The sequence below is a fragment of the Phocaeicola vulgatus ATCC 8482 genome, from assembly GCF_000012825.1.
GTDB classification, from domain to species: Bacteria; Bacteroidota; Bacteroidia; order Bacteroidales; family Bacteroidaceae; genus Phocaeicola; species Phocaeicola vulgatus.
On record NC_009614.1, the window covers coordinates 3,343,822 to 3,459,164 of the forward strand.

Annotated in this window: 80 protein-coding genes and 2 tRNA genes (2 of these 82 only partly in view); 42 read left to right on the top strand and 40 right to left on the bottom strand. The window is 43.2% G+C overall.

Going from position 1 to position 115,343, the window contains the following annotated elements; all coding sequences use genetic code 11:
* Both BVU_RS13260 and BVU_RS13265 read right to left on the bottom strand, forming a co-directional pair.
* Nucleotides 1-796, bottom strand: partial view of a glycosyltransferase family 2 protein gene (locus BVU_RS13260; RefSeq protein WP_005844746.1) — the 5' portion only. It extends 158 nt beyond the left edge of the window; 796 of the gene's 954 nt are visible here — the first part of the coding sequence; its start codon is at nucleotides 794-796; the stop codon falls past the left edge of the window.
* Between the two features lie 3 nt (nucleotides 797-799).
* On the bottom strand, nucleotides 800-1,333 hold the full coding sequence (locus BVU_RS13265; RefSeq protein WP_005844749.1) for a DUF4199 domain-containing protein: 534 nt from the start codon (nucleotides 1,331-1,333) through the stop codon (nucleotides 800-802).
* Nucleotides 1,334-1,592: 259 nt separating this feature from the next.
* On the opposite strand from BVU_RS13265, the gene BVU_RS13270 reads away from it, so the two are divergent.
* Together BVU_RS13270 and BVU_RS13275 are read left to right on the top strand one after the other, a co-directional pair.
* Nucleotides 1,593-1,666, top strand: a tRNA-Thr gene (locus BVU_RS13270).
* 110 nt (nucleotides 1,667-1,776) lie between these two features.
* Nucleotides 1,777-4,194 (top strand): helicase-related protein, encoded by a 2,418-nt coding sequence (locus BVU_RS13275; RefSeq protein WP_011965661.1) that lies wholly within the window; start codon nucleotides 1,777-1,779, stop codon nucleotides 4,192-4,194.
* An 823-nt stretch (nucleotides 4,195-5,017) separates the two neighbouring features.
* Here the strand turns inward: BVU_RS13275 and BVU_RS22375 are convergent.
* Entirely contained in the window at nucleotides 5,018-5,167 is a 150-nt protein-coding gene (locus BVU_RS22375) for a hypothetical protein (protein WP_155238293.1), read from the bottom strand.
* Nucleotides 5,168-5,391: 224 nt separating this feature from the next.
* On the opposite strand from BVU_RS22375, the gene BVU_RS13280 reads away from it, so the two are divergent.
* Nucleotides 5,392-6,960 (top strand): ATP-binding protein, encoded by a 1,569-nt coding sequence (locus BVU_RS13280; RefSeq protein WP_041174545.1) that lies wholly within the window; start codon nucleotides 5,392-5,394, stop codon nucleotides 6,958-6,960.
* A gap of 104 nt (nucleotides 6,961-7,064) precedes the next feature.
* Here the strand turns inward: BVU_RS13280 and eno are convergent, their stop codons facing one another.
* Complete coding sequence (gene eno, locus BVU_RS13285) at nucleotides 7,065-8,360, bottom strand: phosphopyruvate hydratase (protein ID WP_011965664.1); 1,296 nt, start codon at nucleotides 8,358-8,360, stop codon at nucleotides 7,065-7,067.
* A gap of 165 nt (nucleotides 8,361-8,525) precedes the next feature.
* On the opposite strand from eno, the gene BVU_RS13290 reads away from it, so the two are divergent.
* The 7 genes from BVU_RS13290 to BVU_RS13320 all read left to right on the top strand — a co-directional run bounded on the left by BVU_RS13290 (nucleotide 8,526) and on the right by BVU_RS13320 (nucleotide 24,155).
* On the top strand, nucleotides 8,526-10,970 hold the full coding sequence (locus tag BVU_RS13290; protein WP_011965665.1) for a glycoside hydrolase family 95 protein: 2,445 nt from the start codon (nucleotides 8,526-8,528) through the stop codon (nucleotides 10,968-10,970).
* Nucleotides 10,971-11,018: 48 nt separating this feature from the next.
* Complete coding sequence (locus tag BVU_RS13295; RefSeq protein WP_011965666.1) at nucleotides 11,019-12,218, top strand: glycoside hydrolase family 88/105 protein; 1,200 nt, start codon at nucleotides 11,019-11,021, stop codon at nucleotides 12,216-12,218.
* A 150-nt stretch (nucleotides 12,219-12,368) separates the two neighbouring features.
* A complete protein-coding gene (locus tag BVU_RS13300) occupies nucleotides 12,369-13,838 on the top strand; it encodes a glycoside hydrolase family 140 protein (protein WP_005848147.1) in 1,470 nt (489 codons plus the stop codon).
* 14 nt (nucleotides 13,839-13,852) lie between these two features.
* On the top strand, nucleotides 13,853-17,818 hold the full coding sequence (locus BVU_RS13305) for a family 78 glycoside hydrolase catalytic domain (protein WP_011965667.1): 3,966 nt from the start codon (nucleotides 13,853-13,855) through the stop codon (nucleotides 17,816-17,818).
* A gap of 224 nt (nucleotides 17,819-18,042) precedes the next feature.
* A complete protein-coding gene (locus BVU_RS13310) occupies nucleotides 18,043-20,148 on the top strand; it encodes an aceric acid hydrolase (RefSeq protein WP_011965668.1) in 2,106 nt (701 codons plus the stop codon).
* Between the two features lie 24 nt (nucleotides 20,149-20,172).
* The gene (locus BVU_RS13315) at nucleotides 20,173-21,996 is read left to right on the top strand and encodes a right-handed parallel beta-helix repeat-containing protein (protein ID WP_011965669.1); all 1,824 of its coding nucleotides are present in this window, start codon (nucleotides 20,173-20,175) and stop codon (nucleotides 21,994-21,996) included.
* Between the two features lie 14 nt (nucleotides 21,997-22,010).
* Complete coding sequence (locus tag BVU_RS13320; protein WP_011965670.1) at nucleotides 22,011-24,155, top strand: alpha-L-rhamnosidase C-terminal domain-containing protein; 2,145 nt, start codon at nucleotides 22,011-22,013, stop codon at nucleotides 24,153-24,155.
* A gap of 162 nt (nucleotides 24,156-24,317) precedes the next feature.
* Here the strand turns inward: BVU_RS13320 and BVU_RS13325 are convergent, their stop codons facing one another.
* The 21 genes from BVU_RS13325 to BVU_RS13425 all read right to left on the bottom strand — a co-directional run bounded on the left by BVU_RS13325 (nucleotide 24,318) and on the right by BVU_RS13425 (nucleotide 45,670).
* Nucleotides 24,318-24,746, bottom strand: coding sequence for a BT0820 family HAD-type phosphatase (locus BVU_RS13325; RefSeq protein WP_005844774.1), 429 nt, complete (start codon nucleotides 24,744-24,746; stop codon nucleotides 24,318-24,320).
* 3 nt (nucleotides 24,747-24,749) lie between these two features.
* On the bottom strand, nucleotides 24,750-25,793 hold the full coding sequence (locus tag BVU_RS13330; protein WP_005848142.1) for a mannose-1-phosphate guanylyltransferase: 1,044 nt from the start codon (nucleotides 25,791-25,793) through the stop codon (nucleotides 24,750-24,752).
* A gap of 14 nt (nucleotides 25,794-25,807) precedes the next feature.
* Complete coding sequence (locus BVU_RS13335; RefSeq protein WP_011965671.1) at nucleotides 25,808-26,890, bottom strand: GDP-L-fucose synthase family protein; 1,083 nt, start codon at nucleotides 26,888-26,890, stop codon at nucleotides 25,808-25,810.
* A gap of 20 nt (nucleotides 26,891-26,910) precedes the next feature.
* Nucleotides 26,911-27,990 carry a GDP-mannose 4,6-dehydratase gene (gmd, locus tag BVU_RS13340; RefSeq protein ID WP_005844781.1) on the bottom strand — a complete coding sequence of 360 codons (1,080 nt, stop codon included), beginning with the start codon at nucleotides 27,988-27,990 and terminating at the stop codon, nucleotides 26,911-26,913.
* A gap of 82 nt (nucleotides 27,991-28,072) precedes the next feature.
* On the bottom strand, nucleotides 28,073-28,891 hold the full coding sequence (locus tag BVU_RS13345) for a glycosyltransferase family 2 protein (protein ID WP_005848138.1): 819 nt from the start codon (nucleotides 28,889-28,891) through the stop codon (nucleotides 28,073-28,075).
* Nucleotides 28,892-28,919: 28 nt separating this feature from the next.
* Nucleotides 28,920-29,825, bottom strand: coding sequence for a glycosyltransferase family 2 protein (locus tag BVU_RS13350; protein WP_011965672.1), 906 nt, complete (start codon nucleotides 29,823-29,825; stop codon nucleotides 28,920-28,922).
* Between the two features lie 11 nt (nucleotides 29,826-29,836).
* On the bottom strand, nucleotides 29,837-30,772 hold the full coding sequence (locus BVU_RS13355) for an acyltransferase family protein (RefSeq protein WP_258521917.1): 936 nt from the start codon (nucleotides 30,770-30,772) through the stop codon (nucleotides 29,837-29,839).
* A 43-nt stretch (nucleotides 30,773-30,815) separates the two neighbouring features.
* Nucleotides 30,816-31,364, bottom strand: coding sequence for a putative colanic acid biosynthesis acetyltransferase (locus tag BVU_RS13360; RefSeq protein WP_011965674.1), 549 nt, complete (start codon nucleotides 31,362-31,364; stop codon nucleotides 30,816-30,818).
* Between the two features lie 2 nt (nucleotides 31,365-31,366).
* Nucleotides 31,367-32,464, bottom strand: a complete 1,098-nt coding sequence (locus BVU_RS13365; protein WP_011965675.1) for a glycosyltransferase — start codon at nucleotides 32,462-32,464, stop codon at nucleotides 31,367-31,369.
* Between the two features lie 99 nt (nucleotides 32,465-32,563).
* Complete coding sequence (locus tag BVU_RS13370) at nucleotides 32,564-33,349, bottom strand: hypothetical protein (protein ID WP_041174456.1); 786 nt, start codon at nucleotides 33,347-33,349, stop codon at nucleotides 32,564-32,566.
* Between the two features lie 7 nt (nucleotides 33,350-33,356).
* Nucleotides 33,357-34,394: a sugar kinase gene (locus BVU_RS13375; RefSeq protein ID WP_105093583.1), complete on the bottom strand. Its 1,038-nt coding sequence runs from the start codon at nucleotides 34,392-34,394 to the stop codon at nucleotides 33,357-33,359.
* A 1-nt stretch (nucleotide 34,395) separates the two neighbouring features.
* Entirely contained in the window at nucleotides 34,396-35,091 is a 696-nt protein-coding gene (locus BVU_RS13380; RefSeq protein ID WP_011965678.1) for an acylneuraminate cytidylyltransferase family protein, read from the bottom strand.
* 51 nt (nucleotides 35,092-35,142) lie between these two features.
* Nucleotides 35,143-36,675, bottom strand: coding sequence for an aldolase catalytic domain-containing protein (locus BVU_RS13385; RefSeq protein ID WP_011965679.1), 1,533 nt, complete (start codon nucleotides 36,673-36,675; stop codon nucleotides 35,143-35,145).
* A complete protein-coding gene (locus BVU_RS13390) occupies nucleotides 36,672-37,661 on the bottom strand; it encodes a glycosyltransferase family 4 protein (protein ID WP_011965680.1) in 990 nt (329 codons plus the stop codon). The genes BVU_RS13385 and BVU_RS13390 overlap by 4 nt, the downstream gene beginning before the upstream one ends.
* A 4-nt stretch (nucleotides 37,662-37,665) precedes the next feature.
* Nucleotides 37,666-39,186, bottom strand: a complete 1,521-nt coding sequence (locus tag BVU_RS13395; RefSeq protein ID WP_011965681.1) for a hypothetical protein — start codon at nucleotides 39,184-39,186, stop codon at nucleotides 37,666-37,668.
* Between the two features lie 4 nt (nucleotides 39,187-39,190).
* On the bottom strand, nucleotides 39,191-40,234 hold the full coding sequence (locus BVU_RS13400) for a CgeB family protein (RefSeq protein WP_041174457.1): 1,044 nt from the start codon (nucleotides 40,232-40,234) through the stop codon (nucleotides 39,191-39,193).
* Nucleotides 40,231-41,358 (bottom strand): glycosyltransferase family 4 protein, encoded by a 1,128-nt coding sequence (locus BVU_RS13405; RefSeq protein WP_011965683.1) that lies wholly within the window; start codon nucleotides 41,356-41,358, stop codon nucleotides 40,231-40,233. Before BVU_RS13405 ends, BVU_RS13400 begins: the two co-directional genes overlap by 4 nt.
* A 7-nt stretch (nucleotides 41,359-41,365) precedes the next feature.
* Complete coding sequence (locus tag BVU_RS13410; protein WP_011965684.1) at nucleotides 41,366-42,193, bottom strand: O-acetyltransferase Cps9vM; 828 nt, start codon at nucleotides 42,191-42,193, stop codon at nucleotides 41,366-41,368.
* A gap of 573 nt (nucleotides 42,194-42,766) precedes the next feature.
* Entirely contained in the window at nucleotides 42,767-44,284 is a 1,518-nt protein-coding gene (locus BVU_RS13415) for a lipopolysaccharide biosynthesis protein (protein ID WP_011965685.1), read from the bottom strand.
* A gap of 527 nt (nucleotides 44,285-44,811) precedes the next feature.
* A complete protein-coding gene (locus tag BVU_RS13420) occupies nucleotides 44,812-45,102 on the bottom strand; it encodes a nucleotidyltransferase domain-containing protein (RefSeq protein ID WP_005843728.1) in 291 nt (96 codons plus the stop codon).
* A gap of 67 nt (nucleotides 45,103-45,169) precedes the next feature.
* A complete protein-coding gene (locus BVU_RS13425; RefSeq protein ID WP_005848120.1) occupies nucleotides 45,170-45,670 on the bottom strand; it encodes a UpxY family transcription antiterminator in 501 nt (166 codons plus the stop codon).
* A gap of 277 nt (nucleotides 45,671-45,947) precedes the next feature.
* On the opposite strand from BVU_RS13425, the gene BVU_RS13430 reads away from it, so the two are divergent.
* Both BVU_RS13430 and BVU_RS13435 read left to right on the top strand, forming a co-directional pair.
* Nucleotides 45,948-46,145, top strand: a complete 198-nt coding sequence (locus BVU_RS13430; protein WP_005848119.1) for a hypothetical protein — start codon at nucleotides 45,948-45,950, stop codon at nucleotides 46,143-46,145.
* A gap of 198 nt (nucleotides 46,146-46,343) precedes the next feature.
* Nucleotides 46,344-48,722, top strand: a complete 2,379-nt coding sequence (locus tag BVU_RS13435) for a DUF3987 domain-containing protein (RefSeq protein WP_011965687.1) — start codon at nucleotides 46,344-46,346, stop codon at nucleotides 48,720-48,722.
* Between the two features lie 150 nt (nucleotides 48,723-48,872).
* On the opposite strand, the gene BVU_RS13440 is transcribed toward BVU_RS13435, so the two are convergent.
* A complete protein-coding gene (locus tag BVU_RS13440; protein ID WP_041174458.1) occupies nucleotides 48,873-49,103 on the bottom strand; it encodes a DUF4248 domain-containing protein in 231 nt (76 codons plus the stop codon).
* A gap of 248 nt (nucleotides 49,104-49,351) precedes the next feature.
* Here BVU_RS13440 and BVU_RS13445 point away from each other — a divergent pair, with 248 nt between their 5' ends.
* Genes BVU_RS13445 through BVU_RS13450 form a run of 3 tightly spaced genes read left to right on the top strand, consistent with a single transcriptional unit; the run spans nucleotide 49,352 to nucleotide 50,369 of the window.
* Nucleotides 49,352-49,780: an HU family DNA-binding protein gene (locus BVU_RS13445; protein ID WP_005848117.1), complete on the top strand. Its 429-nt coding sequence runs from the start codon at nucleotides 49,352-49,354 to the stop codon at nucleotides 49,778-49,780.
* A 41-nt stretch (nucleotides 49,781-49,821) separates the two neighbouring features.
* The gene (locus BVU_RS22380) at nucleotides 49,822-49,923 is read left to right on the top strand and encodes a smalltalk protein (protein WP_005848116.1); all 102 of its coding nucleotides are present in this window, start codon (nucleotides 49,822-49,824) and stop codon (nucleotides 49,921-49,923) included.
* Nucleotides 49,920-50,369 carry an N-acetylmuramoyl-L-alanine amidase gene (locus BVU_RS13450; protein WP_005848115.1) on the top strand — a complete coding sequence of 150 codons (450 nt, stop codon included), beginning with the start codon at nucleotides 49,920-49,922 and terminating at the stop codon, nucleotides 50,367-50,369. Before BVU_RS22380 ends, BVU_RS13450 begins: the two co-directional genes overlap by 4 nt.
* Nucleotides 50,370-50,477: 108 nt before the next feature.
* Here BVU_RS13450 and BVU_RS13455 read toward each other — a convergent pair whose 3' ends face one another.
* The 11 genes from BVU_RS13455 to BVU_RS13505 form a co-directional block, all read right to left on the bottom strand.
* Nucleotides 50,478-52,889: a GumC family protein gene (locus tag BVU_RS13455; protein WP_011965689.1), complete on the bottom strand. Its 2,412-nt coding sequence runs from the start codon at nucleotides 52,887-52,889 to the stop codon at nucleotides 50,478-50,480.
* Nucleotides 52,890-52,897: 8 nt separating this feature from the next.
* Nucleotides 52,898-53,689: a polysaccharide biosynthesis/export family protein gene (locus BVU_RS13460; RefSeq protein WP_005848112.1), complete on the bottom strand. Its 792-nt coding sequence runs from the start codon at nucleotides 53,687-53,689 to the stop codon at nucleotides 52,898-52,900.
* 49 nt (nucleotides 53,690-53,738) lie between these two features.
* A complete protein-coding gene (locus tag BVU_RS13465; RefSeq protein ID WP_005848111.1) occupies nucleotides 53,739-55,142 on the bottom strand; it encodes an undecaprenyl-phosphate glucose phosphotransferase in 1,404 nt (467 codons plus the stop codon).
* 430 nt (nucleotides 55,143-55,572) lie between these two features.
* The gene (locus tag BVU_RS13470) at nucleotides 55,573-56,514 is read right to left on the bottom strand and encodes a tyrosine-type recombinase/integrase (protein WP_005841347.1); all 942 of its coding nucleotides are present in this window, start codon (nucleotides 56,512-56,514) and stop codon (nucleotides 55,573-55,575) included.
* Nucleotides 56,515-56,597: 83 nt separating this feature from the next.
* Complete coding sequence (locus BVU_RS13475; protein ID WP_011965691.1) at nucleotides 56,598-57,545, bottom strand: FimB/Mfa2 family fimbrial subunit; 948 nt, start codon at nucleotides 57,543-57,545, stop codon at nucleotides 56,598-56,600.
* 23 nt (nucleotides 57,546-57,568) lie between these two features.
* Nucleotides 57,569-59,107, bottom strand: coding sequence for an Mfa1 family fimbria major subunit (locus BVU_RS13480; RefSeq protein WP_011965692.1), 1,539 nt, complete (start codon nucleotides 59,105-59,107; stop codon nucleotides 57,569-57,571).
* Nucleotides 59,108-59,137: 30 nt separating this feature from the next.
* Complete coding sequence (locus tag BVU_RS13485; protein WP_011965693.1) at nucleotides 59,138-60,547, bottom strand: DUF3868 domain-containing protein; 1,410 nt, start codon at nucleotides 60,545-60,547, stop codon at nucleotides 59,138-59,140.
* Between the two features lie 6 nt (nucleotides 60,548-60,553).
* On the bottom strand, nucleotides 60,554-61,126 hold the full coding sequence (locus BVU_RS13490; RefSeq protein ID WP_011965694.1) for a DUF3575 domain-containing protein: 573 nt from the start codon (nucleotides 61,124-61,126) through the stop codon (nucleotides 60,554-60,556).
* Between the two features lie 3 nt (nucleotides 61,127-61,129).
* On the bottom strand, nucleotides 61,130-62,224 hold the full coding sequence (locus BVU_RS13495) for a DUF3868 domain-containing protein (protein WP_011965695.1): 1,095 nt from the start codon (nucleotides 62,222-62,224) through the stop codon (nucleotides 61,130-61,132).
* Between the two features lie 28 nt (nucleotides 62,225-62,252).
* On the bottom strand, nucleotides 62,253-62,819 hold the full coding sequence (locus tag BVU_RS13500; RefSeq protein WP_008782141.1) for a DUF3575 domain-containing protein: 567 nt from the start codon (nucleotides 62,817-62,819) through the stop codon (nucleotides 62,253-62,255).
* A gap of 346 nt (nucleotides 62,820-63,165) precedes the next feature.
* Entirely contained in the window at nucleotides 63,166-64,095 is a 930-nt protein-coding gene (locus BVU_RS13505) for a tyrosine-type recombinase/integrase (RefSeq protein WP_005848102.1), read from the bottom strand.
* A gap of 204 nt (nucleotides 64,096-64,299) precedes the next feature.
* Between BVU_RS13505 and BVU_RS13510 the strand changes: the two genes are divergently transcribed.
* Complete coding sequence (locus BVU_RS13510; protein ID WP_041174547.1) at nucleotides 64,300-66,996, top strand: alpha-d-galacturonidase; 2,697 nt, start codon at nucleotides 64,300-64,302, stop codon at nucleotides 66,994-66,996.
* A gap of 5 nt (nucleotides 66,997-67,001) precedes the next feature.
* Here the strand turns inward: BVU_RS13510 and BVU_RS13515 are convergent, their stop codons facing one another.
* Entirely contained in the window at nucleotides 67,002-67,616 is a 615-nt protein-coding gene (locus BVU_RS13515; RefSeq protein ID WP_005848100.1) for a nucleotidyl transferase AbiEii/AbiGii toxin family protein, read from the bottom strand.
* Complete coding sequence (locus BVU_RS22810; protein WP_005843758.1) at nucleotides 67,571-67,885, bottom strand: DUF6922 domain-containing protein; 315 nt, start codon at nucleotides 67,883-67,885, stop codon at nucleotides 67,571-67,573. Before BVU_RS22810 ends, BVU_RS13515 begins: the two co-directional genes overlap by 46 nt.
* A 171-nt stretch (nucleotides 67,886-68,056) precedes the next feature.
* On the opposite strand from BVU_RS22810, the gene BVU_RS13520 reads away from it, so the two are divergent.
* The 14 genes from BVU_RS13520 (at nucleotide 68,057) to corA (ending at nucleotide 99,756) form a co-directional block, all read left to right on the top strand.
* Complete coding sequence (locus tag BVU_RS13520; protein WP_011965699.1) at nucleotides 68,057-72,337, top strand: beta-d-glucuronidase/beta-L-arabinofuranosidase; 4,281 nt, start codon at nucleotides 68,057-68,059, stop codon at nucleotides 72,335-72,337.
* Between the two features lie 90 nt (nucleotides 72,338-72,427).
* The gene (locus tag BVU_RS13525; RefSeq protein ID WP_005843762.1) at nucleotides 72,428-74,026 is read left to right on the top strand and encodes an aspartate:alanine exchanger family transporter; all 1,599 of its coding nucleotides are present in this window, start codon (nucleotides 72,428-72,430) and stop codon (nucleotides 74,024-74,026) included.
* Nucleotides 74,027-74,293: 267 nt separating this feature from the next.
* Entirely contained in the window at nucleotides 74,294-77,413 is a 3,120-nt protein-coding gene (locus BVU_RS13530) for a SusC/RagA family TonB-linked outer membrane protein (RefSeq protein WP_005848098.1), read from the top strand.
* Between the two features lie 21 nt (nucleotides 77,414-77,434).
* Nucleotides 77,435-78,880 (top strand): RagB/SusD family nutrient uptake outer membrane protein, encoded by a 1,446-nt coding sequence (locus BVU_RS13535; protein WP_005848097.1) that lies wholly within the window; start codon nucleotides 77,435-77,437, stop codon nucleotides 78,878-78,880.
* Between the two features lie 211 nt (nucleotides 78,881-79,091).
* A complete protein-coding gene (locus BVU_RS13540; RefSeq protein ID WP_005848095.1) occupies nucleotides 79,092-82,166 on the top strand; it encodes a SusC/RagA family TonB-linked outer membrane protein in 3,075 nt (1,024 codons plus the stop codon).
* Between the two features lie 25 nt (nucleotides 82,167-82,191).
* A complete protein-coding gene (locus tag BVU_RS13545) occupies nucleotides 82,192-83,691 on the top strand; it encodes a RagB/SusD family nutrient uptake outer membrane protein (RefSeq protein ID WP_011965700.1) in 1,500 nt (499 codons plus the stop codon).
* Nucleotides 83,692-83,820: 129 nt separating this feature from the next.
* Entirely contained in the window at nucleotides 83,821-86,991 is a 3,171-nt protein-coding gene (locus BVU_RS13550; RefSeq protein ID WP_011965701.1) for a glycoside hydrolase family 2 TIM barrel-domain containing protein, read from the top strand.
* A 90-nt stretch (nucleotides 86,992-87,081) separates the two neighbouring features.
* Nucleotides 87,082-89,922, top strand: coding sequence for a glycoside hydrolase family 2 protein (locus tag BVU_RS13555; RefSeq protein WP_011965702.1), 2,841 nt, complete (start codon nucleotides 87,082-87,084; stop codon nucleotides 89,920-89,922).
* Between the two features lie 147 nt (nucleotides 89,923-90,069).
* Nucleotides 90,070-93,300 (top strand): glycosyl hydrolase, encoded by a 3,231-nt coding sequence (locus BVU_RS13560; RefSeq protein WP_005843776.1) that lies wholly within the window; start codon nucleotides 90,070-90,072, stop codon nucleotides 93,298-93,300.
* Between the two features lie 17 nt (nucleotides 93,301-93,317).
* On the top strand, nucleotides 93,318-94,742 hold the full coding sequence (locus tag BVU_RS13565) for a sialate O-acetylesterase (RefSeq protein ID WP_085930154.1): 1,425 nt from the start codon (nucleotides 93,318-93,320) through the stop codon (nucleotides 94,740-94,742).
* Nucleotides 94,743-94,754: 12 nt separating this feature from the next.
* Entirely contained in the window at nucleotides 94,755-96,986 is a 2,232-nt protein-coding gene (locus BVU_RS13570; protein ID WP_005843780.1) for a DUF5703 domain-containing protein, read from the top strand.
* A gap of 213 nt (nucleotides 96,987-97,199) precedes the next feature.
* The gene (locus BVU_RS13575) at nucleotides 97,200-98,279 is read left to right on the top strand and encodes a linear amide C-N hydrolase (RefSeq protein ID WP_032944961.1); all 1,080 of its coding nucleotides are present in this window, start codon (nucleotides 97,200-97,202) and stop codon (nucleotides 98,277-98,279) included.
* 170 nt (nucleotides 98,280-98,449) lie between these two features.
* A tRNA-Lys gene (locus BVU_RS13580) sits at nucleotides 98,450-98,522 on the top strand.
* Nucleotides 98,523-98,715: 193 nt separating this feature from the next.
* Entirely contained in the window at nucleotides 98,716-99,756 is a 1,041-nt protein-coding gene (gene corA / locus BVU_RS13585; protein ID WP_005843785.1) for a magnesium/cobalt transporter CorA, read from the top strand.
* Between the two features lie 24 nt (nucleotides 99,757-99,780).
* On the opposite strand, the gene BVU_RS13590 is transcribed toward corA, so the two are convergent.
* Entirely contained in the window at nucleotides 99,781-100,251 is a 471-nt protein-coding gene (locus BVU_RS13590; protein ID WP_008652383.1) for an Lrp/AsnC family transcriptional regulator, read from the bottom strand.
* 179 nt (nucleotides 100,252-100,430) lie between these two features.
* Here BVU_RS13590 and BVU_RS13595 point away from each other — a divergent pair, with 179 nt between their 5' ends.
* The 12 genes from BVU_RS13595 to BVU_RS13650 form a co-directional block, all read left to right on the top strand.
* The gene (locus BVU_RS13595) at nucleotides 100,431-100,856 is read left to right on the top strand and encodes a hypothetical protein (RefSeq protein ID WP_011965704.1); all 426 of its coding nucleotides are present in this window, start codon (nucleotides 100,431-100,433) and stop codon (nucleotides 100,854-100,856) included.
* A gap of 132 nt (nucleotides 100,857-100,988) precedes the next feature.
* Nucleotides 100,989-101,633, top strand: coding sequence for a DedA family protein (locus tag BVU_RS13600; protein WP_011965705.1), 645 nt, complete (start codon nucleotides 100,989-100,991; stop codon nucleotides 101,631-101,633).
* A 39-nt stretch (nucleotides 101,634-101,672) separates the two neighbouring features.
* Nucleotides 101,673-102,320, top strand: a complete 648-nt coding sequence (locus tag BVU_RS13605; protein ID WP_011965706.1) for a DUF47 domain-containing protein — start codon at nucleotides 101,673-101,675, stop codon at nucleotides 102,318-102,320.
* 16 nt (nucleotides 102,321-102,336) lie between these two features.
* A complete protein-coding gene (locus BVU_RS13610) occupies nucleotides 102,337-103,350 on the top strand; it encodes an inorganic phosphate transporter (protein ID WP_011965707.1) in 1,014 nt (337 codons plus the stop codon).
* 138 nt (nucleotides 103,351-103,488) lie between these two features.
* Complete coding sequence (locus BVU_RS13615; RefSeq protein WP_011965708.1) at nucleotides 103,489-103,851, top strand: hypothetical protein; 363 nt, start codon at nucleotides 103,489-103,491, stop codon at nucleotides 103,849-103,851.
* 48 nt (nucleotides 103,852-103,899) lie between these two features.
* Complete coding sequence (locus tag BVU_RS13620; RefSeq protein ID WP_011965709.1) at nucleotides 103,900-106,059, top strand: TonB-dependent receptor; 2,160 nt, start codon at nucleotides 103,900-103,902, stop codon at nucleotides 106,057-106,059.
* Nucleotides 106,056-106,544 carry a DUF4625 domain-containing protein gene (locus tag BVU_RS13625; protein ID WP_011965710.1) on the top strand — a complete coding sequence of 163 codons (489 nt, stop codon included), beginning with the start codon at nucleotides 106,056-106,058 and terminating at the stop codon, nucleotides 106,542-106,544. The genes BVU_RS13620 and BVU_RS13625 overlap by 4 nt, the downstream gene beginning before the upstream one ends.
* Nucleotides 106,545-106,811: 267 nt before the next feature.
* Nucleotides 106,812-108,098 (top strand): O-acetylhomoserine aminocarboxypropyltransferase/cysteine synthase family protein, encoded by a 1,287-nt coding sequence (locus tag BVU_RS13630; protein ID WP_011965711.1) that lies wholly within the window; start codon nucleotides 106,812-106,814, stop codon nucleotides 108,096-108,098.
* A 261-nt stretch (nucleotides 108,099-108,359) separates the two neighbouring features.
* A complete protein-coding gene (locus tag BVU_RS13635) occupies nucleotides 108,360-109,859 on the top strand; it encodes an L-lactate permease (RefSeq protein WP_016270256.1) in 1,500 nt (499 codons plus the stop codon).
* Nucleotides 109,860-110,028: 169 nt separating this feature from the next.
* Complete coding sequence (locus BVU_RS13640) at nucleotides 110,029-110,202, top strand: histone H1 (RefSeq protein WP_005843810.1); 174 nt, start codon at nucleotides 110,029-110,031, stop codon at nucleotides 110,200-110,202.
* 148 nt (nucleotides 110,203-110,350) lie between these two features.
* The gene (locus tag BVU_RS13645) at nucleotides 110,351-114,748 is read left to right on the top strand and encodes a DUF5113 domain-containing protein (RefSeq protein ID WP_011965713.1); all 4,398 of its coding nucleotides are present in this window, start codon (nucleotides 110,351-110,353) and stop codon (nucleotides 114,746-114,748) included.
* Between the two features lie 29 nt (nucleotides 114,749-114,777).
* On the top strand, nucleotides 114,778-115,343 hold the 5' portion of the coding sequence (locus tag BVU_RS13650) for a DUF5932 domain-containing protein (protein WP_005843813.1). Its footprint extends 163 nt past the window's final position; only the first 566 of its 729 coding nucleotides appear in the window; the start codon lies at nucleotides 114,778-114,780; the stop codon falls past the right edge of the window.

A 115,343-nucleotide genomic window follows, 5' to 3' on the forward strand; every position in this document is an offset into this window, starting at 1 on the left:
CATGTGACAAGGCATATAGTTTGTTCGCTCCGATGATAATGACGGAAATGAAACCAAGAATAAACATCAATGATCCCATAAACCCGAAGAAGTGCATCGGCTTGATACCGAATTTGGATAAAAACCACAGAGTAATGAGGTCTAGATAACCATTGAAGAAACGGTTTAATCCGCCGAATTTTGTTTTACCGAATTTTCGTGCCTGATGGTGTACTACCTTCTCGGCTATCTTAGGAAAACCTGCATTCTTTGCCAGATAGGGGATATAGCGGTGCATTTCACCGTATACTTCGATGTTCTTTACGACATCACGACGATAAGCTTTTAGTCCGCAGTTGAAGTCGTGCAGGTTCTTGATGCCTGAAACGGCACGTGCTGTGGCGTTGAATAGTTTGGTCGGAATGGTTTTTGATAACGGGTCATAGCGTTTTTGCTTGTATCCCGATACTAAGTCGTAGCCATCTTCTGTAATCATTCTGTATAATTCCGGTATTTCGTCCGGGCTGTCCTGCAAGTCGGCATCCATTGTAATCACCACATCACCTTGCGCCTTTTCAAAACCACAATACAAGGCAGGGGACTTGCCGTAGTTCCGGCGGAATTTGATACCTTTTACGTTGTCCGACTCCGAGCGTAGTTTCTCTATCACTTGCCAGGAGTGGTCGGTGCTGCCGTCATTGACAAAAATTACTTCATAGCTGAAGTGGTTGGCATCCATTACACGTTGAATCCATGCGAATAGTTCCGGCAAAGATTCTTCTTCGTTATACAAAGGAATAACTACAGATATATCCATCTTTTATTCATTTTTCTTTTTACGCATCACGATCAATGCCGTAGGGATGGCCATTAGCATCCCGTAAAACATATTTTGTGATATCAGTTGAAATGTCATTTCCAGCGGGGTAAGTCCCGACAGTAAATCTATCGCTTCTTCGAATTGGTTCAGTGAGGTTGTCAGTTCGGCTCCGGCAGTTTCTTTGAACTGGTTTAAAATGGAACGGTATGCCTCGAATACGAATCCGCCATCTATATAGCGGAAGTAGATGTAATGCACTACCGCTACAAATAGAGAGGCGAACATATACATAAAGGTAGTGAATAGAAACGCACGTGAAAAAGTGATGCTTCCGTCACAATGCCGTTCTCTGAACTTTTTGGCAAATATGTATCCTAAAAAGGGTACTCCTATAGTCAGGACTATAAAAAGTAATTGTAGGAAAGGTATTCTCAATCCTAACGGGAAGAGCATGAATTTGAAGGCCCATAAAAGACCCATGCCCGTACCATAGCGCATGGCGCATTCCTGCAAAGTCGGTTTATAATTCGTCATTCTTTATTAATAAGTGCACAAAAGTACTTCTTTTACGGGAATCCGTCCTATAGTTATGGGTGAAAAATGTATTTTTTCTGCTAAAATCAAAAAAAAGTATTCGAAAGTATTGTAGTTTTGAAAATAATGTCTACCTTTGCACTCGCAAAACAAAAATGGGTAAGTCCTATACGGCCAGCTCCTGATGAATCCTCCAGGGCTTGATCGCAGCAAAGGTAGTTGGTTGTAGCGGCGCGATATAGTAAGCTTACCCACCCCCGCCTCTTTAGCTCAGTTGGCCAGAGCACGTGATTTGTAATCTCGGGGTCGTTGGTTCGAATCCGACAAGAGGCTCGGAAAAGCGAGAAGGACGAAGAAATCTTCATTCTTCTCGCTTTTTTTATTATATTTGCGCTGATATTAGTTTTAAGGTTGGTACAACCGTTATTTAAGAGTTCTTTTTTATGATAGAGTCACAGATTGTGGCAAGAGTATTGCCGTCTAAATGCCGTGAAGCGGTAAAGGTCCTTTTGCAGGAAGTGTACGGATATGAAGATTTCCGTAATTTAGAAGTTTATGATGACTTGTTCAAAGGTAAGGAAAAATTGCAATTGTCTCAAGGGCAATTAATTGAGGAGGTCATCATGGAAGCCGAAAAAGGGATCAAGGGTGACTCGTCTGCTCATAATTTGCTCCTGACAGCTCCGACCGGAGCCGGAAAATCATTGTTGTTTCAGCTCCCTGCCATTTATCTGGGTAATGAATATAAGCTTCTTACTCTTGTGGTTTCTCCGCTGAAAGCATTGATAGTGGACCAGGTTGAGGCGTTGCAGGAGTTAGGCTATGAACGTGTGGCGTATGCTTCGTCCGATCTTTCACCTGAACAAAAGAACGAAGTATATCGTCGTGTCCGTGAAGGGGAGGTTGATCTTTTTTATCTTTCCCCTGAATTATTGTTGGCGTATGATATCAGTTATTTTGTAGGTGAACGCCGCATCGGACTGGTAGTGGTTGACGAGGCTCATACCGTGACCACTTGGGGTAAAGAGTTCCGGGTGGATTATTGGTTTCTAGGGCGTCATTTGGAAGCTTTAAAGAATGCGTTGGGGTATGTATTCCCTGTTTTTGCATTGACGGCCACTGCTGTGTGGAATCCCGAAGGCGGGAACGATATGATTTTTGATACCATCCGGTCGTTGCATCTTGCTCCGTGTGCCTTGTATGTGGGCACGGTGAAGCGTGAAAATATCGGCTTTGACATTACCGCCATGACCATAGAGGAGGGGGAAACCTACGATAAGGCCAAGCAACGTACTGTTGCCGCCCGGGTGGAGGATTTTCTGGACGGGCATAAGACTATCATTTATTATCCTTTTGCCGGAGGTATAGATATGAAACTGAAGACCTGGGTGTATCCGGCTAACTGGCATTGGGTGGCATCTTATTATGGTAAAAAGGATAAAGAGCAAAAAGCCGAAATTATACAAGCTTTTAAGGAGGGTGAGAAAAAGATAATCGTTGCTACGAAAGCTTTCGGTATGGGGGTGGATATCAGTGATATTGACCGTGTGTATCATGTGGCTCCATCCAGCACCTTTGTCGATTATATTCAGGAGATTGGCCGTGCTGCCCGTGATAAGAACATTACGGGTGTGGCGGTGACGGATTTTAATGAGCGCGACTTTTATTATATGAAACGCCTGCATTCTGCGGGTGCCATCTCCCAGGAACAGTTGGGGATGATTCTGAAGAAAGTTTGGGAAATATATCTGATGAAAGGCTGTAGTGATGAAATGCAGATGTCTTTATCCGATTTTGAATTTGCAGTGAAGTTGCCTCGTAAAAAGAACAAGCTGGAATATGAATCGGATTTGGAGCAAGTCGTCAAAACGGCTTTGTTATGGATAGAAGAGGATTTGAGTTTCCGGCATGGCGGTTCTCCTGTTGAAATCAATTCACAGACGTTGTTTTCCGATGGCTATGTGCAGGAAAAGACGGGTGATGCCGCTTTCCGTAAAAAATACAAGCAGTACATGGTTCCCGTGAAAGGGGTTGAAGGAGTCTATAAGGTGGCTTTTGAATCTTTGTGGGAGAATTGTTTCTCGGAGATGGGATACCGTGAGTTTAAGCGCGATTTATACAATGGAAATCTCTTTGAGGGAGTTCGTGCGGCAGCTGTGGGTAAGCATGATGTCTTGTTAAAAGAGAGTGCGGCGGATATCTGCTCCAAGCTGGCAAGTCTCTTGAAGAGTTTGAAAGATTTGTTGACGGTGAGTCTGTATGGTAATAAAGGAAAGTTCGAGGAGGACGATTTGCGTAGTATTTTTGCGGCGTATGATATGGATGTTCCTTCTGCCAAGCGTTTTATCACTTCGTTACTGGAGTCCAGGGTAGAGGAGGGCAGAAGTGTGAGTTACATCACCAGTGCCAAGAAGAAAGATGAAGACAAACTGATGTTTACCGTTACCCGTGGTTTTGATTTGTTGCTTTCCCGTTACCAGAAGTTGTGTGCCCAGCGTATCACAGGAAAGAAAGGAGACCGGCTGTTGTTCTATGTCACTCCGTTCTCCGATCTCAATATGTTGCTCAACTTGTTGTCTATGCTCAATGTGGTGGACTTTACCGTAGAGGGGGGTGTTCCTTCTGTTGGAGTACGTGTCCGTGATGCAGAGATATTGAAAAAGGAAGCTGCTTCGGGGGACTATCAGAACCATGTGCTGGAGAATAATGAGAAAATATTCCAGGAACAGATAGAGTTGTTCCGGCTGTTCTTTGGCAATACAAAACTGAGCGATGAGCAGCGATGGGAGTTTATAGAGGATTATTTTACGGGGATGAGTTTGGAGGGATTGAAAGAAAAATATTCTTGTGTTGTGGAATGACAGCTGTAAGGGCTGTATAATATAACTCGTTGGCGAAATTAATTTTGCCTTGTATGATTTCACGTTAGTATATGAGGTTGTGCCAACGTTTTGACACAACCTCTACTTGATAGCCGACAGTATGGGCATTAAATTCACTTGAAATGAATTTGTTTTCCAACTTTTATTGTTAATGCGAAGAGAACGACTTTGACGAATGCTACTCTTTATTTGGCTGGTACGCGCAAAGTCACGGAAGTTGGAATCAGCCTCTTGTCGGCAACCATGACGGTGGAGGAACGGGAAGACAATGTTGTGATAATTGATCATCGTTTTTGTTTTTAAAGGGTTGTTATTATCAGAAAAGTGTCAGGAAGGAACAAGGCGCACACTGCTGCGGCGTCCGGTGAAACTTGGTACAAGATCCGCGGAATCTTGTACCAGGATTTTTGTAATCTTGTGCCGGGGTGCGGCTGGTTCCTTCTGACACTGCAAAGATAACTTCACGTCCGTGCGGCGTGACCCCTTCCGACCCCTTTTGACCCCTTGGCGGATTGCGGGGGGAATCATGGCTCTCCAAGTGGAGGCAGACTAGTTGCAACTGGCAGCGGGGACACGGGGACAGTGGGGACAGCCCCTTTTTTTCTCACACACACGTGCGCGCGTATAAAGCCGGGGTCAGCTCTTGTGATACGTTCCCCCTACCGTCCACACTCATCGGACCCCTTGCTTGGTGAACCGTTTGGGCCGCCTTTTCCTGGTGGTAGGTTTTCATCGCCTTTTTCACCTCGGTGCGTATACGAAGGTCTGCATGCAGGGGGCCTCCCAGGAGCAGTGTGTTGTGTTATTTGGTTTTTTTACTGTAAGAGATGATTTTCTCTAGCAGCTCCGGCCATATGTCATCCTGTGGAAAGGCAGGCAGGGGGAAATAAGGTTCGGAGCCTTCGGTGAGTTGTTCTTCCTCTTTGGTGTCATTGGGAAACTCATTTTCCACCTTATTGTATCGCGCGCACGTGTGTGAGAAAAAAAGGGGCTGTCCGTGCTGTCCCCACTGTCCCTGCCTTGTAAGAATCGGTGGAACTGAATAACGGAAAATATTTTTCAGGAGGACTTGTCTTTAAAATTCACTTGAAATGAATTTGTTTTCCCACTTTTATTGTTAATGCGAAGAGAAGTCGTTATCTTCGCATTAACAATCCATTTAAGAAAAAGAGAATGATGAAATATCCCATTGGCATACAGAGTTTTGATCAAATAATAGAAGGTAATTGGGTCTATGTGGATAAGACCAATTTGGTTTATCGTTTGGTAACGACGACCAAAACTTGTTTTCTTAGCCGTCCCCGTCGTTTTGGGAAGAGCTTGTTGGTAAGCACGTTGGATGCCTATTTCAAGGGGCGCAAGGAACTTTTTGACGGCTTGATGATAGCGAAGTTGGAGAAAGACTGGCATCAGTATCCTGTGTTCAAGATAGATTTCAACGGTGTTAACTTTACGGAAAAAGGAAACTTGGAAGCTACCATAGAATATTATCTTGCCAACTGGGAGAAAATCTACGGAGAAACTCCCCGTGAGGTTCCTATGGGGAAGCGGTTCGAACAAATACTTTCTCTAGCCTATCAGCAAACGGGGCGTCGTGCCGTGGTGCTGGTAGATGAATATGACAAGCCTATTCTCGATGCATTGGATACTCCTCTGGAAGATGCCAACCGCGAAATCTTGAAAGCTTTCTATTCCACCTTCAAAGGGGCTGATGAATACTTGAGGTTTGTGTTGCTTACGGGAGTGACAAAATTTTCGCAAGTCAGTGTGTTCAGCGGGTTCAACCAGCCTAAAGATATAAGTATGGATAATCATTATGAAGCATTGTGTGGTGTGACTCAGGTGGAATTGGAACATTATTTTGCAGAACCTATTGCAAATTTGGCTGAAAAGTTCAATTATACAGTGGAGGAAATGAAAGACGTACTCAAAATGCAATACGATGGCTATCATTTTGGCAGCGGCTTGCTTGGTGTCTATAATCCTTTCAGCCTGCTCAATGCTTTTGATATGAACGATATCCGCGACTATTGGTTTGCATCAGGTACTCCTACTTATTTGATCAAACTTCTGCGGCATAACCACGAGCAGATGGATGAATTGACCGGGCGTTACTATGATCCTTCGATGTTTGTCGATTATAAGGCCGATGTGGAAAAACCGCTGCCTATGATTTATCAAAGCGGCTATCTGACGATCAAGGAATACGACTCCCGGAGAAACCGTTACCTGTTGGACTTTCCAAATAATGAGGTGAAAAAGGGATTTCTGACCATGGTGGCAGCCAATTATTTCAAACCCCAAGAGTTTGAAGTTTCCAACTGGATTGTAGATGCCGTCATTTTACTTGAGGAAGGGGAAACTACGGCTTTTTGTTCAGCTTTAACTTCTTTCCTTGCGGATATACCTTATGATTCTCATGGCTCGATAAAGACGGTTGAAGCGACAGAAAAACATTTTCAATATACTTTCTATCTGATTCTCCGTTTGCTTGGGGTATATTGCCAGTTGCATGTGGAGAAAACTCAGTCAAGAGGAAGAGTGGACTGTGTATTGGAAACAAAGGATTATGTATATATATTTGAGTTTAAACTGGATGGTACGGCTGCTGAAGCCTTGCAGCAGATAGAGGACAAAGGATATGCTACACCTTATCAGACAGACACGCGCAAAGTCACGGCTATTGGTGTCAGTTTTTCATCGGAAACCATGACGGTGGAGGAATGGGAGGAAAAAACGTTGTAGCCCAGTTGAGATTAAATAATAGTGCAAAAGTAATGCCTCAAGCCGGAATCATCACGATCCCTCTTGAGGCAGTCTTCATTTATGGAATTGGGGATATAAACCGCTTACGCTTTAAAATTGCGTGCTATTTTTTTATATCCATATACGGCACGGTTACCCAATTCTTCTTCAATGCGGAGCAACTGGTTGTATTTTGCCATACGGTCGCTACGGCTCAGTGAACCGGTTTTAATCTGTCCGCTATTGGTGGCTACGGCGATATCTGCAATGGTAGCATCTTCCGTTTCACCGGAGCGGTGGCTGGTCACAGTGGTGTAGCCGTTACGTTGGGCCATTTCGATAGCATCCAGAGTTTCAGTCAGCGAACCGATCTGGTTTACTTTTATCAGGATAGAGTTTGCACAACCTTCACTGATTCCTTTTTCCAGGAACTTCACATTGGTAACGAACAAGTCATCACCTACCAGCTGGCAACGGTTGCCCAGACGCTCGGTCAGCATGCGCCATCCTTCCCAGTCGTTTTCTGCCATACCATCCTCTATCGAATCAATGGGGTAGTCCCAACTCAATTTTTCCAGATAGGCAACCTGTTCGGCGGCACTGCGCTTTTCCCCTTTGGGGCCTTCAAACTTGGTATAGTCATAGATGCCGTCATGATAAAATTCGGAAGAAGCACAATCCAGACCGATGGTGATATGTTTGAACGGTTCATATCCGGCAGCTTCAATAGCGGCAAGGATACAATTCAAAGCATCTTCGGTGCCATCCAGTGCAGGGGCAAAACCGCCTTCATCTCCTACGGCTGTGCTTAGTCCGCGTTTTTTCAGCACCTCTTTCAAAGCATGGAATACTTCTGCGCCCATCCGTAAGGCCTCACGGAATGTCTTTGCGCCGACAGGACGAATCATGAATTCTTGAAAAGCGATAGGAGCGTCGCTATGCGAGCCTCCGTTAATGATGTTCATCATCGGGACGGGCATGACATAGGTATTTGTTCCGCCGATGTATCTGTAAAGAGGGATATCCAGATAGTTGGCGGCAGCTTTTGCCACAGCCAGGGATACGCCCAAAATAGCATTTGCGCCCAGTTTTGATTTAGTTGGGGTTCCATCCAGATCAAGCATGGCTTTGTCAATGCCACGTTGGTCCATAGAGTCCATTCCTTTCAATGCCGGAGCGATAAGGGTATTTATATTTTCTACAGCTTTTAATACGCCTTTGCCCCCGTAACGGGTCTTGTCACCGTCACGTAGCTCCAATGCCTCATGTTCACCGGTTGACGCACCCGATGGGACAGAGGCACGGCCCATAATCCCTGATTCCAATATCACATCCACTTCCACAGTGGGGTTACCACGTGAATCCAAAATCTCTCTTCCTTTAATCTCTGCTATTTTCATATAATTCTAATTTTATAAGATGGTTTTATTTTAATAACAATAGAGAAGCCGGATTTGTTGAGGTGCCAGGGAAAGTTTTTTCATGATATTTACTTTTTTATTTCTTTCCACAGAGTACATCCGTCTTCTTTTTTCGTCTCCCTTTAATAAAAGCTAGAGATCAATATGAAAATAAAATGGATAGTGGGGGGGCTGTTATGGGCAAGTTCTTACTTGCAGGCTGCCGCACAGGAATATAAACTGTGGTATGACGAACCCGCTCAGGTTTGGACTGAAGCGCTTCCGCTGGGTAACGGGCGGTTGGGAGCGATGGTATTCGGCAATCCCGGTGTGGAGCATATCCAGTTGAACGAAGAAACTATTTGGGCAGGACGTCCCAATAATAATGCTAATCCCGATGCGTTGGAATATATTCCCAAAGTGCGCCGGTTGGTGTTCGAGGGAAAATATCTTGAAGCACAAACGTTGGCTACCGAGAAAGTAATGGCGAAGACCAATAGCGGTATGCCCTATCAATCGTTTGGCGATCTGCATATTTCTTTTCCGGGGCATACACGTTATTCCGATTACTATAGGGAACTGAGCCTGGATTCAGCTCGTACCATCGTGCGTTATAAGGTGGACGGGGTGACTTATCAGCGTGAAACACTGACGTCGTTTGCCGATCAGGTAGTTATGGTGCGTCTTACTGCCAGCCAACCCGGAAAGATTACTTGTAACGCCAATCTTACTACTCCGCATCAGGATGTGATGGTTGCGACGGAAGGGGAGGAGGTTACCCTTTCGGGCGTATCTTCCTGGCATGAAGGACTCAAAGGGAAGGTTGAATTTCAGGGACGTATGACTGCACGTACTCAGGGAGGAACCCGGTCTTGTCGTGACGGAGTCTTGAGTATAGAAGGGGCGGACGAGGCTGTGATTTATATTTCCATTGCTACCAACTTTACTAATTACAAGGATATAACAGGTAACCAAGTGGAGCGTGCGAAGAACTATCTGCGCCGGGCTGTAAGTAAAGATTATATGACATCACGTAAGGCACACGTCGATTTTTTCAAGCAATATATGGACCGTGTCTCTTTGGATTTAGGCATAGACAAATATGCAGGGGTAACCACTGATATGCGTGTACAGAATTTCAAGGAAACGAAGGATGATTTTCTGGTGGCCACTTATTTCCGTTTCGGCCGCTATCTGTTGATTTGTTCTTCACAGCCGGGTGGGCAGCCTGCTAATTTGCAAGGCATTTGGAATGATAAATTATTTCCTTCCTGGGATAGTAAATACACGTGTAATATCAATGTTGAAATGAACTATTGGCCGGCCGAAGTGACGAATCTCAGCGAATTGCACGAGCCTTTGATACAACTGATCCGTGAAGTGAGTGAAACAGGGCGTGAGTCGGCCAAGATTATGTATGGGGCGGATGGCTGGGTATTGCATCACAATACGGATATATGGCGTGTTACCGGAGCTATAGACAAGGCTCCGTCGGGATTATGGCCTACGGGTGGAGCCTGGCTGTGCCGTCATTTGTGGGAACGTTATCTTTATACAGGCGATATGGAGTTTCTCCGTTCGGCTTATCCTATCATGAAAGAAGCCGGTAAGTTTTTTGATGAAATCATGGTGAAGGAACCGTTACATAACTGGTTGGTGGTATGCCCGAGCAATTCTCCGGAGAATACTCATGCGGGCAGTAACGGGAAAGCGACTACGGCTGCCGGGTGTACTTTGGATAACCAGCTGATATTCGATTTGTGGAATCAGATAATCACGACCGCCCGTCTGTTGGGTACGGATGCTGAATTTGCCACCCGTTTGGAACAGCGTTTAAAGGAAATGGCGCCCATGCAGATAGGACGTTGGGGGCAATTGCAGGAATGGATGATGGATTGGGACAATCCGCAGGATGTGCACCGTCATGTGTCACACCTTTATGGTTTGTTCCCCGGTAATCAGATTTCTCCTTACCGTACTCCCGAATTGTTTGATGCGGCACGTACTTCGCTGATTCATCGTGGCGATCCGTCTACCGGATGGAGTATGGGATGGAAGGTATGTTTGTGGGCCCGTCTGTTGGATGGTGACCATGCTTATAAACTGATAACCGATCAGTTGACTCTCGTACGTAACGAGAAGAAAAAAGGAGGAACTTATCCTAATTTGTTTGATGCCCATCCACCTTTTCAGATTGACGGTAATTTTGGTTGTACGGCGGGTATCGTAGAAATGCTGATGCAGAGCCACGATGGTTTTATTTATTTACTTCCCGCATTGCCGGCGCAATGGAAAGAGGGAAGCGTGAGCGGGATTATAGCTCGTGGAGGTTTTGAATTGGATTTGAGTTGGAAGAATGGTAAAGTGAGCCGGTTGGTGGTGAAATCCCGTAATGGGGGAAACTGTCGTTTGCGTTCTTTAAATCCGCTGGCAGGCAAAGGGCTGAGAAAGGCAAAAGGAGAGAATCCGAATAAATTGTATGCCATACCCGAAATCTTACAGCCGATTATAAATAAAGAAGCGAAATTGAATAAAGTTGAGTTGAAAAAAACTTATCTTTATGATCTGGAAACCAAAGCAGGTGAAGAGTATATATTCTTAGGTAAGTGATGATTCTTGCATTGATTGTAAGGATGAAAAATAGTAAAAAGAAGAAATATGAAAAGAACAGGATTAAACATTATTTGCTCATTGTTGCTGGCAGGTGGAATGTGTGCATGTACTGCCACTCCTAAACAGACCGAAGAAATCAAATGGAGCGAACGTATGGCTCAGTCGGAAATGCAACGTTTCCCTGAGCCTTGGATGATAGAAAAAGCGAAAAAGCCTCGTTGGGGCTATACGCACGGACTGGTGGTGAAATCCATGTTGGAGGAATGGAAACATACCGGTGACACTGCCTATTATAATTATGCAAAAATATATGCAGACAGTCTGATAGACACCGACGGTAAGATAAAGACCATGAAATATCTTTCTTTTAATATTGATAATATCAATGCCGGAAAGATTTTATTCGATTTTTATGAAAAGACGGGAGACGGGCGTTATAAGGTGGCGATGGATACTCTTCGCAAACAACTGGCCGAACAGCCCCGTACCAGTGAAGGCGGTTTCTGGCACAAACTGATATATCCGCACCAGATGTGGCTGGATGGTATATTCATGGCTTCTCCTTATCTGGCTCAATATGGTAACGTATTCAAGGATACTACGGTCAATGCCGATATTGTGAATCAAATAAAGCTGATTGCCCGTAAAACGCATGATCCTAAAACCGGTTTGTTCTATCATGGCTGGGATGAGAGCAAGACACAAAATTGGGCAAATAAGGAAACCGGGTGCTCACCCAACTTCTGGAGCCGCAGTATAGGCTGGTATGCCGCTGCCGTGGTGGATGTATTGGATTATATGCCGGCGCAGTTCGAAGGACGCGACAGCATTATGACGATTATAAATACGTTGGCCGAAGGCATTGTAAAATACCAGGAGCCTGAAACAGGGGTATGGTGGCAGGTGACTGACCAGAATAACCGTAAAGGAAATTATCTGGAATCCTCCGCTTCATCGCTTTTTGTCTATTTCTTGTGTAAAGCGGTGAATAAAGGATATATCCCCGTGGAGTACAAGGCGGCCGCAGAGCGTGGTTTTAATGGCCTGATCAAACAATTCATTAAAGAAGAGCCTGATGGTTCATACACTATTACCAACTGTTGTGCTGTTGCAGGATTAGGCGGTAAAGGAAACCGGGATGGAAGTTTTGCTTATTACATAGGTGAGCCGGTGATAGAGAACGATCCGAAATCAGTAGGTTCCTTTATTTTGGCAGCTATTGAATATGAGAAAATGAAGCAGTAGGAATAATCTGAAAAAGATGAGGACATTTGTCAAAAAGGTCTTCATCTTTTCCGTAAACATAAGGACCTTTTTTAAACACCTTGTTGTTTTGATAAAAGCTCTTGTTGGGAGATTGTCAATTAATTAATAAACGAATTTGAAAATACAATGATGAACAGACACGCATTACTTTCCTTATTGGCTTTATTGCTATGTTGCTCTACTTCGTTGCCGGCGCAGAAAGCGAAAACGTATATTCCCTGGAAGAACGGCAAACTGGTGGTGTCCGAGGAGGGACGCTACCTGAAGCATGAAAATGGAGTACCTTTCTTCTGGTTGGGTGAAACCGGATGGCTGATGCCGCAACGTTTGAATCGTGACGAGGTTTCTTACTATCTGAATAAGTGCAAGGATGCCGGATATAACATGGTGCAGGTGCAGGTATTGAACGGTGTGCCTTCCATGAATATTTACGGCCAGTATTCCATGACAGACGGTTTTAATTTCAAAGATATCAACCGCAAAGGGATTTATGGATATTGGGACCACATGGACTATATTATTAAAAGTGCCGCTTCACGGGGTATCTATATAGGGATGGTATGTATTTGGGGAACTCCCGTGGAACAAGGGCTGATGAATGAAAAAGAAGCCGTGGCATACGGTAAGTTTCTTGCAGAACGTTACAAGGATGAGCCGAATATTATTTGGATGATAGGAGGGGATATCCGCGGTGATAATAAGACGGAGGTATGGGATGCGTTGGCAAACAGTATCCGCAGCATAGACAAAGGTCATCTGATGACTTTCCATCCGCGTGGACGTACTACGTCGGCTACTTGGTTTAATGACCGCGAATGGCTGGATTTCAATATGTTCCAAAGCGGACACCGTCGTTACGGGCAGCGTAACGGTGATGGTGACTATCCTATCGAAGAGAATACGGAAGAGGATAACTGGCGTTTTGTGGAAGCCAGTCAGGCAAAGACTCCGTTGAAACCGGTGATTGATGACGAACCTATTTATGAAGACATTCCACAGGGGCTGCATGATCCCAATGAAACCCGTTGGAATCAGCACGATGTGCGTCGTTATGCCTATTGGTCGGTATTTGCCGGATCATTCGGGCACTCATACGGTCATAATGATATCATGCAATTTATCCGTCCCGGATATGGAGCCTCTTTCGGCGCCGACGGACGTAAGAAAGCATGGTGGGATGCTTTGGAAGACCCCGGTTTCAATCAGATGAAATATCTGAAGAACTTGATGCTGACTTTTCCTTTCTTTGAACGTGTACCCGATCAGAGTGTCATTGCAGGAACTAACGGCGAACGCTATGACCGTGCCATCGCTACCCGTGGAAATGACTATTTGCTGGTTTACAATTACTCAGGACGTCCTATGCAGATCGATTTGAGCAAAATCAGCGGTGCGAAAAAGAATGCATGGTGGTATAGCGCGAAGGACGGTAAGTTGGAATATATCGGTGAGTTTGACAGTAAAGTCACTTCTTTCCAGCATGATAGCGGTTATCTGAGCGGCAATGATCAGGTTCTGATTGTTGTGGATTCTGCGAAGGATTATGTGCAGAAAGCTTGGACAGCCTTGCCGGATGCCATACAGAAATGGAATAAGTAAGAAATATGCATATCATGAAAAAACAAGTATTATTAATCATTCTTCTGGCACTTCCGTTGTGGTTGAAGGCAGCGGATGTTTCGGTTACCGGCCTGCGTACCGAGCAGATGGTAGATCCCATGGGGTTGGATACTGCTGCTCCCCGTATGAGCTGGCGGTTGGAATCTTCTCAAAGAAATGTGATGCAGACCGCCTACCGGATCTTGGTTGCCTCTTCTCCTGAACTTTTAGCACAGGATAAAGGGGATTTGTGGGATTCCGGAAAAGTGGAATCCGATGCGTCCGTATGGATTCCCTATCAAGGGAAGCGTTTGAAAAGCAATCAGCGTGTTTACTGGAAAGTGAGAAGCTATACCAATCGCGGTGAGACAGAATGGAGCGAGCCTGCCCGATGGGGGATGGGACCTTTAGGTGAGATTCATTGGAAAGGACGATGGATAGGTTGGGACGCTGCGTTTGCATGGGATCGGGAAGATTCACACAGCCGTTTGAGCTCTCGTTATTTACGCACGGAATTTAAAACGCAAGCCAAGGAGATAAAGTATGCTACCCTTCATTTGTGCGGTTTGGGTATGTACGAACTGTTCATTAACGGCCAGCGGATAGGTGATCAGGTATTGGCGCCGGCTCCAAGTGATTATCGTCGTACTGTGCTTTACAATTCTTTTGATGTCACCAAACAGGTTGCCGGAGGAAATGCCGACAATGCCATCGGAGTGACCCTGGGCAACGGACGTTTCTACACTATGCGTCAAAATTACAAACCTTATAAGATTCCTACTTTTGGTTACCCCAAGTTGCGTCTGAATCTGATTATAGAATATACCGACGGCAGTATCCAGCGCATCAACAGTGATGAGAAATGGCGTTTGACGGCTCAAGGGCCTATACGTAGCAATAATGAATACGATGGTGAGATTTACGATGCCCGTATGGAATTGGGAAACTGGACACAGCCCGGTTATGATGATTCCAAATGGCTGAAGGCGCAACGTGTTTCATTGCCGTACGGTACACTCCGCGGCAATACCGCTCCCAACATGAAAGTGATGAAAACGCTGAAGCCGGCTGTCTTCAAGCAATATGGTGACCGTTATATGATTGATTTCGGTCAGAATATGGCAGGATGGGTGCGTATTAACATAGCGAAAGCCGCTGCGGGAGATACGATTTGCATACGTTATGCCGAACGGGTAAAGAACGACGGTACGGAACTGGATGTGGAAAATCTCCGCCATAGCCAGAGTACGGATTATTATATCTGCAACGGTAAAGAAAACAACACCTCCTGGAGTTCCCGTTTTTCTTATCATGGATTCCAATATGTAGAAGTGACAGGTTATAAAAATCTGAAAGCGGAAGATTTGGTTGCTGAAGTAGTATATGATGACTTGGAAGATAACGGTACTTTCGAGTGTTCCAATGATATCATGAACCGGGTTTATCGGAATGCCTGGTGGGGAATTTCCAGTAATTATAAAGGAGTGCCTTTGGATTGTCCGCAGCGTGACGAGCGCCAGCCCTGGCTTGGCGACCATGCTATGGGAACGTGGGGGGAAAGTTTCATGTTCAACAATGGAAACACCTATGCCAAATGGGCGGATGATATCCGTGAAGCGCAGCGTGAAGACGGTTGTATTCCTGATATTTGTCCGGCTTATTACAATTATTATACATCGGAAATGACATGGTCGTCCACATTCCCGGTAATCTGTGATATGGTTTATGAACAGTTCGGCAACATCGAACCTATTCGTAAGAATTATGCCGCTATCAAGAAATGGATGCACCATATACGCAGTGAGTTCACCACAGAGGATGGAGTGATTAACGCCGATAAATACGGTGACTGGTGTATGCCTCCCGAATCACCGGAGCTGATTCACAGTCAGGACCCTGCCCGCAAGACGGATGGAGCACTGATTGCTACAGCCTACTATTACAAGGTATCGCAAATGCTGGCCAAGTTCGCCCGTTTGCAAGGTCTGGAAGATGAGGCGAAGGAATTCGAGAAGGATGCAGCAAAAATCAAAGACTGCTTCAACGCCCGTTTCCTTACGGTTAAGAAGGGAACTTCTCCGGTACAAACGCCGCATGTTCTTTATCCCGACAGCATATTCTATGGTAACAATACGGTGACAGCCAATATCCTGCCGCTGGCTTTCGATATGGTTCCTGAGGCCTATAGGGAAGAAGTGGAGAAAAATGTAATAACAGGCATTATCACCCGGAATAAAGGTCATATCAGCAGTGGGGTGATAGGTATGAACTGGATGATGCGTGAGCTTACCCGTATGGGGCGTGGCGATGTTGCTTTCCTGTTGGCAAGCAACAAGACTTATCCCAGTTATGGCTATATGATAGAAAAGGGAGCTACTGCCATTTGGGAACTGTGGAACGGTGATACCGCCAATCGTTGGATGAACAGTTGTAACCATGTGATGATATTGGGTGATCTATTGACTTGGTATTTCCGTGATTTAGCCGGATTTAATCCGGCACAGCCCGCTTACAAACAAATCATCCTTAAACCTGATTTTTCCATCCAGGAGTTGAGTCATGTCAAGGCTTCGCACAACACTTTATATGGCAAGATGATTAGTAACTGGAAGAAGACCCTTACGCATCTGGAATGGGATATTACGATTCCTTGTAATACCACTGCATTGGTTTATCTTCCAACGTTGGACGAGAAGGCGGTAAAAGACAAGGACGTTACCTTTGTACGTCGGGAAGGCAACTCTACCGTATGGAGTGTTCCTTCGGGGAACTATCATTTTTCGGTTAGCATGGACCCTTCTTCAGGTAAAAACCGTGCAGGTATCGTGGAAGATCAGTTCCTATACGAACAAGCTTCTTTTCCCGAATGTCACGGCGCTACTATTGTGGAATTGAAGAACGGAGACCTGGTAGCTTCTTTCTTTGGAGGCACTAAAGAGCGTAATCCGGATTGTTGTATCTGGGTATGTCGCAAGCCGAAGGGCGCGACGGAATGGAGTGCACCTTATCTGGCTGCCGACGGGGTGTTTAGTCTGGATGATCCGCAGGCTGTCTTGGCAGGCATTACGGCAGAATCCACTCCGGCGGATGCCGGCCCCGTGGCTTCTACGTTTAAAGGGGACAAGTCCCGGGCACGCCGCAAGGCTTGTTGGAATCCTGTGCTTTTCCAGATCCCCGGCGGAGATCTGATCCTGTTCTATAAAATAGGATTGAAAGTAGCCGATTGGAGTGGTTGGCTGGTACGTTCTAAAGATGGTGGAAAAACTTGGAGCCAACGTGAACCGTTGCCAAAAGGTTTCTTAGGCCCTATTAAAAATAAGCCGGAGTATGTGGATGGCCGTATCATTTGTCCTTCCAGTACGGAAGGCGATGGAGGATGGCGTATCCATTTTGAAATTTCGGATGATAAAGGAAAGACTTGGAAGATGGTAGGTCCTGTAGAGGCGGAAATGAGTGTGCCTACAGCTTTGCGTAAGGCAAATGCGGCCAATGTAGACGATCAGGAAGGCGGTGAAGCCATAAAAGGAGAAGGCGAGAAGCCTATTTATGCTATCCAGCCCAGCATTTTGCGTCATAAGGATGGGCGTTTGCAGGTACTTTGCCGTACACGTAACGCACAGATTGCCACTTCATGGAGCAGTGACAACGGTGAAACATGGAGCAAAGTCACTTTGCTTGATGTTCCCAATAATAATTCGGGCACGGATGCCGTAACCATGAAGGATGGCCGCCATGTATTGATTTATAATGATTTCAGCACATTGCCGGGTACTCCGAAAGGGCCGCGTACACCGTTGTGTGTGGCGGTTTCGGATGATGGCATTCACTGGAAGAATGTAATGACATTGGAAGACAGCCCCATCAGCCAGTATTCTTATCCGTCCATCATTCAGGGCAAGGATGGCAAACTGCATGCCGTATATACCTGGCGCCGTCAGCGTGTGGCTTATAAAGAGTTGGATTTGAGCAAACTGAAATAATACAATTGTGGATAAAGGAATTCTTTGATAGAGAGTATTGGAGAATTTGAAAAAACGGGTGTCTGAAATAAAAATCAGATACCCGTTTTTTGAAAACAGACTCCATTATCCGCCAATGAAAGCTCTTTCTAAAGATACAGAATATGAAATAATTATAAATAGAGTACAAACGTTTCTTATTATCGTCCTCCCTTTATAAAGAAAAGAATAAGTGACAGATTATTATGAAAAGCATTAGACTACTACTTTTACTGGCTTCCGGAGTAACTACGGGAGCATTTGCCCAGTCGGGCGGGCTGACGGATATGAGCCAAAGTCGTTTTGCCAAGATGGCCAATACGGAATTAGGTGCCGTGCATTGGACAGATGGCTTTTGGGGCGACCGTTTCAATGTATATAGCCATACCTCCTTGCAAAGTATGTGGGATACATGGAACAATCCCGATGTTTCGCATGGCTTCCGTAACTTTGAAATAGCTGCCGGTGTTTGCGAAGGCGAACATTGGGGACCTCCCTTTCATGACGGTGATATGTATAAATGGATGGAAGGGGTGGCTTCCGTGTATGCCGTCACGAAAGATCCCGAATTGGATAAACTGATGGATCACTTCATTGAACATGTGGTGAAAGCCCAGCGTGCGGACGGTTACATCCATACCCCTGTCATCATCGAGGAAAAGAATAAGGGGATTGACACTCATTCGGACAAACAGCAACAGACGGTAATTGGCACCAAAGTAGGCGGTGAGGACGAGAAAGGTGCATTTGCCAATCGTCTGAATTTTGAAACCTACAATTTGGGGCATCTGATGATGGCAGGTATCATTCATCGCCGTGCCACCGGAAAGACTACTTTATTCGATGCTGCCGTAAAAGCGACGGACTTCCTCTGTCATTTCTATGAAACCGCTTCTGCGGAACTGGCAAGAAATGCCATTTGTCCCTCCCATTATATGGGCGTGGTGGAAATGTACCGTGCTACAGGGAATCCCCGTTATCTGGAACTTTCCAAGAATCTGATTGATATCCGTGGTATGGTGGAAAACGGCACCGATGATAATCAGGACCGTATTCCGTTCCGTCAGCAATACAATGCGATGGGACATGCCGTGCGTTCCAATTACCTGTATGCCGGTGTGACCGATGTGTATGCCGAAACAGGAGAAGACCAACTGATGAAAAACCTGACCAGCATCTGGAAAGACATTGTGACCCGCAAGATGTATGTTACAGGAGCATGCGGTGCGCTGTATGACGGCACTTCGCCGGATGGAACCTGCTATGAGCCGGACAGCATTCAGAAAGTACACCAAAGCTATGGCCGTCCTTATCAGTTGCCTAATAGTACGGCGCATAACGAGACCTGTGCCAATATCGGCAATATGCTTTTCAACTGGCGTATGCTGGAAGTGACGGGCGATGCCAAATATGCGGATATTGTGGAAACCGCCCTTTACAACAGTGTGTTGAGTGGTGTCAGTCTGGATGGAAAGAAATATTTCTATACCAACCCGTTGCGCATCAGTGCGGATTTGCCATACACACTTCGCTGGCCTAAAGAACGTACCGAGTATATCAGCTGCTTCTGTTGTCCGCCTAATACGCTGCGCACCGTTTGCCAAGCCCAGAACTATGCTTATACGGTGACTCCGAATGCGGTATATTGCAATTTGTATGGAGCGAATACACTGGCTACAACTTTGAAGGAAACGGGAAAGATCGGGCTGGTGCAAGAAACGGAGTATCCGTGGGAAGGTGCTGTGAAGCTGACTGTTACCGAAGCTCCGAAACCGTCAAAGAAGAAAGCGTTTTCTTTGTTCCTCCGTGTTCCTGACTGGTGCGAGAAGGCAACTTTGAAGGTAAATGGCAAACCGGTGCAAGGAACCTGGAAAGCGAATACATACGCCGAGGTAAACCGCATCTGGAAGAAAGGGGATTGTGTGGAATGGGTGATGGATATGCCTGTAAAATTGCTGGAAGCAAATCCGTTGGCCGAAGAAATCCGTAACCAGGTAGTGGTGAAACGTGGCCCGTTGGTCTACTGTCTGGAAAGTATGGATATAGAAGGCGGGCATAAGATAGACAATGTGCTGATACCTGCCGATATCCGGTTGACTCCGAAAAAAATAACCATCGAAGGCAGTCCGATTGTCGCATTGGATGGTACTGCCCGTCTGGTCGATGAAGTATCATGGAAAGATACCTTGTACCGCGAGGTAGGAAAGGCCGACAAACCGGTCCATATCCGTCTGATTCCTTATTATGCATGGGGAAACCGCGGAAAGGCTGAAATGACGGTATGGATGCCTTTGGCACGGACTAATCACTAACCACTTACCCCTAATTAGTTACAAATGAAAAAAATATTCATAACCACTGCCGCGCTGCTGATAGCTTGTACACTGTCAGCAGCCGATTTGTTCGTATCTCCGGAAGGCAATGACCGGAATCCGGGTACCAAAGACTCTCCGAAAGCCACCCTTACAGCTGCATTGCGTCAGGCAAGGGAACTTCGTCGTCTTAATGATGAAAGTGTAAAAGGTGGCATCACCATCCATCTGGAGGCAGGTGACTACCATCTGTACGAACCCGTCTTTATCCGTCCGGAGGACAGCGGGACGGAAGCTTCACCTACCGTCATCACTTCGGATGGAAATGCCGTTCTGAATGGTGGGGTGGAAATCAGGAACTGGAAGAAGCAAGGAAAGTTGTGGGTAGCCGATGTCCCTATGTTTAACGGGCGTCCGCTGGATTTCCGGCAACTGTGGATCAATGGGCAAAAGGCTGTTCGTGCAAGGGATGTGGCAGACTTTGAAAAGATGTACCGCATCATCAACAACGACCCCCAAAACGAAATACTGTGGGTACCTGCCGCTGCCGTAAAGAAAATACAGAAGGCCCGATATGCCGAAATGGTCCTTCATGAAATGTGGTGTGTGGCAAATCTCCGTATCAAGTCGGTCGAAATACAGGGAGACAGTGCCGCCGTGCGTTTCCATCATCCTGAAAGCCGCATCCAGTTCGAGCACCCGTGGCCGCGTCCTATGGTGACCAAGGATGGTCACAACTCGGCTTTCTATCTGACCAATGCCATGGAATTGCTGGATGAACCCGGCGAGTGGTATCACGACATTGAAAGCCGTAAAATATATTATTATCCTCGGAAAGGAGAGAAGATAAGCAAAGCCGTAGTTCCCGGCATCGAAACGTTGGTATGGGTGGAAGGAACGATAGACCGTCCGGTAAAGCACATCCGTTTTGACAATATTGCTTTCCAATATACCACCTGGATGCGTCCCTCTTTGCAAGGTCATGTTCCTCTTCAGGCAGGTATGTACATGACAGACGGATATAAAATCCGTCCTTCCATGATTCGTAAGAACAATCATAAGCTGGATAATCAAGGTTGGTTGGGCCGTCCGGCATCGGCAGTCGTAGTCAAGGCTGCCTGGGATATTGATTTCGAGAAGTGCCGTTTCCAGCATTTGGGCTCTACAGGCATTGATTATGAATGGGCCACCGATGGAGGACATATAAACGGCTGTCTGTTCCGTGATATTGCCGGGAACGGTATTGTAGCGGGCAGTTTCAGCCCTGCCGCTCACGAAACACATCTTCCATACGATCCTGCCGACCGTCGTGAGGTCTGTACCGGACTGACCATTTCCAACAATTATATCAATGATGTGACCAATGAAGACTGGGGCACTTTGGGCATTTGCGCCGGTTATGTCAGTGATATCAATATCGAGCACAATGAAATCAGTGATGTATCCTATTCGGGCATCAGTCTGGGATGGGGGTGGACACGTACGGTAAACTGTATGCGCAATAACCGCGTGCACGCCAACCTGATTCATCACTATGCCAAGCACATGTATGATGTAGCCGGTATTTATACATTAGGTTCGCAACCCCATAGCCGGATTACGGAAAATTGCGTTTCCGACATATTTTCACCCGGTTATGCACACGATCCCAATCATTGGTTCTATCTTTACACCGACGAAGGATCTTCATTTATCACCGTCAAGGACAACTGGACGGAAGGAGAGAAGTTCCTGAAGAACGCCAACGGTCCGGGCAATACATGGGAAAACAATGGTCCGATGGTGAACGACAGCATCAAGGCAAATGCCGGACTGCCCAAAGAATATAGCTATTTGAAGGAAAAATAAAACGTGATACCATTATGAAAAACAAACTTGCCACTTTAGTCGGAGCACTTGCATTGAGTGCTGCCGCCTCCGCCCAGACCTGGATCTGGTATCCGGGTGATTATGAGATATGGCTGGGCAACCGGATGAACAACCGCCGTACGGAACGCGGTGCTTTTTTCCCTCCCTTCTGGAAAACGGACAGCCATTATGTGGTAGTGGAATTCAGCAAGAAATTGGACCTGGCGGAACCGGAAGAGATCTTCATTGCCGCCGAAGGAAAATACAATGTGAAATTGGACGGCAAACTGCAATTCGGTATGCCCTCCACCTTGAAACTCCCCGCAGGAAAACACAGTCTGAACATCAAAGTGTGGAATCAGTCCACTCCCCCCACTATTTATGTGAAAGGAAAAACCGTAAATACGGACAAGACCTGGAAAGTAACCTACGAAGACAAGGAATGGATAGACGAAAGCGGAAAAGCCAGTGATACTTCTGCCACCGTTTATATGGATGCAGGGTGTTGGAACTTTGACGGAGCCACCCAACTGCCTTCCAAGTTTTCATTGGCCAGAAAACCGATGAAAGCAGTTTCCTCCACTCCCCGGAAAGAAGGGGTATTGTACGACTTCGGAAAAGAGACCTTTGGTTATATCACTCTGAAAGAGGTAAAGGGAAAAGGAACGATCCATATCTATTACGGTGAAAGTCCTGAAGAAGCCTTGGATACGGAATATTGCGAAACATTGGACAAATTGCTGGCAGAGCCGGGGCAGATAACCGATCTGGCCATCCGGAATACACGGAAACTATACGATGAATACACGTTGGACAACAGCAAGGCCTTCCGTTATGTCTATGTCACTTGCGATCCGGGAGTAACGATACAGGACGTTTCCATGCAATACGAATACCTGCCCGAAGAGTACCGGGGCTCATTCAAATGCAATGACGAAGAGCTGAACCGCATCTGGGAAGTAGGAGCATACACCATGCACCTTACTACCCGTGAATTCTTTATCGACGGCATCAAGCGCGACCGTTGGGTATGGAGTGGCGATGCCATCCAGAGCTACCTGATGAACTACTATCTGTTCTTCGATAATGAAACCGTGAAGCGTACCATCTGGCTGCTTCGCGGAAAAGACCCTGTGACCAGCCACAGCAATACCATTATGGACTACACCTTCTATTGGTTCCTCAGTATTTACGATTACTATATGTATTCCGGTGACAAAGACTTTGTAACCCAACTCTATCCGCGTATGCAAAGCATGATGGACTATGTATTGGGACGCACCAATGCCAACGGTATGGTGGAAGGCATGACCGGTGACTGGGTATTCGTAGACTGGGCAGACGGTTATCTGGACAAGAAAGGCGAACTATCCTTTGAGCAAGTCTTGTTCTGCAAGAGTTTGGAAACCATGGCGCTTTGTGCCGGTCTGGCCGGCAATACGGCAGACAAAACCAAGTATGAGAAACTGGCTTCCGCTTTACGTTCCAAGCTGGAACCCGCTTTCTGGAATGAGCAGAAACAGGCGATGGTACACAACCGCGTTCAGGGCAAGCAGAGTGAGTCCGTTACCCGCTACGCCAATATGTTCTCTGTCTTCTTCAATTATCTGAATGCCGATAAACAGCAGACCATCAAACACTCCGTATTGCAGAATGACAGTATTTTGAAAATCACCACTCCTTATATGCGTTTCTATGAACTGGAAGCACTGTGCGCCTTGGGCGAACAAGAATCGGTGATGAAAGAAATGAAAGCCTATTGGGGCGGTATGTTGAAAGAAGGAGCTACCAGTTTCTGGGAGAAATACAATCCCGAAGAAACAGGTACCCGGCATCTGGCCATGTACGGACGTCCATACGGCAAAAGCCTCTGCCATGCATGGGGAGCCAGCCCCATCTATTTGCTGGGCAAATACTATCTGGGAGTAAAACCCACCAAACCCGGTTACGAGGAATACTCCGTCACCCCTTGTCTGGGCGGCTTGAAATGGATGGAAGGAACCGTGCCCACTCCATACGGCAATATCCATATCTATATGGATAAGAAAGAGATCCGTATCAAGTCCGACGGCGGAAAGGGAGTGCTGAACATTCCAACCCGGAAAGGAATGAAAGCCATGACCATAGAACCCGGAGAAGAACAAGTCTTCAAATACTAATGGAATAGATCAAAAAAAAGGTGATACCTACCTTCCCAGGCGGGTATCACCAACACTGTTTCGTAAGTTCCCGTTATCCGCTGATAACAGTACTTACCTCTGATCTAACATTAGTTTTCTTATGGGCTTCCGCCTGTATCACTACATTAGGAAGCGGAGATTCTACATCTTGGAAAAAAGTATCTTCCAAAAGCTTCGCTTTTTAGTCTCTTCTTTATTACCTGAACTTTGATAAATATCTTCGTATCCCCATTTGTCATGGATCATTCTGTAAATCATCCCCCATTCGGGCAGTCCTCCCAGATTACGGTCATCAATAAACAAATCCGCCTTCAGTTTTCTGGAGTAATGATTACTTTCCAGGGTTTCTTCCGCATAATTGCTGTTTACGGCATAAAACTCCAGTCCACGCTCCCGGCAGAAATCCACTGCCTCCTGTAATAATTTACCTTCCCGCACACTCCACAGGATAAGGCGATGCCGTTCCTGTTGTAGTTTTTTCAGCGTTTCTATGGCAAATGGTAGTTCCCTGCCTATTTCGGGATATTTATGCTCCACTATTGTGCCGTCAAAGTCAACTGCTATAATCATTCCTTATATTTTCGAAAATTCTTTAATACGCTGCTCCTCTGCCAGTCTGCATATCAGCAGGGTTCCCTCTTTCTCGGCTATGATATACCCGTCCAGTCCTTGTATTACCGCCTGTTTCAAATGCGGTGTGTGTACAATGCAGTTATTGCATTCATACATTCGGACATTCTCGCCTACAACGGCATTGTTCCGTTCATCTTTGGGCAGCAAGGAATGCAATGAGCCCCAGCTACCCAGATCAGACCATCCGAACTCTGCCGGCAATACATAAATCCGTTCCGCTTTTTCCATTACGGCATAATCTATGGATATACTTTCACAAGCAGGGAACAGCTCTTCTATGGTTTCTTTCTCTCTTTCGGTATAGAACTCCGGATAAATCCTGTCGAACACCTCGGCAATGCCCGGTGCATAACGGCGTATAGCCTCTTCTATGGTCTTTACATTCCATACAAAGATCCCTGCATTCCAGAAATAATTCCCGGCGTCCACATAGTGCCGTGCCGTTTTCAAGTCCGGTTTCTCTTTGAATTCATCCACTTTCCGTATATCCTGATCCACCTCTTCTCCCGCGGCTATATATCCGTATCCCGTTTCCGGGCGGCAAGGTCTGATACCTATGGTTACAATAGCCTTGCTTTGATCTGTCATCAGCAGTGCCTTGGCTATCACCCGGCGGAATTCATCCGTATTGATAACCAATGCATCCGCAGGAGTCACTACGATATTGGCGTGCGGGTGGTGTTTCTTGATTTTCCAGCAAGCGTATGTGATGCAGGGTGCCGTGTTACGTGCAACCGGCTCCGTCAGTATATGATGAGGCGGCACGGATGGCAATTGTTTCCTTACCGTCTCCTTATACTTATCCGAAGTCACTATCCATATATTATCCGGAATGCACAACCCTTGAAAGCGTTCCACTGTCAGTTGTATCAGGCTTTTGCCACATCCCGTCACATCAATGAACTGTTTGGGACATTCCGGCGTACTCATGGGCCAGAAGCGGCTTCCTATGCCGCCTGCCATGATAACGATATGAGTTTCCATAACACGTATGCTCTTTATTTCTTTTTATATTCCAGATACCATTGGTACATCTTGTGCACCCCTTCCTCTATGTCTATTTTGTGATGCCATCCCAGTTCATGCAATTTGGTCACATCAGTCAGTTTGCGCATGGTTCCGTCCGGTTTCTCCGGATTGAATGTAATGCTGCCTTTATATCCCGTTTCCTTTACTATCAGATGAGCCAGGTCGGCGATGGATATTTCTTTTCCCGTGCCGATGTTGATGTGGCAGTTGCGTATCTCTTTTGTGCCGGGACGGTAAGTATCTTTAAAGTCCACATGCTCCATGATGAAAACACTGGCATCCGCCATCTCCTCACTCCATAAGAATTCGCGCAGCGGCGTGCCTGTTCCCCACAGTTCCACCCCGTCCTTGCTGATGCCGTAGCTTTTCAGGACAGCCAGTATCTCCTCTGTTCTGCTCTCCCCGTTTATACCTTCCACCGGGCGCATATCCAGATCATAGCGTATGTTCTCCCAGTTATCTTCGTTCAAGCATTTGGCAAGATGTATTTTCCTGATCATGGCAGGCAGCACATGGCTGCGTTCCAGGTCGAAGTTATCATTGGGGCCATACAGGTTCGTAGGCATTACAGCGATATAGTTGGTACCATATTGCAGGTTGAAACTCTCGCACATTTTCAGCCCCGCTATTTTGGCGATGGCGTATGGCTCATTCGTATATTCCAGCGGGGAGGTGAGGAGAGCATCCTCCTTCATCGGCTGCTGTGCATCTCTGGGATAAATGCAGGTACTTCCCAGAAACAATAATTTTTTCACTCCGTGACGGAAGCTTTCCCCTATCACGTTCTGCTGTATTTGCAGGTTCTTGTAGATAAAGTCCGCCCTGTATGTGCTGTTTGCCATGATACCTCCCACGTGGGCGGCGGCAAGGATTACATATTCCGGTCTTTCTTGGTCAAAGAAGTCCTTTACGGCAACTCCGTCCAGCAAGTCCAGTTCCTTGTGGCTTCTGCCGGTCAGGTTGGTGTAGCCTTTTTCTTGCAGGTTACGCCAAATAGCGGAGCCCACGAGTCCGTGGTGCCCTGCTATATAAATTTTGGCTGATTTCTCCATTGAAATTCTTGACTAATGATTTAACAGCTTGCTTTGAGATGAAGTTTCTTCACGAATTTCATATCGTGTTTCACCATGATTTTCACCAGTTCCTCGAATGAAGTCTTGCGGGGATTCCATCCCAGTAACGTTTTGGCTTTGGTAGGATCTCCCAGTAATTGTTCCACCTCTGCCGGGCGGAAATATTTGGGATCCACCTCTACCAGCACCTTGCCTGTAGCTGTGTCAATACCTTTCTCGTTCACACCTTCACCTTCCCAGCGCAAGTCGATGCCCGCTTCCTTGAAAGCAAGGGTAGCAAATTCGCGTACAGTGTGATATTCTCCGGTGGCTATAACAAAGTCTTCGGGCGTATCGTGTTGCAGAATCAGCCACATACATTCCACATAGTCTTTGGCATATCCCCAGTCGCGCAGGGAGTTCAGGTTCCCCAAGTACAGTTTATCTTGGAATCCTTGTGCGATGCGTGCCGCCGCCAGGGTAATTTTCCGGGTAACAAAAGTTTCGCCCCGGCGTTCACTTTCGTGATTGAACAAAATACCGTTTACGGCAAACATGCCATAGCTTTCGCGGTAATTCTTGGTTATCCAGAAACCATATTGCTTGGCTACTCCGTATGGAGAACGGGGATAGAAAGGAGTAGTCTCTTTCTGAGGAACTTCCTGCACCAGTCCGAAAAGTTCCGAAGTAGATGCCTGATAAATCTTGGTTTTCTTTTCCAGCCCCAATATACGTACCGCCTCCAGCATGCGCAGCGTACCTACCGCATCCGCTTCCGCTGTGTATTCGGGCACGTCGAAGCTTACTTTTACATGGCTTTGTGCGGCCAGATTATAAATCTCGTCAGGTTGTACGGACTGTATGATACGTATCAGTGAGCTACTGTCCGTCATATCCCCCCAATGCAGGTTCACCAGTCGGTTCTGCTTCATATCCCGTACCCATTCGTCCAGATACAGATGTTCTATACGTGCAGTGTTAAATGAAGAAGAACGTCTCAGGATACCATGTACCTCGTATCCTTTTTCTATCAGGAACTCGGCCAGGAACGAACCGTCCTGTCCTGTGATACCTGAAATCAATGCTACTTTTTTACTCATATTTTGTATTATTCTAGAAAAAATGTTTTATTCCATGACCTGTCTTCATGCATACTTGCATTTGGACCGGTATAAATAATTCTTATTCTTTTTTATTTGCTGCGTCAGGTTGTATCAGGCTCTCTTCCTCTGCTTCCGGTATTTCACTCCACGGCAGTCTGGCTTCAATGAACTGTGGAATCTTTGAAAGAATTTTGCCTTTCAGTGCCGAGATGGGTTTTATGCCGTGACTTTTATACATTCTCAAGTCCTCCGCCCATTTCAGTTTGCTTTTTCCCGCATCGGTAGAAAGCCCCCCCATTCTCATTTTCACGATGTATTTGTTCAGGTAATATACTTTCAGGTCGGCTTCATACAGATAGCGCACCAGCAAATCCGAGTCGGCGGCTATCTTATAACTTTCGTCGTAAAGCCCCCATTTATCCATACACTCCTTCTTTATATAGACAGTGGGGTGGAGTGGGAGCCATCCGTTTTTCACATTCTCTTTACTGTATCGTCCGCTTATCCAGTTTCGTATCATCAGGTTGGTGTCGTCATAATCTACAAAGACCCCGTTGCCGTATATCATATCCGCATCTTGTTCCTCGAATGTTTTCACTATGTCGGAGATGGTGTGAGATGAGAACAGGAAATCATCGGAGTGAATCAGACCGATAATATCTCCTGTTGCTGCACGTATTCCTTTGTTGATCGCTTCATACATACCTTTATCCGGCTCGGAGATAATTGTATCTATCCCGTTTTTATATTCATTGATGACAGCCAGCGAGTTATCTTTCGACGCTCCGTCCACCACAATGTATTCTATGTAAGGATAATCCTGTTCCAGCACACTTTCTATTGCTCCACGAATGGTGGCTTCCCGGTTGTAGCAGGAAGTGATAATTGAAACTTTCATAATGTTGATGCTTTTATAATGTAAGTGGTTATTTATCTAAATACGTTTCTTTTATGAATGCCTTGATTCTCTTGTCATTCCATCCAAAGCGTTTTTTTATTTCATAAATTTTGGCATCTACCAGGAAACGATACCAGAAACCTTGTAAAAAGTGCCATATAAAGCCCTCTTTTCCATCCAGAAATCCCCCTTTCAGAATGTAGCGTATATTGAAATTGATAAATGGCCGTAAGAATAGCGGTGCTTTTATATATTTCACTTTCAGCCACCGTTTACGCTGTTCCTCTGTACCCCAAAACTTGGCCTGTACTTCTTTGCCTCTGTCGTCCAGTCCGTATTCCATCATCAGCATATCCGCCATTTCCCGTGTAGCATATCCATTGTGCTTTTCTGTCCACCAGGTCAGATCATTCAAATTGGCGTCCACTTGATTCCCCTCTTCCACTGTGATTGTTGTTCCACTGAAGATGCGGATATGTTCATCCATCCATCGGTTTTCACACTCCCCATGTCCTCTTCGCCATACTTTCAGGTGGTAAGAAGGATACCATCCCCCGTGTAGCAGAGGCTTTCCCATAAAATCTATACGCTTGCGGACGTATACTCCATTTACCTCATTGTTACATTCCGCCAATGCTTTTTTCATGGCAGATCCCAAGTTACCCTCCAAAAACTCATCAGCGTCAATGCGCCATATCCATTCTGTTGTAATGGGACAATTCTTCAGCCCCCAGTTGAACTGTGTCGCATAGTTTTTCCAAGGATTTTGGTAAACTTGCGCTCCTGCTTCTTTCGCAATTTCTACAGTTCGGTCCTTGCTGAAAGAATCGATGACGAATATTTCCTCACAGATATTTTTAAGCGAGTTGATACAACGGGATATATGTTTCTCTTCGTTGTATGTAAGAATGATGGCAGCTATGGAATTATTCATAATAGCTTTCGTTATACTTGATATATATTTTTGTTATTGAAAGGCTCATTGCTGAATACCTGTGAAAAAAGATGGGCTGTGCATTTTAGCAGATATGCAGCAATAAATATGATGATATATATAATGATGATATTCAGTGGAAATATGTTATTGAGTTTATCTGTAAAGATGGCATATTGAACCATATATATTTCCAAAGTTAAAGTTGAGATAAAATAAATAAACTTTCCTCTTGATTTGTATTCCAATATTTTATAAATCTGAGGTGTGTCACAAAATCTATATATCCAATAAATACTACTCAATAACGGAATAAGTGATATTAACTGGAATTTACAGAAGAACGGATCTATTTTATAAATTCCCATAAGTACATAATATGTAATAAGACTTACCAAGGCATAACCTCCGGATTTGAGAGGAGATACAACCTTGTATTTTCTGATGGCTACCATAGCGCCTAGCATCATAAAAAGAAAATAATATATTCTCATAAATGGAACCGCAGCATACATTACCGAATGGTTAAAATCTAATACCCAGAAACTACTGATTGCCACAAGCAGGAAAGCTATGCCAAAGACTTGATTTAAATACTTCAATAGATAAGTACGGATGAAATAGAAGATGACATAATATGCCATAATACATGGTATAAACCAATATTTAGGGGTTGTTATTAAGTCTGTGATTTGCCAATTCCAATTGAAAATTACCGCCGATACCAGTGCCCACATTATGATAGTGGGATAAATTCTGTTAATTCGTCTTTTATACCAATTCGGAAAACCGTCTTGTCTTCCCATAAATAGAGTAAAACCGGAACAGAAAAAGAATAAACCGTCACCTATTGCCCCACCGGTAACTAAGCTACCGTATTTAGGAAATAATATTCCCATGTGTGAATAAGTTATTAAAAAGGCAGCAATGAACTTTAAGAGAATAATACCTTTGTTTTTACCCCCCCCATGTAATTATTTTTGACTATATTCATTTCTTTAATATTCTTTTTTTTATATATTTAGCCGGATTTCCTGCATAAACTCCCCACGGCTCTGCGTCTTTTACCATTACTGTACCTGCGCCTATCACAGCACCTTCCCCAATCTCTATATCAGGACCGATGAATGTATTAGCGCAAATCCATGTTTGATTGCCGATACGGATTTCGGGACGTAGTAGGGGAAGAGCCGGATCGGTATAGTCATGTGTGCCTGCACATACATGGACCCGATGGCTGACAGTAGCTTTTTCTCCTATTGTTACTTTACCTAAATTATAGATCAGGGTTTCTTCTCCAATGGCACTCCAATCGCCTATTTCCAGATTCCACGGGAACCAGATAACGGTGGAGGAGTAGATATGGACATGTTTTCCTATTTTAGCTCCGAATAGGCGTAGTATCGTATTTCTGTATCCGAAAGCTATACGGGGAGAATTACGGAAAAAGAATTTTCCGAATGTCCACAGTATACGTTTTACATAGATCCATTTGGAGTAGTTCAGATGATTGCGGTTTTCTGCTATGTTGAGTTCCATGTTTATAGACAAACTTTTTTATATAGTTCAACCATATCTTGAGCAACTTTTTGTGATGAGTATTTTTCTTCTATTAATTTTCTTCCATTTTTTCCCATTTGCTCCAGTTGTGTTTCTGTACATTGCAGAAATTCTTTGAGAGCTTTAGTCGTAGCTTCGGTTCCTATTTCTGTCCACCATCCGCAATGATAACTTTCCAGCTCTTGCCATGGAGTTCCTTGGGTAGTTATGACAGGTGTACCACATGCAAGTGCTTCAGCTACCACTATACCAAAGTTTTCACTATGTGTAGGTAGAACAAACAGATCGGCTTTTTTAAAAAGTTCCCACTTTTTATCACCGTATACACCTCCTATGAAATGAATTAAATTTTCAACACCTAATTTAGAAGCTAATTGCTTTAATTCATTGATATAGCTTTCTTCACCTTCTCCTGCAATGTTGATTGTATATCCTTGTAATTCCGTTTTTAAATTCGCTGTAGCTTCTATCAAGAAGTTGATACCCTTTTTGACATGGACACGACTTAAAAATAAGATATTCTTATTCCGTATCCATGACTCCTTCATTGTGATCTTATCTATTTCCACACAATTAGGAATTACTTCTATATTATTGTTCCATCCTAGCTGCGTAAGATTATGTTTTTCACTTTCTGCCGTAGCGTGTATGACGTTTGCTATTTGTATTCCTCGTTTTTGGAATAGCAGTGATGCGGGAAATTTTTTTGTCCAATAATGACGTTTCATAATCCACGGTTCAAGCATTCCATGTGGAGTATACACTACGTGATATCCGGCATTTCTTGCCCACATTGCTGTGTATGCTGACATTGGTAGCCAGCAACAATTAGCATGGAATACATCAGGTTTTATTTCATTGAGCAGAAATATAAAATTCTTTTTTTCTTTTGGTAGGAACGGATTATTGTTTTCTATAAAATGGACATGGCAATTTTTTAGCTCCAAAGGATTTGTTTCTTTATGTGTTACAACATGTAGTTCTACGAGCTTTCCTAGTTCTGCTGTGAGTAATTGCATATATGTACCAACACCACCTGAGGTACGATCAATACTAGGAATGTAATGTAATATTTTCATTTTTTTTTGATTGTCATTCTTTTGTGTAAATACTTTTTTTACGAAGTGGCTATACAAAAAAATGCTAAATATATTGAGGAGTATTAATTGGGGTAATTTTTATTTCGTTAAAAGAGGAAGTATTTCTTCTCTGGGAAACATATCTAATAATCCTCCATTTGTAATATTAATAAGTTTATAACTTTTTTTCTCGCTCCATGCCGCCAAGCGGTTAAGGTCATGGAGATGGCGAGAGTGCATCAGAAGATCTATAACAAACTGTGATGTCGTTTTATTTTCTAATTCTTTGTCATTACCATAAAAATGGCTATCTGCTGTTTTTATCATTTCATGCCCAATACCAGTAGCGTCAAATCCTGTGAAATATATTTTTTTGAACTTTTGTTGAATGGCAAAGGAAAAGCAGCTACCAGATACTCCGAGATTATAAAAAGGCAATGAATAAGTTAGCCAATAAATTTGTTTGTTGTTTTGATAATTCTTGAATAAAGGATGAGTATACCAAGATATTGGAAGAATAATTGTTGTATTAGGACTCATGTTCCAAATTTCATCTAACCAGCTTATTGGCCAAATTCCTTTTAACATTTTTGAATCTACAAATACATGGTATTGGGGTTGTAATTCTTTATATAATGGATGCATGAAGCCACGATTGACAAACATTGTATTTTTTCCTTTGAGAACACTTATATCTTGTGTCTTTAATGAAGGGGCATTTAGCAGTAGGTATAATTCTTTGCCTATTCCTTCTATAGGGCGTTTTGCCATTTCTTTTCTTGCTTTTTGGATTTGTCTATCTGTAGCATAGATAAGTTTACGAATTCCTTCTATAAACGATAATATAATATCGTCTTTTTTTATCATAAGTTCCCAAAAATTCATATCTGTTTTATCTTTTTACACGTCCACTGACATCTCCTTTTATTAAATTTTTTACATCTTCTATTGAAGACCAATTGAAATCACCTTTTATAGTATGTTTCAAACAACTAGCAGCTACAGCAAATTCCAATGCTTTTTCATCATTTCCATAGTGCATAATACCAAATATTAGCCCTCCCATGAAACTATCTCCACTTCCAACACGATCTACAATATCTGTAATATTATAACGTTTGCTTTTTAAAAGTTTATTGCCATCATAAAGGACTCCACCCCATGTATTATGATTGGCATTTATAGCACCACGAAGCGTAATTGCTACTTTTTTACATCGAGGGAACATTTTCATCATTTGATCACAAACATCAATAAATGTGTTTTGGTCTACATTTCCTTGAGTATGTTCTGCATTAAAATTTTGTGGCTTTATTCCAAATACTTTTTCGCAATCTTCTTCATTTCCAAGAATTATGTCGCTTCCTGCAACCATATCTGGCATTATTTCCTGAGCTGTTTTCCCATATTTCCAAAGATTATCTCTGTAATTGATGTCGCAACTCACTGTTATTCCTAACTTATTTGCAGTTCTTATGGCTTTCAAACATTCTGATGCAGCATTTTCTGATAAAGCTGGAGTTATTCCTGTCCAATGGAACCAATTAGCATCATGTAATATGTCATCCCAGTTAAAACTATTTTGCTGTATTGTTGCAAATGATGAATTTTCACGATCATAATATACTTTAGATGGGCGTGTATTGCTTCCATTTTCAAGATATAATATTCCCATACGTTTTCCATTACGAATAATATGATTTACACCAACATTGTGTCCACGCAATTCCATTATACACCTTTCTGCAATTGGATTATTGGGTAAGCATGTTATATAATCGGTTTGTATTCCATAATGGGCTAGGCTGACTGCTACATTTGCTTCAGCGCCAGCGTAACTAATTTCAAATGCATTTGTTTGTATTAGCTTTAAATATTCCGGTGCGGCAAGGCGCACCATGATTTCTCCAAATGTTACAACTTTTGCCATATTATTTTTTTCCATAAAGATTATTATACATTATTTCGGCGATTATAAAATCATCGGGCCAATCAATATCTAAACTGTGAAGTTTATCCATTACATGCAAAAGAGGTTTTTGACCTATTCGGTTTTTTTGTTCTATATAAACTTCTCGTTTAGCAAGAAACATTGTATGATTTATTTCATAAAGAGGAGTTAAATCTTGCGTACGTGGCCAAGGTAGAGAAGTTGTATTGTTAATAAGTTTTCCGTTCGTGTCGAGTAGAAAATTCTTCAATTCGTTAACTCCTACTAATGAATCATATCCTTTATGAAGATTGTCAAGATATAATTTTATGCCATTATCATATTGCTCTGCATCAGTAAGTGGGGTGGTAACATGTCCCCAAAGAATATGAGTAGCATCAGTTATTGTAGGTACATAACAGATTAAATCTTGCAGGTTTGTAGAGCTAAGACATAAATACTCCGGGCGTGGAATTATTTTTAGCCTGTTGTCAAATAGATATTTTTGGGCGATTGCAATACAATCTTTGTCATTGCTGCTAAAGATAATTTCATCAATAAATTTTGTTGAGAGTAATTGGCGAATCTTATTTTCAACGAGTCCTCCTTCTATGTTGGCAAAAGGTCTTGTGTTCTTATTTTTTACACGTTCACTTCCTTTGCGGGTTGGAAGGAAAAAAGATATTTTATTATTCATTTGTATATAATTTTTTGTATAATATGGAATTTGTATAGTACAAGTGTTGGATTATATAAACTGGTATACAGACACGACTTCAATTTCTTTGTATATAGACGGAGTAAGTGATTTTAGTATTTTTCCACTAATGGTGGTATATGTAGCAAATATAGTTCTGTTTTCATTTGTTAGTGCCATTTCTTTTTCAGAAAGTACATTCCCCGGATATCCGTCATAGCCAACAAGATAAATGTCTTGATCAGTAAGTAAAATTGCTAATTGTAATGCTATTGTTGTTACAGAATCTTTGTATTGATCAATGAAAGTTATGTTTTCGAGTTCAAATGTAACATTTTTGGCATACTCGGGAACTTCTGTACCCATAGGACGCGGATATGGCGGTAATACACATATTCCTGAAAGATTTTGGGGATTTATATTATGTGTCAATCTATGCCCTTCGTTACCAACAAGACAATAAAAATGAGGTGCATTTACATCAAGATATTCTCGTGCATATCGAGCTGTGGCAAAAATAATAGCTGTATTAGTATGTGTTTCAATGAAAGACTTGATAGCTTCTTTATGTTCTATCGCATTAAATCCACCACCAATAATTACTACTCTATCAAATTTGTTCTTTATATTAAGTAAAGGATATTTGGCATTATCCTCCATTTTATTTTTTCTGTTATCAAGCGCTCGTATAATACTATTAAATGAATAAACACGATTTGTTACCCAATCCATAACTTCTTTTTGTGGAATATTATTTGCTCCAGAAAGCATGTATGGCAGATTTGTTCCCCATTGATATTTTTCAAGTAATGGAGTAAAAGTGGTTATTATATTTCCAAGCACATTGAAATCAACATTTAATCCATGATGTTTGTTAAGATATGTAAGTAATAATTCCATCTTTAGGTTACCTGCACCACGTCCCATACCTGTAATGGTTGCGTCTATAAAGTCTATGCCATCATCTATTGCGGTAATAGAGTTAATCAATCCTAATTGTAGGTTGTCGTGTCCGTGGAATCCAACGGGAACATGAGTATATTTACGTACTTCTTTAAGTAGATTTTTCACTTCTTTAGGTGTGATACCTCCAAAAGAATCGACCATACAAAATAAATCAGCAATTTTGTCAATAGCCTTCAATTTAGACAAAAATCCATTCATTTCTGCCCATTTTGACATATACATTACATTAAAACCAACTTCAAATCCCATTGTTTTTATAGCTTTTGCTAGAACTATTGCACGGTCTATATTTTGAGGATCAATGGCAATACGTATCATGTCTACCAATCCTATTATGGGCAGAAGTAAATGATTGAGATCTTCAGGGGTCGTGTTTTTTTCATTTAGCATTATTGCTATTTTTTTTGTGGATATATTCCTTAAATGTTTTAAAACAGATACAGGAGTATATCCAAATTTTCCCATATACTCTTTACTTGGTTTATTTCTATAACCAACTTCCAAATAGTCAATAGGAAGTTCGTTCATGGCTAGTATATAAGCGTCGACAATTTTTGAGTTAAAATCCCAATTGGTGTAATATCCACCATCACGAAGAGTACAATCTAATATTTTCATAATGTTTTATATAATTCAAAATATTGTTTAGCTACAGTTTCAATACTGTATTTTTTTACATTATCAATTCCTTTTAATATTATATCATTTCTGTATTGAAAGTCGTTTATAACTCTTATATATGTGTTTCTTATTGATTCTATATTATAGGGGTCGCAAATGGCAGCTCCATTATTAGCAACAGAAATCATTGGTTCGATATTAGATGTGACTACTATTCTTCCAACAGCTTGTCCTTCAATAATAGGCATACCAAAACCTTCATGGCAAGATGGGAAATTTATAATATCTGCATTTTGATATTCTTTCAATAAATCATTGTCACTTAAATTGGATGCAAAGCTATAATCTGTTTTATATTTTTGAAGTAGGTCTAATTCTTTATTTGTTATCTCTCCTATGATACGGAGTTTGCATTTTATGCCATTTAAAGCTTTAATTGTACGTGATAGGTTCTTATGAGGGCGAGTTCCTATATGTAGTATAACAGGATAATCTTTATTGAATTCTTTTTCTTTAAAAGAAAAATTTTTATCCACTTCATTAAAAATCACACTTATTTTATTATTTTTTATAGATATTGTCTTCTTTAATTCTTGAACAGTAAAATTTGAAATACAAGTGATTGCTTTAGCGAATTTTAAAGAAAATATTTGCATTATCCAAAAAAGTATTTTTTTAAGGCCATGAATATCAAAATAATGTCCTAAATCATGAACTGTCACAACAACTTTTTCTCCTAATAAAAAGGGAATCAGATAATGTTCTGTTCCTGTTATATGAACGATGTCGTATTTCTTTGAATTTATGGCTTTTCGAGTTGTCTTTATGTTCTGCCATATACTATTTAGTGAATATTGTGATGTTGGCATATATATGGAGTCAACTTCTGCGTATTTTTTCATTTCTTCTTCAATAGGGCGAAATACTTTTCCTATTGAAAACCCCATACTAGGATGTCGATATATAAAGAGTATTTTCATCATTTTGTTATCGAATAATTTTTTTTAATATGGAAAATCCTATTAAAAACAATATAATATCTTGCCAATATTCGCGTAATAAATAAGGAAGACTATCACATGCTCCTCCAGCATTCCTGAACATTGCTAAAAAAGAAAAAATAGTAGTTAATCCTAAAATAGAATAAATAACTCTTTTGTTGTGCTTGATTATAAATGTATCTAAAAATAGAAATCTTAGATAAAAGAGAAAAAACTCTATTGGAAAATATAAAAATCCAAATGTTAAAAGACCATCGGCTAAATGGCTGGTAACAAGGTAGGATGCAAAAGGAGGACTATTTGTTGATAGTGCTTTTAATTTATCACCACGAGAATAGCGTTCATTTTTGTTATATTGAATACCTAAAGAATTCAATATGGGCGAAGGGAGTAGTGCTATAATTTCATTCCAAAAATCAGAATACATTTTTTCGTTAGCAAAGCCAACTTTCTTTGCATGATATAATGTATTGTCACTTACACGCATGTTACAATAACGATTTAATGCAAAATTGCTAACATAATTTTCCGACCATTCTTTGGGTTGCTCTTTGAGTGTGGTAAGATTTTTTTCATCTTTTATTTTGCGGAGTAAATTCATTTTATCTCTATCGAGATAAGTGTTAATAGTGTTACTGAATAGTTCGGAAGTACTTACTTTTCCACGAATTCCTCGATTGGCAAGCATTGCTAATGATACATCACTTACAAATGGTATTAAAAATATAATAATGAAAATGCCTAATATAATATATTTTTTATTTATATTTTGCCGTAAACGACTTGGATGCTGAATGTATGATAATAAAAATAATAGTGCAAATGTTCCAAATGGTTCTAGTATGGCGTATCTGCTGTTTGTAGCAAATGATAATAATATGATGAATATAAAATATATTACTCCACCTTTATTGAAAACTATAATTTTTTTTAGTTTACTCATTTTATATAGAGATGGAAAAAAAAGCATGATAGGGGCATATTGAAAAAAAGTGAATCCTGAAAGGGCTTTTCCTATGATATCTCCAATTTGAATATGAGTACTCATTAAATAGAACCTAATAATTAATCCAAGAATCCCTAAGCACCAAATAGTATTATCTGATACACGATCATAAAATCCACATTTGTATAGTCTTATTTTTAAGCTTATTAGTGCTTTCTTTTGATTTGTTGCAAGATAAAAAGCTAAAGCTGATATTAAAAATAGGCATGTTTCGCCTAAATATGTTTCGATTGGATTAACGAAGTTGTATCCTATAGAGTGGCATTCTAAAAGGGTTGCTAAAAGTGGTAATATTCGGTATAAGCTCATTGATAAAAATACAAGCCAGCTAAATATGTGTTCTTTTATTGTTGTTTCATTTAAGCCTATTTTGCTAAAAATAATCCAACAGATTAAAGTCATTCCACATCCGATTAGGTTTTCTAATGATGGCCATAGTATAAGTTCAACAGCAATAGCAATAAGAATGATACAATGTCCCCATTTTTTTATTTGTAACATATTGCTATCCTTTTTTATTGTAAATAAGTTTAAAGGCAGAACGTATCATTCCCTCGTTGCTATAACCTGAAGTTATGCACCTTTTACGTCCTGCTAAAGCTATTGATTTACGTTCAGAATCATGTACTAAATAGTATTTACATTTTTCTAAAAGTTCTTCTTTGGAGGAAAAATAAACAGCTTCTTTATTTTCTTCAAACATTGAAAGATGTTCATCAGTTCGTTCTGCCATCATAAAACCACTACAAGCAGGAATTTCAACAGAACGGCTTGTTTGTAAATCGTAGTTTATTTTACGAAGAAAACAAAGGGATATTTTAAAAGCTTGTAGTGATTTTGAATAATCTATCCCTTTTAAACCATGGTCTTCAATTTTTAGATTGGGACTGTAATTTTTGTATTTTTGCCATTCTTTTGTACCAAATACACGTACCTTTATTCCATTGTCTGCCAGATATAAAATACTGTCACAACGTTCTTGTTCCCAACTGCCAACAAAACCGACATCCCCACCTAGTTCGATTCTTTCTTGTTCAGTTAAATTATATGGATGGTGAAAAGTTTCTTCGTAGGAATTATTTACAAAAAAAATATTCTTGGCCCCTAATTTACGCATATTATCAAGAATATAACTTTTATTTGTGAAAAAATAGTCATATAGTGGAATCGTTTCTAAGTATTGTTGAGTTTGATTATGACGTAATGCCATATTGTCTGGAGAATAACTGACTATAATAGTATTAGGAGATATTTTTTTTATATATTTAAGTGTAGAAGGTAATATCGTGTGTCCTTTATCTATCCATACGATATCATAATCTTTATTTTTTACCATTTTGCATATTTTCTCATTTTCCTTATTATTCTCAGGTATACGTATTGGCAATCCTAAAAAGAAAAGATGATAGCATATGCGTCCCCATAATGTAATAGGGTTGAGTTGAGTATTTATTTCATCTACTTCATCTGCAACTTTGTGCAATGCCCAATTTCTGTGTAAGCAAGTGTTGCTCATTCCGGATAGCGAACCAACAGAAAGTATTCTCATAGTAAATGTTGCGTTTTGTCTGAAATAATTTTGTTTATAAAATTTGCATATCTATTGCCGTATGCTTCCCAGGTGAGGTTGTTAACGGCTTCGCCTGCGTAAACCTCATAAAGTTTATCATACTGTTGAAGTGCTTGATTTACAGCATTAATTATAGAATCTATGGTGTAATCTTGAATGATAGTAATGCAGTCTTGAATAGCAATCATTTCTTTCAAGTCTGGTGCTCCTGAGTTTGGACTTCCAACGATAGGTAAGTTACATGCCATGGCTTGTGATAATACCATACCAAATCCATCTTCTCGTGATGGAAATAGAAAGATTTTTGCTTGATGGTAATAATTTATAAGTTTTGACTGGTCAACAGCGTCAATGTGAGTAAAATGAGGTATATTTGTGGGGAATGGAATATCCACAATACTTCCAACATGTAAGAATTTTAGTTTCATTTGCTTCATTGCCTCGATAATAAGATCACAACCTTTGCGGTATGACCATCCACCAACCATAATTACATCATAAGGCTTATTTTTTTTAAGGGTAGGTTTAAACATTGATAAATCTACTCCATAAGGGTTGATAAATAATTTATTCGGATTAAAATTATTTTTTATAAAGCTTTCTTTTACGTGCTGTGAGGCGATTGATATATAATCGGCTATATTATAGGCTTCTAAATTCCTTTTTATGTTGAAAGATGGTATTACTTCTATCTCTTTTCTATTATGGATGTGTTTTAAAATTTTCTCTTGTTCTAAAATATGTTTGGATCCTCGTTCAAATATGATGGTCGCACCATTTCTTTTGGCTTTTTTAGGAGCGAAAATAAAGCCTGTTAAAGATATTAGAATATTGCACTTCCTCATTATAATTGCCATTATTACATCCTGTATTATGTTGCGAATTTTATCAAAAGATTTAAAGTGCCTACTGATATATACTAATGGTGCTAATATATAGAATAGTGAGTAAAAGTCTTCATTACATAAACCATACTTTTTGCACATTTTGGGGGGAACAAATGAATATAGTTTTACATCAAATCCTTGTTTTTTTAGTTCACGTGTTAAATCAACCATGTGAAATCTCCCATGGGATAATAAGTTTATTTTTATTTTATTCATAGTAATATTACATCATGTGTTCAAACCAATAATGTATATCTTTAAAATCATCACTGAGTTCAGAAGTGAGATTATAATTATTGGCTTTTGGGTTGTTGTTGAAAAAATATATAATATCTTTTTCTATTTCGGTTGAGAATATACGCTTTAATCCTGATGTCAAAACTTTTGCAGGAGATCCTCCAAGCATAATAAAATTCTCTTCGTTTTGTGTATAGTCTTTATTCATTAAAGATCCTGCACATATGATTGAAAAATCTTTTGTTTTACTTCCTTTTGTTATTGATGTGCGGTTACCTATCCAATTACATTTTCCTATTAAAATTTCACTTTCTCGCCTTGTTACATTTCCTGTTTTCATATTTAATACAAAATGGAAATTGGAATCAACAAATTGGCTTTCATAAGCACATCGTGTGTATGCTCCAATTTTAATTTTATTAGAACAAATAAATTTAATAGAAGAGCCAAAAAAAGTATAAGCACCAAATATTAGTTCTGCATTTTGTGTTACACGTATTTTATAATTATTACCTATAGCACATGGACCTTCAAATATGATTTTAGAGTTCTTTTCCATGAGGATAAAAGAACTTTTATCAGTACCATTGAAAAATTCGTTATTTCGTCCAAGCTTTATCATGCCAGAGAAAATTTTTTCCGATCTTAATTCAATTTTTCCACATAGCCAATAGAATTTAATAGGACCATATATATATATAGGCAGCTTAATCGCTTGTTTAATAGGAAGTAACTTGAAATTAAAAAACAGAGAATGTAATAATCGCAAACGTGGTTGTGAGCAATGATAAATAAGTTTATCTAATAAGTTCATAATATAATTGTTAAATTGTTTTTTCAGAAAAGGAATATTATTTTTGCTCTTTATTGTTTTATTTTTCTAATCCGATGAGTGTGCAATAATCTAGTACTGATAATTTCATTCATCTTGCGGATTGTGATATTAATATATGATTAGGAGGCAGGACGATTATTTTGTTTTTCTCTAAGAAGAAAAAACTTTTTCTTCTTAGAGAAAGAAAGCTGATAAATTATTCTGTACTTGAGCTGTTAATGTTATATTATCTATTCTTCAAATAAGTAAAGAACTATTTTAGAAATTATTTGGATAGTTAGGTAGCCTTTTTATCAACTAATTTCTTATCTGTTTGATAATATCTTTGGCGTTGAGCGTTTATCTATATTATGTAATCTATCGAAGTAAGAATTTTTTTATTTTGCTGTTGTTTTTGTATCTGCATTCTGTTTGAAAGTATATAATTTGTATATGAGTTATACAATAGAATCTGTATCAGAATATTATAACCATTCCGAACTCTGAATAAAATAGTCTATTTTTATTTCTAAACAATTGGCAATAATCAGAAAGTATATATGTCATTGCTATTTATTTCATTTTATTCTTTAAGAATGTACTTATCATATTTCTTTCTTGTTTGCTTAATCCGATTACTATAATGATTAAACTTAATGAAATGCTGTTTAAACAGAGAATCGAGATTAGCCCCCAAATAGTCTGTGGAATAAACAATGTAATTATTTTGCATATAAACGATGCTGGTATAGCTACAAAGAAACAGGGTTTGATTACTTTTTTAAGCAATTCATTTATTCTTATGATTGAAACTTTTGATGCTATCCATACTCGTATTGTACAAACAAATATTTCATATAATACCATTGCTATTATCAAGGCATTAGGATTATTGGTTGTTATGCCGGCATAGTAGCTGATAGGCAAAACTAATAAATATATAGCTTCGGGCCATATCATAAATTTAGTAATATTACCGGTTGCATATACTGCTGTTCGTATTGTTTCAAAAGAAGCATAGGTAAGACTCAGAAATATGGTGCATTGTGCATAAGTCACAGCATATGGTGGCACATTACCTAGCCAGAGGTGCATGATATATTCCGTTTGAAAAAGAAATGGTATCATTATAAAAAAAATAAGAAATACTTGAAATTTACTTCCTGCATAGACAAGCTTTTTATGTATATCCAGCTCACCATTGGCATATGTTTTTGTTATTTGTGGAGCAATGGCACGTTGCAAATTTTGAGCAAATGACAGAACTGAGTTTTTCAATTGCATTGAAATTGTATATACAGCGTTAATAGCCACCCCGAATGTAAGATTGATAACGAGGATAAACCCTTGTGACGAAAGAACCTGCAAAGCACCGGAAGTAGAGGATATACCGGCAAATTTGCCAATTTGCATTATTTGGTTTTTGTCTATAATCATATGGTAATGGACTTCCGGAAATTTGCGATGGCAATATATCTGATAAGTTATTCTTATTAATATGCTTATTGTTGCCATCAATATAGCATAGATTAATAAACGGCCGGTAGGAAAGTAACTAAGGCAATAGACTGAAGCACATGTTAAGATTACTTGAAGAATACTGATAGCAGCAAAAGCATTCATTTTTTCATGTGCTACGATTAGTGAATTATAAGGAATACTTATAAGATTGACTATACAAGTGAGTACTGATATTTGAAACACCCATTGGGCTGCATCCATACTTTCCGCTGGTATGTTTATTTTGGTATGTAGAAACCATAGACCTCCGACCTCAAGTAGTATAAATATGATTCCGGACAATAAGAATATGACATTTAAGCAAGAACAAAATACTTTATTTGGATCACCGTTATCACGTCCTATTTCATAGGTCAGAAAACGTTGTACGGCATTGCCCATTCCACCACTGAAAACAGCGAACATACTGACAATACTACCAACGACACCATAGATTCCCATATCCTCTACACCAAGATTGGCAAGTGTTAAACGTGTGGTATACAAATTTAACCACATCGTAAACAGCATACGTACATAAAGTAAAATGGTGTTTTTAGCTAAGCGATTTTTGTTAAAATTGTCAGACATTGATGGATGGAATGTTTATTTTAAAAGTTTTTCTTCTATTTGTTTAATAGATATCTTTCTGATTTCAAGAAAAAATGTTATTTTTAATGAGCTAATAGTCAACAATATGAATTTAGAAAATTTCTTCCAATTAAGTTTCTCTTACAGGATGGGTCAGGTTTCATTTACCAACGAATGAATCTTGTTTAATATTAACCATTTCTTTATGGAATTCTATATTCCGACCCAAGATAGGATATGAACCTTACCTCTTTTTCATACGGTCACAGATCGAGCGACTGCTTTTTTATAAATTAGTAGATGGTAGAGAAAATCTTATTTAACGGTGAACTTCTAAATGCGTTTGCTTCCTCTCGATAACTTTGTTACGAAGTTTATGTTATAGAAAAAAGTTTCGGGAAAGAATAGCCTGTATCACACCTCAAGCGTGTCTGTTGCCTTTGAAGGCACTTTTGGAAAACAGTTCATTCAAAATGACGGTAACATCCGTTTCAAGCAAAGAATAATTCTGTGAATTTTCTTTTCTGTCATATCAGTTGTATTCCGTTTTTCAAGGCTTCCTGCACTACCGGTGAATCCTCATGGTCACCGATGACGTCAATCTTTTGGTCGCCCAAATGCAGTTTCAAGCGTGCGGTCATGCGGATGCGTGCCAATACACCCTTCTTTTCTCCCGTGCTGCGGACTAATAAATCAATATCTCCTCCACGCTTTTCGTCATTCAGACGGGAACCGAAGAGATATACCTGCACTGTTTCACCATAAATATCTTTAGCTATTTGGATGATGGTCTGTATTTCTTTAGATTGCAAACGCATGCGTTTATTCTCCTTTCTTACCGCAAAGCTACAAATTCCCCTCCACATTTCCTAGCGTCCGCCATCCTTATTTCATCTTCTCCACAAACCCCACCGGCATATCAACCCCAGCACATCCCAGCAAATCCAGTCTTACCACCACTTTCGCTTTTCCATCCACTTCCACCAGTTCTCCTTCCAGACCCTTTAGCGGACCTTTGACCACCCGTATCAATTCTCCCGGAGCCAATGGCGCGGTACACATCTCCACCGCCTCGTCCGAATAATCCAGCATAAATTTGAACCGTTCCATCTGTTCGTCCGGAATCACCGCCGGAGTATGTTCGCCATGCAGCACCATATACCGGCTGATGGCCGACAACGTGAGCACCTGCGAACGTTCGGCTGCATCTACATGGACAAAAATCATCATGGGGATAACCACCCGTTTTATTTTCTTTTTCCGGTAAGTCCATTGGCGGATTTCTTCTTGTACAGGCAGGAAGTTCTCTATGTTCATTGCGGTCAGCCGTTCGGCCGTCTTCTTTTCGTGGTGAAGGCGGACATACGCCACTAGCCATTTTTTCATATTCGGAGGAAGGAAAAGTAATGTTAGATGTTCTAAAAAATGAAAGAAATGATGCCTCTTGAGCACGCTACGCTGTTACCTGTGTCATTCCCAGGTAAGCTTGTCGTTAAATTCTGATGCAAATATAGACATTTTTTTACGATAACAAGCTATTTGTTCGCAAAAAATGAAAAAATTAACAAGAATGACGTATTTATTTATACTTTTGTGCTTTTTATATTTTAAATGATATTAACATTGTGGAAAAATCAAGATTTATAAGAAAAATAGTGGCAGATTGAGCTTCCTTCAAGAGTTGGAAAAAATCATGGCCGGATATCGCCTGTCCGGTGAAGGCTACACTGATGAGGAAATGAGAGTTCTGAAGCGCATGTGCAAAAGTATGTTGGCTGATATAGACGAGTTTCTGCGGAAAAAGGAGGAAAAGAAGAAGAAAGAACGGAAAGAGAAGAAAAAGAGGAAAGAAAGGAAATAAGGAGCAAAATGTGAAAAGACATTAAAAGGAAGTCTCCCGGTTATTTGTACACTTGTATCATAAATGGGTATTGTAAATCAGTGCTTTACATTGGGCAAGTGTACAATTTTAACTTTTGATTGTATGGGTTTGCAATATACTTTTGCTTTCATGGTGGAGGGAAATGCCCTCCTTTTGATAATTTAAATTCATACATGAATGGTTTATACCGATTTATGCTCTTTCTATTTCTCGGTGTTCGATGAACATGCCGTGGATATGACATTGGAAGAGTTTGTGAAGCTTCTGCGTGGCGAACGCTGGAAGGTGCAAGTAGAAGAGTATCAGCGCCTGAAGGCTTCGGGCAGGGAGACAGAGGCCAAGAAGTTAAAGAGAAAACTGGCCGCGCTGGTGATAGCCGGGCGTTGCGATGGGAGCCATGCCGAAACCAATCTGAAGCAGTGGAGCGGGGACGCCATGCTGGATGTGGATAAATGTAACGGCCGTGTGTCTGAGTTCTTGCAGGTCTTGAAGGACACTCCTTGGGTGAAGGCGGCATGGCGCAGCGTTTCGTACGACGGGCTGAAACTGGTGGTGCGTGTGGAAGCGGAGAGTGTGGACGAGTATCGTATGGCATACGCGTTGGTGGCATGGCACGTGGCGCAGCTTCTTGCCTTTCCCTGTGACATGAGTTGCAAGAATCCCACCCGTCCTTGCTTTGCATCGTATGATCCGGAGGCTTTTTTTCGTCCGGATACCGAAGTTTTTCCCTGGCGGCGCTTTGTGACGGAGCATCCCGACAGGGTGGGGGAGATTCTGGCGGAGCTGAAAGTGAAGACCCCGGCAGGTGCGTCCGGGCCTCCCGTTGCGGCTTCGGGCATGTTGCACACATTCTTCAACGAGTTCCTGGAGCAGAATCCCTTTGTGGATGGCAAAAAGAATGAGTTCTTGTTGAAGCTGGGACGTATCGCCCGCTATAAAGGAGTGGGCGAGGAAGAGTTGCTCCGGCTGAAAACGCTGGCGGTGGAAAGGTTGGCGGGTATGGGGTGTGCCGCCGGGGATATACCTCCGCGCATAGACTCCGGATACCGGTATGCCGACATGAACAAGGGGCCCGAAACACCTGTTTTCAGGGCTCACAAGGCTCAGGGCTCACCTATGCGGTATTCTGAGCCCAATGAGGGGGAGGAAGAGGCTGAGTTAGAGAAACTTGAGGCTGACAAGTTGCGTCGTGAAGTTCCGTGTCTTCCGGATGAACTGTTCGACCGTTTGCCCGACTTTTTGAAGCGTGGTTTGACGCACGTCCGCAACAAGCGCGAGAGGGATATTCTGTTGCTCTCCATGATTACCAACATCAGCGGTTGCCTGCCGGGGGTGAGGATGAATTATGGAGGAATGGTTTATTCCGCCGATCTCTATCTGGTGGCTTTGGCCGGTTCGGGCAGAGGAAAGGGGGTGATGCAGCTGGCGGCAATTCTGCCCGCAGCCATTCAGGAGTATTACGATGAATTGAACAGGAAGGATGAGCGTGAGTACCGGCAGAAGCTGCTGAAGTGGAATCTGGAGGAACGGCTTGCCGCTCAGGAAAAGAGGGTTCCCGATTTGGACCAATGCCCGGAGATGCCGGTGGAACGCATCCTGAAGGTGGCTCCCAATATTTCGAAAAGCCAGTTGATACTGGCTTTGGAGGCGGGTGGAGCGGTCGGCTTGGTGATGAATGCCTCCGAGCTGGACATGATAAGTTCTGCCATGCACCAGGAGTATGGAAAACATGATGATGTGATGCGTGCCGCTTCCCAGCACGAGGAGGTGTCTTCTTATTTCAAGACGGATCACCGGCTTGTTGTTGTGAGTGATCCTCATCTGGCATTATGCGCTTCGGGTACTCCCGCCCAGTTGCATAAATTTATTTCTTCGCTGGAGAATGGAATGTACAGCCGTGTGGCTTTCTATGTGGGACAGGCCCACTGGGAGTATAAGTCGGCAAACCCCGGCAAGGCCCGGCTGGATATGCGCGCTTATTTCAAAGGGATGGGCGAGGAGCTGCTGCGTATGTTCATCTTTCTCTCCGGATCGCCTACCGAGGTGGTTTTCACCGAGGAACAATGGAAAGAGCATACGGAGCGTTTCAGAACGTATCTGCGTGAGGTAGTGGCGGAAGATGATGATTCTCCGGGGGCCATTGTGCTGCGCCACGGACTGATGATGTCTCGTATTGCCATGGTGCTGACTGCATTGCGTAAGTGTGAGCCGCAATGGAATACATCGGAGTGGAAGTGTTCGGATGAGGATTTCCATACGGCGATGCAGATAGTGGATGTGTTGCTGGAACACAGTTTGCTGCTTTCCACTTCCATGGATGATACTGCCGGAAGAATCAGGCCGGTAAAGGCTTTTTTCAAACTGCGTCCCGTCTTGAAAAAAATGCCGCGCGAGTTCACCTATTCGGAGCTGATGGCGGCTGCCAATGAAGCCGGGTTGCCTACAGCATCCGTGAAACGTTATTTGTTGCGTTTGGTGTATTATCAAATCGTTGAGAAAGAGGATGGTAAGTATAGAAAGACCGGTAAATCTTGGCTCAGAAAACCGCCTAAGTGAGCCCTGAGCCTTGTGAGCCTTAAATGCAGGTGAAAAAGGTCCTGTTGTTTTCAAAAAACAACAGGACCTTTCCGGTAAAACAACAGGGAATTTTAAAAAAACAACAAGGTCTTTCAATGTAGATAACAGGTTCTTTGGGAAGCGTATGTCCTAAGGTTCTCCCAGATGCCTCACTATGATTGCCACTTCATGCTTCAGAAAGCTGTGGCGGAATTTGTTGTAGCCCGCTTCGTTCAATTCTTCCTGTAGCTGCATGTTTCTCCGCATCCAGCGATACAGGGTTTGCAGGGCTGCCGCGGCAGTTCGCCCCGGGCTGTATAGTTCTGCCAGTTCCGCTTTGTCATACGCTCTGATAATGAATGCTTTTTCTTCTTGGTTCATGTTCTTTTATCGTTTTGATTATAGGGTAAAGATACGCAAAATGTCCTTGTTTTCCTACTCTCTCTGTAAGTTATTCTCGACATTTCCCGACAATCTCCTACGCTTCTCTACAAATGTCTACACGGGGCTTCCGGTTCATCGTATCTTTGTAGTGTAATCAAAAGTCAATCATAGCCGGCTTAGTGGTTAACGGTTGATTGCCAGTGTGTTTCTTAATTTGCAAGTTTTAATTTTTAATTTGAAAAAGTATGGGAAGAACAGTTTCTTATTCGGTGGTAAAGCGTAATAATCCGCTTGATCAGGATGCAGTGCCTAAGTTTTATGCACAAGCTCAGGCCAATGGCCATGTGGAGATTCGCGAAATGGCGGATCGTATTCAGAAAACCTGTACGGTGACGCGTGCGGATGTTATGGCTGTGCTTGTTGCCTTGGAGGATGTGATTATGGAGGCTCTGGAAGGGGGCGAGATCGTAAGGCTTGCCGATCTGGGCACTTTCCAGATAGGGCTGAGCGGAAGAGGTGCGGAAACGGAGGATACGTATGATGTGTCGATGATTAGAAAAGCGCGTATCAATTTCCGTCCGGGTATTGCGCTAAGCGGTATTCTGGCAGCACTGAAATATACGAAAGTGGATAAATTGCCGGTGAAAACGAAGGGGGAGCAAAAGCCTGCTTAAGTAGATGGCGGACAAGTGTTTAATTAAAAAAAAACTGTAGAATGAAAGGTAAATCTGTCTGGAGCACTATTTTGAAAGTGGTGATTGCAGTAGCTACGGCTATTGCGGGTGTAGTAGGAATCAGCTCGTGCATAGGGGGATGAGAGTGATTAATCTGATTGTTGTCCACTGTTCCGCCACAAAGGCGGACAGGGACTTTACCGAACAGGATTTGGAGGTGTGCCACCGCAGGCGTGGAATGAACGGACCCGGATATCATTTTTATATCCGCAAGAACGGGGATATAAAAACAACCCGTCCCATAGAGAAAATCGGGGCGCATGCGCGTGGGTATAATGCGCAGAGTATCGGGATATGCTATGAGGGGGGAATCAGTGAGCGGGGCAGGCCGGAGGATACGCGGACGGTGTGGCAGAAACATTCGTTGCGTGTACTGGTCAGGACGTTGCTGGTGGATTATCCCGGTTGCAAGGTTTGCGGTCATCGGGATTTAAGTCCGGATTTGAACGGAAATGGCGAGATAGAGCCTGAGGAATGGGTGAAACAGTGTCCCTGTTTTGATGTTTCGAAAGAAAAATATAGTAAATAATATTTATATATTGAAACGTAATAAGACTAATTCTCTTCTGAATTTGTTAAAATATTAACACATTGGAAAGAGAATTAGTCTTATGTTATTATGTAATTACTTTTGAAATTACTTTTTATTTACATTTTCAGTGCCATATCCATAGCCGTAACCGTATTTTTTACCGTATCCGTAATACTTGCCATACTTGCCGTATCCATAGTAATATCCGTACTTCTTTTTCTTCATGTCCAGTCCGTTGATAAGGGTACATAGGTTGGGCAGTTTTTTCTGTTCGCTCAGTTCGTTGATTAAAGTATAATCTGCCTTGTGGGTGTAGTCTGCCCGGCACACATAGATGCTGGCGTTGGCTACGCGCGAAATCAGCAGGGTATCGGTCACCATGCCGATGGGGGCGGTATCCAGAATGATATAGTCAAAATGCTTTTTCAGTATGTCGATAGCCTGAGACAAAGATTCACGTGCCACCAGTTCGGTCGGGTTGGGAGGAATAGGCCCTCCGGGCAGAATGGACAAGTTGGCATTGATGCGTGAAACTTGTACCAGCGACATCAGGTCGGTATGTTCCGGATTGGCGAGGAACTGGCTGATGCCTTGTTCCCTGTGTGATAAGTTGAAAGCTTTGTTCAGACTCGGCTTGCGGATGTCAAGCCCCACGATCACGATTTTCTTTCCTAATAAAGCCAGACTGACAGCCAGATTGGAAGCGATAAAGGTTTTGCCTTCTCCTGTGGTGGTGGAGGTAACCAATATGACTTTCTCGTCGCTCCTCATCATATAAAGTACATTGGTGCGTACATTACGGAAGGTTTCGGCCATCAGGTCGTTTTGGTTTTCGTGTACTACAATGCTTTCTTCTTTTCCTTTATCTTCCGACAGGGGTACATCGCCCACAATGGGAAGGGAGGTGATTTTTTCCACATCGGCGCGGCCCTCTATCTTGTATTTTAAGAGTTCGATGATATAGATGACAACTACCGGCAGGGCGATTCCCAGAATCAGTGCTACCAGATAAATCATCTTCCCTTTGGGAGATACGGGGATGGCATCTGCCAGTGCTTCGTCCACCATGCGGGCGTTGTTGGCGGTAGATGCCAGAGTGATGGCGTTTTCTTCACGCTTTTGCAGCAGCATCAGGTAAAGGCCGGCTTTGATTTCCTGCTGGCGCGAGATGCTGACCAGCTGGCGTTCCTGTCCCGGAGCATTGGTGATGCGTCCGGCATATTTGCCTGCCTGACGTTCCAGATCCGCCTGGGTGATGGCCAAACCTCTTTGTACGCTGTTGATGGTGGTCAGCACATTGCTGCGCATGGCGCGGATGCTGGCATCCAGATTGACTACCACCGGGTTGTTTTCCTGAGAGGAACGGAGCAGGCGCTTGCGTTCCAGCAGCATCTCGTTGTAGCGGTTGATCAGCTCGGCAAGACCGGTATCTGTCAGGCCCACATTGACCGGAAGTACTTCGTAGGCATGATCCGGATTGTTGGCATAGCCGGCCAGGAATTGTACCAGCCGGAGCTGGGTGCTGTTTTCAGCACGTTTCTTTTCGTATTCCGAGTTTTCACTCAATGCCAGTTGGGCGTCGCTTTTCAAGTCGGTGAGCCCGGCATCGCGCTTGAAGGTTTCCAGTTCCTGTTCCGTGGTTCCCAATTCGCCGTTGATGATTTTGATACGTTCATCAATAAATTCCGCGGTCTTGGTAGCCACTTCGTTTTTGTCATCGTTGGCATCCCGGTTGTAGACTTCCACCAGCTTGTTGATGAAATCCATGCCGCGCTGCGTATGCGTGCTCTTGACAGAGATCTGTGCGATAGTGGTGGATTTGGAAGTAGGCTCTATGCTCAATGCTCCCCGGTAAGCGTTTGCCACACTGCGGGGGGAAGAAACCGTAGCCATGATTTCCTGCGTGCTTTGGACGGTTGTAGAGTCTTTGGGGGTAAAGCTGAACGTGCCCGACGGGGTGGTCAGCAAGGCGGGCAGCTTGTCGAACTGCTTGTTGTATTCCTCTTCTCCTATCCGGAGTTTCACATTCAGCTTGTTGCCCGGCTGCAAGGTCAGGTGAAGACGCGCGGGGGCGGGCAGTTTCTGGGCTTCTTCGGGGGTAATCCATACTTTCACAGGGGAACTTTTGTAAAGTTCGATGTCATGGAAACTGCTCTTCGTGGCATAGCTGATGTAAAGATCCAGTTCTTCCACCACTTTTTTGATAAGCGTGCGCGATTGCAGGATTTCCACTTCATTGTCAAAGTTGTTGATGGAGGAATAGAAGCCCAGGTCTTCTAGGTCGCCCATGCCGCTGCTTGCTTTGCTGTTCTTGTCATTGTCCTTGATGATGACGGATGCCGAGATGTTGTACACCGATGGAGTGTAACACAAATAGAGCCAGGCTCCCGCCATGCACAGCAGGGTACATGCCAGAAACCAGGGCCAGTGGATGGCGTATTTGAAAAGAATCGCTTTGAAATCGGTCTTTTCTTCTTTTTCTTCCAGATAGAGGTCGTCGTATAAGTCTTCTTTCATAGTTCTGTTTATTTGGTTATGGTTACGATCAGGCTGGCCAGTGCAACCAGAGTTCCTACTACCGAGAACCAGATGGTGGTGCTGTTGCTGATACTTGCATTCTTGGCTTTGGTCTTATTGGGGGTGACATACACCACATCGTTTTGCTGGAGATAGTAGTAAGGAGATACGATGATGTCGGCATCGTTCAGGTTCAGCGGAATCACCCGGCGGTTGCCTTGCGCGTCTTCACGGATCAGTTTCACTTTGTTGCGTTGTCCGTATACGGTCATGTCTCCCGCCATGGCGAGCGCTTCCATGATATTTACTTTTTCATTGGTGATGGTGAATGTGCCGGGTTTGGCAACTTCTCCCATCACGGAGATTTTGTAGTTTGCCATGCGTACATTCACAATGGGGTTTTCCTTGATATAGGTTTTCAGTTTTTCCTTTATCATGTTTTCCGCCTGGCTTTTGGTGAGGCCGCCGATGTGCAGTGTGCCCAAGACCGGGAAATCAATGTTCCCGTTATTGTCTACCAGATACTGTTGCAGGGATGGTTGGCTGGTAAGGCTTTTGCTGTTTGCCGTGATGGGGGTGGCTACCGTCAGGTTAAAAGGAATGGCGGCATCGGGGTCACTGGTGTTTACCGTGATGGTCAGCAAATCTTTGGGCATGATGTGTGCATCATACAGGGGTGTTTGGACATTTGCCATGTTCAGGTACTCGGAACCTTGAAGGTAGGGTACCTTTTTGTAGGCGCTGCAACTGCATAGCAGCAGGGAAACCAGCGCGAATAGGGTCAACTTTAATCTTCTCATTTTTTTTGGCTCTCTGTTATTTAAAATTTTTCAGTTTTCAGGTCTTGTTTTAATAAGCTTGCTTGTCTTTGTGCAGCGCGTTTGCCACGGTTTTGTACATAATATAAAGGTCGAGCAGGAAAGACCAGTGCTCCATGTACCATATATCGGCTTTCACACGTCCTTCCATGTCTTCCAGTTCGCGGGTTTCGCCACGGAAACCGGTCACCTGCGCCCATCCCGTGATACCGGGCTTGATGAAATGGCGGACCATGTATTTATTGATTATCTTGGAATATTCTTCCGTGTGTTTCAACATGTGGGGGCGTGGCCCTACAATGGACATATCTCCCAGCAATACATTGATGAATTGCGGAAGTTCGTCAATATTGGTCCGGCGCATGAAATCGCCGAATTTGGTTTTCCTGGGATCGTTGAGGGTGGCCTGTAAGGTGTCCGATTCCTTGTTGACTTTCATGGAACGGAATTTATAGCACCAGAATTCTTTGTTGTTCAATCCGTTACGTTTCTGACGGAAGAATATGGGACCCGGAGAAGTGATTTTGATGGTCACTCCTACAATAAGGAATATAATGGGGAATAATGTGCATAAAAAGAGCAGTGAGAAGATTACATCGAATATGCGTTTCAACATTCTGTTCTCTATTTTCCCCAAGGGCTCCTTGCGGATGCTGAGGATGGGCACGCTGCCTATCATTTCAAAGTGCATGCGGTGGCGCAGGTAGTTGCGTACATTGGGCACGCTGTAGAAATGTATCAGGTTGTTCTCGCAATAGTTGATGACCGGCACGATCTGTTCGCTCAATGCCGAGGGCAGGCAGCAGTAAAGCTGGTTCACCTTGTGCTGTGCCAGGTAACTGATAACTTGCTCCGGTTTTCCCAGATAGGTACAACTGGCGGGGAATTTGGCATTGGGGGTGGTGTCGAAATAGCCCAGTACCCGGTAGCCGGTGGTAGCGTCGGAGCTCATTTCATGGTACAGCTCGGCTATATTTTCGGTGCTTCCCAAATAGAGGACGGTACGGAAATTTCCTCCATGGCTTCTGTATAGCTGTATGCAGAAACGGAAAAGCAGGCGATAGACAGTGATACAGAGGATGAGCAGAATGAAATAATAGATAAAAAAGCGTTTGGAATATATTTCAAGCTCGGATAATACCATCAGTCCGGTCGATAAAAAAGAGAAATAGAACACGTTGCGGAGTACCCGGAATACAATTTGGTCGGCACGGGCTCCCCGACGATGCAGTATGACACCTCCTGAAATAGTGCATGCAAAATAGCATACACTGAACAGAGTCAGAATTTGGGGTAAAGTGCCGCTACAGGTTCTTTCCCCAAACAACTCGTTCCATATTGAATTAAATGAGATGAAAAGTACATTCAGAATGACTAAATCTCCTAGAATGACTGCTAATTTTAGTACTTTGTTGAATCTCTGGACTTGTATCATAGGTAAAACTTTTTATATGTCAGATCTATATGATGTTTTTTTCAATAGGTTTCAACTATGTCGCTTTTTTTCTTTCTTCTGCTCTTCTGTTACTTTGTAAGTAACAGAATTTATTCGGGGACAAAAATAGACAATAAATTGATAACAAACAAGAAATGCCCCGCTTCTTTTCTAAAAATTAATAAAAAAGATTGTCTAATAGATAAAAAGTAATAATGAAATGAACATTTCTTAAATTAGATAAAAATGATGATAGACATCACGCTTCACACAATCAGCGCAATGCATTAAAATGTTATATTTCAGATATTTATATCTTATTCGTTGTAAAATAGCGAGATGTGAATTATATAATATGTTTATTGATGAATTTTCTGTTACTTACAAAGTAACAGAATTAAAATGCCATGATATTCAACGTTTTATCTATTTATGCTCTTTTCTTTCCATTTTTTGAAACGTATAGAATTATTGCATCATTAGCTTTCTTTATCTCTTCATATTTGAAGTTTTTCAAATATGTTTCTGTAACTTTCACTGACGAATGTCCAAAAGCCTCACAGATTAGTTGTTCAGAGAAATTACAATATTTGGCAAGGGTGGCCCAGGTATGGCGGGTAGTGTATGAACTGACCTTGGTTATCACTCCACATCGTCTTGCCAGTCTGCCCAGATTATAGTTCATGATCCGTAGCGCCTGCTGATACTCTATGTACAGCTCCTCTCCGGTTTTGGTTCCGCTCAGGATGGGGAAAAGATAGGGAGAGTTGCAGTCGGTATTCTGATATTGTCTGATCAGTTCCATTGCTGTTGGCGGAATATCCACTATCATTTGGCCGCCCGTTTTATGCCGGCGGTAAGAAAGTGTGTTACCTTTCAAGTCACTTTTGTGAAGAAAGGCCAGATCAACAAAAGGCATCCCGCGCAGCTGGAACATCAGGTTTGCCCAAACCCTGCACCGCACCAGGTCTTCCGGTAGTCTCTTCAGAGGAACTTCGTTCAGCAGCTTGTTTATCTCCTCCACTTCCAGCGCACGCTTGACATCGTTTTTCACTCCGGTATAGACGTGATTGAACAGGCGGGAGTTGCCGGTGGTTATTTTCTGGTCCACCGCTTTGTTGTAGGCGCCGCGCAGTGTCCGCATATAGGTGGAAACGGTGTTCCAGCTCAGCTGCTTGTCGCGCAGGTGGGTCTCAAATTCTTTCAGTGTGGCCCTGTTGAGCTGGTGGAAGTAAACAATCTTGCATCCGCAGAATTCGCAGAAAGCGTTCAAGGTACTTTGATAGACGTGTGCCGTGCCATAACGTTTCTCGTCTTTCAGCTCTTCAATCGTTTTGTTCATAAACTCGTTGAATTTTTTTTTATTTCTCATAAGGTTCCGTATTATAGATTTTACATAATAAGTAATTTTCATTACGGAATCGAATATAGACTGAAATGTTCAAAACAGAAAGATTATTTATCTAATTCTGCATCATTTATACGTATTATCCAGCCGTTTACTTGCATTTGTAAACATATGTAAGGTTTCTGCGGATCATTTGTCGGGCTCAGGAAAAATATCAGGTTATAGCGGTCTTGCCTGTCAAGATATTCTTGTGGAGGCATGTAGGTTGTTTCGACATTACGTGACAGAAGCAGGTAGGGTGTCAGCGGAATATCGAAAATCTCTTTTCCATCCGGTTGATGGATTAACCGTAGGCGGGTGTCGTCATTTTCCATCAGTCTCAATGTATTCATTCCGGCATGTACTACCTGTATGTCTTCCAAGTTGGCGCTTTCCTGCATGAAGGGGAGATAGCAGGTGGAAACGGAGTCTGTCGGAGTGTTCCGGTGATCCATGCATCCGTTGCGGGCTGTCAGCTCCAGACGGAAATCATCTGTATCCAGAGGGGCGGCCGACTGGCTTTGCAATATGCAGCTCAGAATATTCGTGTTTTTAGTAAGAGAGAGAGCCAAAACCTGATATTCGCCGCTGATATGCACGTTGTCCAGCCGCCCGTGGAATAGAGATGAAAGTTTTTCGGATTGTTCTCCCGCCTCATTGCGTAACAGTGTCAGTGAGGTGGGAGTGTGCCGGTAAAGTGAGTCCGCCAATCCTGCCCAGACCAGAAAGGTGTAATCTCCCTGAGGCAGGGAGGGGACTTGGATTGTACATTCATTTTGATGGAATGTAAGACTGTCTACTTCCTCCCGGACTATATAGTTGCCTTCCTGATCGAGAATAAATAGCGTGACATCTTTTACCTGAGTGGTCACGGCATCTACGTTCAGCATATTGTAGGTATAGGATAACTTTAGCCAACAGCCTGTGGGGCAATCGGATCGGTCATCGTCTACCCAGGAACATGCACTACAGAAAAGAGTACATAGGGCGAAGAGGATAGTAGCAGTTTTACTCATTGTTTTTCTATTTTGAGACTGTTTTATTCAAGGTCGGCATCTTGGTCACGGACAATCCACGGATATACTCCGAATTCTACGTCCAGGAATGCTTTGTTTTCATCCGGATCGGGTTTGGTGTCTGGGGTGCCGGGACCCAGGTTCTTGATGCTGGTGATGTTGACAGAGTAGATGTTGTTACGTACAATACCGAACTCCATGACGCCCATGACGGTGGGGTTGTTGTTGTCAAGATGTTTGATCCAGTAGTTGTAGAAAGTGGAGAAATTGCCTCCGTTCTTGGTGAAACGGGTAATCTGCTTGGCTGCCAGTTCTGCATCACTGGATTCTTCTGTCAAACCATCAATATTGGCATCGCCATATTTGCCTACAGCTGCCAGTGTGGTGTAGAACTTATAGTTGAAATAATACAGTGTGTTGAATACAAGCGGGTCTTCTACCGGATTACCGTTGTTACCGATGGTCTGTGAAGCTTCGGGGGTAAATGTACCTTTCAGCATGATACCGGTGGTGTACACCGTGTTCTGTGCCGGACGGAACATACAGTTTTCAAGACAGTACATGGAAACGTACTTTCCTGCATCGGCCAGGCCCGACCAGTTGCTGTCTGTCTGTTTTGACAGGTGGTTGGTGTAGAATGAACCGCCTGTGAAATTGGTAGTGGCTCCTGCTACGGTCTTGTCGAAGAAATAGGGGTCGATAAGGTAACCGTTGTTGTCGGCGATGTTACCGAAGTTTCCTGCTTCCACGCTGTAAGACGACGGAGCTGACGGAGTCTCAGGAGCGTTATCCAGTGTAGCGACATGGCGGAAGGTGTAGAACTTGTTTGCCAGGTTGATGAATTTGTAGTTGTTCAGACGGACTGTGGCGTAAGTCACTCCGGCAGGGTTCTTCAGCGTGTAGATTTCCTTGCTGTCATTTCTGACCATCAGTTTGGCAACGGCACGTTCCAGATTGATTCTGACCTGTGTTTTGGTGTCGCTTTCTTCGGGAGACTCCACGGTGATGTTCATATTGGCAGAGCCGCGGTTGGACATGATGAAACCGCTTCCGGGTACGCTGGTTATCATGCCGTTTCCATAGGTGGAGGCATCAATCTGTCCCAATAATGTGGATTCCTGACCTATTTCGAAGGTCTGTGAACCGTTGGCTACGGCAAGGATGTCATAGTTGCCCGGTTTTACTGTGATTTCCTTGTTGCAAGGATAAACAATGGTTTGTCCTTCTTTGCTGCTCTCTCCGCTGGAAGTGCCTGCACCCAGATCGCTTTGAGTTACATTGATGGTAGTAACCAGATTCTTGCTGGAAGAGTCAAACAGATAGAGGGTTACATTGCTCACCTTGTATTCTTCGGCGGTTCCGTCTTCGTAAACTCCGGAGTCTTCGGCGGAAGCGGCACGGCTGCCGTTGGAAGAGTTGGGAACTAGAAATGAAATCTCCATGTTTCCTCCTCTGGCTCCGGTAGCCGGATTGTCTCCGTTTCCTGAGGGAACATCTGCATCATTGATACATCCTGTCATTGCAGCTGCAAGAGCGAAGGATAATAATAATTTTTTGTTCATAATGTAAAAATGTTTTAGTTAAAAATGTGATTAGTAAATCTCATGTAATATCTTCAGGTTTTCACCTGCTTGGGGCAGTCCTGCTTCTTCCGCTTTGCGCAGCAGGTTCTCCGCTTCGGTATAGTTCCCGCTCAGCATTTGCATGATGCCTTGCAAAAGGGTCTTTTCGGGAGTCTCACCGGCTTTGTCCAGATAGAGTGAGGCGCCTTTGGTATCTCCCTGCGAGAGCAGGATGCAGGCTGCATTGAGATTGGCAACGGGGTGTTCCGGATTAAGCAGAACGGCCGTCATGAAAATCTTATTGTATTCCGGACTGCCGGCAGGATAGGTCCGGGCTATGCGGAACATCTCTTCAATACTCAGATTCTTGGGATTGCTTTGGAATACCTGCTTGGCCTGCTCTACCGTAAACGGACGTACCACATAGTGGATGGTGTAGTCTGAATGGCGGAGGCCGGGGAACCAATGTTGCAGGATGAAACGGAACTCTTCGGGATAACGTTTCCGTATTTTCCGTTCTTTCCCGTCGGGGCTGCTTTTGCTTTCTGCAATATGTAGCAGTTCCTCGCGATGGGTGATAACGGTGTCGGTCAGCAACTTGACAAATCCGTCCCAGTCTTCGGGGGTGTAATGGGTGGTGAACAATGTATCGTTGAAAGCATATTGGCTGCATACATAGTCCTTCAAGGTCCGGGTCCGTTCCCGCGCCAGACGCTCGTTGTTGGAGTAGGGGCCTTCGGGAGAGGCGTATCCATGGATGTCAATATGCGAAATGACTACATTGGTATCGTTTTTTATCAGGTCGATACTGCGCTTTATCTTTGCCAGTTCGGCCGGATTGTTTCTGTATTCGGGATAGATGGTTGTTTCGTTGAGCGGGAAGTCCAGATAGGCACGTCCGCTTTCTTCGCGCACTTTCCTTTCTTCCATCTGCGGAGTGATGAACGCTACGTGCGGATGGATATCGGGAAGGATGTTCAGGCGGGTCAGATAGGTGGAGTCTGTATGGCGGGGAACTCCGCATCCGCATTCTTTTTCGATGAGATGCAAGGAGGCATGCTTCATCCAATGGGTGAAGGGGATGCTGCGCAAGTAGTGTACGCTTTGTTTGCGGTCATTGCGGCGGCGTAACTCTTCATAGTCTTTTTCCTGTCTGCCGGTTTCACGCTGGAAGAAAATATGCTGTTTACGACCGTTCACATAGATGGCGGGAAGCTGGATGAAGTTGTCCAGGCTGTCGCTGAGCCGGGGAATCAGTATGACTGATTCGTTGGAGGGAATCTGCCTGGTAATGTCTACTTGCATGGACACTACCAGACTTTCTCCCATCCGGTAGAGCCGGGAGGAGGCGATGTAAATCGAACTGTCCCGTTCTGCCGGTTGCGCCGATGAGCAAAGCGCAGGAAAAATAAATGATATAAAATAGAATAAGTATTTCATGGCTCTTTAGTTAAATATGTAAACTATACTCAGAGATGCTTTGGAAGGGCCGAAATAGTGATAATGGCCTTTTTCCAGTAGCTCGGCACACACGTCGGGGCATTTATATTTCTTATAGTCGATATATTCATACCCTACACCGACGGAAACTTCTATATTCCAGTGGCGGTTGAGCATGATGTGATATCCGTAGCTTATGCCTCCACCTGTCAGCCAGCCTGCATACCGGTGCTCTTTCAGCCAGGGGAAGAGTCCGAAAGGCATCTTTTTCCCTCCTACGTTGAACTGCGCTCCGTTGAGATAGGCTCCCCAAAAACTGCCGTTGAATTTCTGGCAAGTCCAGTAGCGGTATTCAGGTTGTATGAGCCAATATTTGTTGACATATCCTTCCGTGCGTTTCCACGGGCGTATGCTGCCGGACAAATCGAATGTGGATTTGGGGCCGAAGGCATATTCCACACCGGCATTCAGCGCACCGTTGGCGGCGGAAAGCAGGTTGCTTTTGACAGCCATTTTCTGTGCGGAAACGGAAAGGGCGCTGCCGAGCAGAAGACAAGAAAGGACATACCGGGTTTTCATGTTTTATTGTATATTGGTTTGGTTGGATTCAAAGAATATTTTCAGGTTATAGGTGGCTTCTTCCGAGCCTTCGGCTTTGGCGGCTTTCAGCAGGCGGATGCCTTCGTAGGTGTTGTTGCACAACAGTTCGTAGGCTCCACGGCAGTTCTTGTAGGCAAGCGTTTCATGGGAAGCCATTTGCAGATAGCGGCCGGCTGCCTGTGTGTTGCCCCGTTCGATGGCGGCGGCAGCGGCGTTGAGGTTGGCAACGGGGCTTGCCGGATATATCTTGACACTGATGTCTATGATTTTGTAGAACTGTTCCGGAGTGTTCTTGTAGCTGATGGCCACGGTGTAAAGCTCGCGTAACGAAAGCATCTGCGGATTGATTTCGGCTATGACACGCGCTTCGTCCAGACTGAAGTTCAGCTCTTTCTGGTTGCGTTCATCGGTGGCATCGCTTTCGGGAGATACATAGCTTCCCTTGAAATACGGTTTGGCAGAGGGTGCGGGCGGAACAGGGGAAACAGAATGGTGTTCCGGAACAACGGGAGCAGAGGGGGAGGAGGCTGCCATAGGAGTCTCCCGGTTCCTGTCCCGTTGGGGAACGAAATGATCTGTTGCTGTTGCTATATGGGGTGCTGTGTCCGGAATGGGGATATTTTCGCTTTGTACTTTCTCTCCGCTGCCGTTGATGACTTCCTTCTTGAGGTTCAGGGTGGCGAACTGTATCCAGTCGGCTGCCGGAAGGGAAGCACGGTAGTGGATAGTCTGATCGCTGTCTGTCAGGAGGATAGCGGTAAATACGGGAGTTACATCTGCCTTGCCTTTTCGTTTGTTGAGCGCCAGGGTGCGGCGGTATAGCCGGTGTGCACGTTCTCCGTTCAGCAGGATTTGAGGGAGTTCTGCCGTGCGGGTTCCGTCTGTGAGGACAGGAGTGAGGCGGATATGGCTTTTGGTGTCCATTTGGGGAACATTGAGAGTCATTTTCATGAACACTGTGGCAGAGTCCTGTCCGAGAGTAACGGAGGGAGGCAGGATATCGAGTTTCAGGTTTTGTGCAGTGGCAAAGGTGCCGCATAATAAAAGACTGAATAGTATGTTTGTCTTGAGTTTCATGACTGATAGGGTATATTTGCTTTTATATTTATTGAATGAAATAAATGAATGATATGCCTAGCTGGGTAGGTCCGACATAGTTGGAGTGGGATTTCTCAATGAGTGCGTCTCCTTTGGCGGGACCGTATTTATCATAGGTGAGATGGGCGTATCCGACAGATATGCTTGCTTCAAGGCTCCAGAATGTGCTGAGCAGCCATTGGTGTCCATAGGTAACGCCGCAACCTATCAGATTACCCTGATAACGGTTGTTCTTGACCGTGGTGAAAGGAGTGGTTCCACCGAAATTGTATTGGGCGAAATGGGCTTGCACCCCGAAAAAACTTCCTATGAATGTTTCATTGAGCCACCAACGGTATTCGGGCTGGATCAGAATGTGCTTCATTTTTTTGTTTTCTCCCAGATTCCAGGGATTATAGTTGACACTCAGATTGAATGAATGGGTGTCATCACACCTTATTTCTCCTCCCAGGTTGAGAGTGCCGGTAAGGTCATAAAGAACATTGCTTTTTACAGCGATACTTTGAGCCGGGGCTATACGCGGAGTCATAACTGCCAGCATGATTGCTATTATAAATAAGTAAGAATGTCGCATTGTCAATATTTTTATTTTGTTTTTTTTCTGTTACTTTAGAAGTAACGGAAGGGGAGGAGGGAGGCGAAAAAACATGAAAACAGCAGTAAGATAAAGATTTAGTGGCTGTTAGAGAAGATAAAAGACCGGAAATGTGGCTTCACTCATATTGACAATCGGAGTATGGGTAGGGAGAGGTATATGCGGAATAAAAAAAATTTTAAAATAAAAACGAAAAAAAAGTGTAGAAATCTTGCATTGTATTTAAAGTTTGTATACTTTTGCTTCCAAAATCTGTTCCGTTACTTCTAAAGTAACAGTCTTGTAATTTGTTGTTTTATAATGTAATGTGAAGTTTTAAAATTGATTATATAGAAATATTAATGTGATTAATTATTACTTTATTTGCTCTGTCTAATTCATCGTTTTTAAAGCTTTTCAAGTAGGTTTCGGTCACCTTTGTGGAGGAGTGCCCCAGGGCATCACAAATCAATTGTTCCGAAAAGTGACAGTATTTAGCCAAAGTGGCCCAAGTGTGGCGGCTGGTGTAGGAACTGACGTTGAGTTTGATTCCGCAGTATACCGCCAGTTGTTTCAGGTCATAGTTCAGTTTCCGCAAGGCATGTTGGTATTCTGCATACTCTTCTTCGCTTTTCCGGTTTCCACTGAGAATGGGAAGCAGGTAGGGGGAGGCGGAGTCTGTATTTTGATACCGTTTGATAAGGTTCATGGCAGCGGGAGGAATCTCGACGGTGAGCAGGGCTCCTGTTTTGTGGCGGCGGTAGGAGATAACGGAATCTTGCAGGTCTGTTTTGCGCAGGTGTGCCAGATCCACAAAGGGCATTCCGCGTAACAGGAACATCAGGGTAATCCATGCCCGGCTCTCTTTCATGCTTTGCGGCAGGGGGCGTGGAAGGGAGGCACTTAATAATTTGCTCATGTCTTTGGCATCGAGGGCACGTTTGGTATTGGCTTTTACGCCGGTATATACGTGACGGAAAAGACGGGGCTTTTCTTCCGCCAGACCATCGTCCACGGCTTTGTTGTAGATGCTTCGCAAGGTACGCATATAAGTGGAGACAGTGTTCCAGGTACATCCCTTGTTGCGCAGGTGGTTCTCAAATTGTTTCAGGCGTGAACGTTCCATCTGGTTGAACCGGATGGCATCGGTCTTGCAGAAGAGCATGAAGGCGTTCAGGGTGCTTTGGTAGATGTGGGCGGTACTGAAACGCTCTTCTTCTTTTAGCGACCGGATAAGTTGTTTCATAAATAGGGTCAGGTTAGATTTCTTTTTCATTGTTTTTTTCGTTTTGAATGTTAGGTAATTCTGTTCCACAATACATTTCCTTTTAAAAGTTGGGTTTGCCCCCGTTTGTTCATCAGCTTTTTTTCTTTTTGTGATAGCTTGTGCTTTTTCTTCGCTTTTTGACGATTGGCGGAGGTCTTGTGAGTACGTCTTGTTGTTTTTTTCGTCTAACTGTAAATAATTTATATGAAAAGAATGAAAAATATCAGGCTAGGAACACTTGTCGCATGTATGTGCGTGTTATGGGGGTGCGAGAAACCCAATGTGAATATTGTGATGCCGCAGGAGGCGTCGAACCGGGTGCTGTTTGCAGGAGAACATTTGAAGAAAGCGCTGGAAGATGCGGGGTATTCGTCTGTTATGTTGTCGGATACTGCCGGTGTGGATAAAGATGAGGTATGCATCCGTCTGGAACAGGCTACTGATACAGCCGGACTGAAAAAGGAGGGGTTTACCATTTCTACCCGTGGAAACATGACTACGGTGACAGGAAACGACGGAAGCGGTGTGATTTACGGCTGTCGGGAATTGATAGATCATGTAGGGCAATACAAGGATTTGAAGTTTCCGGCACAGCTGACGGATGCTCCGGAAATGGTGCTTCGCGGAGGTTGTGTAGGGATTCAGAAAATGGAATACCTGCCTGGAAGAGGGGTGTATGAGTATCCTTATACGCCGGAGAGCTTCCCTTGGTTTTATGACAAGGAGCAATGGATAAAGTATCTGGATATGCTGGTGGAGAACCGCATGAATTCCTTGTATCTGTGGAACGGGCATCCGTTTGCTTCCTTGGTGAAGCTGGAAGAGTATCCTTTTGCCGTAGAGGTGGATGAGGAAACTTTCAAGAAAAATGAGGAAATGTTCTCGTTCCTGACTGCTGAAGCGGACAAACGCGGTATCTTTGTGATCCAGATGTTTTATAATATATTGTTAAGCAAGCCTTTTGCCGAGCATTACGGATTGAAAACACAGGATCGTAACCGTCCCATTACTCCGCTGATCAGTGATTATACACGTAAGTCGGTGGCCGCGTTTATAGAAAAATATCCCAATGTAGGTCTGCTGGTATGCTTGGGGGAAGCGATGGATACCTACGAGGATGATGTGGAATGGTTCACCAAAACCATTATTCCGGGAGTGAAGGACGGACTGAACGCATTGGGACGTACGGACGAACCGCCCATTTTGCTGCGTGCGCACGATACGGACTGCAAGATGGTGATGGATGCGGCACTGCCGTTATACAAGAACCTCTATACCATGCATAAATACAATGGTGAGTCACTGACTACTTACGAACCGCGCGGACCTTGGTCCAAGATACACTCGGACTTGAGTGCCTTGGGAAGTATTCATATCAGTAATGTGCATATTCTGGCAAACTTGGAACCGTGGCGTTGGGGATCTCCCGACTTTGTACAGAAGGCGGTGAATGCCATGCACAATGTACATGGAGCCAATGCCCTGCATCTGTATCCGCAGGCTTCTTATTGGGACTGGCCGTACACGGCGGACAAACTGGCGGATGGCAAACGGGAGTATCAGCTGGACCGTGACTGGATATGGTACAAGACGTGGGGACGCTATGCATGGAACTGTCATCGGGACCGTTCATCCGAAGTGGAATATTGGGACAAGCAGTTGGGCGATTTTTATGGTACGACTCCTGCCGAAGCCGGAGATATTCTGGAGGCATACGAGCAGAGTGGAGAGATTGCTCCGAAGTTGCTCCGTCGTTTCGGCATCACGGAAGGGAACCGGCAGACTTTGTTGCTGGGTATGTTTATGAGTCAGTTGGTGAATCCTTATAAATATACCATTTATCCGGGATTTTATGAGAGTTGCGGGCCGGAGGGCGAGAAGCTGATAGAATATGTGGAGAAGGAATGGAAAAAACAGCCGCATGTGGGCGAATTGCCGCTGGATATTGTGGCGCAGGTGGTGGAACACGGTGACAAGGCGGTGGCGGCCATTGACAAGGCTGCCGCAGCGGTGACTCGTAATAAAGAGGAGTTCGGACGTTTGCGGAATGACATGCATTGCTATCGTGAATTTGCTTATGCCTTTAACCTGAAAGTGAAAGCTGCTCAGCGTGTCTTGAACTACCAGTGGGGAAAGGAACTGAATGAACTGGATGCCGCTATTCCATTGATGGAACAAAGTCTGGATCATTACCGCAAGCTGGTGGCATTGACGGATAGTACTTATTATTATGCCAACAGTATGCAGACCGCGCAACGCCGTATTCCTATCGGTGGTGACGGTGGCAAGAACAAGACCTGGAAAGAGATGCTGGTGCATTATGAAAATGAGCTGGCTAATTTCAAGGCGAACTTGCAGTTGCTGAAAGATAGGGCGGCAGGTAAGGTGACGGAAAGTGCAGCTGAGATAAAACCTTTGTCCGCCGCAAATGTGAAGATCCTGAACGGACTGGCTCCGGTGAAACTGGCGACGGGGGCAAGCCTGTTCTCCAATGTACCGGGCAAGGTGGATGCGCTGGCCGCCGAGCTGGAAGGGCTGACTGCTTATAGAATGAACGGGGATGTGCAGCGCAAGGAAGGTACGACAATAGAGTTTGAAGCGGCTGCTCCGGTGAGTTTGTTGGTAGGTTATTTCCGTGATGACCAGAAGAAGTATGCGAAAGCCCCGAAACTGGAAACGGACGCTTCTGCCAATGATTACGGTCAGGCGGAACCGAAACTGACCAATGCCATACGCATAGCGGGTATGCCGCTGGCGAATGTACATGCTTATCATTTTGAGGCCGGAAAGCATACCTTGTTGCTGCCGAAAGGATATACGATGGTGCTGGGATTTACGGACGCGCAGGTAACTCCGCGTAATGCGGGACTGGCCGGTGCGGAGGAAACGATGGACTGGATGTTCTATTAAAAAGATTATAGGGATAGGGTAGCCACTTTGTCTATGATAAAGCTTTTTATCCTATCCCAATCTATTGCAACAAGCATTTCGGGCATGAATTGTTCTTCAGCATCTTCAAAATAAGTTAAACTCATCAAAGCGCGGAATTGGGAATTATCGGGATATTTATCAGCATAGAATTTTAGAATGTTTTCCAGTGAATAGTGTTGCAGTAGGAAATAAATATCTATAAAGTCTTTTTTGGTTCCCCGTCCCTCTATTGCATTTATTTTCATTGCTGCAATATCTCTGGGGGAGGCTAGTCTTATACCATTTTCTTCAATAGCAGGATCCAGCCAATTATATCTGTAATTGACAAAATCTATTTTAATATCATCAAGTATGTATATCTTGATGTTTTTAGACTCTTTGATAACAGATAATTTCCCTATGTTGATCAGTACTTCTTTTATAGTTTCATTATCTTCCTCTATATTCCCGAAAAAATCTAAATCAATTGAAATACGATGGCCGTATTGAAGTGCTAAAGCTGTTCCACCTACTAATCTGGCTTTTGAAAGAAATTCTTCATTGGTCAGCTTTTTTAGCAATTCCAAAGTGTGGGAGTTGACTGTTTGATATGATAACATCTGTATTGTTCTTTAGAGGTGTTTGAAATACAGCAAATATAAGACAATGCTTTTTTGTCCAATGTGCGTAATGATTGGCAAATAGAAACGATTCTATCCAATCCATAATATGATAATATAAGTTGCCAGTCTTTTAAATTGCCATATTCCAGTACACGTTGGATAATTTGTGCCGGGCAGGTATCTAAATTAACTTTATTTACGTCCATATCCCAAAATAAATGTCGGGATAATAGAGAAATATATTCTTTTTGTGACATTACATTCATAATAACTTTAATTTTTTGTTGGTTTCTTGCTCTAATATTTCATAACCAATTTCTTTTTGACAAAAATAGCTGTTTTGCTTCGGAATATCAAATATTACGGCTTAATTTTGTATGCTCAATCCTAGTACATTTTACTTTCTTATCCGTCTTGCTTGTATATAAAAGGTGATTATGAAAAAGATCTTAATATTAGCATTTTCTTTGTTCACGTTGGGAACATACGCCCAACGTGAAGTTCCGCAATCGCGCATGGAGCAGATTTATGAGGAAGCCAAGACTCCTTATAAATATGGGCTGGCTGTAGCTCCTGCCGACAACAAGCATAAAATAGACTGCCCTACCGTGTTCCGCGAAGGGGATAAGTGGTATATGACCTACGTGGTTTATAATGGTAAGAGCGGACTGGACGGGCGTGGATACGAGACATGGATAGCCGAAAGTGATAATCTGTTGGAATGGCGTACATTGGGACGTGTCTTGTCTTATCGTGACGGATTCTGGGATTGCAACCAGCGTGGTGGTTTCCCTGCATTGCCGGATATGGAGTGGGGAGGAAGCTATGCCCTGCAGACGTATAAAGGCAAGCATTGGATGACTTATCTGGGTGGGGAAGGGACCGGATATGAATCGGTGAACAAGCCGCTGTATATCGGTTTGGCCTGGACAGACCGGCCTTTGGGTTCCGCCCATGAGTGGCAGGCACAGGACAAGCCTGTGATGAGTATCCATGATAAAGACGCGCAATGGTGGGAAAAACTGACCCAGTACAAAAGTGTGGTCTATTGGGATAAGGAGAAAACACTGGGCGCTCCTTTCGTCATGTTCTATAACGCGGCAGGACGGCATCCGGAAACGGATTTGAAAGCGGAACGGGTGGGTATCGCCTTGTCAAAGGATATGAAGAAGTGGAAACGATATCCGGGCAATCCGGTCTTTGCACACGAAGCGGACGGAACCATCACGGGGGATGCGCATATCCAGAAAATGGGCGATGTGTATGTCATGTTCTACTTCTCGGCTTTTGAACCGAGCCGCAAATACAAGGCATTCAATACATTTGCTGCCAGTTATGACTTGGTGCACTGGACCGATTGGAAAGGAGCGGATTTGATTATCCCTTCCAAAGACTATGATGAATTGTTCGCTCATAAAAGTTATGTGGTGAAACACAATGGGGTGGTGTATCATTTTTATTGTGCCGTGAATGACGCGGAACAACGTGGTATAGCCATTGCTACCAGCAAGCCGATGGGACGTTCGCAAGTGCATTTCCCGGAACGGGAGGTGAAGAACCGCCGGATGGTGATGGAACTGGATAAAGGATGGAAAACATGGCTTTGTGATAAAAGTGCATACGGGCATACGGACAATGCCCCTACAGTGGTAGATATTCCTCATAACTGGGACGATTATTACGGTTACCGCCAACTGACTCATGGCAATCTTCACGGTACTGCCATGTACGAAAAGATATTCATGCTGGATAATTCTCAATTTCCAATTTCCGATTCTTCATTCGGAAAACGTTATTTCCTTCGTTTTGAGGGAGTGGGAACGTATGCCACTGTTACATTGAATGGAAAGGATTTCGGCCGTCATCCCGTAGGACGTACTACGTTGACGCTGGATGTGACGGAGGCGTTGAAGCCGGGAGAGAACAGACTGGTGGTGAAAGCGGAGCATCCTGAAATGATAGCCGATATGCCTTGGGTATGCGGTGGTTGTTCTTCGGAATGGGGATTCAGTGAAGGTTCCCAGCCTTTGGGCATTTTCCGTCCCGTGGTGCTGGAGGCTACGGATGAAATACGCATCGAACCTTTCGGAGTGCATATCTGGAATGATGATAAGGCGGGAACTGTCTTTGTAGAAACGGAGGTGAAAAATTACGGGAAGACTGCCGAAACGGTGGAAGTGGTTAATAAATTCAGTAATGCGGATGGCAAGCAGGTGTTCCGCCTGACGGAGAAGGTGACTTTGCAGCCGGGTGAAAGGAAAGTGGTGAAGCAACAATCGCCGGTGCAGAATCCTGTCTTATGGAGTACGGAGAATCCTTATTTGTATAAACTGGCCAGTATGATAAAGCGTGGCAAGAGTACGACGGATGAGATTAGTACGCCCTTTGGTATCCGTACCGTCAGTTGGCCGGTGAAACGGAAGGATGGTGACGGACGGTTCTATCTGAACGGACAGCCTGTCTTTATCAATGGGGTATGTGAATATGAACACCAGTTCGGACAAAGCCATGCTTTCAGCCGTGAACAGGTGGCAGCCCGTGTGAAACAGATCCGTGCGGCGGGCTTCAACGCTTTCCGTGACGCTCACCAGTCCCATCACCTGGATTATCAGAAATATTGGGATAAGGAAGGTATGTTGTGGTGGACTCAGTTCTCGGCCCACGTGTGGTATGATACTCCGGAATTTCGTGAGAATTTCAAAAACTTACTTCGCCAATGGGTGAAGGAACGCCGCAACTCGCCTAGTGTGGTGATGTGGGGATTGCAGAACGAAAGCACGCTGCCTAAGGAGTTTGCCGAGGAGTGTAGTGAGATTATCCGTGAAATGGATCCTACGGCGCGTACCATGCGTGTGATTACTACGTGTAACGGTGGTGATGGAACAGATTGGAATGTTATTCAGAACTGGAGTGGAACCTATGGTGGTGATGTGAATAAGTATGGCCGTGAATTGTCACAGAAGAATCAGTTGTTGAACGGTGAATATGGGGCATGGCGCAGCATCGGACTGCATACGGAACCGGCAGCTTTTGATGCGAACGGCGTATGGAGCGAGGAACGTATGTGCCGGCTGATGGAAACCAAGATCCGATTGGCGGAACAGGCAAAGGACAGTGTGTGCGGACAATTCCAATGGATATTCAGCAGTCATGATAATCCGGGACGCCGCCAGCCGGATGAAGCGTATCGCCGGATAGATAAGGTGGGACCGTTTAATTATAAAGGACTGGTTACTCCGTGGGAAGAACCGCTGGATGTATATTATATGTATCGTGCCAACTATGTGCCGGCTTCCGAAGATCCGATGGTCTATCTGGCATCCCACACGTGGGAAGACCGTTTTGCAACAGGCCGCAGACGGGCTACCATTGAGGCGTACAGTAATTGTGACAGTGTGTTGCTGTACAATGATGCGGTGGATGCTGAATACTTGGGACGGAAACTGAATCATGGGGTAGGTACTCATTTTATGTGGGAGAACCGCGACATCCGTTACAATGTGATTCGTGCCGTGGGATACTTTAAAGGAAAACCGGCAGCGGAAGATGTATTGGTGCTGGACGGTTTGGAAAAAGCGCCTCATTTTGAGGCTCTTTACCGTGGTTCTGTTATAGTGCCTGTTGCTGCCGACCGGTTGAACGGAACTGATTTGTTGAAAGGAGCTGAGGGATATACGTATCTTTATCGTTTGAATTGCGGGGGAGATACTTATACGGATACGTATGGTCAGGTCTGGGCGCAGGATAACAGCCGTTATTCTCATTCGTGGGCGGAATCGTTTATCCATCCGTCGGACAGTGTGCAGTTATTGAGCCCTTATCAGGCGAGCCAGCGTACCACGAATGATCCCATTCATGGCACTAGGGATTGGGAGCTGTTCCAGACTTTCCGTTTCGGACGCCATAAACTGAATTTCCGCTTTCCCGTTCCGGATGGCGAGTATCGTGTGGAACTTTATTTTACAGAGCCCTGGCATGGTACGGGAGGCGGCGTACAGACGGATTGTGAAGGCTTGCGTATTTTTGATGTAGCGGTAAATGATAAAGTGCTTCTGAATGACTTGGATGTATGGGCTGAAGCGGGGCATGACGGTGCTTGCAAAAAGGTGGTGAATGCTGTTGTGAAAGGTGGGGTCTTGAAGATTGATTTTCCGGAGGTGAAAGCGGGGCAAGCTCTGATTTGTGGCATTGCGATAGCTTCGGCCGCTTCTGTGGAGCCTGTTGCTAATCAAGGGGCTGATGACCGGAATGTAAGTTTCAGCTGGGCTGCCCAAGATCAGGATGTGATGGAAAAGACTCCCAAAGAATTATTGCCTGAAGATAAAAATGCCCGTGCCAATGTGACTTATCAAGCCGAGGACGCTATGTTGAAAGGCAAGTTTATAAAGAAAGAGGTCAAGAAACAAACCGGTGTCTTCTTTGGTAAAGGTGAGAAAAGCAGTATTACCTGGAATATCTCTACCGGTCTGGCACAGGTCTATGCCCTTCGTTTTAAATACATGAACGCTACGGGGAAGCCTATGAAGGTGCGTATGCAGTTCATCGACTCCAAAGGGGTGGTACTGAAGGAGGATCATCTGACTTTTGCCGAAACTCCCGGAAAGTGGCGTATGCTGAGTACAACGACGGGTACGTATATCAATGCCGGCTATTATAAGGTGGTGCTTTCCGCTCCGGATATGGAGGGGCTGGCACTGGATGCGCTGGATGTGCAATAGGAGGAATGGTTTCTGCAAATAGTAAGGGGAAAGTTTCAGCATTTGGCATTTTTACATATCTTTGTGCTCTGAAACTAACCTCTTAAAAATATGTTAATTGATTTACTGCATTCTTCTTATTTCTCGCTCTTCCTTATTGTAGCGTTGGGTTTTATGCTAGGGAGGATTAAGATAAAGGGTTTGTCGCTGGATGTGTCGGCCGTTATCTTCATTGCCTTGCTTTTCGGACATTTCGGTGTGATCATTCCTAAAGAATTGGGGAACTTCGGTCTGGTGCTTTTTATCTTTACCATCGGTATTCAGGCCGGTCCCGGATTTTTCGATTCTTTCAGAAGTAAAGGAAAGACACTGATTCTTATCACTATGCTTATTATTTGCTCTGCCTGTCTGACGGCGGTAGGACTGAAGTATGCTTTTGACATTGATACGCCTAGTGTGGTGGGATTGATAGCAGGGGCATTGACCAGTACGCCCGGTCTGGCGGTAGCTATAGACAGTACAAATTCACCGTTGGCTTCCATTGCATACGGTATTGCTTACCCGTTTGGAGTGATAGGGGTGATTTTGTTTGTGAAGCTGTTACCCAAGATTATGCGGGTGGATCTGGATAAAGAAGCGCGCAGGTTGGAACTGGAACGGCGCAGCGGTTTTCCGGAACTGACAACTTGCATTTTCAGAGTAACCAATCAAGCGGTATTCGGACGTACTTTGGCGCAAATAAATGCGCGTGCCATGACGGGGGCCGTCATTTCACGGGTAAAGCATGAGGATTCTATATTGATGCCTAAAGCGAATACCATGTTGCTGGAAGGGGACTATGTGCAGGCGGTGGGAAGTGAGGAAGCGCTGAATCAGTTTGCCGTATTGGTTGGAGAACGGGAGGAAGGTGAATTGCCTCTGGATCAGACACAGGAGATTGAATCTTTATTGCTGACAAAGAAAGATATGATAAACAAGCAATTGGGGGATCTGAATTTACAACGTAACTTTGGTTGTACGGTAACCCGTATCCGTCGAAGCGGCATAGACTTGTCACCTTCTCCGGATTTGGCCTTGAAATTCGGTGATAAGCTGATGGTGGTCGGTGAACGGGAAGGACTCAGAGGCGTTGCCCGTTTGTTGGGGAATAATGCCAAACAGTTGTCTGATACTGATTTCTTCCCGATAGCTATGGGGATTGTATTAGGTGTATTGTTCGGCAAAATAAATATTTCATTTTCAGACAGCGTTTCCTTTTCACCCGGATTGACCGGAGGAGTGCTGATGGTGGCATTGCTGCTGAGTGCCGTGGGAAAGACAGGACCTATATTGTGGTCTATGTCCGGTCCTGCCAATCAGTTGTTACGTCAGTTGGGCTTATTGCTGTTTTTGGCTGAGGTCGGTACTTCTGCCGGTAAGAATCTGGTGGCTACTTTTCAGGAGAGCGGATTGTTATTGTTCGGAGTGGGGGCGGCCATTACTGTCGTGCCTATGCTGGTTGCCGTTGTGGTTGGCAGGTTGGTCTTTAAAATCAGTTTGTTGGATTTGCTGGGCACCATCACCGGTGGTATGACCAGTACGCCCGGTCTTGCGGCAGCCGATTCCATGGTAGATAGTAATATTCCGAGTGTTGCATATGCTACGGTGTATCCGATTGCAATGGTGTTCCTTATTTTGTTTATACAAGTGATCGCTTCGGCGGTTTATTGATATATCAAACAGCCAGGTGGGTATGTGCCAAAGGTAGTAAATACTTTTGGCACATTTTTTATTTGGATGAATATTGTATTTTTATTTATCGATATGAGGAGAAAAAAATATTCATTTTGTTTCTTTTATAGAATTTAATTTATATATTTGTCACAGCCTTAATATAATACGGAGAAAGATTAGGCTTATTCAGTGACAGAATGACGATTGGAATATGGTATGAATAAGCTGAACTCATATATGGTATTTATAAATATACTCAATTTTATGAGGAATAAAGACACACACTCTCGAATTACAGACAAATGCAGATGTTTGTTTGTAGTTGCCTATTCGGCAATGTCTATTACAGGATTGAGCTCCGTGCTCGCAGTGGAAAACCATGCACTATCTTCTCCGGTTTCAGATCGTGTGGAAAGCGTACAGCAGAAAAAACATGTTTCAGGTAATGTGCAGGATGCTAACGGAATGCCTTTAATCGGGGCGTCCGTAATCATCAAAGGAACCAATACCGGTATGATTACCGATATTGAAGGTAATTTCGCTCTTGATGCTAAACAGGGTGATATTATCGTAATCAGTTACATCGGTATGAAATCGGCGGAGGTGAAAGTGCCTGCTAACGGGCAAATAAGAGTGATGCTGAAAGAGGATTCGCAGTTGATGGATGAAGTGGTAGTGACCGGTTATGGTGATTTTAAGAAGGCTACTTATACGGGGTCTGCTTCTGTTTTGAATACGGATAAATTGGAGTCATTGCCTGTTGTGTCTGTAGCACAGATGATGGAGGCTAATATTCCGGGGTTAAGTTCAGTAGCCAGTTCTTCCCAGCCGGGTTCTAAAGCTACAGTGCGGGTGCGTGGAATTGCTTCTATGAATGCTTCTACAGAACCTCTTTATGTATTGGACGGCGTGCCGGTAGCGTCTAGGGATATGAGTGGTCTAAGTGCCAATGCCAGTGCGGGAGGACTTGGTTTGATTGAGACATTAAATCCTGCGGATATTGAAAGTATAACCGTATTGAAAGATGCCGCTTCTGCTTCATTATATGGAGCAAAAGGATCTAACGGTGTAATCCTTATTACTACTAAAAAAGGGAAGGAAGGTAAAATGAGGGTGAGTATGCAGGCTACTTACGGTATTACGGATATTGCTTACAATTATCGTCCGATAATGGGGGGTGAAGAGCGTAGGGAGTTGATTTATGAAGGATTTGTTAATTATCGTTTGAATCAGGGGGATTCGGAAGCCGAGGCAAAGGCTTATGCGGATGGACAAATTGACAATTATGCTGCACGCCCGGCCAACGGATATGCTGATTGGGAAGATGCTTTATTGAAAAAAGGACATCAGCAGGACTATAGTTTGTCTGTAAGCGGAGGTAATGAAAAATCGAATTTTATTGGTACGTTAGGATACACCAATCAGACAGGTATAAGCATAAATTCAGGAATGGAACGTTTTACCGGTCGTATTGATGCAAACAGTAAATGGAATAAATTTGAGTATGGAATGAATGCTACCTTTTCATGGACTCGTAATAAACATACGCCGGAGGGACAGTATTATGCCAGTGCGCTTTATTCTTCAAAATATCAATTGACCCCTTCCATACCTATTTATAATGAGGATGGCAGTTATCATACGGGTTTCCAGAATAATGGAGGTATTAACCCGCTGTATGAGAATTCTGTAGATTCAAATTATGCACGTCTGGCACGTACAATGGCATCCGCCAAGGCTGCCTATCATATCTTGGACGGGTTGAAGTTATCTACTGTCTTTACAGTAGACTATTCTTTAAATAAAGACTTTTTCTTTTACTCGCCTGACGGTAAGGATGGGGAAGCTACACAGGGATCCGGACAGATGATGATGATTGAGAGAATGAGTTATACTTCACAAACGAATCTGGCATATAATAAAACGTTTGGCAAACATAACATTAATGCGGTTTTAGCGTATGAGGTTATGAAATACGATTATGAGGATATGTATGGTGAGAAACAGGTTTACGGGCAAACACTTAATCCGTCGTTGGATAATGGCGCCAAACCTGCTGATCTTACTAATACGAGGCAGGAAGATGCTATGGTGTCGTATGTAGGAAGCTTGAATTATGGATATAATGATAAATATTATGCAGGTTTCAGTTTCCGTCGTGATGGCTCTTCCCGATTGGCGCCTGATACCCGTTGGGGGAACTTTTGGGCTGTTTCCGCTTCATGGAGACTCTCTCAGGAAAACTTCATGAAACCGTGGGAGAATGTGGTGTCGGATATGAAATTAAGAGCATCGTATGGTGTGAACGGTAATCTGCCGACCGGTTATTATGGTTATCATGGAACTTATACTACCGGAGCATTTTATAATGGAAAACCTGCTCCGTGGGAAGATGCTATTGCTAATCCTGATTTGACTTGGGAAAAGAACTATGCATTGAATCTAGGGGTTGATTTAAGTCTGTTCAGACGGGTTAATTTGACTTTCGATTGGTATACCAGAACGACTAAGGATTTATTGATGAGTAAGCAATTGAATTCTATCAGTGGTTTTGGCAGTATTCTTACGAATGTGGGCGAAATGAAGAATACCGGTTTTGAAATAGAGGTACGTTCAAGTAATATTCAAACCAAAGATTTTAGTTGGACAACTTCTTTAAACTTGTCACATAATAAAAATAAGATTGTAAAACTGGCGGATCTTCCGGAATTTATAGATGGAAATTATATCAGAAAGGAAGGTTGTTCGTATGCGACAATTTATTTGAGAGAGTATGCCGGAGTGGATCCTAATGACGGACGCCCGATGTATTATGACAATAAAGAAGACGAAAATGGCAATAGAAGCAGGAATATTGTGTATGACCCCAATGATGCCGACCGTGTGGAGTTGAAAGATATATATCCTAAATTGACCGGTGGATTGATGAATACGTTTAATTATAAGTTTATTGATTTATCTTTTAATTTGTCGTTTCATTTAGGTGGATATTCTTACGATGGTGCCATGTATGCTTTGCAGGATGACGGTTATACGGCACAATACAATAAGAGTACAGAGTTACGCCGCCGTTGGAAACAGCCGGGAGATATAACAGATGTTCCCCGATATGTGTATGGACAAGAGTATGGTGGCTGGTGGAACTCGTCACGTGGTGTTCATAGCACAGATCATTTGCGCTTGAAAAGTTTGATTGTTGGCGTTTCTGCTCCTCAGTCTTGGTTGAGAACCATAGGTATTAATTCTGCCCGTATTTATTTTTCGGGTACCAACTTGTTGACGTGGGCTGCATACGATCAATATGATCCGGAGTTGAATGGAATTGTAAGTTATTTTACTCCTCCTCTTAAAACATTCGCATTTGGACTTGAACTTAAATTCTAATCAATTAACACCGAACTGTTTATGAAAAAAAATATAATTATATTAGGCTTGATTTCTTTATTGGCCGTATCGTGCGGGGATGATTTTTTAACTACTCATCCTGGTGATAGCGTTTCTACGGATTTGGCACTGAGTACAGAGCAGGATATAGATAATGCTGTGAATGGATTGTATGATTTGATGTCCAGCTATGGCTATTATGGCGGAACCATGTTTTTTTATGGGGATATGAAAGGGGATGATATGCAGAGTTCTTATAATAGCGGGAGAACTTGTAACCGGTGTTACTTATATGATCATCGCTCTACAAGCTTAAATGCCGGATATTTATGGGGACGTCCTTTTTATATTATCCGTAATGCATGGAATGTGATCAATGCGATTGATGATGGAAAAGTGCAAGGTTCAGAGCAAAGATTAAAGGAATTGAAAGGTGAGGCGATGACTATCATGGCACTTTGCCAGTTTGACTTGACCCGTTGTTTCGGTTATCCTTATACTAAGGATAAAGGGGCCGGTTGGGGAGCTCCAATTGTAGATCATGCAATTACATTAGATGAAAATCCGCCACGCAGCACTGTTGCAAAGGATTATGAGTTCATAATCAGTACATTGGAGGAGGCTATACCTTTAATGAGTACTTCTAAAAATAACAGCCGGATGAATGCGTATGCTGCAAGAGCATTGCTGTCTCGTATTTATCTGTATCATGATGATAACGAGAAAGCGTTTCAAATGGCAAGCAACTTGATTGAAGAAGTGGAAGGAAATGGAATGTACCGTCTTTATACACGTGATGAATATGTTCCGGCATGGGATTTGAAAAATACGTTTGGTACGGAATCATTATTTGAAATTGCTAATAGTACAGATGATAATGGAGGACGAAGTTCATTGGCATATCTGATGCATTGGAATGGGTATCGTGAGATTTTTGCCACTCAGAAATTTGTGGATGAGTTATTGAGTGACCCGGAGGATATTCGCTGTCTGTTGCTGGAAAAGAATGTTTATAATAAAAATGATGTATGGTGGTTGAAGAAATGGCCGGGAACAGATGCTACGACTCCATCTTTTGAAAATAATTATGTTATTTTCCGTTTGTCTGAAGTCTATTTGAATGCGGCGGAAGCCGGAGTGAAAATAGGTGGGGCATCTGCCGTAAAAGGTTTGAATTATCTGAATGCAATTGTGCAGCGTGCTAATCCTGCAAAGGAAGTAACGGCGGCTGAATATACATTGGATAGGGTGTTGGAAGAAAGAAGTAAAGAATTGATAGGTGAGGGGCATCGTTTCTTTGATATGTTGAGAAATGGAAAGACCATTGTTCGTAAGGGAGGATATCATTTACCGGGTATCGTGGAGGAAATAGACTGGGATTATTATAAATGTGTTTTACCGATTCCAACAGACCAGTTTACATTTAGTCCTGATATGGAGCAGAATCCGGGATATACTAAAAATTAATTTTAAATAATTATTAAATGAGAGGGTGTGGTATCACACCCTTTTTTTGTGTGGACAAATTCTACATTCATGTGGATTTATTCTACAATTTTACAGACGTTCTGTTTTCTTATTTAGTTAATATACAGTGATTTGACGGATGCTTCTTGTTGTTGGCATATCTTTTGACCGGAACATGATAAATTATTATATAATTATATAAATATAAATCATGAATAAATCTAGGTATGTTTTTTTTATTTTGGCTTGTTTATTCGGTTTGTACGTGCAAGCTCAAAATAGAACAGTGAAAGGACGCGTTCTCTCAGCGGAGGATAAAGAACCATTAATTGGAGCTACTGTCAAAATACCCGGTACATCTATCGGTGTGGTGACAGATATAGATGGCAATTTCTCTCTGGAAGTTCCCGACAAAGACAAAACATTAGTGATTGAGTTTTTAGGTATGAGTACACTAACGGCGAAGATACCTGCCAATGGGGTGCTGAATGTATCTTTGCATCCGGATACACAACGATTGGATGAGGTTGTGGTGACAGGCTATGGTAATTTTTCCAAATCTTCATTTACCGGTTCGGCAAATACATTACGGGGGGACTTGTTGAAGAACGTTCCGGTTGTATCGGTAGAACAGAAGTTGCAGGGTATGACTCCGGGCGTATCCATTTCGGGAAATTCCGGTCAGCCGGGTGCTAATCAAAGTATACGTATCCGCGGTATGGGGTCATTCAATGCATCGAAAGAACCTTTGTTTGTCATTGACGGAGTACCGGTGACTTCCGGAAGCTTGAGTGGTGGCTCGGCAGATGCCGCTTACATGAATAATTCTAAAACGAATATAATGAGTACGCTGAACCCTTCGGATATTGAAAATATAACAGTCATAAAAGATGCGGCAGCGGCTTCTTTATATGGTTCACGTGCGGCAAACGGTGTGATTCTGATAACCACTAAAAAAGGTACAAAAGGACGTGCTAAGGCTACATTAAAAATGGATGGAGGCTTTTCTAATGCTGCTGTGGAATTCCGTCCGACGTTGAATGGGGAGCAGCGTAGAGAGCTAATTTATGAAGGTTTGATGAACTTTCAACAAGATGAAATAGCCAAGAATCCGGAGGCGGGATTGGCGTCGCCCACCGAGTATGCCGATTTACATATCAATGATTATGCCTCCATTCCGGAACTGGGATATACTGACTGGAGGAAGGAATTAATGCGTACGGCACATCATCAAAGTTATGAAGCGTCCGTATCGGGAGGCAATGACAAGACTACGTTCTATTCTTCATTGGGTTTTAACCGTCAGGAGGGTTTGGTGGAAAATTCTAATCTGGACAGATATACAGCTCGTTTGAATGTAACCCAGAAGGTAGGTTCCCGTGGGGAAGTGGGCGCCAATGTGATGTTCTCTCAATTGAATCAGGAAATGAATGAGGAGCGTGGATCATCTATTAATCCTTTCCTTTGTGTGGCTTTGAACACCACTCCGTCTTTTCCGGTACGTGACGCTGAAGGGAATTATGTAGGATCATATCCCAGTAGCAATGTGAATCCGTTGCGTGATATCCGTACAGATTATAACCGTACCCGCATGACACGTATGTTTTCTACAGGCTATGCTTCGATAGATATTATCAAAGGGTTGAAATTGAAAGAAACGCTTAGCTATGATTATAATATTCAGAAAGATTCCCGTTATTGGAATCCGTTGAGTGGAGCCGGAGCTAAAAGTGGTAGTGATGCACAGACGGCAAAGGGATTTATAGAATATAGTAAATTGATTTCTTCCACTTCATTGGGATATAATACGACTATAGCACAATTACACCATGTGGATGCGTTGGTAGCTTATGAAATTGAAAATTATCAGACAGACAAAGCAATGGGGGATAAATCCAAACTTCCTTCAGATTATTTGGTGGAACCGGATAATGCAGCATCATTGAACAGCTTTGTGTCTTCTACTCAGGATTCAAGAATGATTTCTTATGTATCCCGTATCAACTATGATTATGATGACCGTTACTATATTGCCGGTAGCTTCCGTCGTGACGGCAGTTCACGCCTGTCACCCGAGAACCGTTGGGGAAATTTTTGGTCTGTATCCGGTATGTGGAATGTAGGTGCGGAAAAATTTATGCAATCTATAAAGAGTGTGCTGAGTGATTTAAAGATACGTGCCTCGTATGGTGTGAATGGTAATCAGCCGGGTGCTCTTTACGGATATATGGGACTTTATTCCTACGGGCAGAATTATATGGGAGGTGGTGGATCTTATGAATCGGCATTACCGAACCCGAACCTTAAATGGGAAAAGAACTATAACTTGAATTTGGGACTCGACCTGGCATTTATCAATCGTATTTTTGTCAGCTTGGAATATTATAATCGCGATACGAAAGATTTGCTTTACAATCGTCCTATCAGTAGCACTACCGGTTTCCAAAATTATTTGGGGAACTTGGGACAACTGAATAATAGAGGTTGGGAACTGGAACTGCGTACCATAAACTTTGCCGGTAACAACTTTAATTGGACTTCTGTTTTGAATATGACCCACAATAAAAATAAGATTGTATCATTGGATGGTAAATTGGACCAGTCTATCGAGGGAAGCTGGTTTATCCATAAAGTGGGGTTGCCGTATTCTACCTTCTATGTGAAAGAATATGCGGGGGTTGATCCTCAGACAGGAAAAGCTTTGTACTATATGAATACACAGGATGCAAATGGCAATTATGACAGAACAGTGACTACTGACGCTTCTGCAGCACAGGCAATTCCTTATAAGTCTGTGGATCCGAAGATTTCAGGAGGTTTTACCAATATCGTGAATTACAAATGGTTTGATCTGGCATTGACATTGACTTATTCTTTAGGAGGATATTCTTTTGACAAAACCGGAACTTATAATGAAACCGACGGTGCAAAAGAGCAGAACTATAACTTGCCCATTTATGAATTGGATCGTTGGCAAAAGCCGGGTGATGTGACGGATGTACCCCGATTTGTACTTGGCCAGGCGGCAGGACCGCAGAATTCATCCCGTTATGTACATAGCACGGATCATTTACGTGTAAAGAACTTGACTTTGGGCTTTACATTGCCGGATCAGTGGCTGACCAAACTGGGTGTCAGTAAAGCAAGATTGTACTTCTCAGGCAGTAACTTGTTGACGTGGGCAAAGTGGGACCAGTATGATCCGGAAGTACCTGTTTCCGGTGAAGTATTTTGTGAAACACCTCCTATGCGTACTTACAGTTTTGGAATAGAAGTCTCATTTTAATGAATCTCCTTTAAATTAGAACGAAATGAAAAAAATATATTTATCGATTGTTGCGGCTGTATCATTGATGTTTGTTTCGTGTACTGCTGATTGGCTGAATACAGATCCTTCTACGGCAGTTCCCAGTGATGATGCCATTAAAAATATAGATGATGCACAGGTGGCATTGAATGGTATATACCGATTAGCATCCGCACATAGTTATTATGGTGATAATTATCTTTATTATGCTGATTGTCGTGGAGAAGATGTGCAGGCACGTATTAATAAAGGAGCAGGCCGCAGGGTTTCGCCTTACTATTTCTTTGATGTTACGGCGGATGATAATTTTAATATAACCCTTGTCTGGAACCAACCCTATAAAGTGATCCATCAGGCTAACAGTCTGATAGAAAAGTTGGATGCCGGAAATGCGGGGAATGCCAGGCCGGAAGAAGTGGCACGGATTAAATCGGAGGCACTGGCAATGAGAGGACTGGCTTTATTTGATCTGACCCGTTTGTTCGGTATGCCTTATACTTTGGATAATGGGGCTTCTTTAGGAGTTCCTATTGAGATTCAGACTACCTTGGAAGATCATGCTCCGGAACGTAACACAGTGGCACAATGTTACGAACAAGTGCTAAAGGACTTGAACGATGCGTTGGGAGGACTGACAAAGGAAAAACATGATGCCTATATGAATTATTGGAGTGTGAAAGCTTTGCTTTCCCGGGTGTATCTGTATATGAATGACAATGAAAATGCATTGAAATGTGCAGAAGAAGTAATCAATGACAATGGGGGAATTTACCGGCTTTTTACTCATGACGAATATCCTTCTGTATGGGGAAAAGACTTTAACTCTGAGTCTTTGTTTGAATTCTATTTTACGATGTCTGAACCTTCAGGCGGTTCGGGAGGAGAAGGGGCGCCGATGGTGTATGCCGATAATGTGAAAGATTGGAATAACCTGATTCTGACAAAGGCTTATTTGGATTTGCTGAATGAAGACCCTGAAGATGTGCGCCATGTATTTCCTCATTTGCCGGAAAATGCCGTTGCGGATACATTGCCTGTAGCTGCCAAAGGTCAACCGAAATATCTGATTAAATATCCGGGGAAATCGGGCAGTGTGACCGATGCTGTTTCTACAGTCAATCCACAGGATAATGATCTTTGTATTCTCCGTTTATCCGAGGTCTATTTGAATGCTGCGGAAGCTGCTTTTAAAATCGGCAATACGGAAAAAGCATTGACATATCTGAATGCGATAGTTACCCGTGCCAATCCGGCGAAATCCGTAACATCTGCTGATCTCAGCCTGGAGCGCATTCTGAAAGAAAGACGTAAAGAACTGGTAGGTGAAGGTCATGCTTTCTTTGATTATATGCGTAATGGCAAGTCGGTGGACCGTTCGGGAGGCTGGCATCTGACTATGCCTGAAGATGCCCGTGTCATTGCTCCTTCAGACCCTAGGGTGGCACTTCCTATTCCACAAACAGAAATTGATGCTAATCCGAATATAGTTCAAAATCCTAGATAATTGTTTTGTCCATGTTAAGTTTGCCCTTCTTTTCGATGATGATATCGGAGAGAAGGGTTTTCTTTTTACAATTTATATGGTACAAAATCATATTTCGTCCGTCTTCATTTGAAAAGAAAGACCAAAAATATGAGATTATATGGATTGTTACTGTGCGGATGGATGACGGTATCCTTACAGGCCCAACAAATACATGATTGGGAGAATCATCATGTATTACAGATTAATAGGGAACCGGCAAGGGCTGCTTTTGTGCCTTTTGCCAAGCAGAAGGGGGATTGTTCGATGAGTCTGGACGGGATGTGGAAATTCCGGTGGACTCCTGTGCCTTCCGAACGGATAACGGATTTTTACCGCACGGACTTTAATGACAAGGATTGGAAAGATTTTCCGGTTCCTGCCAATTGGGAAATCAACGGATACGGAACGCCTATTTATGTATCGGCAGGATATCCGTTTAAAATAGATCCTCCACGGGTGATGGGGGAGCCTAAAGCTTCGTATACCACCTACAAGGAGCGTAATCCGGTGGGGCAATACCGGCGTACTTTCACGCTGCCCGCCGGGTGGAAGGCAAATGGGCAGACTTTTCTTCGCTTTGAAGGAGTGATGAGTGCTTTTTATGTGTGGATAAACGGTGAACGTATAGGTTATAGCCAGGGAAGTATGGAACCTAGTGAGTTCAATATCACCCGCTGGTTGAAACCGGGAGAGAACCAAATCGCTCTGGAAGTTTATCGGTATAGTGACGGATCTTATCTGGAAGATCAGGATTTTTGGCGTTTTGGAGGTGTTCATCGCAGTATTCATTTGGTGCATACTCCGGATATCCGTATCCGTGACTATGTAGTGCGCACTCTGCCTGCTGTTCAGGGGAATTATCAAGATTTCCGACTGCTGATTGATCCGCAGCTCAGCGTTTACCGGGGAATGGACGGTAAAGGTTATACGTTGCAGGCGGTGCTGAAGGATGCGGATGGAAGGGAAGTAGTGAATATGGTTGGCAATGTGGAAGATATCTTGGATTTGGAGCATAAGGCGGCACGGATGAATGAATGGTATCCGCAACGTGGTCCACGTAAGATGGGACGTATATCCGCCGTTATAAAATCTCCGCAACGTTGGACAGCCGAAACTCCTTATTTATATAAGTTGGAACTTCGTTTACAGAATGCAAACGGACAGACCATAGAGCAAGTGGAACAGCCGGTAGGTTTTCGTTGTATTGAAATAAAGGACGGACAAATGTTGGTTAACGGTAATTCGGTCCGTTTTCGTGGGGTAAACCGTCATGAACACGATCCGTATACGGCACGCGTGATGAGTGAGGAGAGGATGTTGCAGGATATATTGCTGATGAAACAAGCCAATGTGAATGCAGTCCGTACCAGTCACTATCCCAATGTGAGCCGTTGGTATGAACTGTGCGACAGCTTGGGACTGTATGTGATGGATGAGGCGGATATAGAAGAGCACGGATTACGTGGAACATTGGCTAGTACACCCGATTGGCACGCCGCTTTTCTGGATCGTGCGGTACGTATGGCGGAACGCGATAAAAATCATCCTTCGGTAGTGATGTGGAGCATGGGAAATGAAAGTGGTTACGGACCTAATTTTGCTGCTATTTCGGCTTGGCTACATGATTTTGATCCTACACGTCCCGTACACTATGAAGGAGCTCAGGGAGTAAACGGAGAACCCGACCCGAAAACAGTGGATGTAATCAGCCGTTTCTATACCCGTGTGAAACAGGAGTATCTGAATCCCGGCATTCCCGAAGGGGAGGACAAGGAACGGGCGGAGAACGCACGTTGGGAACGCTTGTTGGAAATAGCGGAACGCACGAATGATAACCGTCCTGTGATGACCAGCGAATATGCACATTGTATGGGGAATGCTTTAGGTAATTTCAAGGAATATTGGGATGAGATTTATAGTAACCCACGTATGCTGGGCGGCTTTATATGGGACTGGGTGGATCAAGGTATTTATAAGATATTGCCGGATGGCCGCCGGATGGTGGCGTATGGCGGTGACTTTGGTGATCGGCCTAATTTAAAGGCTTTCTGTTTTAATGGTGTGGTGATGAGTGACCGCGAAACTACGCCTAAATATTGGGAGGTGAAGAAAGTATATGCTCCGGTTAAATTGGAAATGGAAAAAGATCTTCAGGTTTTTCCAAAAGAACAAGATGTTTTGCCCAAAGGATTAAGAGTTACGAACCGTAATCATCACATTGGTCTGGAAGGATATCGCTGTCTGTGGACTTTGATAGAGAACGGGAAGAAGATGAAACAAGGGGAACTGGCGCTTCCATCGGTGGCACCCGGTGAAACAGGAACGATGGCTTTGCCCGATGTTAAGATTAATAAACAGGCTGATGTTCGATTGAATGTAAGTATAGTATTGAAAGAAGATGCTTTATGGGCGAAGGCCGGGCATGAGATTTTAAAGGAACAGTTTGCCTTGAATGATCATTTGATGGCGGTGGCTGACGGTGTACAACCGGGTAAACGTAAAAGTAAGTTTTCTGTTTTGGATTTATGGGAAGATAGTTATTTTCAAGCTTTCCGTGCTCCGACGGATAATGATAAAAGTTTCGGTAACTGGTTGGCCAAGGATTGGAAGAATCAGGGATTGGATGCTCCTCAAGTAGAGGTAATTACTCCCGAAACGAAAACTCAGGAAACAGATGGAACCGTATCGAAGAAATCGGTTGTGGAATATCGTTATGCCAAAGGTAGCATCCGTGTTTCTTCCCATTATAAAATATATGTGGATGGAACGGTGGATCTGGAACAGACTTATCTGCCACAAGGAGAATTGCCGGAATTGCCTCGTCTGGGCAGTGCATTTGTATTGGGAGAAGAATATGAGAACCTTTCCTGGTACGGTCGTGGCCCGTGGGAAAACTATCCCGACCGTAAGACGTCCTGTCTGATAGGTAGATGGAACAGCAAGGTGAGTGAACAGTACACACATTACCCGCGTCCGCAGGACAGTGGCAATCACGAGGATGTTACCGAGGTGATTCTAACCAATAAACAGGGTAAAGGCGTCCGTGTGACCGCCATAGACCGGCCATTTTCATTTTCGGCCTTACATTATACCGTGGATGATATTTATAAAACAACTCATGATTGTGACTTGAAACCACGAAAGGAGGTTGTTCTCAGCCTGGATGCTGCGGTTTTAGGTTTAGGAAACAGTAGTTGTGGTCCGGGAGTGCTGAAGAAATACGCCATTGATAAGCAGAAATCTCATACTTTGCGGGTACGCTTCAGTCTTATAAAATGATGTATGGCAAAAGGTTTGAATAGGCGACGGCGACATATCTTTCCGGTGGCAGACAGAAATATAGAATTAAATTAAAAATCAAATATCAAAATGAAAAGAGCAACAACTTTTTTATCACTCCTTGCTTTATCGGCAGGTTTGTTGGCGCAATCTTCCGTAAAAACAGAACGCCAATACTTGTCAGGACGTGGCTGTGATGATATGGTACAATGGGATTTCATGTGTACCGGTGGTAATAATTCCGGAAAATGGACGAAAATCGGAGTACCTTCTTGTTGGGAACTGCAAGGATTCGGTACTTATCAATATGGCATGAAATTCTATGGTAAGGCTTTTCCTGAAGGAGTAGCTGACGAACAAGGTTTGTATAAATATGAATTTGAGTTGCCTGCCGAATGGAATGGTAAACAGATAGAGCTGGTATTTGAAGGCTCTATGACTGATACGCAGGTAAAGATAAACGGTCGTAAAGCCGGCTCCATGCATCAGGGAGCTTTTTACCGCTTTATTTATAATGTGAGTGACCGGGTATTTTTCGGATCGAAAAAAAAGAATGTACTTGAAGTAACTGTAAGCAAGGAAAGTGCGAATGCTGGGGTTAATTTGGCAGAACGTCGTGCTGATTATTGGAATTTCGGAGGTATTTTCCGTCCTGTGTTTATCGTGGCGAAACCGGCTCAAAATATAGATCGTCTGGTAATAGATGCGAAGGCGGATGGGAATTTCTATGCCGATTGTTTTCTGAATATGGCAGTAGAAGGTGCTAGGGTACATACTGTCATAACAGATGCTAAAGGGAAAAAAGTGGCCGAAAACACTTCGGATGTCCGTACGGGCAGCGACCATGCTTCGATTAATTTCGCTGTAAAATCTCCTGAATTATGGACGGCTGAAACTCCGGCCATGTATCAGGCTACCTTTACCCTGCTTGATAAAGCAGGCAAAACACTGCATGTTGAAAATCAGAAATTTGGTTTCCGTACCATTGAAACACGTGAAAGTGACGGATTGTATATCAACGGTCGGCGTGTGATGATTAAAGGGGTGAACCGTCATAGTTTCCGTCCTGAAAGCGGACGTACACTGAGCAAGGCAAAGAATATTGAAGATGTATTGCTTATCAAAAGCATGAACATGAATGCCGTCCGCCTGAGTCATTATCCTGCCGATCCCGAATTTTTTGAAGCTTGTGACTCGCTGGGGCTTTATGTAATGGATGAGTTAAGCGGCTGGCATGGCAAGCACGAAACCATCAACGGGCAGAAGCTGGTAAAAGAAATGATTACCCGTGATGTGAACCATCCGTGTATTATCTGGTGGAGCAATGGTAATGAAAAAGGCTGGAATACTGAACTGGATGGTGAATTCCATAAATATGATCCTCAGAAACGTCCGGTGCTTCATCCGCAAGGCAACTTCAGTGGATATGAAACCATGCACTATCGTTCTTACGGAGAAAGCCAGAACTATATGCGTCTGCCGGAAATATTTATGCCGACCGAGTTTCTGCATGGATTGTACGATGGAGGACACGGAGCCGGACTGTATGATTATTGGGAAATGATGCGTAAGCATCCCCGTTGTGCCGGAGGTTTCCTTTGGGTACTGGCCGATGAGGGCGTGAAGCGTGTGGATATGAATGGATTCATTGACAACTGCGGCAATTATGGAGCCGATGGCATTGTAGGTCCGCATCACGAAAAAGAGGGCAGTTATTTTACCATCAAGCAGGTGTGGTGTCCTATTCAAATCATGACCGATAGCCTTGACAGTCAGTTTGACGGCAAACTGAAAATAGAGAACCGTTACGATTTCCTGAATGCGAATACATGCCGTTTCACTTATAAATATGTGCAATTGCCTTCTGTAACCGATAAGGGGGGAATGAAAGTGATGAAACAGGGAGAGGTGAACTGTCCCGACATTCCTGCTCACGGTGCGGGTACACTGACTATTCCTGCGGCTGTCAAGGGGGCTAATGCTTTGATGCTGACAGTAACGGATAAGCAGGGGAATGATCTCTTTACGTGGAGTTATAAACTGGACGACGTTGCCGGATTGCAACAGGTTTCTGCCGGAAACAAGCCTTCTTATAAAGAAACTGCCGATGCATTGACGGTTGATGCCGAAGGACGTACATTTACTTTTTCTCAGAAAGACGGACAGCTGAAGGGGGTAAAGGTTGGAAGCCGTATCATCAGTCTGGCAAATGGTCCCCGTTTCATTGCCGCCAAGCGTTCGGACCGTTCTATGGATCAGTTTTATAACCATGATGACAAAGAGGCTGAAAAGAAGAAAACCCAATACACTACATTTGATGATGCCGGTCGTTTTACAGGCTTTACCGTGCGTGAAGAAGGCAATAACGTAGTGGTTACCGCTAACTACAAACTGGGATGTTTTGATCAGGCTGTATGGACTATCGCTCCTGACGGTACCGCTGCTATAGACTTTACATACAACTTCAGCGGTGTAGTGGATTTGATGGGGGTGATGTTTGATTATCCGGAAGATAAAGTGTTGAGCAAGCGTTGGGTAGGTGACGGTCCTTACCGTGTATGGCAGAACCGTCTGCATGGTCCGCAGTTGGGCGTATGGGAAAATGAGTATAATGATCCCATTCCTGCCGAAAGCTTTACTTATCCCGAATTTAAAGGGTACTTTGCTAATGTGCAATGGATGACTTTGAAAACACAGGAAGGAACGATAAGTATCTGTAACCGTACTCCTCAGAATTATGTAGGGGTTTATCAGCCTCGCGACGGTCGTGACGGCTTGCTTTATACTTTCCCGGCTACCGGCATCAGTCTGATGAAAGTAATTCCTCCGGTTCGTAATAAAGTGAATACGACAGATTTGATAGGTCCGTCTTCACAAGCATTTTGGGCTGATGGAGCATATGGGGGAGGTATCACGTTAAAATTTGAATAACAGTGAAAAAATAGATTGTAAAGGGAAGAGGAACTTTGTTTATTCTTCCCTTTTCTTTTTTTATTTGGCTCGAACTCTCTATATTTGAAAAATTGAGTACAAATTACAACTTTATTCGTTTATCATTAAATATAGAATAAATAGCTTATGAAGATAAAACATCTGTTTGTATCCATATTGCTGGCAACCGGATTCCAACCGATGATAGCACAATCCGCTTTACGGCAACAGTTTGTAAATTCATCCGTACAGGAAGCTCGTCCCTGGACTTTCTGGTATTGGATGTTTGGCGCTGTAACTCCCGAAGGGATTACCGCCGATCTGGAAGCCATGCACCGTGTAGGTTTGGGTGGAGCCTATCTGATGCCTATCAAGGGAGTGGAGCAGGGACCTCAATACGAAGGGAAAGCCCAGCAGCTTACCCCCGAATGGTGGCGTATGGTCACTCATAGTATGAAAGAGGCCGACAGGCTGGGAATGCAACTGGGCATGCACATCTGTGACGGCTTTGCCTTGGCGGGAGGTCCTTGGATGACTCCCGAAGAATCCATGCAAAAAGTGGTATGGAGTGACACCATTGTGAACGGTGGAAATATCCGGAATCTCACTTTGCCCATGCCCGAAGCACTGGATGGCTATTATGAAGATATCGTTACCTACGCCATTCCATTGGAGCGTCAGCCTGAGGATACTTCATTGAAGCCGAAGGTAACTTTCGGCAATTTGAAACAGGCCGTTATCAAAGATGAATCCAAGGCTGTGAACAGGGATGAGAAAGGAGTCTTCCGTTCCTCTTATCCTTGTTGGATTCAGTATGAATATGCAGAACCTGTGACTTGCAGCAACGTGGAAATTATTTTGGGAGGAAATAACTACCAGGCACATCGCCTGAAAGTATTGGCCAGTGAGGACGGACGGACGTTCAAAACAGTGAAGCAACTGGTCCCTGCCCGGCAGGGATGGCAGAATACGGATTTCCAGTCCACTCATGCCATCCCCCCTGTTACCGCCCGTTACTTCCGTTTTGAGTGGACTCCCGTGGGAAGCGAACCGGGTAGTGAGGATCTGGATGCAGCTAAATGGAAACCGAATTTGAAAATCAATGATATAGTCCTTCATACGGCTCCGCGTATTCATCAGTGGGAGGGAAAAGCAGGACTGGTGTGGCGTGTGGCTACTGCTACTACTTCGACGGAAATACCCGATGCGGCTTGTGTGCAACCGGATGAATTGATCAATCTCCCTTTGTATCAGGGCAGGCTGACCGCCCGTTTACCCGAAGGTAAATGGCGTATTCTCCGCATGGGACATACGGCAACCGGACATGTGAATGCTACTGCCGGAGGAGGTAAAGGATTGGAATGCGACAAGTTCAGCACCAAGGCTGTTCAGAAACAGTTCTCGAACTGGTTTGCGGAAATGTTCAAAAAGACGGATGAAGCCGTGGCACGCCGTGTATTGAAATATATGCACGTAGACAGTTGGGAGTGTGGCAGTCAGAACTGGAGTGATAACTTCGCGGCGGAATTTAAGAAACGCCGTGGATATGATTTGATGCCTTATCTTCCTTTGCTGGCAGGTATTCCGATGGAAAGTGCCGCCCGCAGTGAGCAGATATTGCGGGATGTCCGTACCACCATCGGAGAACTGGTGACTGATGTGTTCTACACTGTATTGGCAGACTGTGCCCGTCAATACGATTGCCGGTTCTCTGCCGAGTGCGTAGCTCCTACTATGGTCAGTGACGGATTGATGCATTATCAGAAAGTGGATCTGCCTATGGGGGAATTTTGGCTGAACAGTCCTACGCACGATAAACCCAATGATATGCTGGATGCCATCAGTGGCGCGCATATTTATGGAAAGAATATTATCCAGGCCGAAGGCTTTACTGAAATTCGTGGCGTATGGGATGAAGACCCTGCCATGCTGAAACCTTTGCTGGACCGTAACTATGCACTGGGTATCAATAAACTCTTCTTTCATGTCTATACCCATAATCCTTGGATGAACCGCCGTCCCGGTATGACCTTGGACGGCATCGGACTCTTCTTCCAGCGCGACCAGACCTGGTGGGAGGAAGGGAAATCTTTTGTAGATTACATCACCCGTTGCCAGACTTTGTTGCAATACGGTCATCCGGTGGTTGATATCGCCGTCTTTACCGGTGAAGAGATGCCGCGACGTTCCATTTTGCCCGAACGGTTAGTTTCGATGCTTCCCGGTATCTATGGAGCCGAACGGGTGGAAAGCGAACGGATTCGGCTGGCTAATGAAGGTCAACCCACCCGTGTGCGTCCTGTCGGTGTTACCCATTCGGCAAACATGGCCGATCCCGAAGACTGGGTGAACCCGATGCGTGGTTATGCCTACGATTCTTTTAACAAAGACGCTCTGTTACGTTTGGCAAAAGCGGAGAATGGAAGAATGGTACTTCCGGGAGGAGCTTCTTATAAAGTATTGGTGCTTCCTACAGCCCGTCCTATGAATCCTGATAACCTGCCGTTGTCTCCTGAGGCACAGGCAAAAGTAGAGGAACTCCGCGCGGCAGGTGTCATTATTCCGCAATTGCCTTATCGGGAAGATGATTTTTCTTCTTTCGGTGTGGAACGGGATGTACTTCTTCCTGCTGATGTGGCATATACTCATCGGAGCGGGGAAGAATATGAGATTTATTTTGTGGCTAATCAGGTGGACAGTTTGCGTACATTCAACGCTTCTTTCCGCATTGCAGGACGCACTCCTGAATTGTGGAATGCGGTAACAGGAACCATTACCCGTCCGGCACAATGGAAAGAATTGGACGGCCGTACCGAAGTCGCTTTGTCTTTGCCTGCCAATGGCTCTGTATTTGTCGTATTCCCCAAAGAATCTTCAGAAGTTTCTCCGGAACGGACCGAAAGGGAACCTGTATCCATATCGATCAAGGAATGGACAGTAACATTCCCTTCCGTGCGCAAAACTGTCACTCGTCCGGTATTATTTGACTGGAGTAAGGAAGAGGATGAAAAAATAAGATATTATTCCGGACATGCCACTTACAGAGGGCTATTCAGATGGAAGAATGAACAGGACGGAAGAATTATTCTTCGGTTGGGTAAAGTAGCCAATGTAGCGACTGTACGTGTCAACAGCATTGCATGCGGTACGGCTTGGACAGCTCCATACGAAGTGGACATTACCGATGCGCTTCGTAACGGAACCAATGTTTTGGAAGTGGAGGTAGTGAATACCTGGGCGAATGCGCTCCGTGGAGCAGATCAGGATAAAGCGCCTTTTGAGGGGATATGGACGAATGCAAAATTCCGTCTGCCCGGAGATGATTTATTGCCTGCCGGATGGATGGGACCTTGCGAGTTTTTTAAAACTAAAGAATAATGGTAATCACACATAACATGAAAAATAAGAAACTACTACTGGGCATTGCTTGGGCATGGTTGACTTGCATGTCGGCAAATGCGGAAGTGAAATTGCCCGCTTTCTTTTCAGACGGCATGGTGATGCAACAGCAGACCCGTGCCAATTTATGGGGAACAGCTACTCCCAATGCACCGGTAAAGATTACAACAAGTTGGGATAAACAAACCTATAAAACTACTGCCGATGCAAAAGGCGCGTGGAAACTTGCTTTATCCACCCCCTCTGCCGGAGGCCCTTACACGATCACTTTTGATGATGGAAAGCTGACCGAAATACGTGATATCCTGATGGGGGAATTATGGTTATGCTCCGGTCAGAGTAATATGGAAATGCCCATGAAAGGTTTTAAAAACCAGCCGGTGGAGAATAGCAATACAGATGTGATGAACAGCCGTAATCCGCAACTCCGCCTGTTCACCGTAAAGCGCACTTCCTCTTTTACTCCGAAAACAGATGTGGTGGGAACCTGGCAGGAAGCTGTTCCAGCAACTGTGCGTGAGTTTAGTGCTACTGCTTATTACTTCGGTCGGATGATACAACAGCAGTTGAATATACCCGTGGGCTTGATTGTAGCTTCATGGGGAGGTTCTGCCTGTGAAGCCTGGATGCATCCGGATTGGTTGAAGGCATTCCCCGAAGCAAAGATTCCTCAATCGGAAGCCGATATCAAGTCAAAGAACCGTACTCCGACTGTACTCTATAACGGTATGCTTCATCCGCTCATCGGATTAGCCATGCGTGGAGTTATCTGGTATCAGGGGGAAGATAACTATAACCGGGCTTCTACTTATGCCGATATGTTCAGTGCACTGATACGCGGGTGGCGCGAAGAATGGCAGCAAGGGGAATTTCCTTTCTATTATTGTCAAATTGCACCTTATGATTATGGAATTATTACTGAGCCTGGCAAGAATGTGATAAATTCTGCTTATCTTCGCGAACAACAAGCTATGGTAGAACACCGGGTGGGTAATAGTGGTATGGCTGTATTGTTGGACGCAGGAATGAAAACGGGGATTCATCCGGGTAAAAAGAAGGTGGCAGGAGAACGTCTGGCGCGTTTGGCATTGGTAAAAACTTACGGAATGAAAGGTGTTACGGCCGAAAGTCCTTACTATACAGGAATGGAAGTAAAGAATGATACGGTAATAGTCAGTTTTGATCGGGCACCGATGTGGATAAATTGTAAAGACCGTTTTGAATCATATAACTTTCAGGTTGCAGGTAAAGATCGGGTTTTTTATCCTGCTAAAGCGTGGATACAGAGAAGTAAAATGCTTGTAAAGAGCGAGAGAGTACCTCATCCGGTGGCAGTTCGTTATGGCTTCGAGAATTATGTGGAGGGAGATTTGTTTGGTGAAGATTTACCTGTATCGTCTTTCCGTTCCGATGACTGGTAAAAACAGAAAAAAATGAAGAATATCTTTACGTTTTTATTATTAGTATTTATTGGCGGGCAGTTTCTGTGGGGACAGCCTGCCAATCTGGTTTGGAATACTCAAAGCCGGAATGCTTCGGAGTCCATGCCTTGCGGAGGTGGTGATATCGGCATGAATGTATGGGTAGAGAATGACGATGTTCTGTTCTACCTTAGTCGTAGCGGTTCTTTTGACGAGAATAATTGTCTGTTGAAGCAGGGTCGGTTTCGTGTGAGGCTCACTCCGAACCCTTTTGCCGGAACGGCTTCTTTTCGGCAGACTCTGCATCTTAATGATGGCTATGTCAGCGTAAGTAGTGATAATGCCACTCTAATTATTTGGGTGGATGTGTTTCATCCTGTGGTACATGTTGAGGTGAAAACGAAGGAACTGACTTCCATGCGTGTGAACTTTGAAAGCTGGCGTTATGAAGATCGTCCGGTGCGTAAAGGGGAAGGGCAGCAATGCTCTTACAAATGGGTCATTCCTGATGGATTGATGACTAGGCGTGACTCTGTCTGTGTGGAAGAAGATAATTTTACTTTTTTCCATCGCAATCCTGAACGTACTATTTTTGATGTGGTAGTGGACCAGCAGGGAATGAATGAAGTGAAGGAACAACTGTATAATCCTTTGAAGAATTTGATTTTTGGGGGGCGTTTATCAGGTGATAATCTGGTTTATAACGGTACACGCCGTGGACATTATGCAGGTACTGAGTATCTGGCATGGATGTACAAAAGCAAGAAACCTACTTATAAGCAGTCTGCACGGATTGTTCTGAATACGGAACAAAGTACGGTTCCTGCATGGGAAGCATCCTTGGCCCGCACTGAGAAGGAAATAAATGTATCCAAAGACAAACAGGCTACCCGCCGTTGGTGGAATGATTTTTGGAAACGTAGCTTTATTGAGGGGGAAGGTGAAGCGGGAGATGCTATCCGTAACTATACACTGTTCCGCTATATGTTGGGATGTAACGCCTATAGTCAGTGGCCTACCAAGTTTAACGGGGGACTGTTTACTTTTGATCCTATGTATGTAGATCAGAAAATGGAATTTACCCCTGATTTCCGGAAATGGGGAGGAGGAACCATGACTGCACAGAATCAGCGTCTGGTTTATTGGCCCATGCTGAAAAGCGGTGACTTTGACTTGATGAAATCACAATTTGACTTTTATCTGCGTTTGTTGCCGACAGCCGAAGCACGTACCCGTACCTATTGGGGACATGCCGGTGCCTGTTTCACCGAACAAATGGAGAACTTCGGTCTGCCCAATCCTGCCGAGTATGGCTTTAAACGTCCTGAAAGCTATGACAGGGGGTTGGAATATAATGCATGGCTGGAATACGAATGGGATACGGTTCTTGAATTTTGTCAGATGATACTGGAAACGGCACGTTATAATGAGGCTGATATCAGCCGTTATATCCCTTTGATAGAAAGCTCACTTAATTTCTTTGATGAGCATTATCGTCAACTGGCATTACAGCGTGGACGTAAGGATTTAGATGGTAACGGCAAACTGGTGATTTATCCGGGATCGGCTTGTGAAACTTATAAGATGGCTTATAATCCATCCTCAACCATTGCCGCGCTGCGCTCTGTTTTACAAACCTACGGACGTAAACCGGACATGCTGGCACGTATTCCTGAGATCCCTTTGCGCATAGTGGATGGGAAGGAAATGATTGCTCCGGCACAGGCTTGGGAACGGGTGAACAATATAGAAACTCCCCAGCTTTATGCTGTATTTCCCTGGCGTATGTATGGAGTGGGGAAGGAAGGTCTGGAAATAGCCCGTAATACCTATCTATATGATCCCGATGCACAGAAATTCCGTTCACATATCGGATGGAAACAAGATAATATCTGGGCTGCCTGTCTGGGTATGACCGAGGAGGCTGCACAACTTACCTTAGAGAAAATGGCAAACGGGCCTCATCGTTTCCCTGCTTTTTGGGGACCGGGCTATGACTGGACGCCTGATCATAACTGGGGAGGCAGCGGTATGATAGGTATGCAGGAAATGCTGTTGCAGGAAGCCGATGGAAAGATTTTATTGTTTCCTGCTTGGCCCAAAGATTGGGATGTGCATTTCAAATTGCATGCTACAGGACAGACTACTGTAGAGGCTGTTCTAAAAGGGGGGACGGTGGTTGGCTTGACCGTATTACCTAAAGAACGGGAGAAAGATGTAGTAAATTGTTTGCTGAATAAATAATTTAAGGGTAAGGAGGTGTGTTTTGTAAATTCACCTCCTACTTCTTTGTATATACTCGATTGGGAACTTGTCACTCCTTTTGTTTTTCTATTCTTATCTATTTGTATGGCAATCAGTGCCGGAACATTGTTTGATGGCTTTGGTTATCTTTGTTGAGTAAACAAGAACTAAAATGTCCGATGCTTTGTTCTTACTATCATAAATAGATTTAAAATGGTTATGAAAAAGATTTTGATAGCTTTGGCCTTATTGCTGACAGGCATTGCAAGCGGATCGGCATGTACCGGTATTTCATTCCTCGCTGAAGATGGCGGATATGTGCAGGCACGTACTATAGAGTGGGGGAACAGTTATCTTCCGAGTGAATATGTTATTGTTCCCAGAGGACAGGATTTGGTATCTTATACTCCAACGGGTGTAAATGGCTTGAGATTTCGGGCTAAATATGGTCTGGTAGGACTGGCTATCATTCAGAAAGAGTTTGTGGCTGAAGGACTGAATGAAGTAGGGCTTTCGGCTGGATTGTTTTATTTTCCCCATTATGGGAAGTATGAAGAATATGATGAGGCTCAAAATGCAATTACTTTGTCGGATTTGCAGGTGGTGAACTGGATGCTTTCCCAATTTGCTACTATAGACGAAGTGAGAGAAGCTATAGAAGGGGTGAAGGTGGTGTCTCTTGATAAACCTGGTAAAAGTTCTACGGTACATTGGCGCATTGGCGATGCTAAAGGAAATCAAATGGTGTTGGAATTTGTAGGTGGTGTTCCTTATTTTTATGAAAATAAAGTAGGAGTACTCACCAATTCTCCCGATTTTCCATGGCAGGTGATTAACTTGAATAATTATGTAAATCTATATCCGGGAGCTGTCACTCCACAGCAATGGGGTGGGGTGACTATTTTCCCTTTTGGCGCAGGTGCCGGATTTCATGGTATTCCGGGGGATGTAACTCCTCCATCCCGTTTTGTTCGTGTAGCGTTTTATAAGGCAACAGCTCCGGTGTGTCCTACAGCGTATGACGCTATATTACAAAGCTTTCATATCCTGAATAATTTTGATATTCCTATTGGTATAGAATATGCGTTAGGGAAAGCACCTGATATTCCTAGTGCCACACAATGGACTTCGGCTATTGATTTGACAAACAGGAAAGTGTATTATAAAACAGCATACAATAACAATATTCGTTGTATTAGTATGAAGAAGATTGATTTTGATAAAGTGAAGTATCAGTCGTATCCATTGGATAAGGAGTTGAAACAGCCTGTAGAAGAGATTATTGTGAAATAGTGTAAGGGCTTGGAAACTGTTGGCGGAAGTACATGGAAGTTTTAATTGCAATGAATGAATAATGGATAAAATGCATTTTTTTAGAAAAAAGTTCTAGAAATGTTTGCAGATACAAAAATAAACTGTACCTTTGCACTCGCAATTCGGAAGAATAGCAATAATAAAGGATTGATTCGCTAGCTCAGCAGGTAGAGCACAACACTTTTAATGTTGGGGTCTTGGGTTCGAGCCCCAAGCGGATCACTTGAAAATCAGAGAGTTACACTAAAGTAGCTCTCTTTTTTTATGCCCAAATTGTGCTGGTTTACATGGTTCAGTTAAACCGAGAGTTAAACGGGGATCAGTTTGAAAACTTGGGGGAATCTTTTCTTTTTTGTAGAGAACACAGTTGAACTTTTAAAAAAGAATTATATTTGTATTATTCATTACTGAAACTATGGCGAAGAATAATTTACTAAGTGAGCAACTTGCTTATATTGGTGTCAGTTGTACCCCTACGCATCTGCATTTGTGCAGTTATAATGCTGAAAGTATTTGTATGAAGGATGGGAAAGATATAGATAGTTTAATCCCTTATTTGAATAAGAATGCTATAAACTGGATACAAATTCATGGCTTTCAGAATACGGAGGTCATACAGCATGTCTGTCAGAATTTTAATGTCGACTTTTTGACGATACAAGATATTTTGAACTCCGACCATCAGACCAAGATAGAACAGCATGATACATATAATGTAGTGATTTTGAAGTTACTTTTTTCTAATGATGATGGCTATGTACCACAACAAATAGCCATTGTGCAAGGTGGAAATTATCTGTTGACTTTTATGGAAAAGGAAACAGACTTTCTGAATGATATAAATACGGCATTGGAAAAGAATGTGTTGAAAATACGTAGCCGGCAGTCTGATTTCCTGCTCAGTGTTATTCTAAACAGTGTGATGGCCAGCTTTATATCCATTATTTCGGAATTGGAAGACGGATTAGAGGATTTAGAAGAGCAATTGCTTTCGCCGGAACAGGCTGATATGCTCGGTATTGAAAATATACAGCAATACCGCCGTAATTTTCGTGTAATAAAGAAATGTATTTTACCATTAAAGGAGGAAATCAGCAAGTTGTTGCATCCGATCGATAATGATTTGTTGCACAAAGCAAGCCGTCCTTTCTTTAATGATGTCAATGATCATTTGCAGTTTGTATTGCAAACTTTAGATGGTTGCCGTGACATGATTTCAGCTTTGGTAGATATTTACCTTTCCAATAATGACCGACGGATGAACAGCATCATGAAACAGCTGACTGTTGTTTCTACTATATTTATTCCGTTGACTTTTCTGGCAGGAATCTGGGGAATGAATTTCCAATGGATGCCTGAACTGGGATGGCGGTATGGCTATGTATTTGCATGGACATTGATGTTGATACTAGTAGCAGTTATCTACTTCTATTTTAAGCGTAAAAAATGGTATTGATGAGAGAGGATGGATGGGATTTACTTAAATGTGAATCCCATATTCATGTTTTACTTCATTCATTACAAAGGTGCTTTCCAGTGAACCCAAACTGTCAATCGTGCCCAAGACATTGAGGATAAATTCCTGATAATACTTCATATTAGGGGAGTGTATTTTAAGCAAATAGTCATAACTGCCTGATATGTTGTAGCACTCTGTTACTTCAGGGATATCCTGAATTATCCGTGTAAATTCCGCAGCAATGTCCCGGTTCAGTCTTCTTAGCTTGACACTGCAAAATACCACGAAGCCTTGGTTTAGTTTCTCAGCGTCCAATACAGCGATATATTTTTTTATATATCCTCCATTTTCCAATCGTTTGAGGCGTTCGAACACCGGAGTGGAGGAAAGGCTTACCCGTGCAGCCAGTTCTTTGGTGGTCAGTCGGGCATTTTCTTGCAAGGTACGTAGTATCTGCAAATCTACTTTGTCAAGTTTCTCTAAAGTACTCATAGAATAATATTTTTTCAAGAGGTTCATATCTGTTAATACAAATATATTGCATTTATTTTAGATTCCGGAGAATTTTCGGGAAATGTAGTACAGGGTTATATTCTTTTTTTGCCGGAGAATGCAAGAAAAGGGCAGAATGATTTTATCTCTCAAAAATACTTTTTATCTTTGCAGTTGCTATGACAAAGTATATATATCTTTTTTATATCTTGTTAGGTGTATGCCTGTTGGCGGGCTTTGGTTCCGCATTTGATAGCGGACAGGAGCACGATGTAGTTCGTACAGTTGGTTTGGAAAACAGTGCGGTGGCGCTGTGCAACATATCTGAAAGCAATAACGGGCAGGAAAAAAAAGAGATAAATAATGAAAGCTACCATTTTTATAAAGTCGGTATCGGCGGTACAGCTACCTCTTTTTCTTTTCGCACCTTGTGCTCTTCTAAAATTCTGCGAACTCATTCCTCTGCTTCCGTCATAGCCAAGTTGGCCAGATTCTTGAAAGTACTTCTTCCTGAAGAAAAGCAAATTTCTTTTTCACCTATTCTTTATTTTACTCAATATTCCTGTGAATACTATATTTATCAGTTGAGGCGTATTCTTATTTAGTTTATTTTTTCTTCTCGGCAAGGTCTGTTTTTTATATCTTACATTTTTTTGTTTTTATATTTTCATAATGGGAACTGGGGTGGATGCTTGTTCCTTTTATGAACGGTGTTATATGTTAATAACTAATATATAATGGAATTTTTATTGGACTTTATACTTCACATTGACCAATATATGATAGATATTGTTCAAGAATATCATACTTGGGCTTATGTCATACTGTTTATAATCATTTTTTGCGAAACGGGATTGGTTGTCACTCCATTCCTCCCCGGAGATTCTTTGCTTTTTGTCGCGGGAGCTATTTCGGCTTTGCCCGATATGCCTTTGGAAGTTAATATTCTCGCTTTGGTTTTATTTCTTTCAGCTGTGCTGGGCGATTCCTGTAATTATATGATAGGACACTTTTTTGGAAATAAACTTTTCAATAATCCCGATTCCCGTATATTTAAGCAAAGTCATTTGGAAAAAACACATGAATTTTATAAAAAATACGGAGGAAAGACCATCATTATTGCCCGTTTTGTACCTATAGTCCGTACATTTGCTCCTTTTGTAGCAGGTATGGGCAAAATGCATTATTATTATTTTATGGTGTATAATCTGATAGGGGGAGCTTTGTGGGTTGGTATTTTCTGTTATGCCGGTTATTTTTTCGGTGATCTTCCATTTGTACAGAAAAATCTGAAATTGCTGATTGTGGCTATTATTGTCGTTTCTATATTGCCTGCCGTTATAGAAGTAGGCAGGAATAAGTGGAAAACTCGCCATTACTAAAATCAAACATATCAAAAACAATTTATTCAAATTACATTTATGAAAAATTCTTTTTTTAGTCGATTTACACCTCAAGAACCTAAGTTTTTCCCTATGTTGAAACGTTTGTCTGAAATCCTGACCTCATCATCGGATTTATTGGTAGAAAGCATGCAGCATGATAAGCCGGAAGAGAGAGAAGACTATTACAAACGCATCAAAGATATGGAACGTGAAGGTGACAAGCAGACTCATTTAATTTTTGACGAATTGGGAAAAACTTTCATAACCCCTTTTGATCGTGAGGATATTCACGATTTGGCATCAACTATGGATGATGTAATAGATGGGATTAACAGTTGCGCCAAACGTATCACGATCTATAATCCCCATCCCATTGCTAATAGTGGAAAAGAGTTGAGTTTGTTGATACAGCAAGCGGCTGTTTATATAAGTAAGGCAATGGACGAATTGGAAATTTTCCGTAAAAAGCCTACTGAATTAAGAGTATGTTGTACAAAATTGCATGACATAGAGAATCAGGCGGATGATGTATATGAACTCTTTGTTAAGAAACTATTTGAGGAAGAAAAGGATTGCATAGAACTGATTAAGATCAAGGAGATAATGCATGAATTGGAGAAAACGACCGATGCGGCAGAACGGGTAGGAAAAATCTTGAGAAACCTGATTGTGAAATACGCATAAAAGCAGAAGGTACAATATGGAATTATTAGTGATTATTATTACTTTGGCTTTGATTTTTGACTATATTAACGGATTTCATGATGCAGCCAATTCAATAGCCACCATTGTGTCAACCAAGGTTCTTACTCCGTTCCAAGCGGTGATATGGGCGGCATTTTTTAATTTTGTTGCATTCTTTATTGCTAAATGTATAATCGGAGGGTTCGGAATAGCCAATACTGTATCCAAGACAGTAGTGGAACAGTATATTTCCTTGCCGATTATTCTTTCGGGGGTTATTGCAGCTATTGTCTGGAATCTGTTTACATGGTGGAAGGGGATTCCTTCTTCTTCTTCGCATACGCTGATCGGAGGTTTTGCCGGTGCTGCTATTATGGCTCATGGTTTTGATGCCATTCAGCTCAATATTATTTTGAAGATTGCTGTTTTTATCTTTTTGGCACCATTTATAGGGATGGTTGTTGCTTTTGGATTTACGTTGCTTGTCCTTCACATTTGTCGTCGTGCACATCCGAATACGGCTGAGATGTGGTTTAAGAAATTGCAGCTTGTTTCTTCGGCTTTGTTCAGTATAGGGCATGGACTGAATGATTCCCAGAAGGTAATGGGTATTATTGCTGCTGCCCTGATCGCTGCTCATTCGGAAGGGTTAAGAATGGGAATAAATAGTATCAATGATTTGCCGGATTGGGTGGCATTTTCTTGTTTTACTGCCATTTCTTTAGGAACGATGTCAGGCGGATGGAAGATTGTGAAAACCATGGGAACTAAGATTACCAAAGTAACTCCTTTGGAGGGAGTTGTTGCGGAAACTGCTGGCGCATTTACATTGTATCTGACAGAATATTTGAAAATACCTGTAAGTACAACCCACACCATTACAGGAGCTATTATCGGAGTGGGTGCTACTAAGCGTCTTTCAGCCGTCCGATGGGGAATAACAAGAAGCCTGATGACGGCTTGGGTGTTGACTATTCCTGTCAGTGGAATATTGGCCGCTGTTATTTACGGAGTGGTTACTCTTTTTTAGAATGACCGGATTGTAGGCTGTTCTAGAAAATAAAGATCTGTCGTGACCGAGGTGACTGGGAAGTTACCTCGGTTTTGTATACATACCCATTTGTAGGTAAAAAGTGGATGAAACTAATAATAAATATAAAATGTTATTGTGAGTTTGTTATTTGTTTCTATTTTTGTAGTGGTCTTACTGAACACAAAAATGAGAGAAAACGCAAAAGGCAGGATTTTTATAGCATGGCTGTTGTTAATGACGCTTATGCCATTTTTCATGGTGAAGACTTTTCACCACCATGAAGAAGATGCCGTTTGCCATTCTGATAGTGGGAATTCTCATGATTCCTCTCATCAGTGTCCCGTGTGCAATTTCACACTTTCACCTTTTACACAAGTTGAAACATTACAACTTCATATTGTTCTTCCGGTTTTTGATTATCAGCCGAAAATAACAGTGGATAAGGTTTGCCAGGTTAAATCTTATCCTTATTATCTGCGTGCACCTCCCGTTTGCTGATTCACATAGTATCTTTTATTTATTCACAACATCAAATGATTGTAATTTATGCGTATCAGATATGTTTCGGGTACGCTGGGAATGTTTTTTACCTTGTTTTCAAATGCACAGGTAGTTTCTGATACGATTAAAAGTGTGGATTTATCCGAAGTGGTGGTGACTGGATCTTACCGACATGCTCAGGAGAAAAAGACTACCCTGACACTCGAGTTGTTTCAGAAAGATTATTTGAACCGGCATTTTACCGGTAATTTGGTACAGACTTTGAAAAATGTTCCCGGTGTACACTCGATGGATATTGGTGCGGGATTCTCCAAACCTATGATTCGTGGTTTGGGATTCAACCGTATTGCCGTATCCGAAAATGGAATAAAACAAGAGGGGCAACAATGGGGGGCCGACCATGGACTGGAAATTGATGCTTTTAATGTAGACGAGGTACGGATTCTGAAAGGTCCGTCTTCACTGCTCTACGGCAGTGATGCGATGGGAGGTGTCATCGAAATCCTTCCTTTGCTTCCACAAAAAGAGAACCGATTTTTTGGTGAGGCTGCCTTATTGGGAAAATCAGTGAACGGCACTGTGGGCGGTTCACTGATGCTAGGTATTGAGAAGAATGCATGGCTGGTCAGAGTACGTTTTTCAGAACAGCACTATGGAGATTATCATGTACCGGTCGATACCATTGTATATCTTACCCAGTTGGTGCCTGTTTACGGTCGTAAGCTGAAAAACACCGCTGGGTTCGAGCGCAATGTTTCTGTCATGGGAGATTATAGAAAGAAGTTTTATCAGATGAATATTGCTGTGAGCAATGTTTATCAGAAGATGGGCTTCTTTCTCGGTGCTCATGGCATTCCTGATATTTCCCGTTTGGAGGATGATGAGAACAGCCGTAATATTGAATTGCCTTATAGCAAAGTGAACCATCTTAAAGTAACCACGCATCAACAGTATCTTTGGAATGGGATACAACTTTCAGGTGATTTCGGCTATCAGTTCAATCATCGGGAGGAATGGAGTGCTTTCCATACCCATTATGACACTCAGATGATGCCTGCAAAGGATCCGGATAGGGAACTGGTGTTCAAACTGCATACATTCAGCTCCTCTCTGAAGCTGCGGTTGTCCAGCTCTTCTTCCTGGGAGCATATGGCAGGGTGGAATATGCAGATACAGAAAAATGCGATTGGCGGATATTCTTTTCTGCTACCGGAATACAAGCGTTTTACTACCGGAGCTTTTTGGCTGACGACTTTCCGATTGGATAATCAGTTGTCTGTAACTGGTGGGATACGTTATGATCGGGGAAGGATTGATATAGCGGCATTCGAAGATCCTTATTTGGTGGAGTATCTGCACAGACAGGGATATGAAGAAGAGGTAATACAGGCATATCGTTGGCGAAGTTATCCGGTGGACAGGGCTTATGGTAATTATTCCTGTTCGGCGGGAGTAGTGTGGACACCCGCTGCCGGTCATCTTCTGAAGATGAATGTGGGACGTAGCTTCCGTTTGCCGGGAGTCAATGAATTAGCATCCAACGGAGTGCATCACGGAACTTTCCGTCATGAAAAAGGGGATGCCACTCTTTCTTCGGAACAAGGATGGCAGATTGATGCTTCCTATACCTTGGCTTATAAAAAAATGGAACTGGTTGTTTCATCTTTTGCCAGTTGGTTTGATAATTATATTTATTTGCGCCCTATGGGAGAATGGTCTGTATTGCCCCATGCTGGACAGATTTATCAATATAGTGGCGCACGTGCTTTGTTCATGGGTGGTGAGATAAATTTCAATATGGATTTTCTACGCCATTTTAATTATCGTTTAGTCGGTGAGTATGTCTATACTTATAATCGTGACGAACATACGGCTTTAAGTTTTTCACCTCCTGTATCCATGCGTAATATTCTGACATGGAATAAAAAGGATTTTCAGTTGTATGCTGAACTTCAAAGTATAGCTTCGCAGAACCGTATAGCGAGGAATGAAGACCGCACACCCGGAGCTTGTTTGATTCATCTGGGTGGAAGTATTCATATACCTATGGCCAAGGCGGATATTGAAATATCTTTGGGCATTCGTAATTTGTCGGATGTGAAATATTACAATCATTTGAGTTTTTATAGGAAAGTGGAAATCCCTGAACCGGGAAGAAGCTTTCAGATTTCGATTAAAGTACCATTTAAACAATTATTAAAATGAAAACAAAATTTTATTTTCTTGTAATCAGCTTTTTGGCTATATGCTCTGTTTGTCTGCCTGCGTGTGATAATGATGAAAAAGGGGATGTAACAAAGCCCGTGATCGATTTGATAGAACCCGAAGAGGGAGCGGTGTTGAAAATTGGTAATGGGAAAGGGGTACATTTTGAAATGAATCTGTCAGATGATGTGATGTTGAGATCGTATAAAATCAATATTCATAATAATTTTGACCACCACGGACATGATTCCCGGGCAGCCGGAGAGAAAAACACAGCTTTTACTTTTGACAAGGTATATGATGTTTCCGGTTTGAAGAATACAAAAGTACATCATCATGATATTGTTATTCCGGCCGATGCTGCTCCCGGAGATTATCATCTGATGGTATGGTGTACCGATGCGGCGGGCAATCAGACAGAAGTGGCTCGTAATATTGTCTTGAGTGCGGATGGAGGTACTGAAACGGAACATGATCATGAGTGATTTTTTGTATTAATCGTATTGTGTGTATTAATTGTCTGGTGGCGGTCGATGTGAATCGGCCGTCACTTTATTTTGTTAGATGTCGCCAAAGAATAATTTTCTTCCAGGAGGTAATAATCCGTTTGTAAATAGAATATTTGTTCTATAAATAGTGATAATTGTAGCTCTATTTTCTTTATTTTTAGTATATCTTGTTTGATATAACTGCCTTTAATACCTTTGCAACAGGTAAAAACAGAAATATATAACTTTAAAAAGATAAAGATTATGGCTACAAAAAAATTACATTTCGAAACATTACAACTTCACGTAGGACAGGAACAGCCAGACCCGGCTACGGATGCTCGTGCAGTTCCTATTTATCAGACTACATCTTATGTATTTCATAACTCGGCACATGCAGCCGCACGTTTTGGTTTACAAGATCCGGGTAATATTTATGGGCGTCTGACTAATTCCACACAAGGTGTTTTTGAACAACGTGTGGCTGCATTGGAAGGGGGAGTGGCAGGACTTGCGGTAGCTTCCGGGGCTGCTGCCATTACTTATGCGTTTCAGAACATTACTCGTGCAGGTGATCATGTTGTAGCTGCAAAGACTATTTACGGAGGTACTTATAACCTGCTGGCGCATACGTTGCCGACTTATGGTGTGACTGCTACATTTGTGGACCCTGGTGATCTTTCTAATTTTGAGAAAGCTATTCAGGAGAATACAAAGGCGGTGTTTATCGAGACTTTGGGGAATCCTAATTCGAATATTATAGATATAGAGGCTGTGGCGGAAATAGCACATCGCCATCACATACCTTTGATTATTGATAACACTTTTGGTACTCCTTATCTGATTCGTCCCATCGAGCACGGAGCAGATATTGTGGTACATTCCGCTACAAAATTTATTGGTGGCCATGGAACTTCACTGGGTGGCGTGATTGTTGATTCAGGTAAATTTGACTGGGTGGCATCAGGTAAATTCCCTCAACTGACAGAATCGGATCCTTGCTATCATGGGGTGCGTTTTGTAGAGGCGGCAGGTCCGGCTGCTTATGCTGTCCGTATTCGTGCTATTTTATTGCGTGATACCGGTGCAACTATCAGTCCGTTTAATGCTTTTATTCTGTTGCAGGGATTGGAGACACTTTCATTGCGTGTGGAACGTCATGTAGAGAATGCGTTGAAAGTGGTGGAGCATTTGAAAAATCATCCGAAGATCAAGAAAGTAAATCACCCTTCCTTGCCGGAACATCCTGACCATGCTCTGTATCAGCGTTATTTCCCCAATGGAGCTAGTTCTATTTTCACTATCGAAGTGAAAGGTGGTCAGGAAGAAGCACATCGTTTCATCGATAGTTTGGAAATCTTTTCTTTATTGGCCAATGTCGCCGATGTGAAGTCATTGGTTATCCATCCTGCCAGTACCACTCACTCCCAGTTGAATGCGGAAGAATTGGCGGAACAGGGTATTTATCCGGGGACAGTGCGTTTATCAATAGGTACGGAACATATAGATGATTTGCTGGCCGATTTGGATCAGGCATTAGCTGGAATTTAATAAGATATATTAATAGAATAAGGAATATTACTACAATATAAAATCAATATATGGATAAGAAGTGTATGCCGGAGGTTTGTGTAAAGATACATTATACATGCTTCTGGCATTACTTTATTTTTACTGATAAAAAAGGATAGATCATTAATCCAAATAGGATTCTTTTTTGTTATTAAAAAAAGAATTTTTGCGGAAGTGGGGTTTCAAAGGCTTAATTTAAGAGTTTATGGATACCGTTTCTTTAACTTAAATACAATGGTTATGAATCTAGTCCTTGCTATTATTCCGGTATTGCTATTAATTATCCTGATGGCGTTTTTTAAAATGTCCGGTGACAAAAGTAGTGTGATTTCCCTTGTCGTTACTATGCTGATTGCTTTTTTCGGCTTTCATTTTCCGGTAAACGATTTGCTGTCTTCTTTTCTGTATGGTGCATTGAAAGCTGTTTCTCCTATTCTGATTATTATTTTGATGGCGATATTCAGCTATAATGTTTTATTGAAGACTGAAAAAATGGAGATTATCAAGCAACAGTTTTCTTCTATTTCTACCGATAAAAGTATTCAGGTATTGCTGTTGACATGGGGATTTGGCGGCTTGCTTGAAGCTATGGCAGGATTTGGTACGGCAGTGGCTATACCGGCGGCGATTCTTGTCAGTCTCGGATTCAAACCGGTCTTTTCGGCAACAGTCAGTTTGATTGCCAATAGTGTGGCTACTGCTTTTGGGGCTATTGGTACACCGGTCTTGGTATTGGCGAAAGAAACGAATCTGGATGTATTGGTGCTAAGCGCCAATGTCGTGTTGCAGCTTTCGGTACTGATGTTTCTCATTCCTTTCGTATTGCTGTTCCTGACCGATTCGAAATTAAAATCCTTACCTAAAAATATTTTCCTGTCTTTGTTGGTCGGTGGTGTCTCATTAGGCAGCCAGTATATTGCCGCCCGCTATATGGGGGCGGAGTCTCCGGCTATTATTGGAAGTATTTTATCTATCATTGTTATTGTAGCCTATGGCAAACTGACTGCTTCTAAAGAGGAAAAAGCAAGGAAAAGCACATTGAAAGGGCTAGAGGTACTGAACGCGTGGAGTATCTATCTTCTTATCTTGTTCTTGATTGTTCTGACTAGTCCGTTGTTTCCCGGTTTACGTACAACACTTGAAAATAATTGGGTGACCCGTATCAGTCTTCCGATTAATGATTCAACTATGAATTATACGGTTTCTTGGCTGACCCATGCGGGAGTTTTACTTTTTGTAGGCACGTTTGTCGGCGGGCTGATACAGGGAGCCAAGATATGGGAGCTGTTTGCTGTACTCTGGAATACGGTAAAGCAGTTAAAGAAAACTTTTATCACGGTAATTTGTCTGGTGAGTTTGTCCACTATCATGGATACGGCAGGTATGATTTCAGTTATAGCCACTGCTTTGGCAGTTGCTACAGGAAGTCTTTATCCGTTGTTTGCCCCTGTTATAGGTTGCCTGGGTACCTTTATTACGGGCAGTGACACTTCTTCAAATATTTTGTTCGGCAAATTACAGGCTAATGTGGCCGGGCATATTCAAGTAAGTCCCGACTGGTTGTCGGCAGCCAATACGGTGGGGGCGACAGGTGGAAAAATAATTTCTCCGCAAAGTATCGCTATTGCCACTTCTGCCGGAAACCAACAGGGAAAAGAAGGAGAAATCCTAAAATCCGCCATTCCATATGCATTGGCGTATGTGTTGATAACCGGAGTGATTGTTTATATTTTCAGCTGATAATCGTTTGTAAATTCAAGAGGGCGTTTTAATATTGCCTGTTATGGATTGAAATACCCTGTAAACGAGGATCAACTGTTGAAAAATCGTAAAAAAAGAGATGGATAGGAGATTTATTGCCAAAAAAGAATTTAATTTGAACCGTTTTATAATTTATAAAAAAAAGAACATGAACGAATTAATTGCTAAAATCAAAGAATTGAACGAAGCTTTTATGTCTGATGCAGCATTGCAGATTGAAAAAGGTAACAAAGCTGCAGGAACACGCGCACGTAAAGCATCATTGGAATTGGAAAAACTGATGAAAGAATTTAGAAAAGCATCTTTGGAAGCTTCTAAATAATCCTTCATTCGTCTTTTAAAGATTTTTATAAGCCATCCTTCGGGGTGGCTTTCTTATTTTCTACCAGGTTTTGCTTTTATTTCGGGGGATAATTGATATTTTTGTATTTTTATTGGTGGGTGGTTAACCTAAAGGAGAAGGGATGTTTATGAAGAATATGTGTCTATTGCCTGTATGGGCGGTTTTATTGATTATAGCAGGGACTTTCTTTTCTTGTGAAAAGAAGAAGGATATGGCTATATACCGTCAGGCGGATTCTTTGAACTTGCTTTCTTATCGTATGCGCTATAAAAATTTGGACACAGCGTGTAAAGCGGCGCATGACGCCTACAAACTGGCGGATGGATTCCCCTCCCTGCGTGCCGGGGCATTGAATAATCAGGGTTTCTGCGCCTTTATCCACATGGACTTTGAAAAAGCCGAAGATCTTTTTCTTCGCGTATATGAGGAATCAAACAATGAATTGGAATGTTTGATAGCAGATATCGGTATGATGAAAATTTGTCAGCGTACCGCCATGAACAAGGAGTTCTATGATTATCGTAACAGTGCGTTACGGCGTATGAAGCGTATCAGTGATGACCGTTCTGCTATAACCGATCCCGGAGAGCTGGAGCGGCTTAATTATGCCCGTTCCGAGTTTTTCATTGCTTCTGCCATCTATTACTATTATTTGCAGCAGGAACAGCAGTCTTTGGAGGCGATTAATGAAATAAAAGTAGACGAGGCGCTGGAAAGTGATACTGCCCAATTGCTCTATTATTATTATATGAAAGGGTCTGGCGGTATGTATGAAGCGGATACACCGCAGGATGTGGTATTGGGTGAGTTTAACTATCTGATAGAATGTCTGGGTATCAGCAGGGAATACGGGTATGTCTATTTCGAGGCGAATGCATCTCAGGCAATGGCAGAATTGCTGAAAGAGAGGAAAAATTTCGATTTGATAATGGAAAGGCGTCCCAATGTGATGCGTGCCATCAATAGCGAGGACTTGTCGTGGGAGGAATTGACCATGCGTTTTGCCTGGCAGGCTTTGGATTTGTTCAAAAAATATGGAGATTTGTATCAGATTTCGGGTACATACCGCACTTTGGCGTCGTGCAGCAACGAGCAAGGCAGGTATGAAGACGCGCTGCATTACTTGTCGGAAGCATTGGGGTACGTCAATCGGCATCACGAGAAATATTACCATTGTACGGATACCATGGACAGGCTACGTCCGTATGTTCCCATGGCTACCACTTCCATTGAACTGGAATGGATTAATGACGATGGTATAAAAAGTGTTCCCGAATGGATTGCCCGTTTCCGTGAACAATTGAGTGTAACATATGCAGCGTTAGGAATGAAACCCCAGTCGGATTATAATCGTAATATTTATCTGGATATTTTGGACTACACCCGCCAGGACAAAGAATTGGAGAGTCGTTATAATGCGTTGGAGAAGGAATCGGAAGCCTTGAACGGACTTCTGGTGGTAGTGGTGATTGGTATCGTTGTCCTTATCATTCTATTTTGGATATTGAATAAAAGATGGCGTGTGCGGAATGCTCTTTATATTGATAAGTTGAAACGTACTTTGGAAATATGCCGTAAGATAACGGCTTCCGTACCCATTGATGCGGGGGAGATAGAGGATGTGACAAAAGCGGTAGTTGCCTCGGTGAAAGAGGATATCCTTTCGTTGGTGGGAGCGACGGACTTCCGTATTGTGGCTGAAAATGGAGAGGGGAATGAGGTGCCGGGGCAAGGGATTTGTACAAGTTTTATCTTGAATATTCCGGGCAGGGAACAACCTTTGGGCGAGGTGCACCTGTATTCGGAGCACAAAATGAAGAAAGATGATAAAGCACTGATGAGGGTCATTACACCTTACATTTCGTGGACACTGGAGAATGGACTGGCTTTTATTTCGTTGGGCGATGAACGGAAACGGCTGGAAAAGGAGCAATATGTCCATGAACAGCATTTGGCGGAGAATAAACGGCAGAATCTGGTGAAGAAAGCCTGTCTGTTTATTGTCACAGGCATTATGCCTTATATAGACCGAATCATGAATGAAGTGCATAAACTAACCGCACACAACTACATTCAGAACGAAGAAATAAAAGAAAGCAAATACCGTTATATCGACGAACTGATTACCCGTATCAATGAGTATAATGATATTTTGGCCTTATGGATTAAGATGCGGCAGGGGACACTGAGTTTGAATATAGAGAATTTTGAGTTGAATTCCCTTTTTGATGTACTGGTAAAAGGGCGTAAGACTTTCGAGATGAAACAACAGACTCTGACCATAGAGCCGACTGCCGCCATTGTGAAAGCGGATAAGGCTCTGACGCTTTTCATGATAAATACATTGACGGAAAACGCCCGTAAATATACGCAGCCGGGAGGAAATGTTTCTGTTTATGCGCAGGAAACGGAATCTTACGTGGAGATTTCGGTGAAAGATGACGGTCCGGGACTTTCACAGGAAGATGTGGAGCGTATTCTGAGTGAGAAAGTTTATGATTCGGGTAAAATCGGATTGCAGACCAGCGAAAATGTCAGCGAATTGCAGAAGAATAAAGGTCACGGTTTCGGTTTGATGAATTGCAAAGGCATTATTGATAAATATAAGAAGACCAATGAGATATTCCGGGTCTGCCTGTTCCGGATAGAAAGTGAATTGGGGAAAGGCAGCCGTTTCTATTTCCGTTTGCCCAAAGGAGTGCGCAAAACGTTGATGTTGGTGTTGGTCGCTTTTCTTCCTGTCCTGGCAGGATGTAATGAGGGGAGGGAGAAAGATGGGAAAGCTGAACAGCTCACTGTCAATGATTCCATTCAGCGATATGATAAATTATTGGCTGTTGCGAATGAATATGCATACGATGTTTACAATTGTAACATTGATGGATTATATCAACAGGCATTGTGTTATGCGGACAGTGCTCTATATTGTTTGAATAAGCATTATATTATGTATTCGGGCAGCAAAGGGCCTTTGTTGGAATTGGAAGGAGAGGGGGTAGCAGCGGATTTAGATTGGTTCAACCGGCATTTTGATACCGATTACTATGCCTTGCTGGATGTTCGCAACGAGGCAGCAGTCGCCTTTTTGGCTTTAGGTAATCTGGAGGCTTATCGTTATAACAATAATGCTTATACGGCGCTGTACAAACAGATCAGTGAGGACACCTCATTGGAGCAATATTGCCGCCAGATGCAGCTTTCTGCCAATAATAAGACGGTGGCTATCATTCTTTGTGTGGTTATTTTGTTGGTATTGCTGGTGGGATATTATATTCTGTATTTCCGCCACCGTTTGATTTATCGTTATAACTTGGAACAGGTGTTGGAAATCAACAAGCAGGTGTTTTCGGCCTCTTTGCTTGACGGAAGAGCCGACCGGGATATTGCTGCAAGTCTGGTCAAGGATATGTTTGAAACGGTAAATGAGTTGCTGCCCGTTGATGTGTTGGGCGTAGCGGTTTATAGTGAAGACAACCACAGCTTGAATTATGCTTTTTCACCGGTGGAGGATGAGAATGAAGAAATGCGTGAGATGATGGCTCGTAGTTTTGACGCGAAGACACCTTATTGGCGTGAGAAAGATAGGGTAAAATGTTTGCCCTTGTGGGTGGAAGCAGGTAACGAGAATCGTTGCACGGGTGTGCTGGCATTGAAAATCGCTTTGCCTGTGGAGCGTGAGGACGACCGCTTGATGCTGGAGCTTGTGGCCGGATATGTAGCCATCATTGTATATAATGCAGTGGTACTGATGGCGCAGAAATATCGGGATATAGAAAGTGCGCAGGATGATGCGCGCCGAGCCATACGGGAGGAAAACCAGTTGCATGTGCAAAATCTGGTATTGGACAATTGCTTGTCAACCATTAAGCATGAGACAATCTATTATCCTAACCGGATAAAACAGATTATCGACAGGTTGAACACCCGTCAGGCTGGAGAAAACGAAGCTGTGCAAGTAGAAACGATTGGTGAGTTGATCAGTTATTATAAGGATATATTTACTTTGCTGAGTTCATGCGCCGCACGTCAGTTGGAAGAAATTACTTTCCGCAGAGGTGTTGTGAAAGCCGGCGAACTGGCCGATTATGCGGTACGGTATATAAAACGTGCTGGAAAACGTATGCCGCATCGGGTAGAACTGAGGACGGAGGTGGAACATGTTTCCGTATTGGGAGATGTCATTCAGCTGAAGTTTATGTTGGAGAATTTAATAGATGAAGCGCTATCATACGAGGTGGATGGTATTTTGGAATTGTGTATTTATAAGGATAAGGATTTTGTGCGGTTTGATTTCCGCGATACGCGTCGCGAAAAGTCGCAGGAGGAGTTGAACTTGTTGTTCTACCCGCATCTGTCTCGTATGAAGCAGGGGCAGGAAGGAGTTCTGACCGGTACGGAATACCTTATTTGTAAGCAGGTGATTCGTGACCATGATGAATTTGCCGGAAGACGCGGTTGCCGTATCAATGCGCAGCCTGCCGCTGAAGGAGGGTTCACCGTATGGTTCACCCTGCCTGCCCGTTGAATGTAGAATGTAAAAAAACAATGCATATTATGGAGAATAATAGATTTAAAGTCATCATTGTAGAGGATGTCAAACTGGAATTAAAAGGAACGGAAGAGATATTCAGACACGAAATTCCGAATGCGGAAGTCATCGGAACGGCTATGACTGAGAATGAGTTTTGGGAATTGCTGAAAGTGCAGTTGCCCGATATGGTTTTATTGGACTTGGGCTTGGGGGGATCGACTACCATCGGTGTGGAAATCTGTTCTTCTTTACGGAAGAACTATCCGGATATGAAGGTGCTGATTTTTACTGGTGAGGTATTGAACGAAAAGTTATGGGTGGATGCGCTGAATGCGGGTGCGGATGGTATAATCCTGAAGACGGGAGAGTTGCTGACTGCCACAGATGTACAGGCGGTGATGGATGGCAAGAAACTGGTTTTCAATTATCCCATTCTGGAGAAAATAGTGGCACGTTTCAAGCAGTCGGTGGCTCAGGAACAGCGCAGGCAGGAAGCTGTCATTAATTATGATATTGATGAATATGATGAGCGTTTGCTTCGCCATCTGGCCTTGGGGTATACCAAAGAAATGATTACTAATCTGAAAGG

What these genes read in the sequence shown, in the direction of transcription:
- BVU_RS13265 (WP_005844749.1), bottom strand. Translation starts at nt 1,333, where the DNA reads ATGACGAATTATAAACCGACTTTGCAGGAATGCGCCATGCGCTATGGT.
- BVU_RS13275 (WP_011965661.1), top strand. Translation starts at nt 1,777, where the DNA reads ATGATAGAGTCACAGATTGTGGCAAGAGTATTGCCGTCTAAATGCCGT.
- BVU_RS13280 (WP_041174545.1), top strand. Translation starts at nt 5,392, where the DNA reads ATGAAATATCCCATTGGCATACAGAGTTTTGATCAAATAATAGAAGGT.
- eno (WP_011965664.1), bottom strand. Translation starts at nt 8,360, where the DNA reads ATGAAAATAGCAGAGATTAAAGGAAGAGAGATTTTGGATTCACGTGGT.
- BVU_RS13290 (WP_011965665.1), top strand. Translation starts at nt 8,526, where the DNA reads ATGAAAATAAAATGGATAGTGGGGGGGCTGTTATGGGCAAGTTCTTAC.
- BVU_RS13295 (WP_011965666.1), top strand. Translation starts at nt 11,019, where the DNA reads ATGAAAAGAACAGGATTAAACATTATTTGCTCATTGTTGCTGGCAGGT.
- BVU_RS13300 (WP_005848147.1), top strand. Translation starts at nt 12,369, where the DNA reads ATGAACAGACACGCATTACTTTCCTTATTGGCTTTATTGCTATGTTGC.
- BVU_RS13305 (WP_011965667.1), top strand. Translation starts at nt 13,853, where the DNA reads ATGAAAAAACAAGTATTATTAATCATTCTTCTGGCACTTCCGTTGTGG.
- BVU_RS13310 (WP_011965668.1), top strand. Translation starts at nt 18,043, where the DNA reads ATGAAAAGCATTAGACTACTACTTTTACTGGCTTCCGGAGTAACTACG.
- BVU_RS13315 (WP_011965669.1), top strand. Translation starts at nt 20,173, where the DNA reads ATGAAAAAAATATTCATAACCACTGCCGCGCTGCTGATAGCTTGTACA.
- BVU_RS13320 (WP_011965670.1), top strand. Translation starts at nt 22,011, where the DNA reads ATGAAAAACAAACTTGCCACTTTAGTCGGAGCACTTGCATTGAGTGCT.
- BVU_RS13325 (WP_005844774.1), bottom strand. Translation starts at nt 24,746, where the DNA reads ATGATTATAGCAGTTGACTTTGACGGCACAATAGTGGAGCATAAATAT.
- BVU_RS13330 (WP_005848142.1), bottom strand. Translation starts at nt 25,793, where the DNA reads ATGGAAACTCATATCGTTATCATGGCAGGCGGCATAGGAAGCCGCTTC.
- BVU_RS13335 (WP_011965671.1), bottom strand. Translation starts at nt 26,890, where the DNA reads ATGGAGAAATCAGCCAAAATTTATATAGCAGGGCACCACGGACTCGTG.
- gmd (WP_005844781.1), bottom strand. Translation starts at nt 27,990, where the DNA reads ATGAGTAAAAAAGTAGCATTGATTTCAGGTATCACAGGACAGGACGGT.
- BVU_RS13345 (WP_005848138.1), bottom strand. Translation starts at nt 28,891, where the DNA reads ATGAAAGTTTCAATTATCACTTCCTGCTACAACCGGGAAGCCACCATT.
- BVU_RS13350 (WP_011965672.1), bottom strand. Translation starts at nt 29,825, where the DNA reads ATGAATAATTCCATAGCTGCCATCATTCTTACATACAACGAAGAGAAA.
- BVU_RS13360 (WP_011965674.1), bottom strand. Translation starts at nt 31,364, where the DNA reads ATGGAACTCAACATAGCAGAAAACCGCAATCATCTGAACTACTCCAAA.
- BVU_RS13365 (WP_011965675.1), bottom strand. Translation starts at nt 32,464, where the DNA reads ATGAAAATATTACATTACATTCCTAGTATTGATCGTACCTCAGGTGGT.
- BVU_RS13370 (WP_041174456.1), bottom strand. Translation starts at nt 33,349, where the DNA reads ATGAATTTTTGGGAACTTATGATAAAAAAAGACGATATTATATTATCG.
- BVU_RS13375 (WP_105093583.1), bottom strand. Translation starts at nt 34,394, where the DNA reads ATGGCAAAAGTTGTAACATTTGGAGAAATCATGGTGCGCCTTGCCGCA.
- BVU_RS13380 (WP_011965678.1), bottom strand. Translation starts at nt 35,091, where the DNA reads ATGAATAATAAAATATCTTTTTTCCTTCCAACCCGCAAAGGAAGTGAA.
- BVU_RS13385 (WP_011965679.1), bottom strand. Translation starts at nt 36,675, where the DNA reads ATGAAAATATTAGATTGTACTCTTCGTGATGGTGGATATTACACCAAT.
- BVU_RS13390 (WP_011965680.1), bottom strand. Translation starts at nt 37,661, where the DNA reads ATGATGAAAATACTCTTTATATATCGACATCCTAGTATGGGGTTTTCA.
- BVU_RS13395 (WP_011965681.1), bottom strand. Translation starts at nt 39,186, where the DNA reads ATGTTACAAATAAAAAAATGGGGACATTGTATCATTCTTATTGCTATT.
- BVU_RS13400 (WP_041174457.1), bottom strand. Translation starts at nt 40,234, where the DNA reads ATGAGAATACTTTCTGTTGGTTCGCTATCCGGAATGAGCAACACTTGC.
- BVU_RS13405 (WP_011965683.1), bottom strand. Translation starts at nt 41,358, where the DNA reads ATGAATAAAATAAAAATAAACTTATTATCCCATGGGAGATTTCACATG.
- BVU_RS13410 (WP_011965684.1), bottom strand. Translation starts at nt 42,193, where the DNA reads ATGAACTTATTAGATAAACTTATTTATCATTGCTCACAACCACGTTTG.
- BVU_RS13415 (WP_011965685.1), bottom strand. Translation starts at nt 44,284, where the DNA reads ATGTCTGACAATTTTAACAAAAATCGCTTAGCTAAAAACACCATTTTA.
- BVU_RS13420 (WP_005843728.1), bottom strand. Translation starts at nt 45,102, where the DNA reads ATGCGTTTGCAATCTAAAGAAATACAGACCATCATCCAAATAGCTAAA.
- BVU_RS13425 (WP_005848120.1), bottom strand. Translation starts at nt 45,670, where the DNA reads ATGAAAAAATGGCTAGTGGCGTATGTCCGCCTTCACCACGAAAAGAAG.
- BVU_RS13435 (WP_011965687.1), top strand. Translation starts at nt 46,344, where the DNA reads ATGGTTTATACCGATTTATGCTCTTTCTATTTCTCGGTGTTCGATGAA.
- BVU_RS13440 (WP_041174458.1), bottom strand. Translation starts at nt 49,103, where the DNA reads ATGAACCAAGAAGAAAAAGCATTCATTATCAGAGCGTATGACAAAGCG.
- BVU_RS13445 (WP_005848117.1), top strand. Translation starts at nt 49,352, where the DNA reads ATGGGAAGAACAGTTTCTTATTCGGTGGTAAAGCGTAATAATCCGCTT.
- BVU_RS22380 (WP_005848116.1), top strand. Translation starts at nt 49,822, where the DNA reads ATGAAAGGTAAATCTGTCTGGAGCACTATTTTGAAAGTGGTGATTGCA.
- BVU_RS13450 (WP_005848115.1), top strand. Translation starts at nt 49,920, where the DNA reads ATGAGAGTGATTAATCTGATTGTTGTCCACTGTTCCGCCACAAAGGCG.
- BVU_RS13455 (WP_011965689.1), bottom strand. Translation starts at nt 52,889, where the DNA reads ATGAAAGAAGACTTATACGACGACCTCTATCTGGAAGAAAAAGAAGAA.
- BVU_RS13460 (WP_005848112.1), bottom strand. Translation starts at nt 53,689, where the DNA reads ATGAGAAGATTAAAGTTGACCCTATTCGCGCTGGTTTCCCTGCTGCTA.
- BVU_RS13465 (WP_005848111.1), bottom strand. Translation starts at nt 55,142, where the DNA reads ATGATACAAGTCCAGAGATTCAACAAAGTACTAAAATTAGCAGTCATT.
- BVU_RS13470 (WP_005841347.1), bottom strand. Translation starts at nt 56,514, where the DNA reads ATGAGAAATAAAAAAAAATTCAACGAGTTTATGAACAAAACGATTGAA.
- BVU_RS13475 (WP_011965691.1), bottom strand. Translation starts at nt 57,545, where the DNA reads ATGAGTAAAACTGCTACTATCCTCTTCGCCCTATGTACTCTTTTCTGT.
- BVU_RS13480 (WP_011965692.1), bottom strand. Translation starts at nt 59,107, where the DNA reads ATGAACAAAAAATTATTATTATCCTTCGCTCTTGCAGCTGCAATGACA.
- BVU_RS13485 (WP_011965693.1), bottom strand. Translation starts at nt 60,547, where the DNA reads ATGAAATACTTATTCTATTTTATATCATTTATTTTTCCTGCGCTTTGC.
- BVU_RS13490 (WP_011965694.1), bottom strand. Translation starts at nt 61,126, where the DNA reads ATGAAAACCCGGTATGTCCTTTCTTGTCTTCTGCTCGGCAGCGCCCTT.
- BVU_RS13495 (WP_011965695.1), bottom strand. Translation starts at nt 62,224, where the DNA reads ATGAAACTCAAGACAAACATACTATTCAGTCTTTTATTATGCGGCACC.
- BVU_RS13500 (WP_008782141.1), bottom strand. Translation starts at nt 62,819, where the DNA reads ATGCGACATTCTTACTTATTTATAATAGCAATCATGCTGGCAGTTATG.
- BVU_RS13505 (WP_005848102.1), bottom strand. Translation starts at nt 64,095, where the DNA reads ATGAAAAAGAAATCTAACCTGACCCTATTTATGAAACAACTTATCCGG.
- BVU_RS13510 (WP_041174547.1), top strand. Translation starts at nt 64,300, where the DNA reads ATGAAAAATATCAGGCTAGGAACACTTGTCGCATGTATGTGCGTGTTA.
- BVU_RS13515 (WP_005848100.1), bottom strand. Translation starts at nt 67,616, where the DNA reads ATGTTATCATATCAAACAGTCAACTCCCACACTTTGGAATTGCTAAAA.
- BVU_RS22810 (WP_005843758.1), bottom strand. Translation starts at nt 67,885, where the DNA reads ATGAATGTAATGTCACAAAAAGAATATATTTCTCTATTATCCCGACAT.
- BVU_RS13520 (WP_011965699.1), top strand. Translation starts at nt 68,057, where the DNA reads ATGAAAAAGATCTTAATATTAGCATTTTCTTTGTTCACGTTGGGAACA.
- BVU_RS13525 (WP_005843762.1), top strand. Translation starts at nt 72,428, where the DNA reads ATGTTAATTGATTTACTGCATTCTTCTTATTTCTCGCTCTTCCTTATT.
- BVU_RS13530 (WP_005848098.1), top strand. Translation starts at nt 74,294, where the DNA reads ATGAGGAATAAAGACACACACTCTCGAATTACAGACAAATGCAGATGT.
- BVU_RS13535 (WP_005848097.1), top strand. Translation starts at nt 77,435, where the DNA reads ATGAAAAAAAATATAATTATATTAGGCTTGATTTCTTTATTGGCCGTA.
- BVU_RS13540 (WP_005848095.1), top strand. Translation starts at nt 79,092, where the DNA reads ATGAATAAATCTAGGTATGTTTTTTTTATTTTGGCTTGTTTATTCGGT.
- BVU_RS13545 (WP_011965700.1), top strand. Translation starts at nt 82,192, where the DNA reads ATGAAAAAAATATATTTATCGATTGTTGCGGCTGTATCATTGATGTTT.
- BVU_RS13550 (WP_011965701.1), top strand. Translation starts at nt 83,821, where the DNA reads ATGAGATTATATGGATTGTTACTGTGCGGATGGATGACGGTATCCTTA.
- BVU_RS13555 (WP_011965702.1), top strand. Translation starts at nt 87,082, where the DNA reads ATGAAAAGAGCAACAACTTTTTTATCACTCCTTGCTTTATCGGCAGGT.
- BVU_RS13560 (WP_005843776.1), top strand. Translation starts at nt 90,070, where the DNA reads ATGAAGATAAAACATCTGTTTGTATCCATATTGCTGGCAACCGGATTC.
- BVU_RS13565 (WP_085930154.1), top strand. Translation starts at nt 93,318, where the DNA reads ATGAAAAATAAGAAACTACTACTGGGCATTGCTTGGGCATGGTTGACT.
- BVU_RS13570 (WP_005843780.1), top strand. Translation starts at nt 94,755, where the DNA reads ATGAAGAATATCTTTACGTTTTTATTATTAGTATTTATTGGCGGGCAG.
- BVU_RS13575 (WP_032944961.1), top strand. Translation starts at nt 97,200, where the DNA reads ATGGTTATGAAAAAGATTTTGATAGCTTTGGCCTTATTGCTGACAGGC.
- corA (WP_005843785.1), top strand. Translation starts at nt 98,716, where the DNA reads ATGGCGAAGAATAATTTACTAAGTGAGCAACTTGCTTATATTGGTGTC.
- BVU_RS13590 (WP_008652383.1), bottom strand. Translation starts at nt 100,251, where the DNA reads ATGAGTACTTTAGAGAAACTTGACAAAGTAGATTTGCAGATACTACGT.
- BVU_RS13595 (WP_011965704.1), top strand. Translation starts at nt 100,431, where the DNA reads ATGACAAAGTATATATATCTTTTTTATATCTTGTTAGGTGTATGCCTG.
- BVU_RS13600 (WP_011965705.1), top strand. Translation starts at nt 100,989, where the DNA reads ATGGAATTTTTATTGGACTTTATACTTCACATTGACCAATATATGATA.
- BVU_RS13605 (WP_011965706.1), top strand. Translation starts at nt 101,673, where the DNA reads ATGAAAAATTCTTTTTTTAGTCGATTTACACCTCAAGAACCTAAGTTT.
- BVU_RS13610 (WP_011965707.1), top strand. Translation starts at nt 102,337, where the DNA reads ATGGAATTATTAGTGATTATTATTACTTTGGCTTTGATTTTTGACTAT.
- BVU_RS13620 (WP_011965709.1), top strand. Translation starts at nt 103,900, where the DNA reads ATGCGTATCAGATATGTTTCGGGTACGCTGGGAATGTTTTTTACCTTG.
- BVU_RS13625 (WP_011965710.1), top strand. Translation starts at nt 106,056, where the DNA reads ATGAAAACAAAATTTTATTTTCTTGTAATCAGCTTTTTGGCTATATGC.
- BVU_RS13630 (WP_011965711.1), top strand. Translation starts at nt 106,812, where the DNA reads ATGGCTACAAAAAAATTACATTTCGAAACATTACAACTTCACGTAGGA.
- BVU_RS13635 (WP_016270256.1), top strand. Translation starts at nt 108,360, where the DNA reads ATGAATCTAGTCCTTGCTATTATTCCGGTATTGCTATTAATTATCCTG.
- BVU_RS13640 (WP_005843810.1), top strand. Translation starts at nt 110,029, where the DNA reads ATGAACGAATTAATTGCTAAAATCAAAGAATTGAACGAAGCTTTTATG.
- BVU_RS13645 (WP_011965713.1), top strand. Translation starts at nt 110,351, where the DNA reads ATGAAGAATATGTGTCTATTGCCTGTATGGGCGGTTTTATTGATTATA.